Raw genomic sequence first — 115,343 nt, 5'->3', positions numbered from 1 at the left:
TACAGCCGCCGCCGCCAGCACCGCTGCACTCCCTGGATAGTCTCCCTGTACCGTATACGTACGTGGCTGGTAGGATTGCCGCCCCGGGACACGGAAAGACATGTAATCATCGCTTGCATGAATGATAATACCAGCCTCTTGCAATACCTCCAGAGTCTGCCCAATGACCACCTTAGATTTCAAATCATGCAGCACTTCGATTTCACTGTCTTCCTCCAGTAAAGGCGTAAGGAATAGCAGGGCGCTCAAATATTGTGAGCTAACCGAGCCAGACACCTGAATTTTACCGCCCTTCGCCTGACCACCCTGAATACGAATGGGCAACTTACCTTCACGATGATCTACTTTCACGCCCAGTTGCCCCAGTGCATCGATTAAATCATCATGTGGTCTCTTGCCCAATGAGTCGGGATATGTATTAACAAATGTAACATCCGGACAAAGAGATGCAATACCCATCAAAAAACGGAGCACCGCTCCTGCGTTTCCCACATTCAATTCCTTCACAGCTTGAGGATGGCTACCAAAGCCTGTAATCACTATTTTTTCATCATCCTCTTCCAATACTGCACCCAAATCGGCGATACAACGACGCATAGCATCACTGTCTTCACTATGGGCTGGATAATAAATGGTACTTTGTCCCTCAGCAAGTGCCGCAGTGAGCAGATAACGAGTAGTGTAGTTTTTGGAGGACAGGGCCCCAATCTCTCCTTGCAAAGAAGGGGTAGGTCTAACGATAACATCCATAATGTACATGCTCCTTTTCAGTTCAAACCATCCTATTTTACGTTAATTATACAAGTTGTAGCATTCATTTCTCCACCCAAAAAATAAGAAATATTAATCTAGGTCACCCGAGTGAATCCCGCTGGTTAATTAATCTATACCTGCCTTTAGGATTAAGCGGATTGACAGCCCGGAGATACCTTAGCTATCATACATAGAGTGTGTGTGACATTTTGCACACGTCAAAAACATATGTAGCACCCATTATATATCAGAAAAGAGGTCCGGCCATGACGCAAATCGCCCTGATTGAACCTTCTGAGTTGCGCGCACGTCTGCAAGCAGGAGAGCAATTGCAATTAATCGACGTCCGCGAAGCGGAAGAAGTAGCGGAAGGCATGATTGAAGGTGCCAAGCACATTCCGCTCGGACAGCTTCCGGGTCGTCTTGAAGAAATTGAACGCACCGGTGAAATTATCTTTATTTGCCGGAGCGGTTACCGCAGTGAACGAGCCTGCGAATATCTACAGCAGCTAGGTTATGAAGGCTGTACTAACATGACTGGCGGCATGCTGCAATGGTCACAGGAGCAATAGAAACCTACTTAACAAAAGAGACGGGAACCTTCTCGTCTTTTTTGTTTTGACTCAAAGCTTAGACGCGGTAATGCATTAAAATATTTTGTCCCTATCATACCATAGCGCCAAAAGATTACACAATCCTCTACTGCCATCATAATCGTATCCATAATTATAAATTAAAAAACGGAAGCTTCTTCTACCCATAGGGCAAAAAAGCTTCCGTTGTATTACATAATGCTATTCATGCATATCCGTCCGTTCATTAGAACCATTGATGATGGAATACGCCTTCTTTGTCCACACGTTTGAACGTATGGGCACCGAAGTAGTCACGTTGTGCTTGCAGCAGATTTGCTGGCAAACGCTCAGTGCGGTAGCTGTCATAGTATGCAAGCGCGCTGGAGAAGCCAGGCACTGGAATACCTTGGGATACAGCCACGGAAATCACTTGACGCCATGCATCTTGATACGTTTCAACTACATTTTTGAAGTAAGAATCCAGCAACAGGTTTTTCAAGGCAGGATCGCGGTCATATGCATCCTTGATGTTTTGCAGGAATTGCGAGCGGATAATGCAACCGCCGCGGAAGATCATAGCGATTTTTCCGTATTTCAAATCCCAATCATATTCATCAGAAGCTGCACGCATTTGAGCGAAACCTTGAGCATAGGACACGATTTTACTTGCAAACAGTGCTTTACGTACACTTTCGATAAATTCTTTTTTGTCGCCGCTGAAGGACTCAGCATTAGGACCGCTCAGCACTTTACTTGCCGCAATGCGCTCGTCTTTCATAGCAGACAAGAAGCGGGAGAATACGGATTCGGTAATCATGGACAATGGCACACCCAGATCCAGCGCGCTTTGGCTCGTCCATTTACCTGTACCTTTTTGACCAGCAGCATCCAAGATAACGTCTACCATTGGCTTGCCTGTTTCAGCATCGTACTGAGAGAAAATGTCAGCTGTAATTTCGATCAGGTAGCTGTCCAGTTCCCCTTTATTCCATTCCGTGAAGATTTCATGAAGCTCTTCCGCATTCACATTCAGGACTGATTTCAACAAGTGATACGCTTCACCGATCAATTGCATGTCGCCGTACTCGATACCGTTATGCACCATTTTTACATAGTGACCAGCACCGTCAGGACCGATATATGTACAGCAAGGGTCGCCTTCCACTTTAGCAGAGATTGCCGTTAGAATCGGCTCTACCAGTTTATAGGCACTTTCTTGTCCACCCGGCATGATAGCAGGACCATTCAAGGCACCTTCTTCACCACCGGATACGCCTGTACCAATAAAGCGAAGTCCTTTTTCCTCCAGCTCCTTGCTGCGACGCTGTGTATCAGGGAAGTAGGCATTGCCTCCGTCTATAATAATGTCGCCCTTGTCCAGATGAGGCACAAGCTGTTCAATCGTGGCATCTGTTGCTTTACCAGCTTGAACCATGATCAGGATTTTACGGGGGGATTCCAATGAGTTCACAAATTCTTCAATAGAGAAAGTACCCGTCAGTTTTTTACCTTCTGCTTCTTTGATAAGATCGTGCGTTTTTTCTGGAGAGCGGTTAAAAACCGAGACGGTGAAGCCTCTGCTCTCAATGTTAAGGGCTAAATTCTTACCCATTACCGCCAGGCCGATCACACCAATTTGCTGTTTTGCCATCTGGTTCCTCATCCTTTGCAACATATTTTGTCTTCTATATCGCCGCTTTACCGCATTACACTTTATGTGAATCGGAACACGTGCACTTCTATTTTAACGTTTTTGATGTAAGAAGTGAACCCCTGTCTATTCACAGATCAAAACACCCCATTTACATGAGGTGTTCAGATGTACTACGCTTCCATCATCAGCAGTTGGTGGGATAGCGTTTGCAGGCGTTCATGGCAATTCCCGATTTTAGCCTTATCTCCGTCTGTCATCGCTATGAACAGCTTCTCCAATTCATCGTCCACTTCCATTTTTAGCAGCAGCAGTCGGGTTTCTCCTTCATTGGAAGCGTACATATCCTCCATTTCCTGTGCGGACAGCACCGGTCCCTTCTGATAAATGACACGCTGCTTAAAGCCTGTAACCTCGACCAGACGAATGACCTCACCAAACAAAATATTTTCTACCAAAATATGATGATCCTTGACTCTTTTGACAATGGCATGACCTCGGGTGCTTCCAATCAGCTTCTCCAACCACTCAGCCAGCTTGGCATCGCGGATTACATAATCTCCAGCCAACTTGTAGTGTCCTGTGCGCAGCTGTTGAAAACGGAGCTTCACCAGCTTACGCCCGGTTCTCACCGACAAAACCAGGTACGACTCATCCTCGCTCCAGTACAGCGAATACCCTTCCGATATCAAATCCTTGATCAGATTATGGATATGCCGACGGCTAAACCGGAGCTCTAGATTGCAATATTCTACCTCACAGCCCTTGTTCACGGCATTCCCTCCTTTTTCAAGTCCGATTCAAGAAGTCCGGCTACAGCAAGCCTGCGGCTTTCCCGCTTGATCTTCCCTTGCTCTATTTTATACTTCATTTTATGTAAGGGTACTTGGTTATTTGACCTATTTTTATGAGTAACAGCGAACAATCCTACTTTTGCCTTATATGCTTGTTTCAAACCTAGTCTAAAGTCGGCCAAGCCCGGCGGCATTATGCTATAATTGGACATATTACGCCACACGTTATGGCTTAACCCAGTTACAGGAGGAAAAGGAATGACATTTAGTGGATTTACTGCAAAGGACTTCGATGTTTTTGAAATACCGGGATTGGAGCCTCGTATGGAAGTGCTGATTCAGCAGGTTCGGCCCAAGCTGGAGGCAATTGGCGAGGAATTAGCCCCATTTCTGACGGACTTATGTGGAGAGCCCATGCACGTTCACGTCGCCAAGCATGCACGACGCAAAGTCAATCCCCCCAAAGATACTTGGGTAGCCTGGGCGGCAAATAAGCGCGGGTACAAGGCGCTGCCGCATTTTGAGGTAGGTATGTTCGCTTCCCACCTATTCGTTATTTTTGCAATTATTTATGAAAGTCCTAACAAAGCTACATTTGCCCAGGCACTCGAAGCCAATCTGAGCGATGTGCGCTCTAACCTGCCTGATCATTTTTACTGGTCCATGGATCATATGGCTCCAGAAGGCACAGAACAACAACACATGGATAATGAAGATTTTCAAACGATCATCCATAAGCTACAACAGGTAAAAAAAGCGGAGGTCATGTGTGGAATCCGTATTGACCGAGAAGATCCACTTGCCAACGACGGGGCTGCATTATTACAGGCAGTGCGTTCTACCTTTGAGCATTTGCTGCCGCTGTACCGAATGTCTTTCTCGAAAGAGTAGCCCTCGCCGCTTTTCAAGGCGCTGTTCAGGCCTCCACAGTCTTCCTGCGTGGATTGCGCGCCAGAGCCAGGTGGCAGCCAAACATGAGCAGCATCACGACCCCACTGATGATAAATGGAGCGGTGTGTCCGACACGGTCCCATAGCACTCCTGAAACGAGCGGGCCTATAACCATGCCTGAGCCTTGAAGTGTTAAAAAAAAGCCCCACACCGTTGCTCGCTCGCTTTCCGGAATCAATCGGGCAAGAAAGGTGTTCCATGCAGGCAAAATGAGCGCATATCCCAAACCAATAAGCGCCACGGATACAAACACCAGCGGAATAGATCGAACGATTGAGAAGAAAAACAGCGTAATTCCGGCTAGCAAAAAGCCAACATGTAGAAAATACTCCGTTCCAAGTCTGTCGACCAACTTGCCACAAGGGATCAGTGCTAGCACAGTCACCCCACCGCCTGCAATCAGAAGCACGCTGTACAGGTTTGGTGAAATCCCGAGGTCCGTCCGAGCGTACAGCGTCAGTACGGGGCTGATCAAACCGATAACAAAAGACTGCAAAAATAGCGCCGGGTAAATTAACGGATTGACGTTAAGCTTTGTTTTGAGCACAGCGATCGTCTCCTGGATTCCTTTCAGAATTTGCTGTTTCTGCTTTGTGTACCCATCAGACGACACTAGAGCGCTCTGTTCGAGGTCACCTTTATCAGGAGACCTTTTCGGTCCTGGCAGCATAAGAGCAACCAACAACAATACAATACTGCATCCTATCAAAATCATGAACACCATGCCGTAAGAATGCCCATAGTGGGATATGGCAAAGTTCATAATGAGCGGACCCAATCCCGTTCCACCCATAGACGCAATTTCCAGTGTGCCCATCACCGCGCCATTGCTGTTATTAGGCCCGGACATTTCGGTCGTTCCGGTCATAACACAAGGCCAGAGCGGAGAAGTACCCAGACCGAGCAGCAGACACGCAACGACGAGCCACACGGGCTCTGTCAATACGCTCAGCATAATAATCGCTACAAGCGTAAACAACAGTGCGGTCGACATCGTTCCGCGGTAGCCGAGCCGTTCAGCCATCCAACCCGCCGGTGCCCGAAACGCATTGTCTCCAAAATACTGAAGCGAAAAGGCCAAACCAATAATCCCGGCCGACAAACCAAGCGTTTCTCCCATATATACCGGCAGGATGGATACCAGAAGAGATCCTTTCATAAATTCGACCAGAAATACCAAAACCCACAATTTGCTAAAAAAAGGAGTCCACCACCGCTGCGAAGCTTTTTTTCTTCCTATTTGCCTCATCTAATCCACTTCCTCCACCTTCGTTTTTTGGCTGTATAGACCGGGTTCTCAGCCTACTCCACTCTTTCGCAAATAAATGCGCCCTCAATCGCTTGCATTCCTACTTCAAACTGCTATACTCAATTTTGTTCTATTATCACTTGCACAGGATTGTCGAAATCCTGCACGAAAGGTTGTGACAACACTAATGAATCAAAGCAACACCCCGCTTTTTACTGCTTTGAAAAAGCATGCTCAGAGCAACCCGGTTCAATTTCACATCCCAGGCCATAAAAAGGGAGTGGGAGCTGATTCGGAATTTCGCGAATTTATGGGGGATAATGCCTTTTCCATAGATATGATCAACATCGCTCCATTGGACGATCTGCATCAGCCATCAGGCGTCATCGAAGAAGCTCAAAAGCTTGCAGCAGAGGCCTTCGGAGCTGATTATACGTATTACAGTGTACAGGGGACAAGCGGAGCCATCATCACCATGATTATGTCGATTTGCATACCTGGTGATAAAATTATTGTACCCCGAAACATACACAAATCTATAATGTCTGCCATTATCTTTGCTGGTGCAAAGCCGGTATTTATTTCTCCAGTCAGTGATGAGAATCTCGGTATTCACCACGGGGTTACAACCAAGTCCGTACGCCGGGCATTGGAACGCCACCCTGACGCCAAGGGCGTCCTTGTTATCAACCCGACATATTACGGTGTGTGCGCCGATTTGAAGGAAATTGTAGATCTCGCTCACAGCTATAATGTGCCGGTCCTGGTCGATGAGGCTCATGGAGTACTGATTCATTTTCACTCTGATCTACCGATGTCCGCCATGGAGGCGGGAGCAGACATGTCAGCTACAAGCGTTCACAAGCTGGGTGGTTCCTTGACTCAAAGCTCAATTCTGAATGTAAATACGAAAAACGGATACGTTAACCCACAGCGTGTACAAACGATTTTCAGTATGCTGACAACAACGTCGACTTCGTATATTCTGCTGGCTTCGTTGGACACATCCCGACGTAATCTGGCCCTTAACGGTCATGAAATAGCACAACGCGCTCTGGAATTGGCTGAATATTGTCGTTCAGAGGTCAACAAGATTGAAGGGCTATATTGCTTTGGCAGCGAAATTCTTGGCACGGAAGCTACCTATGATTATGATCCAACCAAAATTACGGTTCATATCCGCCATTTGGGCCTTACCGGATACGATGTGGAGAATTGGCTGAGAGATCACTACAATATCGAGGTTGAGCTTAGCGATATGTACAATATTCTCTGTTTGGTGACCCCTGGTGATACCAAAGAGGAAATTGAAATTTTGTTGAAAGCTCTGCGTGAGCTGGCTTCTCTGCACTATTCCACAGGTCAGGAGCATGAGCTAGTTGTAAAGATACCGGATATCCCTCAGCTCTCCCTCATTCCAAGAGACGCTTTTTATGGAGATACGGAAATCGTGCCTTTCAAGGAATCTGCAGGTCGCATTATTGCAGAATTCATCTATGTGTATCCACCTGGTATTCCAATCTTACTGCCAGGAGAAGTTATTTCGCAGGACAATATTGATTATATTGTTGATCATGTAGAAGTAGGCCTGCCTGTTAAAGGACCTGAGGACCGAACAGTACATCAGGTGAAGGTTATCGTCGAAACTGACGCTATTTCATAATATTGAACTGTCAACACATGCTTAAAAAACATGTTGATAGTCAAGAAAAAAAGCCCCTATTCGGGGGCTTTTTTTCTTAAAGAGCTATACAGCTGCTGCATCCAATTCTATTCGTATTGGGCAACAAGCTCGCTATATGCGGCTTCTACACGTTTCCACTCATCTTCGTCCTCAATATTGTAAAGCACCATTTCTTCGTTTTCTTCTTCCATACGAAGAATAATGCCATCCGCTTCAGGATTGCCTCGCTCAAGCAGAAGAGCATAAATGTGATCTTCTACGTCAAAGGTCTCTACCAGCACCATTTCTACATCTTTACCATTTTCATCAGTTAGCGTAAGAACCATTTCTTCATGTTCGTGGTCATGATCGTGGTTGCAGGCTTCACCGTGTTCATGTTTGTGATCACTCATGGAAATACCTACCTTCAAATTGTTTTATTTTCCCCCGTATCGTAACATGATCAAGGGTGCAGGTCAATTTGTGGTATGCCTAATTTATCGCTGTAATGACTTTTTCGGACACCAAGGTATAGCTGCCGTCTTTGCTCTCTTTAATATAGAAACCAACCCGGTAATTCCCTGCTGTTTTGAAATCATACGTAAAGTCGTTCGTACGGAACCAGAAGTTATCCTTTTGCGCTCCTTTGATATCTTGAGACTGAATATCCTTCACGTTGCCCGAAGGGTCGGTGATCGCTACCTTCACTCCGGAGATATCTGTTTTCAAGGTATCAATTTGACTAAATACATTAAATTTCACTTTATTGCCTTTATTCACGTTACCAAACACAGTATCTCCTTTGAACAGGAACATATGCACATTAGGCTGGTCGAAAACAACTTTTCCACCGGATGGATCAAAATTGACAAGTCCGTTAAAATCACGGATGGGCACATAGGTTTTCCCATCAATGACAACTGCACCATCTTTTGACACTTCTCCATTAATAATCAACTGCACTTGGTCCTTGGCGGATTCCGCCGAAATGGCGGTCCCTCCCATTATTGAAAAGGCCATCATCAGGGCCATCACTCTTCTCCATTTCATAACTACTAATCCCTCCATCGTCATCTGTTTAAAACCTTCTGTCGTACATTTATACCTAGCTCAGCCGCACAAGTTGCGCTGTGTTTCACAAATTGTCCAAAGTTTTTACATAAGGAGCCAAATCTTTAGTTCCGGTAGCATAGGTGATAAAATACGACTGTAGAAGTCCTAGTACACAAAGTCTGGAGGATAAATCCATAATGAGCCTAACGATACAAATGCTTGGCACAGGCAGTGCCTTTGCCAAGCATTATTACAACAACAACGCGCTGCTGGACAGCGGAGAAGGCAAACTGCTGATCGATTGCGGTACAACCGCTTCTTTAGCATTACACCAAATGGACGTCCCTTTGCCTGATATTGACGCAATTTTAATCACACATATTCACGCAGATCATGTCGGAGGTTTGGAGGAATTCGGTTTTCAAATGAACATTCTTCATCGTCGCAAGCCTCTACTTTATATCGCCGAACCACTAATCTACCCTTTATGGGAGCATACACTCAAGGGCGGAATGTCACAGCAGGGTATGATTGACAAGCTTGAAGATGTATTCGAGGTAAACGTAATAACGCCTGGTGTACCCACTACATTAGTATCCGGTATTCAGGTGGAGCTAATCCCTACAAGGCATATTCCTGGTAAAAACAGTTATTCCATATTCATTAATGACCGCCTTTTTTATAGTGCAGATATGGTTTTTGACCCTGATTTGCTTCATCATCTGGTGCATGAACGAGGATGTCGGAGTATTCTCCATGAGGTTCAATTACAAGGCGCTGGAGAAGTCCATACGACATTGGACGAGCTGCTAAGCTTGGCGCCATCTCTTCAAGAACGGATTCATCTAATGCACTATAGTGATGATATGGAACAGTTCAGGGAGAAGGCAGGGGTCATGTCCTTTCTGGAGCAGCAACGAGTATATCAACTTACAGAGTTGGAACGTGCAGAGTAGCATGCTAAATACAGCTTGAACAATTAACAAAAGCCGCCTGGCTTTCCTACAAAGGATAGCCAGGCGGCTTGCTGTTCTTGAATATAATGATGAACTTGCATTCTAATGTTGCGAGTTAAGGTCAGAACAATGGCAGTTGATCCAGGTTATTAGAAGGATCTCCATCGGCATCTCCCCGAATTCGTTTGCTTCCATCCTTGGCCTTGAACACGTTAACGCCTGCAATTGAGCCTGCCTCAATCTCATTCAATGCTTGGCTATAATCTAAAATCCGACCGGTAGATGTCTGAAAAGACGTAAGGTCGCCATCTCCGTTTTTACGTACTGCTGTAATTTGCTCCCGTTCTGTATTAGCCATGCTGTATCGCTCCTTATCCATAGTATAGTGGAGGAACTTTTACTAGCATGCACATTGTACAGATTTGTATGCACCTTACGCTGTCGACTACAACTTTTTACGCATACGTACATGCGGTATTCCCGCATCGTCAAAAGGTTCATCGGAGATCGTCTCATAACCGAGCTTTTCGTAAAACTTCTCGGCTTGACATTGGGCATCTAGCAGCGAGTATCTTAGCCCCAATTCACGTGCACGTTCCTCCAGTGCTAGTAGTAATACACGTCCATAGCCTGCGGCACGATGCTCCTTGAGGACGGCAATACGTTGCATTTTAGCTGTATCTTCCTCATAGTATGTCAACCGACCAGTGGCCACCATTTCACCATGTTCACAAATTAGCAAATGATGGGCCGTATCTCCCAGCTTGTCATAATGATCAACTTCTAAATCGAGAGGAACTTTTTGCTCTTCGACAAACACTTTGGTACGGATCGATATTGCCTCCTGTAGCTGCTCCTCTGTTGTTACACTTATAATTTCTGCGGCCATCATCTGTTCCCCCTATCATTAATTCCAGATTGCAAACTCACTAAATTCGAATTATATATATAAATGCTCATGAAGTACAGGCTGACTTCTATTTTTCCACTTTACATATATGGTTAATACATGATATTATCTAGTAACCGCAGGACGGTAGCTCAGCGGGAGAGCATTATCTTGACAGGGTAAGGGTCATGGGTTCGATCCCCATCCGTCCTATTCGTCAAAAGCCTTGATACTCAAGGCTTTTTTGTTTGTCTCGAGATAAATCCAGTTATCCTGTGAAAAGAAAATAGGTTATTGACTAAGATTTAGTCAATAACCTATTTTTCAATCAAAATGATGCCCACTTCTTCAACAAAGCCTTTCACCTTGATCCTTCTATTATATAGAAGAAAAAAAGCAGAACCTCCAGCGCAATACGCATAGAACTCTTAGATTACGATATAAACCTCCCCGCTCTCACTGTCAATCTCCGTGGGGTAAGCAGTCACACATCCAGTATCCGGCTCTTGCACCCGGCCAGTGGAAAGGTCAACTTTCCAGTCATGGAGTGGACAATGGATCGTTGAGCCACATATCATTCCTTCGGATAACCGTCCCCCTTTGTGCGGACAAAGATTCTCAAGCGCATGCACGCTGCCATCGCTCAGACGGAATACAGCTATCTCTGTATTATGAATGCGAACTGTCCTTGCTCCACGTCGGTCTATTTCGTTCAGATCAGCTATTCTGATTCTGTTGGTTGTCGTATTAGTCTCCATTTTGTCAGCCCCCTATTCCATTACTGGCTTAAGTTCCGGCAGTTGCACAAAATTTTTGCGCAGCTCTTCGTTGTGAATAATTTCGTGCCACGGATCAGTCGTCGTGCTTAACGTCTCCTCAATTCTGGTCACCAGTTGCTTCCTCGTCTCTGCATTCGCGAGTGCCTGTTTGATGGATTCAACTCCGACCCGTTCCACCCAATGGGCTGTGCGTTCGTTCCAATTGGCCTGCTCGCGATAATACTGCAGATAGGCACCGGTCCATTCCATCACTTCATCCTCAGTTTTAACGGTACAAAGCAGTTCAGCTGCCCGAACCTTAATACCGCCGTTACCTCCAACGTAGATCCCCCAGCCACCGTCAATAGCAACGACGCCCAAATCCTTGATCGTCGCTTCAGCGCAGTTACGCGGACAACCAGATACAGCCAGTTTGACTTTGGATGGCGCATTCAGACGTTCAAATGCCTTTTCCAACCGGATGCCCATACCCATAGCATCCTGAGTGCCAAAGCGACAAAAGGTGTTACCTACGCACGTCTTAACCGTTCGCAGCGTCTTTCCATAGGCATATCCAGACGGCATATCCAACTCGGCCCAGATCCCCGGCAAATCCTCCTTCTTCACACCAAGCAGGTCAAGACGTTGGCCACCCGTAAATTTCACCAGAGGCACATTGTATTTCTCTGCGACAGCAGCAATTTTCTTCAAGTCGGCAGGTGAAGTAACTCCTCCGTAAATACGAGGTACGACGGAATAGGTGCCGTCTTTCTGAATATTGGCATGGTAACGTTCATTCGTAAATCTGGATTCCTTCTCATCCTCATAATCCAGCGGCCATAGCATACCTAGATAATAATTGAGGGCCGGCCGACATTTAGTGCAACCTTCCGGTTCGTTCCACCCCAGCACATTCATCACTTCTTTGACGCTCTTCAATCCCATCTCCCGAATGCCATCAATGATCGCTTCCCGGTCAAGCGTCGTACAACTACAAATTCCCTCTTTCATCGTTTCTCCGGCTTCTGCGCCTGCGTATAGCTGTAAGAGTCCCTCCACTAATGGCCTGCAGCCGCCACATGATGCCGATGCCTTCGTGCATGCCTTAATCTCCCCGACACTCCGGCAGCCAGCCGCAACCGCCTCTCCAATGTCACCCTTGGATACACCATTACATCCGCATACAATTTCGTCATCAGGCATCTGCTCTAGCATCATGGCGCCACTAGCTTCAGGTTGACCGGGATTGAAGCCAAGTAATAACTCTTTCTCTCGGCCAACCACCGACTCGCCACTTTTGATCAAAGAAAACAGCATGGCTCCGTCAGACGTATCCCCAAACAGAACAGCTCCGATCAGTTTTTCTTCCTTGATCACGATTTTTTTGTAGACGCCGCCAATATCATCCTGATACCGCAGGGAACGTGTTCCCGGTTCATCCTTGTAATCCCCTGCTGAAAACACGTCGACACCCGATACCTTCAACCTTGTCGAGGTAACAGAACCACTGTAGCCGGGAGTCTCCATTCCCGCGAGCCGCTGAGCCAGTACACCACCTTGCTCATATAATGGAGCAACCAGCCCGTAAGTGATTCCCCGGTGTTCTGCGCATTCTCCAACGGCGTAGATTCCGGGGATATTCGTTTCCATGTAATCATTTACGATGATGCCGCGGTTTACAGGGATTCCCGCCGACACCGCCAGTTCAATGTCTGGTTTGATGCCTACCGCCATAACGATCAGATCTGCTTCCAGCTCGCTGCCATCGGCAAATTTCAACCCTTCCACGCGGCGACGCCCCGTAATAGCCGCCGTCCGCTTATTGACCAGAAAAGTCATTCCCTGCCCCTCCAGCTCGCGCCGTAGCATAAGGGAAGCAGCCTCATCCAGCTGTCGATCCATAATATATCCGTTAATATGAATAACGGTGACGTCCATCCCCAAGTTAAGCAGCCCCCTAGCTGCCTCTAGCCCAAGCAATCCGCCGCCGATGACGGCTGCTTTTTTGTGCGTCTTTGCCGTCTCCATCATCGTTTCACAGTCACGAATATCCCGGAAACCGATAACACCTTCCTTGTCGGCTCCTGGAAGCGGCAGAATAAAGGCTTTAGAACCCGTTGCCAACAACAACAAATCATAAGAGATGCATACGCCGGAGCGCGACGTCACCTGCTGCTTTTCCGTATCGATAGCGGTGACAGGATCATCGGTATACAATCGAATATTGTTGTCTTCATACCAACTCCAGTCGTTGATGACAATATCCTGCAAACCAGCCCCTCCCGCCAGAACGGAGGACAGCATGATCCGGTTATAGTTTGGATGGGGCTCGGCCCCGAATACCGTAATTTCATAGCTACCTGGTGCAAGCTTCAGCAAATGTTCGAGAGTGCGTATTCCCGCCATTCCGTTGCCGATCAACACTAACTTTTGGATATCGTTCATCAGGTCACTCCCCTTCCATTTGTATCCTTAAAACATAAAAAGCCTGCTTCACATATGGGGATTCAAAATATCCCTCACATGAGAAAACAGGCTCCATTGCCGTTTCATCGAATACGCCGTTGTATCCATCAGAGTATGGAATTAAAAAGTACTGTAGCTAATATATAATGGTTCAAATGATATGTCAACATTCCTTACGCAATATCTTATAAAAAATTATATTTTATCACCATGTAACATATCTATGACGTATAAAATATCACTCTCCTACAAAATTAGGATTGATTTTCAGACCAAAACACGCCAAAATGGTTTAAAAGTCCGTTTTAATTTGATGATGATGAAAAAAATAAGCAGACAGATAAAATTCCATGTCATATTTGTTATCAATGAATACCATCCCCATCCCTAACTACCCTTCATGTTACAGAGAGGAGGAGCCCGCTTGCGTTCCTTGTTGGTAATTCACTTACATTCTGACCATGTATCTGAGCAGACACACGCCGTTTCCTCATGGCAGGCAGGACCTGAGTACCTTTTAGAGTCCAACGGATACCTAACTCTGCCCTGCCGCAATGAATCCGAAATCAAACAGCTAATCCTTAATGCAGATGCGGCGGTACTAAACATACCTGTCGGCACTATCAGCATATGGAGTGACAGGCTGGAGCAAGCCAAAGCGGTTCCATTGCTCTGGTGGTGCAGCGCAGAATCAGCGCTATCATCGACAGAGGCTTGTGAAGCTGATGTCACTGTCGATGGCATTCTAACCCCTTCAATGGCAGCCCATGAACTGAATTGGGCTCTTCATTTTAGTGCCAAACGCTTTTTTGAACGCCAGCATTGGCAAAGTGAACGCAAGCAACTGACCGCTCGGCTGGAAGAACGCAAATGGATTGATATGGCCAAAGGAATACTGGGGGAAGTAAACGGCATCCCGGAAGCGGAAGCATACGATGTGCTACGCAAAAAAGCAATGAACGAACGCAAACGTATCGTTGATGTGGCCATCTCCATCGTCAAAGCACAGCAAATGCTAAAAGCATAAATCTGAAAGGGGCCTGAACATGAATATCATTGAAATATTAAAAGAAGTGGGTCGCGGCAAAAGAGGCGCCCGAGATCTGAATTATGCCGAAGCCGAAGCTGCTGCCGAGCTTATTATGACCCAGTCGGCAACCCCTGCTCAAATCGGAGCTTTCTTTGCCGCGGAGCGCATTAAAATGGAGAGCGTTGCCGAGCTGGAAGCATTCGTAAACGTCTGCCGTAAATATACCCATCGCTTCCCGATGCAGGAAGGTATTGATTTTGCCGGTCCATACGATGGCAGGAAGTCATCGTTTATCGCCACCTTCGCAACAGCCTTCGTACTCGCCTCATACGGAATACCTGTAACGATGCATGGCAGCGCACCTCTCCCTCCCAAATGGGGGGTTACGCTACCGCTTTTACTGCAGGAAATGGGGGTTACGTCCGGGAACATGACACGCGAAACCGCCATTCATGCCGCGAAGCTGACTGGTGTACTATTCATAGCCTCCGAACAGTGGTGCGCGCCCCTGCGAGATCTGCGGTCCATTCGCGAAGAGCTGGGGCTTCGCACGGTGCTGAATACTGCCGAGAAACTGGTTGATTACGGTTCTTCCCCCTATATTGTATTCGGCGTTTTCCACAATACTGTGTTCGAGAAGACGGCGAAACTCATGCAAAATCTCAATTACCGCAGGGCTCTGATCGTCCAGGGGAGCGAAGGATCGGAGGACCTGTTCATCGATCGGCCGACCCGGACTTACCTGCTTGCTAACGGCGAGGTGTCACTACAGGTTATTGATCCAGAAATGTACGGGCTGGATTCGGTGGTACCAGAGCATAACTGGACCCCCGCTGAACAACTGCGCATTACGGAGGAAGTGCTACAAGGTACAGCTTCTATAGCCTTTTCGAATCAAGTGTTACTCAACAGTGCGGTCCGACTGTTCGTTGCAGGACGAGTCGACTCCATAGAGGAAGGTTTGTATACCTGCAAACCACTGCTAGAAAACGGGGACGCCTGGAATTTGTATAAACAATGGCGGGAAGCTATGCTCAGAACAGAAATAAAAACGGGAGCAAACATATCCGAAACCCGATTGCAATTATAATATCGGCCTCACGCAGTCTGTGATTGCAGGCCATTAACTGTCCAATCCAAAAAGACCAGCCCTCATTCATACAATGAGGGCTGGTCTTTCAGAGTGTCGAGAAAGTCCAGAGGACTTTTCGACACTTCTATTTTTATATGGGGAGACGCATATTTTAAAACAAAAATCGATTTAAAACGATCTGAGGACCCTAGTTTTTAGACCACTAAGACAGTTTTAAACCCCCTGCAAAAAAACAGGGGGTTTCTCGACAGCCTGAAGACCAGCCCTCATTCATACAATGAGGGCTGGTCTTTTATGCAATGAAAAAGTCACTTACTCCGTCCTGCTCTAGAACTCAGACCATTCCCCATTATCTGCACTTGTTGCAACTGCAGCCAGATGAAGGGGACGAATACGTACAGCTGCCGTTTTGAAGCCAGGCATCCGGCAGAACGGATCAAGATCGGGTCGGGTCGCCCGATTTACATTTTGTATCCCGCCCCAATGCATGGGTACGAAGAGCGTGTCTTCGCGGATATGTGGTTTGATTCGGCTGCGGACAGTGAAATTGCCGCGCTGTGATGCTATTTCTACCCACTCCCCGTCCCTGATATGCCAGCGTCGCGCTGTCCGCGGATGAATTTCCACATAATTTTCAATCTCTCGCGCGGCCAGCGACGGACTTCTGCGCGTTTGTGCACCGGTCAAATAATGAGCCAGTACACGGCCGTTCGTCAAAATAAGCGGGTACTCCTCTGATATCTCCTCTCCTGCTCCACAGCTTTCAACCACCGTAAAAACAGCCTTTTGATCGGAATGGGCAAAGGTTTCCCGAAACATCATATCCATACCGGCTCTGTCCGTAGACGGGCATGGCCAATATACTCCTTCTTCACGACGCAGCCTGTCATATGTGATCCCATAATAATCGGCAGGACCGCCCCGGCTGGCAAGCCGCAGTTCTTCAAAGATATGCTCAGCATCCCTGTAAGAGAAATAGCTGCCCTTGTTTAGCTTTGCAGCCAACTGACACAAAATGTTCCAGTCATCTCTAGCCTCGCCCGGTGCGGGCCTCGCCGCTTCCCGTAACAGAACGCGGCCCTCCAGATTGGTCATCGTCCCCGTATTCTCCAAATAAGACGTCACAGGTAAAACAACGTCGGCCATCCGTGCGGTTTCAGTGAGAAACATATCCGCCACAACCAGCAGATTCAGCTTTTTGAGGGCTTCCTCCACCAGCCGGACATTCGGGTTAGATACAACAGGATTAGAGCCCATCACGAACAGAGCTTGGATTTCTCGCTGATGAACAAGCTCCATCATTTCATATGCGGACACCCCTTTTCCCGGCAAACTGCTTGGTTCAACTCCCCACACGGACGCCACATAGAATCGATCTTCTTCATTCTCAATCGATCTGTAGCCAGGAAGCTGGTCAGCCTTTTGGCCGTGCTCTCTCCCCCCTTGCCCGTTTCCTTGTCCTGTGATAGCCCCATAACCGCATCCTTCCCTTCCTATCTTGCCAGTGGCCAGCACCAGATTAAGAAATGCACGCACCGCCATATGTCCATCTGTCTGCTGTTCGACACCTCTGGCCGTAAAAACGATGCCAGTCTCCACACTGCCAAAGGCACGTGCTGCCTGCCGGATCATTTCTACCTCAATTCCGCACAACGCAGCCGATTCGCTCAGATCCACACCCTTCAAATGAGTCAACAGCTGGTCATAGGCGTTGGTCCGCTTGCGGATAAACTCTTCATTCGCAAATCCTTCATCCACGATGATCTTTAGCATGGCATTGGCCAGCACAGCATCCGTACCCGGCTTGATTTGCAGGTGCAAATCGGCGGCCGCCGCCGTTGGTGTCGCGCGCGGGTCAATCACGATGACAAACGCGCCGTTTTCCTTCGCCTCGTGAAAATAAGGCATTAACGTCGGCTGGCATTCAGCGATATTTGTACCTGCGAGTACAATACAACGAGCTAATGGAATATCAGCCAGTCTGCAGGTCAGTCCGCGATCAACGCCAAACACTTTACTACCAGCGGATGCCGCTGCCGACATGCAGAAGCGCCCGTTATAATCGATATATCGCGTACCTACAGCCACTCTTGCAAATTTACCGAGTAAATAGGCCGTTTCATTGGAGAGTGAACCTCCACCGTAAATTCCGATTGCATCGGCACCCTGTGTGGACAGTAGCGTAGAGAAACTGCTAGCTATAGTATCCAATGCCTCCTCCCACTTGACGGGAACAAGTTTGCCCTCTTTGCGTATGAGAGGCTGTACCAGCCTTTCCGCATGAGTCGCATGCTGATGCGCATTCATTCCCTTGATGCACAGCCTACCTTGCGAGGCTGCATTAGGCTTCCCTTCCGCCTTATACACTGTACGGATGATACCCGCGAGTGTCTCTGTACCCGTGCTAACGGTCATCTTACATTGCACGCTGCAAAACGGGCACTGCGTATCCATTACTGACGATACATGTAGCCCAGCTTCCGGTTTGCTTTCTCCTGACTGACACATCAAAGTCACCTCCCCTTCGCCATTTTTCGTAATTTTATTGTCTGCACACGCTAGATATATCGCCACAACTCCAACTCAACCCGTCATCCTGTCAGGATTGTGGTCCGTAGGCTGCCCGCCAGTTCACTTCGAAGAGCAGCATCAAGCACACTTTCCCGTAGCGCCATAACGCCAGTCCTTTCAATCCACTCCCACATTTTCTCCCCGTACCGGGCACTATGTCGGTATATTCGCAAGCAAACTGCAGCCAGCAGGACTGCTTCTGTCGGGTCCTCCTCCAATCCAAGCAGCTGCCCCTGGCGAACCGGATGCTCAGCATGACCACCGGCATAAACCTCCCAGCCTGCTGGAGATCGGGATATTCCAATATCGTGGACAAGTACACCTCCGGGATACTCCGATCCAGGACAAACAGAAACTGTAACCAACGAGGGCAATGCAAGACTTCCCCATAAAGTTGCCAACCGTTCTCTTAGCCAGGCTACTTCTACAAATACCTGATCCATCAGGTCCGACTTAACAAAAGCCTGATTCTCGGCATTTAGGTTCGTAAAGCGCAGACCCGCAGAGGGCGCTTCTCCTCCGCACTGCGCGGCGACCTGAACCGCAACACCAGAACTTAATCGATTTGTCGCAGATCTGTCTCGCAACCCGAGAGATTCCAAATAAAAAAGTACAGCCGGACGACATAATTCACACCCCTGCTGTCTGGTCCAACCGAGACGGGACACTACTTCCTTTGGTGTCTGACAGGCTGCGTCCACCATAGCTGTCTTAAGCGAATCATGATCGTAGTGCGTACATCCACACACAGGGACAACTTCTTGGCCGGTCGGAGTAACTACAGGCCCGGAAACTGTCGATCGGGACAAACTATTTTTGACCAGTGCAGCCACCAGCGGCCGACAGCCCCCACAGGAACCGGATGCTTTGGTCCGGCTTTTCACTTCTTCCACCGTCTTCAGCTTATCCGTAGCAATCGCTCGCAAAATAGCCCCCTTACTTACGCCGTTGCATGCACATACCGTCTCCTCTTCCGGCAGTGCGGCTACCGCATCCTCTGCTCTGCTCTCGCTGTTATCCTGGGATGCAAGCTCTGTAGCCGACGCGCCGCGCCGTACCATACCGAGCAGGGAGTTACTTTCCGCCGTATCTCCGAATAAAATGGCACCAGTGACAGCACCGGCATGCATCATCACTTTTTTGTAAACCTCCTGCATCCCGTTATACTCCATGACCGCTATCTCGCTTCCCTCTTCGCGAATGTCTCCTACGGAAAACAGATGAATCCCCGCTACCTTGAGCTGCGCATACGGAACCGTCCCTTCATAGGGAGCCGTTTCGCGACCACAAATAACTTTTGCCAGCACTTTGCCCTGCTCATATAGCGGCGCCACTAGCCCGTATGAAATCCCGCGATGCTCAGCACATTCGCCGACGGCATAAATACCGGGAATACTCGTGCGCATATAATCATCCACGACAATGGCACGGTTTACGGTCAGACCGCTGTCCTGAGCTAATTCGATATTCGGTCGGATACCAACCGCCAGCACAACCAAATCCGTTTCCAACCTGTTCCCGTCCGCAAACATCAATCCTTGCGCCCTGTTTCGGCCTATGATGTTGACCGTTTCCTTCGCCAAATGAAACCTCATGCCCTGTTGTTCCAGCTTTTGCTGCAGAAGCACAGCCGCCGTCCGATCAAGCTGACGGTTCATAAGATACTGCGCATTATGAACAACCTCAGTTTCCATCCCTAGATTCAGCAGGCCTTGAGCGGCTTCAAGTCCTAACAGCCCCCCTCCGATAACTGTGGCCTTACGGTATGTTTTGGCATATCTTGCCATGGTTTCACAATCATTCACATCACGAAAAGCGATTACCCCCTGTTTTCGAGCTCCGGGAATGGGCGGCATGAAAGGCAATGAGCCCGTTGCCAATATGAGCATGTCATAAGGTTCTTTCATGCCGGATTCCGTTTCCACCATCCCGGCTGCAACATCAATACGACAGACGCGTTCACCCGCGTACAGCTTTACCCCGTTCTCTTCATACCAGTCCCAGTCATGGGTAACGATGTGCTTAAATGAGCTCTCCTCCTGAAGCATTTTGGACAGGAGCACTCGGTTGTACCCGGGACGGGGCTCTGCACCAAATATCGTGATTTGGAACCGCTCTGGCTCCAGATCAAGTATTTCCTCCACACATTTGATGCCTGCCATACCGTTGCCGACGACGACCAGTTTTTTCATCATATTAAACCAGCCCCATTCTCCGAATAAAATAAGACAGAAAAAGCCCTTCTCCATTCCATGGAAAAGGGCACCGTTGCCGTAAATGTCGGCACATCGTTGTGCCGATATGTATCTAAGATTACTGAATTGTGAATGTCATGTCAATATTCAATACATGAAAGCTGCATTTTTTCACCTCATATTTAATTTTTTGCGATTTTGTGTTATGTATATTGACATAAAACAGATCCCTTTTTATAATTTGATTAAAATCACTCCAACGTGATCATACCAAGTCGACTCACAATGAGGTGTGTCAACCACGGCAATGAAGCCGCAAACCCATTTCCTAGATACCATCTAGGGGCGATTTGCGGCTTTTTCATGTTCAAATTACATTTTGCAGACAAAGAACAACAATTAGAACAGGAGAGATGGAGAATGAACAAAAAAAGTTTCTGGAAAAGCGGACACAAGCCCACCCTATTTGGCTCCTTTCTGTATTTTGATATCAGTTTTATGATATGGGGAATGATCGGACCATTGGCCGTTGTAATTGCTAATGATTATCCAATGGACCCTGTACAAAAAGCCAATCTTGTCGCCCTACCTATACTCGGTGGTTCCCTGCTGCGGCTCGTGCTCGGATTCATGTCGGATTATATCGGTCCGAAGCTCACGGGACAGATTGGTATGCTTGTCACGATAATCCCTCTCTTGCTCGGCTGGCTGTGGGTTGATTCGCTAGAGCACATGTACGTTGTTGCCCTGCTCCTAGGCGTAGCTGGAGCATCATTTGCAGCTGCGCTGCCGTTGGCCAGTCAATGGTACCCCAAAGAGCATCAAGGCTTGGCTATGGGAATTGCCGGTGCCGGGAATAGCGGTACCGTCCTTGCGACATTGTTCGCCAACCGCATTGCTCAACATTTTGGCAGTTGGGAAGCCGTTTTCGGATTGGCCATCCTCCCCATCTTAACCGTCTTCGTTCTGTTCAGTATTTTTGCCCGCAACAGCCCTCACCGCCCAGCACCAAAAAGTCTGTCGCAATATGCTTCGGTGCTCAAACAGAGGGATGCCTGGGTATTCTGTGCCTTTTACTGCGTGACGTTTGGCGGATTCGTTGGCCTTTCTAATTATTTGACTATTTTCTTTAATACCCAATATGGCCTCTCCGCGGTACATGCCGCCGATTTTGCGACCATTTGTGTGATTGCCGGAAGCTTCTTTCGTCCTGTAGGTGGCTTTTTGTCCGACCGGATTGGTGGTTCACGCATGTTAATGTACTTGTATGCAGGAGCCGGGATTATGCTCGCCGGCATTGCGTTTTTACCGCCACTTGCCGTGGTAGTCGTTCTGCTGTTCGTAGGCATGATGTGCCTTGGCGCTGGCAACGGCTCCGTATTCCAGCTCGTTCCGCAGCGGTTCGGCAACGAAATCGGGCTCATGACCGGTATCGTCGGCGCTGCTGGTGGCATAGGCGGGTACTTTCTTCCCCTTATACTGGGTCATCTATACAAATCAACAGGTTCCTATATGCCAGGCTTCATCTGTCTGAGCCTGATCACATTCTGTGCCTTTACCCTCGTCATCATCATGCAATTGAAATGGCGTAACAGCTGGATGCGACGCTCTGCTACAGTTACTGATGAAGCCGTCAAGCGCATCGGAGAATTAAATGCCTGATGTTCATTAAACATAGAGCTGCGAAGCATTGAATTGTCCCTCAACCATCCCTATAGCCAAAAAAATAGCTTAACTTCGTTTATATAAAATGAAGTTAAGCTATTTTTCATGCACACTCAGTCGAATCACACCTATAAAAACTATGATAATTATCACATTGAATCAATATTTTCCGAAAATATTATGAAAATTAAATGAAATTTTCATTCGAAAAACATTGAAAATCGCTTTCATTTTCATAATTTTTCTTATGTAAACACTTATATAACCATTTTTCACACAACATACTTCTTCACTTGGTTTAAAATAAGGCGTATACTTGTTCACGAATTGTTCAAGGATTAACAAAATGTAATTTTTTAGAAAGAAGGAATTGAAATGCGTGCTTTTCATTTTACGGAAGACGGATCTATCGAAACCAAATTAACCGGAAAAGATCTACTTGCCAACCCCCTGCTGAATAAAGGAGTGGCTTTTACTCTGGAAGAACGGAAACAGCTTGGACTTGATGGTCTCCTTCCTCCTACGATATTAACTATTGAGGAGCAGGTTCAGCGGGTTTACGAGCAATTTCAGAGCCAACCGGATAATTTGCGTAAAAATGTTGCGTTAAATGATCTTTTTAATCGGAATACCGTCCTTTATTATCGTTTGCTCTCTGAGCACCTCAGCGAAATGCTCCCGATTGTTTATACACCAACAGTAGGCCAGGCTATACAGGAATACAGTCATGAATATCACAAGCCTGGTGGTATGTATTTATCTATCGATAATCTTGCGGGTATTGGAGAGGCTTTTAAGAATTTGAACCTAGACCCTGATGATATCGACCTGATCGTAGCCACAGATTCCGAGAGTATTTTGGGAATCGGGGACTGGGGAGTCGGAGGTATTAATATCTCTATTGGTAAGCTTGCTGTGTATACAGCTGCGGCTGGTATAGATCCTAGCCGGGTGCTAGCAGTTGTTCTTGATGCAGGTACAAACAACGAGAAACTATTGGAAGATCCTTTATACATGGGGAATCGTCATAAACGTGTACGTGGAGAACAATATGACCAATTTATTGACACTTATGTTCAAGCTGCACTGTCCTTTTTCCCGAATGCCCTGCTGCACTGGGAAGATCTGGGCAATGTCAACGCACGGAACATTATCAATAAATACGGAAATAGTATTTTGACTTTTAATGACGATATTCAAGGTACTGGAGCGGTTACGCTCGCAGGTGTGATGTCTGGTGTTCAATTGTCCGGAATCCCACTGAGCAAGCATCGGGTTCTAGTCTTTGGTCCAGGAGCTGCTGGAATCGGCAATGCAGACCAAATTAGCGCCGCCATGATGCTGGAAGGACTGTCAGAAGCAGAAGCAAGACGTAACTTCTGGGCTTATGATTACCGTGGACTGCTTACCAACGAAACAGAAGGACTTTTTCCATTCCAGGTCCCTTATGTGCGTGATGTTGCAGAATGCCGTGACTGGGAACATGCTGAGGATGGCAAAATCCCTTTGCTTGAAGTCATTCGCCGCGTGAAACCGACGATTATGATCGGTACTTCCGGTGTTACTGGGGCATTTAGTGAGGAAATCGTTAAAGAAATGGCCAAACATACAGAACGTCCTATTATTATGCCTATGTCCAACCCGACTCCACTGGCAGAAGCAACTCCGCAAGATTTGATCCACTGGACCGAAGGAAAAGCCCTCATTGCAACAGGAAGTCCTTTCGAGCCGGTGATCTATAACAATATTAAGTTTGAAATTGGGCAATCCAACAATGCTTTCGTATTCCCGGGTCTGGGTCTCGGCGCAATCGTGGTAAAATCCAAAATTATAACAGATAGCATGTTTGCAGCAGCTGCCCATGCAGTAGCTCAAATGGTTGATTTGTCGCAGCCTGGTGCTTCCCTGCTGCCAAAAATCAATGAGCTACGAGAAGTATCTGAAGCGGTAGCCGTGGCTGTAGCTAAGGCAGCAGTTCAGGATGGAGTAGCGCGTCATCAACCGGACGATATCGCACAAGCGGTTCGAGATGCGATGTGGGACTGCAAATATAAACCCATCAAACAATATGGTCAGGAAGCCGTCCTGGTTTAAAAAATAGCGAACAACATCAAATTTGTACTTGCATACGCAAAGTGATTATTTAATTGATGTCCGCCATTTTTGGCGGACATCTTCATTGGAGGCGACATCATGGCTACAGGTCATATTTTTATTATCTTAATTCCTATTTTCTTTGTCATTTTAATTGGTTATTTCGCAGGATTGTTCAAGGCCTTTAACCCTGCTTCTTCTAAGGGATTAAATACACTTGTGACGAAGTTTGCTCTACCTGCACACTTGTTTATTGGTATTACGACGACACCCAGAGAGACGTTGATTCAAAAGTGGCCCTTTCTTGTGGCTTTGCTACTTGGTGTAATCGGCTTTTATATTGTATTGCTCATTGTTTATCGCTTAATTGCCAAAAAAGGCCTGACTGAATCCTCCATGTTCGCATTGAATTCAACACAGCCTTCTTTTGCATTCATGGGAATTCCGGTTCTGGGCAGCTTGTTCGGAAGTGCGGCAGTCGCCATCCCGATTGCGATTACTGGGATCGTCGTTAATGCCATTCTTGATCCGCTTGCAAGTATTTTGGGAACGGTCGGTCAGCGCAAAACAACAGAATCCGACGGCACTAAAGGCAACTTATTTAAAGTCACTATGAAATCAGTCCTTCATGGACTCAGCGAGCCGCTTGCCTGCGTACCCTTGTTTGGTGTCGTATTGACTCTATGTGGATTCCACGCTCCGAAACTTTTGCAATCCATGTTTGATCAAATCGGCAATATTACTGCTGGTACAGCCCTATTTGCCATCGGGGTAACCATTGGTATCAAAAAGATTACGTTCAGTCCAAAAGCACTTAGCATCGCTGTGCTGAAAGCCATCGTGATGCCTATTGTTATGCTCGGTATTGCTGTTCTGATAGGACTATCCCATGAAGATGTAACCAAAGCCGTACTGCTTGTCGCTTTTCCCGGCTCGGCTGTGGCCGCTATGATTGCTACCCGTTATGAAACACTGGAAACGGAAGCTGCATCTGCATTTGTTATTAGCTCAGTCTTATCGCTCATTTCACTACCCTTACTCATTTCACTTCTTTTATAGGGGCAGAAACTTAAGAACCCTCAATGCAATCCAGGTATTTATAGGTATAAAGTATACCCGTTTGCTCTCATTTATCTTATTTTTTAAATATTGTTTGAACAATAAAGTGATTTAGTAAGAATTGAGTTGGAAAAACAACACAAAATCCAGTTTTGCCGACAAGCGGCGGTCCCATCGTTTCATTCACTAGGGGCCGCCGTTCTTTTTGAATAACCTTCTACTCTCCCTTTTAATAAATACCTAACATTTAGAAAGCAAATTGTCGAAATATATATGGGGTAGGTTGTATATGAAACTAAATTGCTAATTCAAAGGAGAAGAAAACGTGAAAAACTTGAAGTGGAGAACTATGTCCTTTTTTGGTAAAAATCTATTAATCTCTTTTCTTAACATCGTATTAATAGGTGCTATTCTCATCACATCCAGCTATATACTTCAAAAGAACATTCTCACCACGCAGCTGCAAGACCAAGTTAAAGTATTGACTAAAAAATGGGCAGAAGATGTTGACAAAACAAAAGTACAACAAGCATTGAATGAAAAAGATTATAACGGCTCTGTTCAACAAGATTTACGCAAATTTCTCGATTCTATTCACACACTTTATCCTAACGTTGCCCAAGCTTACATATTCGGCACAGAGCTAAAAGAAGGAAATCAAACCTCCATTATTGGCGTTCCCACAAATTTAGTCCAAGCTTTCCAAGACTCGAAGATGAATATTGGGGATATGTACACTCTTCCAGACGAAAATGTACAAGGTGTAAATAAAATGCTTCAATCTAAAGACTCAGCGTTTAGCAGCTTTTATACTGACGATTTTGGCACATGGACGACCATTGTTTACCCAATTACAGATGAAAGCGGTAAAATCACAAGTGCGATATACTTTGACGTAGACGCGAGCTCTGTACCTAACGGACTTCATAAATTGCTTGTATATGGTGTTTCATTGCTCATTCTGTTCCTTGCGATCTTCTTAACGGTCCAATATTTACTGGTAAAACGGACCCTCTCCCCGATTCGTAGCTTGATGAAGGGCATTGAGGAAGTCAGCGAGGGGAATCTGAATGTAAAAATCAAGACAGGCGAGGACGACCTTGGCATTATCAATCAAAAATTTAATTCTATGATCAAACGCCTTAACGATACCATGGTGAAAGTACAGGATACGACGCAAGAAGTTACGGGATCTGCCCAGGAATTGTTAAGCATTAGCGAGAAAAACAGTACGAATACGAACGTCATTAACAGCAATATTCAGGAAATAACCCAGGGGCTTGAAGCTCAGGATCACGCAGCACTTGAAAGCTCCAGAGCTATGAATGAAATGTCGACAGTTATCCAAACGATTGCCGAAAGCTCCTCTTCCGTAGCCGATCAAGCTTATTCTATGGAAAAACGCTCCGTTGAAGGCAATCAGGTAGCCCAAAAGCTTTCCGCTCAAATGGACTCCATCTCCACTACAATGGAAAGTACAGCTGATTCCGTTAATGCGCTGCAGAACCGTTCTAACGAAATCAGCAATATCGTCAGCATCATTACAGGCATTGCCAGTCAAACGAATCTGCTTGCACTGAACGCTTCTATTGAAGCTGCCAGAGTCGGTGAAGAGGGCAAAGGTTTTGCAGTAGTAGCGGGAGAGGTGCGTAATTTGGCTGAACAGTCTCAAGAGTCTGCCAAACAAATTGCAGAGCTTATTGAAGAAATCCAAAAAGAAATTGAGCAGACTGTAAAAGGCATCAGCCTTGGTACAAAAGAAGTTCACATTGGGCTAGAAGTTACGAAGCAAACAGGCGAAATGTTCTCTGAAATTTTAGATGCGTCTAATAAAGTGTCGTCACAAATTCAAGAGGTATCCAGCGCAACGGAGCAGATTTCAGCCAGCACGCAGGAAATGTCAGCTACCTCTGACGAGCTGTCTTCGACAGTTAGTAAAACAGTCGACAGCAGTAAACAAATCGAGCATACCATTGGAGAACAGGCTGAGTCTATGGCTTCTATTGTCCAAGCTTCTGACAAGCTTACATTGATGTCCGGGGAGCTGGAAGAGCTCATTTCGTTCTTCAAGGTGAACCGGGAAGCCTAATTTTATAACTTCCAAGTAACTCAAGATAACAATAAAGAACCTCTAGTTTGCATAGAAGCGTACTAGAGGTTCTTTGATATACTCTTACATACTTCTTAATTTATAAACCCTTCCAAAGCTGAGGTTGGTTTACCGTCAGCCTGCCAAGCACCTTTGTTATAACCTTGATTGTAACCTGGAGTTGCAGCCGGCTCCCAATAAAATACCCCTGTACCCTTGCCGCCTCCAATGTTCCGAACCTTTGTTTTGATTGCAGAAATAAATGCCTTGGAAGCTGCAGGTTCGTTATATTCCATTCCGATTTCACTGATGACAATGCCTTTGCCGTATTTGGCAATGAGGTTATTGGCATTGGTAATCGTCTGGTCCACCTTACCCTGCCAGTCAGAAGGAGACGGATACAGAGACATCCCGATGAGATCAAACTGAGCTCCATTATCAATCAACCCACCGATATTCCAGTTCAACACGGAACCGTTATCCCCGTTGGCTAAATGTACGATCGTTTTAGTAGTGCTGCTAACCGATTTTACAGCATTATTACCTGTATTGACGAGCCAGGCATAGTTTTTCATGTTCACCGAAGCTTTGCCGTCTTCCCAGAGCATTCCATTGTTCGTCTCATTACCGATCTGCACCCAGTCCGGTGTTACCCCCTTGCTTTTCATCGTGTTCATAACATAGACCGTATGAGACCAGACTGCATCCATTAGTTGTGTAAATGTGAAATTGCGCCACGCATAAGGTTTGTTCTGTTGCCCTGGATCTGCCCAGGAATCACTATAATGTAGAGTCAGCATCACGCTCATGCCCAATTTTTTAGCTCGCTGTGCCAGTTCTGCTGCCTTTTCGGCATTCATGTATCCGCTTGCATAATCTTTCATGTCAGGGTTTACCCACACACGGATACGTACCGAGTTGATCTGATAGTCATCCCGCAAAATTTGCAGTATATCCCGACGAACACCCTTTTTATCCTTCCAAGTCATACCTTGCGCTTCCATTCCTGCTACCCAGCTTATATCTGCTCCTTTGGCGAAAGCAGGGGCGGCCGAAGCCGCACCCAACCCTACATAGCCGAACGGATACAATAAGCTGGATAGCAAGATCAACATCGCAAATACCATCGTGCGGTTACCTGTTTTCATAAGTCATCTCCCATCCGAATTGTATACTCCTCATTGCCTCTGACCAATCTACCAGCTCCCTCACACGGGAAAGCGACAGAGATCACACTTTAATATCATGTTCTATTTATTGCGCTCTGTCTTTAAAACCTTAACAGCGTAGGCATCCAATTGAACGCTACCGTCTTCTATCGCATGATTTTCAAGCATATCCGCATAAGTTCGTCCGTCCAACGTAATCTTTTGCGGCTCATGCGTGAAATTCAGTATAAAAATATAATCATGAACCCCATCGGTACGAATCGCCGTATTCACTCCATGAGGCAACTTCACATTGAGCGCTTTACTGATTCCTGCATCATCAATTAAACTTCTGTAAAAATGACTGTGGAATAGTCCGATGTTGCGTGATGCGATGTAATAAGCCTTTCCCTGTCCCAAACGGTTCACCGTCAAAGCCGGGCGTCCTGCATAAAAGTCTGAGCCGTACACAGCCAGTACCTCTGCACCCTCCGTATGAATGAGATCACACAATTCTACAGCTTCATACTCCCCTTGCAGATCCAGCTCATTGCCTTCAACCGGCAAAATGTGATTACGATCATGATCATGCAATCCGTCAATCTCTTCCGACCAGATCCCCAGCGTCTTACGAAGCGGGCCCGGAAAGCCTCCAAGGAAGCACAAATCATGTTCATCTACGATACCAGACCAATAGGTTGCTACGAAAACGCCGCCATTTTCAACAAATTTCTGTATACGCTCCCCCACACCGCTGCGGACCATATACAACATCGGAGCTACCAAAAGTTTGTATTTGGAGAAATCTGCATCCATATGAATAACATCTACGGGCACTCCCTGCTCCCAAAGTGCCAAATAATGCGCTTCAGCTGTCTCCTCATATTTCACCCCCTTGTTGCGTGGTCCCTGTGAATCGTTGATTCCCCAACGGTTCTCCCAGTCAAAAATGACTGCGGCCTCCGCCGGTACAGAAGTACCGATAACCTCCTCCAATTTTTCCAGCGCATTGCCGACCTCTGTCACATCTCCGAATACACGAGTGTGCTCATGTCCGACATGATCGACGACTGCACCATGCAGCTTTTCACTCGAACCGCGGCTTTTCCGCCACTGAAAATATTGAACGGTGTCTGACCCGTGTGCCACAGCCTGTAAAGACGATAGCAGATGCATTCCCGGCCGCTTCAGCTTGCTAACGTCTTGCCAGTTCGTCAAACTTGGCGTGCTCTCCATAAGCATCCAAGGCTTTCCTCCCTTAATTGAGCGAATAATATCGTGCATCATGGCCACTTTCGCAGCCTGACGGCTATCATCCCCCTCACGGTCATGCCATGTTGGGTAACTATCCCAGGATATAACATCGAGCAGATCAGCAAACTTCCAGTAGTTCAATCCTTCAAAAAACTCCATCAAATTGGTTGTGACCGGAATGGCTGGATTGGCAGCCTTGAGCGGCACAATCTCATGCTTGATAAAATCTGTGGTCTGATCGGTCACAAACCGTCTCCAGTCCAAATTCATAGCATGGACCTGTGTCTCACCATGAGGTGCCGGAGACTCAATTTGGCTCCAATCTGTAACTGTATGACTCCAAAAGGTCGTCCACCATGCGTGATTGAGTTTGTCCAGCGTACCGTATTTATCCTGGACCCAAGCGCGAAATGCCTCCTGACAATAATCACAGTGACAATCTCCACCAAATTCATTTGAAATATGCCAGCCAATAACAGCAGGATGGTTAGCATAACGCTCGGCTAGCTTCGTATTCATGATACGTACTTTTTCCCGATAAACAGGCGACGTAGCACAGTGATTATGGCGAAACCCATGCAGATTACGGACACGGTTAGCCTCCACACGCAGCACCTCAGGATATTTTTGTGACATCCAGGCTGGTCTTGCTCCACTCGGAGTGGCCAAAAATGCATAAATTCCGTTCTCAGCAAACGAATCCAGAATACGATCCAGCCATTCGAACGTAAATACGCCTTCCTCAGGCTCCAATGAAACCCATGAGAAAATACCGACAGACATCACGTTACATTTGGCTAGTTTCATTAGACGGATATCCTCCGCTAACACCTCAGGGTAATGCTGCCATTGCTCCGGGTTATAGTCCGCTCCATGCAGCATACGTGGAACTCGCTCACTAATGGGAGGGTACTTGATTATGTTTTGATTCGTCACTACAAATCATCTCCTTCTATGAATTCTATTACTCTTTGACGGAACCTAGCGTCATACCTTTAACAAAATACTTTTGTAAAAATGGATATACAATGAGAATAGGCGCTGCACCAATGAAAATTTGCGCAGCATTAACCGTCGTTTGAGAAAGTAATTCCATCTCTTTGGGACTCATGCTCATGGAACTCATGTCCTTCTGAATAATTACAGTTTGCAGGAACGTCGCCAGCGGATAATCCTTTGCATTGCTCAAATAGAGCAGACCGTCAAACCAGGAGTTCCAATGAAATACCATACTAAACAGCGCAATCGTCGCAATGGAAGGCATGGATATCGGTAAAAAGATACTAAACAATGTCCGAAAATGTCCTGCTCCGTCGATCAATGCGGCCTCTTCCATCTCTTTGGGAATTCCTCTAAAAAAGTTCAACATAAGGATGATCAGAAATGTGTTGACCGCTCCTGGCAAAACAAGTACCCAGAAGCTGTCCATGAGGTGGATCTTTTGAATAACCATATAGAATGGAACCAGACCACCGTTAAAAATCATGCTGAATACGAACAACCATGAATATACGTTTCGGCTACGGAACACAGATGTTTCCTTTGAAAGTGGATAAGCAGCTAAAAAGGTAATAAGCAGTGTTAAGCCGGTTCCCAATACAGTCCGACAGACAGAAATCCAGATGGAGTGCAGAAAAATCGGGTTATTCATCGTCTTCTTATAGGCTTCTAATGAAAATTGTACCGGCCACAGTCCAACCAGATTGGCATCTGCAGCTGATTTAGCACTAAATGATACCGCTAACACATGAATCAGCGGAACGATACACATGATGGACAAAATCACAAGCAAGCAAATATTAAACACATTAAAGATGCGGTATGGCGTTGTTTTATGATACATGACTCTCCCTCTTTCAGCCTCGTGGAATCAAAATATGCGGTAACCTGCCCATTTGTAAGCAAGTCGATAAGATATCAGAATGAGAATCATACTGATAACGGATTTGAACAACCCGATAGCAGTGGCAAAGCCCATTTCCCCATTGATTAACGCTGTCCGGTAGACGAATGTATCAATAATATCGCCTTTTTGGTAAACCAGCGGATTATAAAGGTTGAAAATCTGGTCAAAACCGGCGTTCAGTACATTGCCAAGTGCAAGCGTTCCAACCACGACTACCATCGGAATTAACGAAGGTACAGTGATGTGTAGCGTCTGTCTCCAGCGGCTCGCTCCATCCATTTCGGAAGCCTCATACAACGAAGGATTAATACCCGCCAGTGCAGCGAGAAATACAATGGTGTTGTAGCCGAACTCCTTCCATATATCCGATACAATGACAGTAAAACGAAACCAGTTATTATCTCCTAGAAAAAAGATAGGCTGAATCCCGAAACTACCGAGAATACGGTTCATAAATCCATCTGTAGCCAACAGGTCAATCAGAATTCCGCCCAAGATGACCCATGACAGAAAGTGTGGCAGATAAACCAGTGTTTGAATGGATCGCTGAAGTCCAACCTTGCGAATTTCATTCAGCAGTATAGCAAAAACAAACGGAACCACCAGATTGAAAAACATCTTTAACACAGCAATAATTAGCGTATTCCAGACGACTTGAAGACTGTCCTCCCGTTGAAACAAAAAGCGGAAGTTATCCAGTCCAACCCACTCGGAACCCGTTATGCCTAGCCAAGGTTTGTAATTTTGAAAGGCCATCACGATGCCGCCCATCGGAATGTAGCTGAATACAATTAAGAAAATGATGGCTGGCAGCAGCATGATATGAAATGGCCACGTACGTTGTAGACTTCTCATTGCAGTTCCTCCTGTAACTCTCATGGTATACTTCAATTATAAAAGCGTTTTCGCTGTCCCAACAGTTCAAAAAACCAACATACATGGCACAAAAGCAATCATTTTTTAAGCTCGCCAAACGAATAAAACTTTTTTTTAAATACACCATGATAGCGCATTCATTTCCACTCAATACGGATGAAGCTGTAGTAAAAAGGCTGCCCACCTCGGGACAGCCCTCCTACTCTGTTACAACATCATTGGTTTTTACTTTTCGACGCTTTTAAACCATTCGTTTACTTCATTTGTAATTTGTTCGCCACCAGCTGTTTTCCACGTCTGCACAAAGGTATCAAAAGCAGAGATCGGCTGCTTGCCATAAATAATTTCATTGAAGGTCTGACTTTCAATCTTATCCAGATAGTCCTTTTTAGCCTTCATAGTTGGCGTAGTAGGGCCCGTGAACTGATCTTTCATGGAGATATCTTTCTGTTCCATAAGCACTTTGGCAGCTGCGGGAGTATCTTTCCCGTAGTTCACCATTACATCTTTCTCCAGACGGGTCTTCGGTTCTGCGCCGTTAGCCAAACTTAGCAAAGCCTTCATTTGGGCATCAGGTATACGCGCACCATCACGAACCAGCAAATAACGAATAGAGTTTACATAACCGCCTGGTATTTTATCGATAGACATTAGCTTTCCGCTCGCATCCAAATCATAATCGTAGCCTTTAAACAGCCCATTCGACAAATCGCCGTCCGGTTTTGCATTAGCATAATGGTCAAACAAATAATTTTGATAAGTGAAAAAGGCTTCAGGATGCTGCATTTGTTTGTTGATGAGTACAACACCATTGGTGTATTGCGTTCCGTGACGCATAGCTTTGTTGTCAGGACCCGCTGGAATCTTGATCGGCTTCCACACGGCACCCGGCGCATTTTTGACTGTATCCTGAAGCGGCCAGCCGCTCATCCAATATGGTCCAGGAATCATACCGGCTGTTCCTGCGACTGTAGGTTCTGCCGTTTTATTTTCATCCCACAATGCTGCTTCCTGAGGAATATATCCCTTTTTGAGCCACTCGCTCAGCTTTTGCAAACCCGACTTCATGCCAGGCTGCACGGAGCCATATTCCAAACTGCCATTTGTACCTTTGTTCCACTGCTGAGGTAGAGTGCCATATGCCCCGAAAATCCAGGATGGGTCACCCATCCAAGTGTTCATGGATGTTTTGAAACCGATGCTGAGCGGAATCACTTTGTTCGGAGCCAGTCCGTCCGGATTTTCATTTTTAAAGGCATCCATCACTTTCTCCAGATCATCCATCGTCTCTGGAGCCTTCATACCCAGCTTATCCAACCAATCTTGTCGTACCCACAATACATAATCATGGTTATAGGCAAAATCAAGCACAGGAATACCCATTTTCTTACCATCTCGGCTATACTGATTCCATACGTTTGTATCCTGATTCATCGCTTGCTTCCAGGAATCCGAAGCGTACTTGTCAAACAACGGACCCACCTCTGCAAACATGCCAGAATCGATCATGTCTTGTGCCAGTTGCTCATTCTCCGTCCCCAGTACAACGACGTCCGGCATCTCCTGACCGGAGGACATAGCCAAACGCAGCTTTGTAGCAAATGCGCCATTCGTATCCGTGACGGACCAGAGTGATTTGATATTAATACCGAATTTCTCTTTAGCCCATTTGGTTGCAATGTTATTTTCGATAGATTCACCATTTTTAAATTTTAAGGCGGGATCTACACCCCATACCGTGGAAATTGTGACTTCTGGATTGTATTTTTCTTTGTATACGTTTTCAGTTTTAGCTGTGCTGTCCGCATTTCCATCATTCCCCGTACCTGAGCAGCCCACAAGGCCCACTCCTAATACCATAGTTGCGGCGAGCAACGACAACAGCTTTTTCTTCGAATGAACTCGCATATTGTTCCCCCTCTAAAAATCATTATCTACTCTTTTATTATAAGAGGGCTTTTCTTCACAGCCTATGTCACAAAATAAATATTTCTGCACCTTTCCCAACTGATCTTTGCTGGTTTCGTCCTTACTGGTCCCATCTTTACTGGTCCCGAAATTCATGCGGAGTCATTCCGTAATGCTTTTTGAACATCTTACTGAAATATTGGGGATTCTGGTAGCCTAGTTCTGTCGTAATTTCGTATATTTTTTTGTTGGAATATTTGAGCAAATAAAGAGCCCGCTCCATTCTCATTCGGATAATATAGTCACCCAGACCTTCTCCGGTTTCAGCTTTATAAATTTTAGACAGATAGACTGGATGAAGATAAACCTGATCAGCAATCGTCTTAACAGACAGCTCCTGGCCTTTATCCTGGGAGATGAGCTCCTGAACCTGCTTGACCACATAGCTTTTAGCGCTTTGCTCGCTTGCGGACCATTCAGATTTAAGTTTGTTCATCATGGAAAATATCCACTCTTTGAGGTGGGGGAACGAATGAACCATTTTCTGCGCATGTAACGGATCGAAGCCTACTTGATCCATCTGCGTAATGAAACGTCCTTGTTTGTGCGCTGTATACATAAAGGCGCTCGTCACCGAAATAAACAGCTCATATAAATGCTCGCGTGTATATCCCACCTCTTCCATTTTTCCAAATACACGGCTCACTTTCGCTTCGGCCTCGTCCCATTGTCTGGATTCAAGCAGATGAGTAAGCGTAGGGGGCATATATAGCCCCTCCAGTGACTTAACTGAGCTGTGTGGCTGTTCTGTCTGTTCTTCTATGAATAGCAGTGTATCCGTCTCCTCCTGATGGTTCCAGTATAAGGATCTAATCGCTGTCTGATATAGCTTAGGCAGTTCCTCTGGAAACTTAAACCATCCGGTTAATGCAACGTAAATTTCCCCTTTCAAGTAATTGCTCACATTTTTTCGAAAGGTCTCAATCGCCGCACTCAAAAAACGATTCTGCTCATCCACACTCCGTTCAGGAAATGAATTCCAATTCCCTTCTATTAATACAATTAAGCAGTCATGCGGCGCTTTGCAATGCCAAACGTGAAAATCAGGTGCGAACACTTCTTCGGCAATATTTCCAATCGCATACTCAATTAAGGAGACTGAATGATAGTCCATATCAGAAAAATGCTTTCCTAGCTGAATAAGCAGCATACTGGCAGGATGTCCCGTGCGTAGCTTGATTTCGTACTCAGACATTTTGCTCTCTATTTTGGGTACTGGTAAATCACGCCCGAGTAGCAAATCATGCATCAAATGGGTCCGCAGTACACCAAAATCGTTTCTGCGGCTATATTGTAATTGATGAACCTTGTCAAATGCTTCCCATTCTTCCTTTAGCGAATCCATAGCGGCTGACACACATTTGATAAACTCATCATCATCTACCGGCTTTAAAATGTAATCAAAAGCCTTAAGCTGAAGCGCTTTTTTAGCATATTCAAAATCGGCATAGCCTGTCAGTAACAAACTTCGGATATGCGGCCATCGCTCGTTTACTTCAACAATCAACTCCAGTCCCGTCATACCAGGCATACGAATATCCGTAACCAGAATATCAATATCGTACGCTTCCAGCACATCCACTGCTGTTAATGCGGAAGCCGCTTGATGAACCCTCTCGATGCCTAGCGTCTCCCACGGAATGGTAGCTGCCAGACTTTCTGTTACATAACTCTCATCATCTACTAGTAATATCTGAACCATCTGGTCCCTCCGTTTTAACTATATTCGAATTTGGCGAAGGCTCAATTAAACCATTCGCATGCTCTTCTTCTGTTGAGATCGACCATTTTAAAACTGCACGCAATCCTCCCAATGGAGACAAAGAGAATTCCAGTCCTGCATCTTCCCCAAAATGTAATCGCATGCGTTGATGCACATTCCATAGACCATATCCATGTTCCTCTTCCACTGGCTTGTCAAGCGTTGATGTCAGGGCAGTTATAGCCTCTCTACTCAAACCGAGTCCGTTATCATCCACAATCAGGTACATATACGAGCCAACACGCTCGGTTAAAATATGAATTACACCATCCTCCGCTTGAGGCTCTATCCCGTGCAGCACCGCATTTTCCACCAGTGGCTGCACTACAAGCGGCGGAATCAGCAGACTGCTAGCCTGTGAAGAAACATGAATTAAGAACGTTAGCCTTGGCATACGCATCTGCTGTATGTTCAAATAATATTGAACAAATTCGACTTCCTCTGACAATGGAACCAAATCCCGCTCCTGTCTGGTTGTATATCGATAATACCTGGATAAATTATGAGCCATGGCCACGACCGCCTCATGATTGCGCAGCTTCGCCATACTTGTAATAAACGAAAAACAATTATAAAAAAAATGCGGATTGATTTGTGACTGTAGCTGCTTTAGTCGCGCTTCCTTGACATGTAGCTGCTCAACATACACCTTCTCAAACAGCTCCTGAATCTGTTCGACCATCAGATTAAATTGACTAGACAGGAAAGCAAACTCGTGACTCCCCCTTAGACTTAATCGAACAGCATAGTCTCCATCCTTTAGTCTCCGAAATGCCCGCACAAGCTGAAGAATCGGCACTTGTACCTGTGAATGAAGCAAGTAAGCGCCAATCAAGCCTACCAGCAGCGAGCCAACAACAGTTATATAAAACAGTCGATTCGATGAGTAAATCGGAGACATCATATCGGACAAAGGCATATAATCAATCAAATACCACCCCGTCGTTTGCGAAAGAACGGCATGAACCAGGTAGCTTTCTTCTCCAATTTTCACAGTCAGATTATCAACTTCATGGAGCCCCATTTTTTCTAATTTTGAAATCAGCTGTCCAGACAGCTCTTCATTGGCAGTACGATTATAGATCGCTCCTACGCCTTTTTTATAATAAAAAGGCTCCTTTCGACCATCACCTTTGAAGCGGTCAAGCATATCCTGAATATTACTGCTGTCAAATTCAACTTTAATAATCGTGTTAGCGGTTTCTGGATTACCAAGCGAAGAAAACGGGGATAATGTATACAATGAAAATATAAATTGTTCTTTCCCGTATGATCTTTTTTTGGATACCTGCCAGCCGTCTTTTATCAGCTGATTTAGTTTTTTCTGGTCATATAAACCTGCTCCATTCTCCGATACAACCCGTCCAAGCGAAGGAGAATAGATACTCAGCCCGGTTCTCCAATTAGAAGAGCTTTCCTGAAGCCCAAGCTTGGTTTGAATCCGTTTGACCAGGTTAATTCCATCCAGATTGAGAACCTTGTCCTTCAAAAAAATCGCTTGAAAACTGGCTACATCGGGATCATGAATCAGCAGATGCGGCCAGGAGGAAATCATTTCAATATTCGTATTCACCTGGTTTTGAAAAAAAGTCAGCTGATTATAATTAGATTGATTCAGCTCCTCACGTAATACACCTGTCGTTGTCTGATTAGAATAGACATACAGGATCAGCACAGGTATGAGCAATACGATAACGATGGAGACGATTTTAGTATAAAAATTAAATTTAAACATGCGTTCTACACATCCTCTGCACAAAAAACAGGCATACTTAAATGGTATGCCAGAGCCCTGACCTTCGTTGCCGTCAGTACATACTATACATTATCAATGGTTGGCGGTGATAATATGTTTGATGCTAAGCAAATGGAATGGTTTGACCAACTATCCGCTGAAGACTTGGCCATTTTAGGTGCCGGCTTCAATACACTAGGTGATTTTTTTGATTTTCTGGCGTTGATTAAGGCCAGACAGGAAACAGCCCAAGGTAATAAAAAGTAACAGCACTATTTCACAACAAATTTCACACGAGTTCCATCCTTATACTCATCCAATTGGTGGCTGACCCATGATCCTGCCCCACGATTATCCTTAGGGGCTATGTATTTGATATTTGCATCTTTGCCACCTTCTGAGCACATAGCCATCGGCCATTCGTCACGATCGTATCCTTTACGAGTGGGAACACCTGCAAGCGAATGCTTGCGATTTTGCTCGGCTCCTTCACGATCAATTGTGCATACCGGTGATTTTCCCGCCTGAATGGCTTCCTTAATATGCTGCGCTGTTTCAGGGTAACGACCTGACGGGAATTGCAGCGTAACCTGAGCCGATGAAGGCGGGTTCTCTCCTGTCATTTTCGTAAGAAGATTGCCTCCTTCAAACCAGTACGCGCCCGCAGCTAACAGCACTAAAGCTATAAAACTTAGCAATTTTTTCTTCAATTTCCCTCTTCCCTTCAAGCTATTCCAGTAGATACCTTCAACTAAGGTAATCCCCGGATTTTATTTTTTGTAACCCCTTACTGACTATAAAAAAAGGTTGAATATTCGACGACAAATAGTATAGAGAGGAGGTTGTACGAATGAACGATGAGATCAAACTGGCCGTGAGCCAAATGCAAGCCGTTGTAGTCCGGTTACTGAATGGAAGTACCTTAATTGGCTGGCCTAAGCTCCTATCTGACCAAGAAACTCAGCAATTCAAGCTCTACGATGACGAACACGTATATACGATTTCCGTTAATGACGTGGATACGGTCGCAAGAGTTATTGTATAAGATACAGGGAGCGACTTAATGAGACATCCAGTGGACAAGCCCGAACAAAGCACACCACAGGAGAAGACTGATCAGAATCCCCCAAAATAAACCTTTAAAAAGCTTCATACCTTACTGACAACCTTTCCGACTGGGCTTTTTCCCCATTATAACATGTCAGAAAGACAGCTGTCGCAGCTTGCTCTTATATCATCTTCGTATCATATATATTAAATTTTAAAATCACGGCACAAAGGAAAGAACGAAAAAATTCCGAAAATTATGCCTGATCACCAGTGAAAATGCAATCATGACATAATAAAAGTCACATTTTAATCAAAATTTAATGAAAGTTTTCCGAAAATAATGTATAATTATTGACATAACAAAACCCACGAGGTGATCATCATGGCATTATTAAACAGAGTTCATGAATTAAAATTGCAACTGCCTAACGAGCATCATAGCATTTCCCAATACGTGGAGCATGCATTGCATTCGATTGACAGTTTTGTGGAGCAACATCGTCAATTTATAGCCGCTCAGGCTCTATATGGTGAAAAAATTAATGGTACGGAAGAAAGACTGTTCCGAGACACAATTTCTGAGATTAAAGCCCAACTGGTAGCTACTTTGGAAAAGACAGTTGAAGACTTCGCACACAAAGGCGATAAGCACTGGAAAAATCATTATCAGGACGGCGTAGAATAAGCTGAAAATAACCCCCGGTCTTTGGACCGGGGGTTATTTTGTATAAGTGGATGTGGCAATATGCGTAGACTATTTTAACACTCTAGCCGATGTCGCTACAGTCTTACCACCATAAACTACTTTGATACTGGAACTTCCGGTATCAATCGCCTTCACCTGACCGCCAGTAACCTGTACGATCGACGGTTTGGAAGATGTCCATACCGCTGAGCTTGTCACATCGGTAGTTGCACCTGAATCATAAACTGCATTCACACTAAGCACTTGAGAGGAACCTTTAGGTAGCTTCAGGTTTTTATTGCTCAATACCAGTTTGAGCAGCTTAGGTGTGACCTTGATCTCAACGTTAAACGACTTATCCTGATATGTGCCCGTAATCGTTGCGTTTCCAATTCCAACGGCTTTAATGGAAGAGCCTTTTACGATCGCTACGGAAGCATTCGATGTTGTCCATTTCACTTTACTGCTCAGCGTAGCTTTTTTACCTTCCGTATATATGCCGATGACTTTGATGGACTTGCTTCCTTTCAAATTCATATCAGCACTCGAAAAGCTTGGTGTCAATGTAGAAATGGCTCCTTCCACAATGACAGGTACTTTCACATATTTGTTCATATACATAGCCTTGATTCCAGAGTTACCGCCATTCACCGCTTTTACTTTACCATTTGCTACTGTAACTGCGGCTGTTGTACCTACCCAGCTTACCTGATTGGTAACATCAAGTATTCCGCCACCAGCCATGTGTGCTTTTACTGTCGGAATACTTGCTTCTTGGCCTGCAACCAATACATATTTTTTCTCAGAAGCGGTCAGCTTGAGCACTTTGTATTGCACAGTCACTGGAATATCCAGTTTGAGTGCACCTACCGTTGCTGTCAATGTTGCACTGCCTGGGTTCACTGCAACTAGCTTACCATTTGCTATTTTAACTGCACTTTCACTGCTTAAGCTCCATTTTACATCGGATTGAACTGCTTTTTTTGCCCCATTGACCAAATAAGCAGATATACTCGGAAGAGAAGTTTTGCCTCCTGTTTCGAGAGTCAGACTGGCTTTGCTCGAAACCAGTTTTTCAACCGTTGGAAGTACATTAATCTTCAGAGTCTTGCTCAAACCGTGATAGGACGCTGTAATCGTCGAATTGCCTGCATCCATTGGTGTGATTTTACCTTGCTCGACTGTGGCAACCAGCGGATTGGAGGAAGTCCATTCTGCCGTGTTGGTTACATCTGTTTTGCCGCCAGTCAGGTTGACATCGGTTGCACTAACCTGAATTGGGGAGCTACCCAGAAAGACCGATTTGGCCCCAGTTGCACTCAATACTAACGCCTGAGAAGAAGAACGCACATACACAATCGTTTGTGCTTTAAGTTCATCTTTGCTTGCTTTAATGTAAGTCACGCCTTTGGCAAGTGGACGAACAAGACCATCTTCAACGGTAGCAACAGCCGCATTCGAAGAAGTCCATTCGACACCGGATACATTTTCCGTCCCACCTCCAGCAAGTACACCTTGAGCAGTCAATTGCTTTGATTCTCCGCCAATCGTCAAATTAATGGGACTAGACGGATTTAATTGCAGCTTGCTGTAAGGCGATTTTACTGTAATCGTTGTACTTACCGTTTGCTTCTCATATGTGGCAACAATCTTAATCTGCCCTTTTGACACAGGAGTAATGAGCCCCTTATCAACCTTTAAAATGCTTGAATCCCCAGAGATCCATTCTGCCTTTTGGGTAACATCTTCTTTGCCCTTTTCAGTCAATGACCACACTTTTAATTGAGCGGGGCTTCCACCCAGATTCAATGTAGTCGGATTTTGACTGTCCCACTGTACCGTGGAGGTCGTGCTCTCCTCAGCCCGGATCAAACCCGCTGGCCATGCTGCAAATACAAACATCAGCAAAGCAAGTAAGAAGGTACTCCGTTTGCTCATACGTTTCATACGCTCCATTCGTTTCTCTCCCTTAGTTTCATCTCTATAAAATAGGATATAATTAACAATCCCATTACTTTTATCGGTTAGCAGCTGACTAAATTGAACCCTTCATCAAAAAAAGGTGAATAATTACAGTTAAAGTTCTCCACGCAGTGACCTTACCACAAACAAATGCTCTTCTTTAGATAAGGTTTGTCCATCTTCAAGGATTACATTGTGTGCCGAGTGACTAACCAGCTTTACATTATAAGCAATCAGCTGATCTTCTCTCCAAATCGTCACCGCCGACTGAAAATGAATGGCATTATCAAACTGTAACGGAACACTCATTACATAACCGATAGCGTTGAGCTTCGCCGGATGGCGGCTTCTACGCTCACGCCCCGGAGGAAGCATGGTAATATACGTAATATTTTCAAAAGGAATAGCCAGCATTTTCGGGCCTAAAATAACGCACTTTCGTATATCATCCCATTTTTCAAGCGTGCCGCGCACCTTCTGGGTATGATCGTTGTTGCCGTGATATAAAATGACCTGACGTCCCTTCCATTGACGCATGTCCTCACCTCCAGTGCTAGCGGTTAGGAATCTCCCACCGAATCGGCTCCATTCCATGCTCCTGCAAAAATGCATTGGTACGCGAAAAAGGCTTGCTGCCAAAAAAGCCTCTGTGAGCCGCCAATGGACTCGGATGAACGGATTTCAGCACCAAATGCTTGCTGGTATTCACGAAGCTTGCTTTTTTCTGAGCATGGCTCCCCCACAAAATAAACACTGCTGGCTGCTCGCGCTCATTAATCGCTTCAATGACAGCATCCGTGAAACGTTCCCAACCTATTCCCTGGTGAGATTGCGGTTGTCCTTCACGTACGGTTAACACGTTGTTTAGCAGCAGCACACCTTGCTCAGCCCAAGGAACGAGGTATCCCTGATTCGGAATGGGAGTACCGATATCATCGCGAAGCTCCTTATATATATTTAGTAGAGATGGCGGTGTTCGCACACCAGGTCTAACAGAAAAGCTCAAACCGTGAGCTTGTCCCTCTCCATGATATGGATCCTGTCCCAATATAACCGCTTTGGTCAGATGAAATGGCGTTAATTTAAGTGCGGAAAACAAGTCTTCTTTTGGAGGATATACCTTATGTAACTTGTACTCTCGGGCTAACGTATGCCTTAATTCATTAAAGTATGGCTTTTCGACCTCTTCTCGTAGTACATCATCCCAGTCATTCCCAAACATACCCCTGTCTCCTCTCAATATGTAGATCTGTGAAAACGGTAAGCTTTTTGATCCAAAAAAATAAGCTGAACTCCTCATCCGGAGCCAGCTTATTTATTCGTTACCTGTGTTATATGCCGAAGGACCAGGAAAATATCCTTACGGTAATCAGCTACCGCAGGTCTAAATTCGATTTCCTTATTATAACATTAACGATAATGATGTCAAGTAACTGAAAGCTTAATTCCCTCAGAAGAAAAGCTCTTTATTGCTGTATTTATTACGATTTTGTATGAGCATTCAGGTATTCCAATGCATTATATAACATAACAGCAGCTTCGGCACGTGTAATCTCTTTTTTTGGATGAAACTTTTCATTTGCATCCAAGGTATTGACCTTGTAGACTAGCGAGCGTTGAATGCTACCTTGGTAAGAAGGCTCCAGTTCGCTGTCATCCGCAATATTCGCAGGTGCAATTTTAATCATCGGAAGAACGCCTGCTTTTTCCATGCCCTGAATCAGCATGTGGGTGAACTCTTCCTTAGTCAGAGCTTTGGCAGGATCAATATCCTTTGGAATCTCTACGCCATTATAATGCGCGTTGATAAAGGCTTCGGCATACCATGCAGTATCCTTAACATGGGTAAACAGTCCGCTGGCCTGTGGCGCCTTATTAAAATCAATCGCGGCCAAACTGAGCTGGAGTCCGCCGGAGATCAACTGAATGCCTTGGGCAGCGGTCACTTTAGATGACGGGAGAAACTGCGTGTCAGAGACACCTTTGAGTAGACCCTGATCTTTAAGGGATATAATTTTTTCTTTACCACTTACGTTATCCAAATCCTTAAATTGACGGTCTGCCGCAGACATTTGACCTCCAATGGAGAAGGACAAAATGGCTACAGTTGTAATGGCTGCAAATGCACTTTTTCTCATACTCATGTTAAGTTCCACCTTGTAGTTGAATTAGGCCGCTTGGCCATTAACAACTTCATTGACGTAGTATAAGCTGGAAAGGTTGCAGGCAGACGCTGTTGCTTCTTATGCCACATGCCTTCCCTTTTTAATATAATACCTTCTCCAGACTGCGTGCCAACTCATCATCGGAAAGGGGCTTGCGATGCGTATTCTCTAGGTAGATATGTTTCTCTGTTTCTGGCATTAAATATTGTTTGGACCACAGGAACATATCCGGACTGTCTCCCTGAAGACGAAGAAATCTCCGCACAGTGTCCGCATGAGAAATAGTGTTATCTAGATTGGTTAACCAATCTGCCCGGTAGAAATGCTCCCATCTTCCAGTTCCTGCGAGCGATAAAGCTTCTTTACCCATTCGGTAGCTCCAAACGGCATGAGAAGCTTGTATAAATGCTCGTGGATAATCTTTTTCAAGGAACAGCCCATAAGCGCTACATAAGCTTGCCAGTCCACGTGAGCCACTTAGATGCAGTTCAATCTGCACAAGCAGTTGATTATACAGCCTTCGACATTCATCTTCTGACAACTGCTTCATGATTCGTAGACACCGCTCTCGCAGTTCAACCCAGTCCGGGATTGCCGACTCGGCTTTTTCCTTGAACCAGCGTACCTGTTCAGGAAAAGTCCTTTCTCCAGTAGCCCAGTACAGCCGTTCATCACGGCTTTCCTTGCCTTGTAGCCAATACCCCATAATTTGCCGAGCTGGATGGTGATAGAATTCCTCCCCTGCCCGATCATCCTTGTGCGGGCCATAAACTATAGTGCAGCGGGAATAATCCCGGTATAATTGGGAAATCTCTTGAAGCTGACTACTGTACAGCCGCCCGATAAAATCAGTAAGCTGATCTTCAGCATCCACTTCACCCTTTGTCCATAAATTTGCTACTAAATCCAGCGTATATACATGTGGCAAAATATTACCTGAATTGACCAGCAGGTACTCGTCCGCCCCTGAAGTAAACGCTGCTGTTAATTCCTCTACAATCAAGCTGGCTGAGGAGGGAAATTGGGTAAGATGGTTTGACGCTTGCAAGTCGTGGAAGGTCACATGGTAATATACTCCATTCTTGCCCCCATCCTGCGCCTCAGGCAATGCTGGTACACGATAATTAAGATTCCCATGACGCCGAGATACCATTTTACCGTAACCATTGTCAGCCCATATTTTGATCACCCCTTCGGGTACTTCAATATGCCCCTGCTTGTATAACTCGGCAATCTCACCATACATCGCCATGCAGCACACGGGATGCTCCACAAATTCACAGATCATATTGTACTGCTTGCGAACCACATATGAGATTAATTGTCCACGTTTGTCCGGCGTATTAAAGGAAGGATCATCTTCCCAAAAAGGCTTGTCACCCTGCCCGCGAAAAGATAATACCCATACAATCTTCTCTTCCTTTTGCCGTTCAATCGCTTCCTGCCACAGCTGTTCGAACAACTCGGGATGCTCTCTGTAGCTAGCTTGTTTACCCGGAAAGGCGCGCAAAAACATCTCCGCCCCCAACGGTTCAGCATGATGATGTGTGATCCATAAGCCCATGTCTGCTGCAAGCTTATGATGGATACCTGTGCGTGGTAAATCGGTTCCGGGAATCACCATATTTCCACCACAGCGCAGTAACGCTTCAAAAACGGGCTGCCACACCTGCTCCGTCGGTGGATAATCATCCTTCCAGCCAATCAAGCATACCTCATCATTGACAAACCATCCCCGATATCGGACCTTGGACAGTATACTGTCAACATTCTGACTCGGCAAAACTATGGTATCCCGCTTAGGCGGTAGAATCTCCGCCCAGAACCAGAACGGCTCCACACCCAGAGCGAAACGGCTGTAATGAAGCAGTCCATAAATAATTCCTAATTCATCACGGCCAATAATATGGAGTACCGTTCCCTTGCTACCAGCAACAAAACGCAAACAATAGCCCTCTGGCCAATGCGGACAGCTATCTCCTTCCTGCGCATAACGGATAATGATCGAGGGCTCTACTTCTGTTAGCAATGGCTCGCAGCCAAACACTTGCTTATGATCTCGCGCAATCATGTTCCAAGCGTGGGCAATGGGCACACTTTCATCAGTTTGAAGATTGTATCCGCTTTCAGATGAAATAGTCAGAGGTTCACAGGCTTTCATTTATAGTCATCTCCTATTTTTTTCAACTATGAGGATTCTTCATGTCTTTATTTTATAGGTTGTCAACATACATATAAAGCTGTACCAACGTAAATATAGCTTTTTTTCGGTAAATCATTTGAGAGTTGAAGCTTCATTTGAGAAAGAAAAAAGTAAGGAACAGGAGAGAAATAAGAAAGACTTGACTGCTACACTAAAAATGTTCCAAAAAACAGACTGCTCTTAAAGATCCAAGCGCAGCAAAAAGGAGACTTGATATGAAATTGAAAAAACGATTTGCCTCTTTGTTCCTGTTGGCATTGATGGCATTTATCCCGGTTCAGGCATATGCTTCTGGGTCCGTTCCAACCACTCCCTCTGGAATTCCGATTTCCGAAATCGAAAACAGAACAGATCAAATTATGAAAAAATATATAGGAACAGCGATTCCTGGTGCTGCGGTTTCCATAGTAAAGGACGGAAAAATTGTTTTTTTAAAAGGTTACGGATACGCAAACATCGAGAAACAAACACCCATGAGTACGGAAACAACCTATATGGAGGCCGGTTCCGTATCGAAATTGTTCACCTGGACGGCAGTAATGCAACTGGTTGAGCAAGGAAAGCTGGATTTGAATACGGACATCCGCACATACTTGCCTGACGGCTTTCTCAAGCCTTCTTTTGATAAGCCTATTACCCTGAAATCACTGATGAGCCACACGGCAGGTTTTGAGGAGCGCCTGGAAAGACTTCTGGTTCATGATGCTGCTGATCTTAGGCCTCTCAAGGAGCATATCGCACCCGGAAATCAGCCTCAACAGATTTATGAGCCTGGAACAGTGATTGCTTATTCCAACTTTGGGACCAACCTGGCCGGTTATATTATAGAACGTGTATCCGGAATGCCTTTTGAAACCTATATTCAGAAACATATATTTGAGCCTCTGGACATGAAACATTCTTACTTTACACAACGGTATGATCTTATCCCAGAGGTTATCGAACATAAAGCAACAGGCTACTCCAAGAAGGATGGAAACTGGGTGGCAAAGCCGAATGTTTTCTTTAATGATGTGCCGGCTGGTGCGTTAAACATTACTTCGGAGGACATGGCTCATTTTATGCTTGCTCATCTGAACATGGACCATTCCTTAAAATATTCGCTGTTCAACAAGAATGAAACCTTGCGAGAAATGCATGAGGCTTCGTATACCCACTATCCCGAGCTTCCGGGGAATGCCCATGGCTTTTGGGAACGGTTCGCGGGAGATTATCGTGTTATCGAGCACGGTGGAAATACAGATTCATTCTCCTCTCTGGTCTCTATCGTGCCGGATCAAAACTTTGGGATCAGTATTCTGACTAATGTGGAAAATGAAATGTCCGGGGCGAGAAGCGAACTCATTGACCTGTTTGTCGGGGGTTCCGACGCTACTCCGCAAGCGGACAGCACGTTGAAGCATAGCGGGGATGTGGCGGGAAAATACCGTTCTGCTCGCGCAGTATCATCTGGTATATTGAAGCTTATACCCGTATTATCCAATGCGGAAGAAGTGGTCACAGCCAACGGCAATGGCGGAATCACTCTGAGTATTCCATCCATGAATATTAATGTTGATTATGTAGAAACCAAACCCTATTTTTTTGAACGTGTGACTCCCGGGAGCACTCCTTATGATCATGCGGGCCTAAATATCAGCCGTCTTTTTTTCTTAACCAATGCCGATGGTAAAGTGACGCAGTTGTCATATGGAGTGATCGATGACCAATTGCCGATATCCTTCCTGCAAACATCCATTTTCAGTTATATTCTGGTCGGGGGATGTGGTATTTGGTTTGCGCTTGGGTCTATTTTCGGTATTATTGGATGGCTGCGGAAGCTCAAGGACGCAAGAAAGCAGAAGAGTACTTCGCGGCTTCCCTTGCCTGACAGTGTAACCGTAATACCCTTGCTGGGTCTGCTTGTGATCGTCAATCTCATTGCTTCAAGCATCCAATTGATAGACGACCCCTATCAGCCTATGTCCAATTTCAATTTGAATATTATCTTTTTCTGGGTACTGGGGCTTGCCTTTGTACCGGCCACCTATCTTGCTGTAAGAAGATGCAGTGTTACCCAAACTACATTGTTAAGAAAGGTATACACCGCGACGCTGATTCTTTCGTTTCTAGCTATTTCGATTTTCCTGTATTCCTATAATTTCTACTTTTTGGTATAGCTCCACTCGATAAGCCTGCATACCTTCCAGTGTACCGATAAAGATTGTCATCGTGAACAACCCTAATCTGAGCTAAATAAAAAAGCTCTCCTCTGCATCTAGCAGGGAGAGTTTTTAACACACTCAATGAGATTTAAATACGTGCCGGATTGAGCCTTTGCTTTCAGTATGTTGTTGAATCTGTTTATTCTGTATCTGGCTGAGTATTTACCAATTTTATATGAACATCTCTCAATTGTTTCTCAGTAACCCCCGAAGGTGCTCCCATTAATAGATCCTGCGCTTTGCTATTCATTGGAAAAGCAATAACCTCGCGGATATTCGATTCATTTGCAATGATCATAACAATCCTATCAATTCCAGGTGCTATACCTGCATGAGGCGGCGGCCCAAATTGAAAAGCATTAAAGAGTGCAGGAAATTTACTCTTGATGTCTCCATATGTATAACCTGCAATCTCAAAGGCTTTTACCATAATCTCCGTATCATGATTCCGGACAGCACCCGAGGACAGTTCAATCCCATTACACACAATATCATATTGGTACGCAAGGATATCAAGAGGATTCATATTCAGTAGCGCATCCATACCACCTTGTGGCATCGAAAAAGGATTATGGCTAAATCCAATTTTATGAGTATCAGGATCCAATTCAAACATAGGAAAATCAACTATCCAGCAAAATTTATATATATCCTTTTCCAGCAAATCCAGTCTTTTTCCTAATTGATTTCTGACAGCACCGGCTATTTTTTCTACATTTTTAAGTTGGTCAGCAGCAAAAAACAGTGCATATCCTGAACTAGCTTGCGTAACATGTATTAATTGGTTTTTCACCTCTTCAGAGATGAATTTTGCAATAGAGCCACTAAGAGACATATCATCATTGAACTTAATCCATGATAGGCCTTTCGCTCCAGCCTCAACAGCAAAGTTTACTATATCGTCATAAAAGCTTCTTGGCTGTGCACCACAACCAGGAACAGCAATAACTCTTATCGTTTTATTTTCAAATACTTTAAAATCAGTCTCTGTAAACAGCTCTGTAACATCATGGATAATTAATGGATTTCTTAAATCAGGTTTATCGCTCCCGTATTTGAGCATGGCTTCTTGATATGGAATCCTGCTAAAAGGCTTTGAGATTTTAAAATTTGTAAATTCGGAGAAAACTTCATATAGCATATTTTCAACTACATTAAAGACATCTTCCTGTGTTGCGAAAGCCATTTCCAAATCCAGCTGATAAAACTCGCCTGGTGATCTGTCTGCCCTTGCATCCTCATCTCTAAAGCAAGGAGCAATTTGAAAATATTTATCAAAGCCCGAAACCATTAATAATTGTTTAAATTGTTGAGGTGCTTGAGGCAAGGCATAAAATTGACCTGGATGCACTCTACTAGGAACTAAATAGTCTCTGGCGCCTTCTGGAGATGAACTTGTCAGGATAGGTGTCTGAATCTCTAAAAAATTCAAATCGATCATCTTTCTTCTGATACTTTGAATTACTTTAGAACGAAGTATAATATTATTGTGTAGTTTTTCATTCCGCAGATCCAAGAAACGATACTTTAATCTTAAATCCTCCCGAGCTTCATTTGCTAAAGTTACTTCAAAAGGTAATGGATTCACTACCTTCCCTAAAACTTTTATCTCATTGGCAGCTAACTCAATATGCCCGGTTTTCATAGTGGGACTAATCGTATTTTCATATCTGTTACATACAGTACCTGTAACAGAAATGGTTGACTCCCTACTGATCTTTGATACAAAATCTTTCAATTCGTTATTATCAGAAACAACAACCTGCGTTACTCCATAATGGTCCCTAAGGTCAATAAAAATAACCCCGCCATGGTCACGCATATTTTTTATCCATCCTGCAATTCTCACTACTTCGCCGACATGTTTTTGATCCAGTTCTCCACAGTTATGAGTCCTATAACTATGCATGAAAAACCTCACTTTCTTTTATCCCCTATTATCTTAATAATTTCTATTTTTCTCCACACTTATACTCACATTATCGTTAAAGCTTTATACCTTTCATTCAGGTATTCCGCAGTTTCAACCATTATTTTTTGTCCTATTTCATCAACATGCCTGTTCTTCCAATTCTCAAAGACTGTTCCCTTGACCCATTGGTTAAAAGCGCCAAGGGCTGGTCCGCAGTGTACTTGATAATCAACCTTACTGTGTTTGTCTCCATTCATTGCAAGTCGTGTAGAATAAGTAAAGTACCATCTAAATATCAACGCCATCTTACGTTTAGGAATTCTTTCAGCTTTTTCAATGATCTCAGCCGGGTAATAAGCTTTAATATCTTCATATACTTGTTCAATACTCTTCTTAAAATACTTTTCTTCAATATATTTTTTGGTTCCGCTATCAATTTCATCTATGGAGTTATAATTACGGTAAAGATCATATAATTTATTCGCCCTGGCCGGGAAAAAAACTCCTTTTTTCATAACCTGAATTTTCGCTCCTATTTCAAACATATCCCCTGCGGGAGCGTAGTCTGTATCCTGTATATTTAACTGCTGGAGCAAATCTTTTACATCATCACTTGTCCCTGCTTCAACCGTACATTGGTTGATTGATCCTGTCATGATAAAATCCGCACCCAGTATAAACGCTGCCGCAGCTGCTTGTGGAGTCCCTATCCCCCCGGCTGCCCCTACCCTTATACTTTTATTGTATTTATACTTAAGTAACGCTTCATCCCTCATTTTAAGCATTAACGGAACCAGTACATATGCAACCGCATGATCCGTATGCCCGCCCGAATCAGCCTCGACGCACAGATCGTCTACCATAGGAATTTCCATCGCCATCCGGGCCTCATCCCGGCTTATCCTATTTTCCTCTAGCAGTTTATTTACGATATTCTGAGGCGCAGGACTCAAGAATGCCTCCACAACCTCGGGTCTTGATACTTTCGCTATAATCCTGTTCTGCGGTGTTACGATCCCCTTTTCATCTCGTTTTAAACCTTTCAATCTGTACCTTACCAAAGAAGGCGTTATACTCATAAACGCAGAGGCTTCAATAGTTCTAACACCGTATTTTATGTATAAATCAACGATGTTATTTTCTATTTCCAGGTGATCAGGAACATGAATAAGATTCATTCCATAGGCTTCGCCTTGGTTCAATTCTTTCTGAATATACTTTATAGCTTCTTCAAGGGCCCTAATTTTGACTCCCCCTGCCCCAAAGAATCCCATCATTCCTGCCTTACCTGCCTTAACGACCATCTCTTTTGAAGATATTCCCTTATACATCGAACCCATAAGATACGCGTATTTAAGTCCATAATATTGTTTGAATTCGCTATGACCAAGAGACTCCGCCGTAAATCGTTGGCCGGATATACTATTCCTCGACTTTACTTCCTGTACCTGCTCGCTATGTTCTTCATCCTCCCTCACAATCAGCGGTTCTGCTTCTCGTTGTATTGCGTTAACCAACCCTGTTATGACTTTTCCAGGTCCAACCTGGATGAATTGGGTTACATTTTTACCCATTAGATATCTTATACTTTCCGACCATTTGACCGGACTTACGATCTGGTTGATCAGCGTACTTCTTACATCTTGCTGCCTGTAGGGTCTGGCATAGATATTTGAAATGACTGGTATTTTTAATTTTGAGAATTCGAACTGTGACGCATAGGCCTCAAATCTCTGTCTGGCATCTTCCAAATACCTAGAGTGAAATGCTCCGCTTACATTTAAAATCACATAGTTTGTGGCTCCTGCATCCTCAAAAATTGGCTGCGCCCGTTCAATCATTTCCTTCGGTCCTGAGATGACAATCTGGCTTGGCGAATTAAAATTGGCAACATCAATCTCCCTTAAATTATTTTTCTCGATAACTTCTCTAAATACTTCCTCCTTCAAGCCTATGACCGCAGCCATACCACCACCGGTAGCCTTGACCATCAGCTCTCCTCTTTTTTTAACCAGCTTCAAGCCCGTTTCAAAGTCAAATGCCTCTGCGGCAAATAAGGCATTGTATTCACCCAGGCTATGTCCTGCAACATAATCAGGTCTTCTTCCAGTCTCTTTTAATGTATTAAGATAACTCAAAGCGTTTACGACAAATAGCGCCGGTTGGGTAAAATCCGTTTGTCCTAGTTGATTGGCAGGATCTTCAAGACACAGTTTTTTAATAGAATAACCAAGAATAGCATCCGCTTTTGCAACCAATTCCTGAAATTCGTCAAATAGTTCTACTCCCATGCCTTTGGCTTGAGCCCCTTGTCCAGGGAACAGATATGCGATCATTTGTGTCCTCCTTTTTGCTAGTGAATGCATATTAGTCGAATATTTCAAATAGACGATCCAAATTTTTCATATCGTTTTGAAAAGGTGAAAGAATAGAACAAATACTTGCCATTTTCTTGCTACCAAAATTGTACTTCACAAAATTAGCAAGAGTGCCTGAAGGGCCAAGGTCAATATAGATAACCCCGTCCCCGTCTCCCAGACATTTTAAAGCGTTCCGAAAACGGATAGGTTTTCTAGCAACATCCCAAAGAAAATGGTTGTCAAGGGATGTCGCCTTGCCTCCGTACATAGATGAGACCATATTTATGGTCGGATTCCTTAGAGTTTTAAGCTTTAAAAACGCTGTATATTCCAAGGCTATAGGGTCCATTAAGGAAGAGTGAAAAGCAAACTGGACCGGCAGTCTTTGACATATAATCTCATTAGCTATCAAGTAGCGTTCAATTTTTTCCAGTTCCTCACAGCTGCCAGAAATGACAAAATGCGAGTCGTAGTTGATTGATGCTAACTCTGAGTTGGCATTCAATACGGATATTTGGTCATACAGACTGAGGTCGCCAATTACGGCCAGCATGCCACCCTTTGGACAGTAGTTTTCTACCATTTGTGCTTGCTTGACAAGGCTTTGAAGAGTATCTTCATAACTCATACAGCCAGCCACAGCAACAGATGCAAACTCACCGAGGCTGGAACCCAAAACATAATCAGGATAAATCCCCTTTTCCAGTAATACCTGTGTGAGGGCATACTCCACCATGAAAATTGCAGGGTGAGTATATAACAGGCTATCAAACACGTCCCCCCTCCCACGGTTGTCGTCGTACAGCATTTTTAATACGGACCTGCCTGTAATATCCGTATGAATCTCATCCAACTTGGTCATCCATTTCCGAAAAACTGAATTTAACCTATATAATTCTTTTCCCATGCCGTAGTATTGTGAGCCTTGGCCTGAAAACATAAAAATTACAGATCTGTCCATTCTAACCTCCCACAACATACTCATTGTTAAAATCCTAATAAAACCATTTGAAATAAATATTTCACAGTAAATTGCGAACTAATTGCATTTGGGAAGGTGTAGGATTGCTTTCGTTAAGAACATTCTCCATATGTTGTCTTATTGCAGGTTTGAATTTCGGCTCTGTTATGATATATAGCTGCCCCTTTTTGATTCCCTCAAACATCTGATTTGCTACATCTTCTGGAAGTATTCCATTCTGGACAGCCTTGCGGGCCAATTGATTAATGACTTGTCTTTCCGGGGGAAGATTTCCTAGTCCGGTCTGCTTACTCAGCTCCGTCGGTCGGTTCCGTTCCGCATCCATAATTTGGGTACGTACGAACCCAGGGCAGACAACCGAAACTCCTACATTGGAACCTATCAATCTGAGTTCTTGGTGTAGCGTTTCAGACAAGCTTAAAACGGCATGTTTTGACGCGCTATATATTCCATTACCGGGGCCGGACAATAGTCCGGCGATGGATGCTGTATTCACAATATGACATGCGGTTTTCTGTTTCAGCATAATAGGAACAAAAACTTCAGTTGCAAAGAGAATCCCCCATATGTTTACGTTTATTACCCACTGCCAATCTGCCACCGTATTTTCCCACAATAAGCAGCCCGTGCCGGCGTCCACCCCTGCATTGTTGAACAAAAGATGCACAGCTCCAAATGTCTGAACCGTTTTTTGCGCTAATGCACGTATATCAGCTTCTTTGGAAATATCCGTCACTACGGATAACGTTTCTGCGCCCATGTCTTTCAATTGTTTTTCGGCCCTTAGAAGGGCCTCCTCCTCAATGTCCGCAAGAACGACCTTCATGCCCTCATTTACACATCGGTCCGCAATAGCGCGGCCAATCCCACTGGCAGCTCCTGTAACTACGGCTATCTTATCTTTAAATTCCCTCATGATTTACCTCCAGAATAATTTGTAATTTCTATCTGATAGTGATCGGTTCCCTGTTTATGTTTAAAACTGGGTTATCGGTAGAGGAATCCTGCGGACATCTTTATCCTCATGGAGTGCCTCCCATGAAATCCTGCCCCCCTGGGTCCAATACATCGCTATATTTTCCATGTTTTTCTCCTCTAGCAGCAATTGAGAAACGGTCTCTCCTATTTTCCCTGAGAGAAGCGCACTCGTGTTTGAGTCTTCTGCGCTTTCTCCTATAAATAAAGGAATAGATGCCCCTTCTGGCCCGTTGCCGCTATCAGCTATTTCGAGAAGTTCCCTAAGACCCGTGAGTAGATCCTGCCGCGTACTCGCTACGATTGCCGCCCGCCATGTCATCGCTTCGCGACCTGTCTGAAGTGTAAAGGCAATATCTTGTAAGGCATCATCGCTCTGCTGCTCCAGATATCCCAGTAATTGATTGGCAAGCGCCATCAGTCTCTCCCGGTTTATATCCGAGAGAATCACCACTTCGGGCTGATCTGCCACTCGTAAATGAATGTTGTCTTTTTCTGAAGGGATATATTCTTCCAGAATGAAATGCACATTAGAGCCTCCCGCACCAAAGGAGCTTACGGTTGCCCGCAACGGGAATTCCCGTTTTTCTCCCTGCATCTCAATTACAGGCCGCTCCCATTCCTGAACTTCCCGCTGCAAATAAAATGGAGTATTACTGAAATTAATATTAGGGTTAAGCTTCTCGGCCTTAATGGTAGGAACCAGTTTTCGATGCCACAATTGCAATATGACCTTGGTTAGCTGTGATATCCCCGAAGCCGCTTCTGCATGCCCAATATTGGATTTGACTGAGCCAATGGCACAAAATTGCTGCTCGGTCGTGAATTTCTGGAATGCTTTATTCAAAGCAGCAAGTTCAATAGGGTCTCCCAATGTAGACCCATTTGCGGCTGCCTCTACATAACTGATCGTCCGGGGGTCTATACCGGCTTTCAAAAAGTTTTCTTCGACTAGTTGCGCCTGCGCATTGGGGTTAGGGATTGTATATCCATTGCTATGTCCCCCATGATTGGTTGCCGTGGATTTAATAACCGCTAAAATGCAATCTCCATCCTGTACAGCCTTATGAAGCGGTTTTAAGAGTACCGCTCCAACTCCTTCCGCTGGAAGGTACCCATCCCCATCTGCAAAGCTTCTGCTATCTTCATGACTTCCAATCAACTGATTTTGACTGGATTCAATATATTTTTTGGGACTGGTCAATAGATTCCCCCCGCCAGCTACCGCTAATTGACACTCTCCCCTGATCAGGCTTTCACATGCCATATGGACAGCTACAGCTGAGGAAGAGCTCATCGTATCAATGGATATGCTCGGTCCCTGGAAATTGAAATAATGCGACATGGGGTTTGCGACTGCAACAGACCCAAATGATGTTACCCGTTGAGCAGAGTCCGGTTCGGTATCACAGGAGCAGTATTTGTGATACGTAGCGCCCACATAGACGCCAACCTTGTTCTGGTGTTTCTTCTGTAATGCCTCTCGCGTATATCCTGCACTTTCAAGCAAATTCCATATTATCCCCAGAAAGAGTTGCTCCATCGGGTCCATTAAACTGATCTCATAGGGGGTGAGATGAAAGAATGCTGGCTCTGACAGGCTTATTCGTTCCATGAAACCACCCCACTTGCAGTAGGTTTTTCCCGGCTTGTTTCTCTCCTTGTCAAAATAAAGATCATGCTCCCAACGATCTTTTGGAACTTCGGTAATGCAGTCCTTGCTTTCTTGGAGATTGCTCCAGAACTCCTGAAGATTTTCCGCACCTGGATATTTCCCGGACACCCCGATGACAGCAATGTCCATCGCTCCTGTTTCTTGTTTCTTCTCCTCTGGAGGCTCTACCTCGGTTGCCGAAAATTGGGGATGAAGGAATATCGGAGAAGGGGCTTTTACCTGCTCCATACCAAACCATTCAATCAATTCGCCTCGATGCGATTCCAGGAAATATTCTATTAAACTCTGGATATTCGGATATTCAAAAAGTAAGGTCCTCGATAGCGGTCCGAAGTTTTTTTCCAACTCATCGGTTAATTCCATTGACTTTATGGATTCAACACCATAGTTTTCCAGATTTTTGTCCTCTTCAATGCGATGTTCATCCAGTCCAGTGGACGAAGAGAGCAGGCTCTTTAGGTAACTTTTCATTTTTTCACGCAGTAGCTCTTCTTCCTGGCTGGACACTGCCTTATTTGTTATAGAAGTTGTGTCGGCTTTTGCACCCGCAGCTGCTGCCTGATCTATGCCAAACAAAGCGATCAATTGGTCTCGATAGGCTTCCATAAAATATTCCGTCAAACTCCGAATATCTGGATATTCAAAAAATAGAGTCCTCGACACCTGATCGAATGTTTTCTCCAGTTGGTCGGTCAACTCCATAGACTTTATAGAGTCAACCCCATAATTCTCAAAAGGTGTATTCTCTTCGATTCGATATACGGGCAGTTCGATGGACGTTGAAAGCAGGGTCTTCAAGTAATGGACTGTCTTTTCACGCAGCAGGTCCTCTGCTCTGCCGGACACTTCCTCGTTTGCTGCAAAAGTTGTGTCGGTTTTCGCGCCTGCCACCGCTACCTGATCTATGCCAAACAAAGCAATCAATTGGTCTCGATAGGCTTCTACAAAATATTCCGTTAAACTCCGGATATCTGGATATTCAAAAAATAGAGTCCTCGACACCTGATCGAATGTTTTCTCCAGCTGGTCAGTCAACTCCATAGACTTTATAGAATCAACCCCATAATTTTCAAAAGGTGTATCCTCTTCGATTCGATATACGGGCAGGCCGATGGACGTTGAAAGCAGAGTCTTCAAGTAATGGACCGTCTTTTCACGCAACAGGTCTTCTTCTTGGCCGGACTCTGTTTTGTTTGCTGTGGAGGGAACGATGTTAGCTTCTGATCCGAGCGCCTGATCCCGGGATGCTTTGCCGCTTTCTTCAAGCTGTCCCTCCATGATCATCATGTTGCTGATTAGCTCTACGTCTCCTTCGATCACCATGACCTGATCCGAAATACAGGCTATGCTTTGGTACAGGGCGCTCATTCCTGTCTCTGTCCTCATCGCATACATACCCACCTTCTGCATGGCATTCTCCGTCTCCTGGTCAGGCCGCATTCCGCCATCTTTCCATAACGGCCAATTGATGGACAGCGTTTTGCCTGTACGCTCCATGGAGGATACCAAGGTATTGCGGTACCAGGCATATGCGTCCATAAAAGCATTCGCGGCAGCATAGTCAGACTGACCTGCATTACCACCCACTCCCGAACCTGACGAAAACAGGATAAAGAAGTCAAGAGCAATGTCCTTACTGGCTTGGTCCAGATTTACCAGTCCCGCAACCTTGGGCGCCAGTACTGTCCTGAATTCCAGGCTAGTCTTTTTAATAATGTAGTTATCCTGGATTATTCCAGCACTGTGTAGGATGCCGTTGATTCCGCCGTATGTCTGTTTGATATCTTCAATTAAGCCAACCACAGCTTCCTTCCGCGTGACATCCACCTGTCTGTATTCCACCCGGGCGCCCAATACCTTCAATTCCTCCAATGAGGTCTGCTTGTCCTGGTCCAGTAGGGAACGTCCACTAAGAATCAAAATCGCTTCCTTGGCCTGACGCGCAATCTCTTTAGCAAAAATAAGACCTAAACCCTTTGCTCCTCCAGTAATCAAATAAACCCCGCGGTCTTTCCATGGAATATCCGGTGTCTCTGACGGCATTTCTGCTTTACTCCAGACAGGAACCCAACGTTTGCCTTCTGCAAACCGGATGCGGCTATCCGCAGGGTGTCGGCTGCTCGTCTTTAGTATTTCGATGAGCCCTTTCATTTTTTCTGTACCCTCTACTTCAATTAACTGACCATGGATCTTTGGATTTTCCTTTTGCGCAGTTTTGAGTATGCCACACAGCCCAGCGAAGATCAGCTTTTCATGCTGAGGCATCGTTACAATCTGCACCAGCACCTTGCCTTTGGGTTTGTCATTCAGGATACTTTTTATTTTTTCAAAAACCTGGACAGCATACATTTCGAAGCGGCGATCGATCTCTTCCATACCGGATTGCAGAGTGATACATTCCATTCCTGCCAAGGAGAACTCGATATCTCCTGCAGCAATGGTATCTGTTTCGCAAAGCATTACCACATGTCGTTCGTAAATGGGAACCATCGTGTCCTCCGCAACAACCGCCTGTTCTTTCCAGAAGGGTTGGAGCATCATTGCACCAGGTGTTTTCTCACATGCGCCCACTACCTTGTAGGAGCATCCTTTTATGCGCACGCAGACCTGGCCTGCCTCATCACACAAATCAATGTCATACTTCTGCGTATTATGACCAGCCCCGCTTCCTCTGCTATACCGGATCAACGCCCACATTTCACAGGGACATTCCCGAAATATTTCGAGCTCCTCAATGGCAGTCGGCCGTATTTTCTGTAGAGGATCAATGCCTGAAGGCCACATGATATTTTCATCATTCGAAAACAAGTATGCCGGCGGCATTTGCAAAGCAGCGTTTATTATAAAGGGATGCAAAACAAATAAGCCCTCAGTATTCCTAATACCGGAAGGCAACGATAGCTTGGCCAGCACTAACCCCTGTCCTATATGCACTTGTTCATTGGCCTGATGTCCCAGACTGTCGTCGGCTCCCATGTCCCACACTGCTTCGCCGTCTATCCCAGGCGAAACATGCTGAAAGCATTCCATCTGCAAAGCCTGTATATCCCACGTTTCCGCTGCATTCAACATCTCCAATTCGGCATTACCCTGGCTGTGTAAGACAGGGTCCAAGGCTTCTGTTAATCTGCTGTAGATTTTGAAGCCAATCGCTCCTTGACCTCCCGGAAAGAGCCCTATATGTATTTCTAACGGCTGATCTCCTATAGCGGGAGCATGTGTCCATACAATATCTTTAATAATGATGTTTGCCTGTCCCTTCTCCTGTACTGTTAACGACTGCTCAACCGCTGCCCGCACCATTTCAAGGCATGCCGCTTCTGACAGGACAAGCTTTCCGTCAATTACGGAGTTTTTCAGATAAAACTCCTGGCCGCTAAAGGTTGAACTAAATCTTTGCTCAGAAAGTACGGAGGTGTTTTGATGCAGTAATGGATGTAGATGTGCAACCGCATTGACGACAGGCTTTTCTTCATCTAAATGTATCCAATAGCGTTCTCTGGCAAAAGGATATGTGGGTAAAGGGATACGGCGGGGCTGGACATTACCGTAAAGTCTGCTCCAGTCAATACGGACACCCTTGACCCACAAGTCTGAGATTCTGCCATACTTTTCTGCCAGAATCTGTAAATCAATCGTTTTATCGAGCGTTTTCTCCTCTGAGGCCATGTTCAAGCTCTCCTTGTCTCGCTTGGCCTGTCCCCGGTAAAGCTGTGCAATACTCTGTCTTCCTCCAATAAAGCCCCGCAACTTGCTTCTAAGTTCCTCCACTGAATCAACGACCACAGCGAGGCGTTCTTCCATCGCCTCACGTCCTGTCTGCAAGGTATAAGCCACATTCACCAGATCGTGATCGGAAAACTCATTCCGATCCATTGCAGCAACCAATTGGCTTACCTGCTCCTTCAATGCTCCATCACTTTTTGCCGACAGAACTACGACGACTGGTCTTGGAGGAGTAAAGGCATTTTGAAAGTCATCCTGTTCCGCAGGGAGGTATTCCTCAAGGACGATATGGGCATTAGCCCCACCGGCTCCAAAGGAAGATATCCCGGCGATTCTCGGGTATTCCCGTTGCTCGCCGTCCTCCTCCACTATCGGACGCTCCCATTCAGAAAGCCCCTGTTGGACTACAAATGGCGTTTTGGAAAAGTTTATATTAGGGTTCACTTTTTGGGAATGCAGGCTAGGGGCAATTTTCCGGTTTTTCATTTGCAAGATGATTTTAGCGATGCCTGCAATCCCTGCGGCCGCCTCTAAATGACCTATGTTTGATTTTACCGAGCCAATAGCGCAAAACCCCGTGTCCTGCGTATCTTTCTTAAATGCCTGGGTAAGCCCGGTGATTTCAATAGGATCGCCGAGCTCCGTTCCAGTACCGTGGGCCTCAATATAACTGACTGCCCGGGCATTTACGCCTGCTTTATCAAAAGCCTCTCTAATCAGTTCACCCTGTGCTACCGGGTTAGGCACGGTATACCCGTTTGTTTTTCCTCCATGGTTGATACGGGTTCCCCGAATAACCGCATAGATATGGTCTTTGTCTGCAATGGCTCGTGATAAAGGTTTGAGCAGCACGACCCCTGCACCTTCGCCAGGGACAAATCCATTCCCGCCTTCCCCAAAGCTTTTACACCGTCCCTCAGGCGATAGCATTCTCATCGTACTGAGAAAGATATAGCTTGAAGGATGAAGATATAAGTTGACTCCTCCAGCAACAGCCATTTCGCATTCACCGTTAAAGATATGCTCACAGGCCTCGTGGATTGCAGTTAATGAGGAAGAGCACATGGTATCAACCGGGATACTGGGCCCCTTTAAGTTCAAGAAATAGGATATTCTGTTGGCTACCGAGCTGAAGGAGGTTCGCGGAAAGACGAGTTGTCCTTGTTCCCACAGCTTTGGTCCATATAGATTGAACCCCGTTCCGGTAATTCCTGCAAAGACGCCAATCCGGCCATTATACTGTTCGGCGAGCTGTTCTCTGCTATATCCTGCATCCTCGAAAACCTTCCAGCATTCTTCCAGGAATATTCGCTCCTGAGGATCCATACTCATTGCTTCCCGGGGAGATATATTAAAGAAGAGAGGATCAAAATCTGCAAAATCCTCCACGAATCCTCCATATTTACTATAGCTTTTGCCCTTTTCAACCGCTTCTTTGATGTCGGAACAGTAGAAACCTTCCCTCTTCCAGCGTTCCGCAGGAATTTCTGTTATACAGTCTTTGCCCTGTTCCAGATTGCTCCAGTACTCTTCCATATTTTTGGCCTGCGGATATCGTCCGCTTATACCAATAATGGCTATTTGCTCGTGTTTCACACGGTCTCTGCTAGTAGCCGTGTTGCAGATACGATTGTTTTCTTCCTTTGGCAGGGGTGACAAAGAAAACTCGCTGGCAGCATGCAAGGTTGCGGAAATGGAGACGGATTTCTCTTCCGTCTTTATCGGGCTTCCGATTCCTGTCCACCGTACGCATTCCTTGTGATAATCAGCAATAAAATATTCGGCCACTGCTTCCAACGTCTGATATTCATAAAACAAGGTCATTGATATTTCTCCAAAAATCCCCTGCAGCTTTTGATTAAGCCTTGTAATCATGATGGAGTCTATGCCATAGCTCTCCAAAGGCTCGCTGACATCAATCTTGTCAATGCTCAGCTTGGTAACTTCTCCAAACAACAGTTTTAGCTGATGTAAGGTTTTTTCCAGAAGCAGTTCAAGATTCACCTCTGAAGAAGCTGACTCTTCAACATATTCTTTCTCCTGCGGTTGGGACTCCAAGAAATACTTTTGCAATCTGGATTGCTCACCTTCTATGACCAATAACTGATTTAGACCAGCGGCCAGACCGTTATATAGAGCCTGGATACCGTTTGAAGCTTGCATAGCTACCATGCCAATACTTTGCCAAGCCCTCTCCGTGTCATTGTCCACATGCATCCCTCCGTCCTTCCAGAGAGGCCAATTGACAGATAGCGTCTGCCCTTTGCGCTCCTTTGAGGATACAAGGCTGTTTCGATACGCGGCATAGGCATCCATAAAGGCATTTGCGGCAGAATAGTCGGCTTGACCGGGGTTGCCCATAATCCCAGCTATTGAGGAGAAGAGAATAAAGAAATCAAGATGTAGCTCCTTGGTCGCCTGATCTAAGTTCACCAGTCCGGCAACCTTTGGTGCCATTACTTCCGCGAACTCTTCCTGTGTCTTATTCATAATAAAACGATCCTGTATTACTCCAGCACTATGAAGAATACCATCAAGGCCTCCATACTCTTCCCCGATCTCAAGGATCAATTTGGAGACCTCTTCCTTCCGTGCAACATCTACCTGTCTGTACTCAACGCGGGCCCCCAGCGCCTTCAACCTCTCCAATATGGCCTGTCTACCTTCGTCCAGATTTGACCGGCCTACAAGAACTAGCGTGGCTTCCCTGACTCGCTGCGCGATATCCTCCGCAAAAATAAGTCCTAAACCTCCTGCACCGCCTGTAATCAAATAAGTCCCCCGATCCTTCCAGGGCACTCTGCCCATTGTCTCGGTGGGTTTCATCTCGTTCCAGCCGAGGACCAGACGTTTGCCATCCTCATACCGTATCCTTTTATCCTTTGGATATTGACTGTTCTCTTTTAATTTCTCAATCATCTCTTCCAAACCTACAGATTCCAATTCTACGAATTGCCCTACGATTTTCGGGTTTTCTTTCTCAGCTGTCTGCAGTAATCCCAACAGTCCTGCGAAAGGTTGCTGCGCGCTTTGTGCGGAAACTGCAATCTGTATCAGTACGCTACCCTTGGATTCCTCTGTGAGAACCATTTGTACTTCCGTGAGCAGCTGGAGGGCATACGTCTGAAAGCGTTCATCCATGCTGCTTTGGCTGGCATGCAGCTTGATACAACGGGTTCCTTTCATGAGCGATTCAATGCTGCGCTCTGCGAAATGATCCAGTTCGCAAAGTACCACCAGATGCTGGCTAAATTCAGGGCGTGCCACTTTCTGGAGAGCAACTTGCTCTTTCCAGAAAGGCTCAAGCATAAGGACTCCCGTATCCGCCAAGGACCCCGCAGTCCTTGTTCCGCTTTGCGGGGCCTCATGCGAAGCCATTTGAGCTTGAAATTGGCGTATTTTTACAATGGCATCCTCTTTCTGTATCCGTCCGCTTTTTACCTCGCCTAGAATATATTGAAAAAAGTCCTTCATCTTCTATTGCCTCCCAGCACGTAGAAACTTCTCATTTACGTATACATATATTGAGGATTTCACTGGCAGCCTCATCAACAGACAGGGTATCGTTCATCATTTCATCCAAGAGTCTGCCGCACAATATATCATCAAAGTCTACATCGCTCTCACCTTGCGAAAATAATGCATAGGCTTTTACTTGATCCTTGCTTTCAGAAGTCCAGTAATGCTCTTTAGCAAAAGGGTAGGTAGGCAGGCTGATACGGTGAGGCATCTTCCCTGTGTAAAGTTTTTTCCAATCCAAATTTATCCCTTTAGCCCACAGCTCCAAAAGCTTGGTATATTTCTTTTTGGAAATCCAAAGATCGATCATTTGTTGCAAGTCTTCGTCCCCCGAAAAAATAGACAACGATTCTCTGTTGCGTTTAGCCTGTCCCCTATATAGGTTGAGCATGTTATGACGTCCATCCACAAAACTCTTTAATTTTTCCTCAAGCTCTGCGGTAGATTCCACAAGTACGGCTAAACGCTCCTCCATCGCCTCGCGCCCCACCTGAAGCGTGTAAGCAATATCCGATAGGCTTGCGGAGGATAGCTGACCCTGAAGAGCATTCAGCAGTTGCCGTCCCTTTTCCTTAAGCTGCTCCTCGCTCTTGGCTGACAATACGATCATAGCAGGTCCCTGAGAGTCAGATTCTGTTCCAGACTGTTCCTGATACTCGGGAGTATACTCTTCAATCACGATATGGGCGTTTGCCCCGCCTGCACCAAAAGACGATATTCCAGCCCGTCTTGGATATTCTTTTGTGATTCCATCGCTTGTAATTACCGGTCTCTTCCATTCCTCCAGGCTTTGCTGAACGATAAATGGAGTATTGTTGAAATTAATTTCAGGGTTCAACTTCCCGGAATGTAAGGATGGTACTAGCTGGCTGTGCTTAAGCTGCAACAATATTTTAGTCACCCCTGCAATGCCTGCTGCACTCTCACAATGGCCTATATTCGATTTGACCGCCCCTATGGCACAGAACTGCTTATCCTTTGTGAATTTTTCGAAAGCCCTTGTCAATCCTGCAATTTCAATAGGATCTCCCAGAGCTGTACCGGTTCCATGGGCTTCAATGTAACTAACTGTCCTTGCATCGACATCCGCACGCTGGAGCGCTTCTTCAATCAACCAGGATTGAGCTTGAGGGCTAGGTACTGTATAACCGCTGGTTTTACCTGAAGCATTAAGCATGCTCCCTTTGATAACTCCATAAATATGGTCGCCATCTGCAATGGCCTTCTCCAACGGCTTCAACACGATCGCGCCGACACCCTCTCCGTCGACAAATCCATCTGCCTGGTCTCCGAATGACTTACATTCACCCGTTTTAGAAAGCATCGTCATAGCCGACAGCTTGATATAGTGGATAGGATCTACAATTAAGTTGACTCCCCCGGCAATGGCACACTCGCTTGTACCGCTATACAGACTTTCCAAAGCCAAATGGATCGCCGTCAATGAGGAAGAGCAAGCGGTATCTAAGGACATACTCGGACCTTGGAAATCCAAATGATAGGAAACCCGGTTCGAGATGGAATTATATTGAGGTCCCAGACCGTAATTTCCGTTCATAACACCTGCAAATACACCGACTCTTCTACTCACACAAAGATTGGCAGGGGTATACCCAGCATCCTCTATGCTTGCATATGCTGCTTCCAGGAACAGTCTTTCCTGCGGGTCCATTGTTTCGGCTTCTGCGGGAGAAATTTTGAAAAATAGCGGATCGAATAAATCAATGCCTTCGATAAAACCACCCGATTTCGTATAGATTGTGCCCCTTTTCCCTTTTTCTTGGTCAAAGTAGGTCTTCCAATCCCAACGGTCTTTCGGAATTTCAGTTATGCAATTTTTACCTTCTCTTAGATTGTTCCAATATTCCTCTATATTACGAGCTCCCGGATAGCGTCCTGACATCCCAACAATCGCAACATCCCTGATATTGAAGGATCGTGTCGTTGGCTTTTCCATTGTGCTGTCAGAAGGCTTAAGGAAACGCCCTCCCCGGTCAAACCTCATTGGGACAGTAGCGAGTAATTGCGAAGCAGGGCCCTCTTCAACTCTGGAAGTCTCTTCGGTCAACTCCTGTTCCTTCATTCCTACCAGCTTCTTCAACGAGTCCTTTTGCGTTTGAAGAAGGTATGCTACTAGATCATCTATGGTGTTGTACTCAAAAAACAGCGTGCTGGCAAAATCCTCGATGACTTCACGCAAAACATTTGTGATTTGCACTACCAATATCGAGTCAATTCCATACTCTTCCAGGGCAACCGTTGAGTCGATACTTCCCGGTTCCATTTTTAGCGTCTCACCAAGCAAATGTTTAAAGTACGCCGTACTTTTTTCACGCAGCACATGTTCTACCTCTGCTTGTGCTACCTCTATTTTGGGTTGAGTTCGTTGTTTCACTGATACCGTTTCTACGGTTCTTTTCTCTATCAATATTGATCTTCGTTTGTGCTGTCGCTTTTGCCGAACCAAGCCATCGCTTTGGGCTGCAACAATCTGCTGGCCCCAATCATGCGCCTCTTGCGCCGGGAAGAACGCTGCATGGAAACCTTCTTTGTCCAATACGGTTTCCCATATTTGAGGGTGGAGCCCTGGGCATCCAGGAATACGCAATTCCGGATCCTCATACGCCCACCAGCCATCTAGCAATCCGAAGGTAAGGTGGGTAAACACGCTACTACCTGTGATTTCATTGAGCAGGAGCAAGCCGTTGCTTTTCAAAACCGCTTTTGCATTACGTAATGCCTGACGGATGTCTTTTGCGGTATGAAGCACATTAGCGGCAATGACAATATCATATTTCCCCGTCTCAATACCTTGCCCGGCAATAGGTTCTTCAATGTTAAAAATCTGATAGCTGAGATACGGATTATGCAGCCCATACTCTTTTTCCGCGTGCATCAAAAAGGCCTTGGAAATATCGGTATAGCAATATTCCTGAACGTGTTTGCGATATGGGCGTAATTTCAGGAATAGCGTAGCACTGGTCCCTCCGGTGCCCGCGCCGATTTCCAGAATTCTGATTTCCGCAGCGGCGTCGGCCATAATCCTCTCCTGGATATAAGCGGCAGTAGTATCGGCAAGTACCTCATTAAAGTAGTCCACAACCAGATTGTTCTTATAAATTCCTTCCACTAGTTCCATTGAGGAATTGGGGAAGATGATTTCGGTCGCAGGCGATTTTCCGGTAAGCACTTCCGGTAAAGCTCGTAGCGTTGTCTCAACCAAATTGACCCTTGCTCTCATCTGCGGATATTGCAGCCAAGTACGCTTGCGATCTTCCCATTCCTGCCAGACATCATCTCGATCCGTCAAGCTGGAATCTCTACCTGATAGGTCGTTATCCATCTGTGCCAAAATCTGCATGCTCTCTTTCAGCCATTTGCCATATAGCTCAGGAAGTCCGAGTTTATTTTTGAACTCGTCGACAGACTGACGATCTGTCCCTGATAACCCCATGGACAAGAGCTGCTCCCGCAACAACCTGTGTAGGAGATGTTCCATCTCCCTTTCCTGGAGATCGCCCATATCGTCTGCGGCATAATTTTCGATAAAATGGCTTCTTGATTGTATTGCTGTAGCAATATTTTCCTGTATATCCCTGAGGTTCGGATCCGAATTAGGCGGGTAGAGATCAATCTCTTCTGTCGGATTAGTCCCTTCCATCTCCAGATGTCTTGTTGTTTTCATAAGCCCCATTTGGTCGATCGGTGAGGCAAGAAGCGTCTCAAGCGCCTCCATCCCCTCCTGCGGGTCAATGAGCCCAACACCTATTTGCGCAAGTCTGGAGTAGTTTTCTACCTCCTGCCGTCCATTTTCGGAGGCATTGTTTTCGCCGCTCCCCCAATATCCCCAGTTCATGACCTTCACCGGACAACGCCATTCCTGCGAAAGACGATGCGCAAACGCGTCTTTAAAGGTACTTCCGGCAGCATAGCTACTTTGTCCCGGATTCTTTACATAGGTAATCATGGAAGAGAAGAACAATACGAAATCCAACGGCTCATTTTGGAAGACCTGAGCCATGCGTACACTGACATCAACCTTTGCTGAAAGCCCTGACCGGAGCTCTTCCTCCGTCAAATCTTCCAAGCCCTTCTCCAAAAATGAAATGGCTGAGTGGACTACTCCGTTTATGTTGGAGTACCGCTGTTTTATTTCCTCATATGCCCGCTGCAGCTCCCTTTCGTCTGCTACATCCGCCGTGATATAGCATGGAACAGGTCCCAGGCCTTCAAATCCGTCCAGTTTGGCCTGGATAGAGGCATCCTTTTGCCTTCTGCCTAGCCACACCATCTGGGCCTGGTAGGTACAGGCCATATACTTGCTCCAAGCCTCTCCGATAGTGCCGGCGCCCCCGATGACTACATAGACGCCTCTGGCTTTGTATAGCGTCTGTCCTTTTAAACCTGAAGTCTGTTTGAATGGAATCAATTGCTGCCGATACCACTGTCCATTTCTGAAAACCCACATCCGTCCTTGCCGGTCCGAAGGCAGCGTAAATATATCGGATAGCGGCCAGTCATCATCGGATTGCAGGTCAAGGATACGGATTTTCCAGTTCGGATATTCTTTGGCCATGGTGCCTACCAGCCCATGAAGACTTGCGTGAGTCGGGTTGACTGTATCGTTCTGATCCATCGGCTGAGCTTGATTGGTTATCGTTGTCCAGCCTAGCTTTTTCGTCCCGTATCCCAATAAAAGCATCGCTTTGACCATTCTAAAGAAGAGTAGGACTCCCTGCTCCTGTTCCTTGATCAAGGATTCGGCAATCACCGATTCGACGGGAGCACAGGGTGCAATCCACAGAATATGGTCAACGGCTCCATATTCTTCTATCTTTGAGGCAACTGTTTCAATGGAATCGTGCGCTTGAAGCTCCAAGAAATGCGCCCTAGGATAATACTCCCGGATGGCCTGTCTGTCTTTGACAGTACCACCTGCAATGACCAATCGGTCTGTCGATGACGGGGAAACGACATCTTTTTTTATAGCAGCTGGGTCCCATTTCGGGATGAGCATTACAGATCCCACAAGCGGATCGGCGGCACTTTCTCCTGCCGCTGCGCCTTGTGCATTTTCAATGACGACTTCTCCGTCCAGCGCCCGGGTGGATAATCCTGTTATTCTGACGAAAATAGTTCCTTCCTCATCACACAAGTCAATATTAAGCTTCTGTACCTTGTCTTCTTTCTTGCTGCCCTCGCTGTATTGAATCAACGACCACATGGTCGGGGTGCATGCCCCATAAATCTCAATCTCTTGGAGGGCAAACGGCATATGAGGCGTAGCTGGTACAGCGCTACCCGGTAGCCCTCCGTTCTCTTGGCCCATGATTAACCCGATGGATGCATGCAAGGCCGAATCCAGCAAGCTGGGGTGAAGGACCAAGCTGTCCGCCATATTAGAAATGAAGGAAGGCAATGCCAGCTCGGCTAGCACCCTGCCCGGATGTGTATATACCTTCTCCACACATCTGTATGCCGGGCCATAATCCATTCCCATTTCCTCGAAGATTTCGTAACATTGCGATCCGTTAAACCTGTGTTGACCAAAATCTGTCTGTAACGCCTTAAGGTTTAGTCTCGGTTTTTGCTCTACGCAAACCTGCACCGCATCACCTTGGCTATGCACGGTATGCCCTCTTTCGCTTCCTACTTGCCCGCTATACACTTCAAAGCTTATTTTTCCGGTGTCTTCCAGGGATAGCCTGGTGTGTACAGGAACTGGCTGGTTGTCCACCACAATGGGCCGAATCCAGTTTACATTTTTCAAACGGATTCCTGTTGTGCTGTTGTCCATATCGCCTGTGGAACGTTCTACAGCCGCCCGTACCATCTCAAGATAGGCTACGCCAGGCAGAACCTTTTGGCCTTTCACAACATGATCCTTGAGGAAAAATTCCTCGCCTGTAAACGTTGAACTGAACCGCTGCTCCAGAAAGTCTGAAGTGTTCTGATGCAGTAAAGGTGTCAAAAAGGAAGATTGGGACGAAGCGGCTTCTGTTATTGCGGCGCTCTTTCCCTCATGTACGGGTATCCAATAACTTTCTCTGGCAAAAGGATAGGTTGGCAGACTCATCCTGCGAGGCTTCACATCCTCATAAAGCTTGTTCCAATCTAAAATCAGTCCCGTAACCCAAAGTTCAGCGAGCTTTCCATACTTCCCTTTGTCCACCCATGCATCAATCATTTTAGCCATATCTTCATCGACTTCCTGAGTGACAAGCCCTCCTCTATTACGCTTTACCTGTCCTCTATACAGTTCTTCTACGCCTTCCTTTTTTTGCAGGAAGCCTTCCAATTTCCAATCAAGCTCTTGGATGGATTTTGCAATGATCGCCAAACGTTCGTCCATCGCTTCCCGCCCGATTTGCAGCGTGTAGGCGATATCTGAGAGACTTGCCTGCGGGTCATTCAGCTCTCTGATTGCAGACAGCAATCTTTGCACCTGCTCGTCCAGCCTTTCCTTATTTTTGGCCGACAACACGATCATGACAGGATTCAGGGATGCAGGCGCAGCTTGCTGCTGACTAGCTTCTTCTGGAATATATTCTTCGATGACCACATGAGCGTTAGAGCCCCCAGCACCAAAGGCCGATACTCCTGCTGCCCTTGGGTATTCTCTGGTTTCACCATTGATAGCAACTACTGGTCTTTTCCACTCTTCTAACCCCTGCTGAACTTTAAAGGGACTATCGCTGAAGTCGATATTGGGATTTAAGGTGCTTGCATGCAGCGAAGGCACGATTTGTTTATATTTCAACTGCAAAAGCACCTTTGTCACCGCGGCGATGCCAGCAGCACTCTCACAATGCCCGATATTAGACTTCGCCGACCCGATTGAACAGAACTGCTTATCGCCGGTATATTTCCGGAAGGCCTTTTGTAAGCCTGCAATTTCAATCGGATCTCCCAGTGGAGTTCCTGTTCCATGGGCTTCTATATAGCTGATGGTTCTGGGGTTGATTCCTGCCTCCTTAATTGCCTGACCAATTACACTGGCCTGTGCGTTGGGGTTAGGTACGGTATAGCCGTTGGTTTTCCCCCCGTGGTTCACTGCAGTTCCTTTGATAACTCCATATATCCGGTCTCCGTCTGCTATGGCTTTGGCTAATGGCTTGAGCAGCAAAGCTCCGACTCCTTCTCCCGGTACATATCCGTCTCCCTGTCCGAAGCTTTCACATCTCCCATTGCTTGATGCAAAACTTCCCTGTCCCAACAATAGGTATTTGTTAGGATGGATGGAGACGTTGACCCCTCCTGCTACTGCCAGTTCGCATTCTCCATGCTGCAGTCCATGACAGGCCATATGAATTGATGTCAGTGACGAGGAGCACATAGTATCTACAGCGATACTTGGCCCTTGAAAATTACAAAAATACGATACCCGGTTGGCAACCGCCGAGGCATTACCGAAAAGCCCAATCATCCTTCCCTTGGCTTGTTCCTGGGCTCCATAAAGTTGATACTCATGGTACATCACTCCAACGTAAACCCCGACATTGCCTTCTATGCCGCCAAGCTCCCGCTCTGCACAAAGGCTTTCTCTCGTATAACCTGCATCCTCTATCGTTTCATAAACGCATTCCAGGAATAAGCGCTCCTGCGGGTCCATCGTTTCCGCTTCCCTTGGCGAAATATTGAAAAACAACGGGTCAAACCAGTCCACTCCATCGATGAACCCTCCCCACTTGCTGTAGGTTTTCCCAGGCTTGCCTCTGGTTTCATTAAAGTACAGACTGTGATCCCAGCGCCCCTTGGGAATCTCTGTAATGCAATCCTTTCCATCCCTTAGGTTTTCCCAGAACTCTCGGATACCTAGTGCTCCCGGATATCTTCCCGACACGCCGATAATTGCAATGTCTAGCGCCTTCTTCTCCTGATGTGGCTGTATACCTGTCGGGAGAAGCCATGGGCGCCTACGATTAGTCGATATCGAGGTCAAAGGCTCTATGGTTGCTTTTATAGGTACTTTCGGGCCTGCATCAGGAGCCGTATTCTTATCTGTCGCTTCTACAGCATCAATCAGCCGACCGCGATACGATTCAAGGAAATAACCCGTCAATGACCGGAGATTTTGGTATTCAAAAAATAATGTTTTCGGTAGTGAGCCGAAAGTCTTTTCCAATTCATTGGTAAGCTGCATAACCAGTATGGAGTCAATCCCATACCTGTCCATTGGTGCATTTACATCTATACTTTCAGCGGGCAGCTTGATCACGGTTGAAAGTACCGTTTTCAAATACCCCTCCGCTTTTTCCCTTAGCCATTCTTCTCCGATAAGCGGTGCTCCCTCGCTTTCCATTACAGATCGGCCTGAGACATCAGTTTCCGAGAGCTGGCCTAAAATTGCCGCTTTAATCCTTTGGGGATATCCTTCGATCACCATAACCTGACTTCTGCCGGAAGACAGACTTTGATACAAAGCTTTGATTCCACTCTCCGTTTGCATGGCAAGCATGCCTAGGCCCTGCATTGCCCTTTCCGTTTCCAGGTCGACATGCATGCCTCCATCCTTCCACAGAGGCCAGTTTATCGACAGCGTTTGCCCTTGGCGCTGCTTTGCTGTCACCAAAGCATTTCGATAGGAGGCATAGGCATCCATAAAGCCATTAGCAGCGGAGTAGTCAACCTGTCCTACATTGCCAAGGCTTCCTGCGCCCGAAGAAAATAAGATAAAGAAATCCAGGGGCAGGTCTCTGCTGGCCTGGTCCAGATTCATCACCCCTGAGACCTTCGGAGTCAGCACTTCTCTAACCTCTTCTTTAGTCTTCTTGATGATGAAGTTGTCTCGAATCACTCCGGCTGTGTGCAAAATACCGTTAAGGCCGCCAAATTGCTCGACGATGCCATGAATTAGCCCGGTAACCGATTCGTTGTGGCCCACATCCGCCTGTTGGTACTCTATATGACCACCCAGCGCTCTCAGTTCGTTTAACAGAGCCTTTTGGTCCGCAGAAAGTGATGACCGACCCACCAATACGACGGTGGAGTTTTTCACATTGCGCACAATGTCTCTGGCAAAAATAAGCCCGAGGCCGCCTAAGCCACCAGTAATGAGATAAATCCCACCATCTCTCCACGGCAGGTCTGCATCTTCACGTAAGGCTTCAATTTCTTGCCATATTAAAGCCTGTCGTTTGTCCCCTTGGTACCGTATCCGTTCGTTATACCGGCCACTCCGGTTCCCTTGTAGTTTCTCAATGATTCCTTCGACATCATCCTCCACATCAAGCTCAAGCAACTGACCCATGACATTCGGATTTTCTTTTTGAGCGGTTTTCAGCATTGCAAAAAGCCCGGAATAAACCTGTTGGTCCTTCCGAGCGTGGGTTGCAAGCTGTATCAAAACTTTCTGTTTGGGTATGTCTAGCAGGATACTTTGCAATTCTTCAAATATCTGAATGGTATAATCTTCAAACCGACCGTCCATATCCGCGCTGGAGGACTGTAAAACAAGGCAGCGAGTACCATCCATGCGGGCTTCAATATCCTCCCCGGCGATACCATCCACTTCACACAGGATCACAACATACCGGATATCTTCGTTTGCGTTCACCCCTGCGGTGACAGGCATCTCCTGCCAGACAGGCTCAAGCATCAGTGTACCCATATCCTCAGTGATGCTGGCTTGCCCCATATCTCCTTCAAACGCTCTGGATAAAAGTCCTTTGAGCTGCACGCAAATCTTTCCGGTCTCATCGCACAGATCAATATCCACCTTACTTAATCCATTCGACGTCTCTTCACTGCCATCGTGAGAGATCCGGGCCCACATCTCTGGAGTGCATTTTTCGGATATCTTCAGTTCCTCCAAAGCAAAGGGTAACGCAGGCTTGCCTACAGGCAAATTTTCTTCCGAACTCATTACCAAGCCGATTGTGGCCTGCAAAGTTGAATCCATCAAAGCTGGATGCAGTACAAATTCACTTTGAGTATGGAGTACAGCGGATGGTAGGGACAGCTTGGCCAGCACGTAATCCTTTCCTCGAAAGATTGCCTCAATGCCACGGTGTGCGGGTCCATAGTCTATCCCCATGGCTCTGAAAGCTTCATAGCATTGGCTTGAAGAAAGTGGTGTGCGGGTACAGTCTGCCCGCAAGACATTCAGGTCCAGATACTGTAGCTCGCCAGCCCTCTCCAACACAGCCATTCCCTGACTGTGTATAATCCCTTCGGCGTCGGCTCCTTCCATGCCGCTACATATTTCAAACGCAATCTCTCCATTGTCTTGGGGATATAGACTGATGAGTACCCTCACCAGTTCGTCTGCTACAACCACAGGCCGAGCCCATACGATATTTTTCAGCCGAATATGAGTCTCACCTTCTACTACGGCCCCCACTGCCTCTTCTACAGCTGCTCGCACCATTTCGAGGTAAGCCACCCCGGGTAATGTTTGTTGACCCTTGATTCTGTGGTCTGACAGGAAAAATTCCCGGCCTGTAAAAGTAGAGCTATAACGTTGTCCGGAGAGGTCGGAAATATTCTGATGCAATAAAGGATGAATTTGGGCAGTCATAGCCAGATTTACACTGCCTTGTCCAGTGTCTGTTTCGGATAACCAATAGCGTGCCCTTTCAAAAGGATAGGTCGGCAGACTGATTCGTCTGGGCTTGGTATCTCCATAAAGTGCGTCCCATTCAATGCTTGCGCCATTGGCCCACAATTTGGCTACCTTATCAAGTCTTTTCTTCTCAGTCCAGGCCCGAACCAGGGTTCCGGTGTCTTCGTCCGAATCCAAGAGTTCGATTCCGCTACCTGCATAGTTCACACGGCCGATCAGCACTTTTTCCGACGAGCTTCCGTTAATAAAAAGTTCAAGTTCATCTATCAGATTTTCTCTTGAATCCGTCAAAAACGCGAGACGCCAGTCCATAGCCTCTCTTCCCACTTGCAAGGTATAGGTCAGGTCCGTCAGATTAACGCTTTCTTGCAACTTAACAAAATTCATCATATCTGCTGCATAGGTTTTCAAGGATTGTTCACTTTTAGCGGACAGCACAAATAGTCCCGGGTTGTCTTTACCCACTGGGGGTAGATTGACCGCAGAGACTACAGGAACATATTCTTCAATAACCATATGAGCGTTAGTGCCGCTAAATCCGAAGGAACTTACGCCCGCACGCCGGGGTACTCCCGGTTCGGGCTCCCAACTTTGTAGACCGGTGTTAATGTAGAACGGGCTATTCTCCAGAGAAATATGCTCATTTAAGGATTCGAAATGGATGGTAGGCGGCAATTGGCGGTGCTTCATGGCCAGCAGCACTTTCATCACACTGGCCACCCCGGCCGCAGTCATCATATGACCCATATTGCTTTTCAGTGACCCCAATGCGCAATAGCCCTTCTTGCTTGTATAGGATCGGAATGATTCCGTAAGTCCCTCCACCTCGATAGGATCACCCAGCTTTGTTCCTGTCCCGTGAGCCTCGATCATGGAGATGGTTTCGGGATGAATGTTAAACCGTCGATATACGTCTTTTTCCAGCGAGATTTGTGAATTTACACTTGGGGCAGTTATTCCGTTGGTTTTTCCATCCTGGTTCATTCCCCATCCCCGAATAACTCCATATATGGAGTCCTTGTCTCTGACTGCATCAGAGAGCCGTTTTAATAAAATGACCCCAACTCCTTCTCCGGGGACAAACCCGTTTGCACGGGCATCAAAGGTAAAGCACCGTCCATCCTTGGACAGCATTCCTGCCTTGCTAGTCATAACATGCATTCCCGGACCAGCCATAATCATGACTCCGCCTGCCAAAGCAAGGTCACTTGTTTCTAAAAGGAGACTGTTGCAGGCTTCAGCAATGGCCACCAGAGAGGAAGAGCACGCGGTATCAATAGCCAAAGAAGGACCTTTCAAATTTAGCAGATACGAAATCCGAGCGGATAGAATTGAAGGAGCCCCTCCCATGAGAACCTGCGCATTTAACCCCTGCCCACTCATGGACCTCCCATAATCACTGGCTGCACAACCTACAAAAACACCGCATCGGCTCTCCGACAGTGAGGCTGGATTCAATCCGGCATCTTCAATGCATTTCCAGCTGCTTTCAAGAAACAGGCGCTGTTGAGGGTCCATCATCTCTGCTTCAGCAGGGGATATATTAAAGAACAACGGGTCAAATTTATCTACATCCTCTAAAACACCCATCCATTTGCTATAGGTTTTTCCCTGAGCCTTGGGATCGGTATCGTAATATTCATCGATTGACCATCGCGTTGAAGGGATTTCCGATATACAATCCCTTCCCTGAGCCAGATTGTCCCAAAATTCAGCCAAAGTCTTGGATTCGGGGAATTGCCCTGCCATACCAATAATCGCGATAGACTCCTTATGTTCCTGACCGCGCGGCATATCTGGCATAGCTTTTTTAGAATCAATATGCTTGACCGTTTTGTGGGAATCATTGCTATTCGGCAGCTGTCCATAGGCGAATTGAATCCGTTCTTTAACTTCTTGCTGATTCACAAACGTTTTATCCTGCATTTTTATTTCTTTTTCAATAGTAGCCGCCAGCTTTTCTCTTATCGATTGAGCCATATGGTTTTTCAGCTCAATTAATGACTCCCTGGGAGACTCGGACAGTTTTCTTGCCAACTGCATGGCGTATGGCACTACTTCATTCCTCGGTACAACCGGAAAAGGAACCCCTTTGGTTTCCAGTTCCGAACCGCTATATCTAGTACCTGTAAATAAAATTTCCTGTGCCATACTAACCCCGAATTTCTCAGGGAAAATCAGGGTTGAACCCGCTCCGGGGGTAAAGCCGTACTTCATAAAGTTAGTAGTATAGATGCTTTCCCGACTCATCACGATAAAATCGCAAAACATCCCCATGCACCAGCCAGCACCAATCCCATGTCCCTGCATAGCAGCGATGACGGGCAGCTTGCAATCCAAAGCAATCTTGTAAACATTGGTATCGCTATATTTTGCCTTTCCCTCATGGATAGCCAGCAATCCCTCTTGGGTGCCTCCTGTGGCAAAGTAGGTGTCATATCCCGTCAGAATCACAACTTTATAATTCTCGTTAGCCTGCACTGTCTCAAACGCCTGATTCAGGCCAATAATCAGTTCATCGGAAAATGTATTTTTGTGCGCCGTGTCCTTCATTTTCAATAAGACAATCCCGTGCTCAAATTCCTGCAATTCAACCACAGACTGTACCTTTATTTTGGGGGGGCTTATCTCCTCCCCATCCTCCGGCGTGTGGAAGCTGTCCAATGGTTGCAACGTGAAAGCCATTCTTTCTGATAATTCCTGTGGACTGGCTTCCAATGATTCATCCGGGAGCTCGCCAATAAATTGAAGCAATTGTTTTTCAGCATCTTCATAATTTATTTCCCCTGCTTGCACCGCACGAAAAATATCTTTTGAATCCATAAACATGTCCTCCTAGCTGTATGAAATAGGACAAATATTGTGTTGGCTGTCTACGAGTGTAATTGGTTGAATAACTGGTCGGCCTGTTCAAAATCCAACTCACCCTGCAGTACTTTCTGTATCAAGGCTTGCATGGGCTGCTTAGGCTTCGGCTCTGTAGAAGCCTGATTTGTATCTCCCGCCGACTTGTTCAATTCCTTTGCCAAAAATTTGGAGAATTCTTTAATGTTAGGATAATCGTACACTCTGGTTGCTGGAATAGCTGTTCCAAAGCGTTTATTCACAGCCTGCACCCACTCTACACCTATAATAGAGTCCAGCCCCATATCAATAAATTGATCGTCCCGGCCAATATCCTTTTCATTCATACTCAGGGATTTCGCAAGACTTTCTACCAGTTCCTTCTCCAATGTTTCTATCCGTACAGCCGTTGGCGCATATGTCGACCGCTTTGCCTCATCCCTGGCAGCGGGCGGCGACGAAGAAGGCTTGGCCTCAGGTTGCGGCGGGGCAGGCTTGGATTCTGCCAGCGCGGCTGACTTCTCCGGCTTATCTGCTACCATCTGGATGTTGGAAACGGAGCTCAGCAAAATGCCCTGCGGTTTTTCAGGTACTTTCGCCAAAGTCTGTCTCTGCACATTATCGTTGCTATGGTTAACTGCAGGAGGGCTGGAAACGAGCTCTTGTACCGACACCTCGGCTACAGGAGATTCCGCCTCGACGTCCCGGGATTCGCCCCCACGCGCGAAGATCCAATAGCTCTCCTTGGCAAATGGATAAGTTGGCAGACTAATCCGACGAGGGCTGGTATTCTCATAAAGTCTAGTCCAATCGAAGAGCAGCCCCTTAACCCAAAGCTCCGCCAGCTTTGTATACTTACCCTTGCTTATCCAACTATCCACCATTTTTGCCATGTCTTCGTCCGCCTCAAGAACAGCTAGGATGTCTTTATTCTTCTTTGCCTGACCCCAATATAGCCCGTCAATATTCTCATCCCCCGCTAAAAAGCTCTCGAGCTTTCCTGTAAGTTCACGGGTAGACTTAACTATAACTGCTAACCGTTCTTCCATGGCTTCCCGTCCCACCTGCAGAGTAAATGCTATATCCTCCAGGCTGGTTTGCGAGTATTCCGGCTCTTTGAGTTCAGCCAGCAGCCTTTGTACCTGTTCATCCAGTCGCTCTTTATTCCTCGCCGACAGCACGATCATTAAAGGATTTTGCAGTGAAGTGGCAGCTTGTCTAGTCTCCTGTTCCTCAGGGATATATTCCTCAATAAGCACATGTGCGTTGGAGCCTCCGGCGCCAAAGGAGGAAATACCTGCGATTCTTGGGTATTCAACCGTCTTCCCATTCATTGTGACGACGGGTCTTTTCCACTCCCCCAGCTCCTGCTGAACTATAAAAGGACTATCGCTAAAATCGATATTCGGGTTTAGTGTTTTTGAATGCAGCGAAGGCACGATTTGTCCGTATTTGAGCTGAAGGAGCACCTTTGTAACTCCGGCAATCCCTGCCGCGCTCTCACAATGCCCAATATTTGATTTTGCCGATCCGATTGCGCAAAATTGCTTATCCTCCGTATATTCCTGGAACACTTTTTGCAATCCGGCGATTTCAATGGGATCACCTAAGGATGTCCCAGTGCCATGCGCTTCGATGTAACTGATGGTTCTGGGGTTAATTCCTGCTTTCTTAAATGCCCTTCCAATGACACTGGCCTGCGCATGGGGATTCGGAACTGAGAATCCGTTTGTCTTCCCTCCATGATTCACCGAGGTCCCCTTTACGACCCCATATATATGGTCGCCATCTGCAATAGCTTTGGCCAGTGGTTTGAGCAGTACAGCTCCTACGCCTTCTCCCGGCACATATCCATCTCCGCCTTGTCCAAAGCTTTCGCACCGTCCTTTACTCGATACAAACCTCCCTTGCCCAAGCATCAGGTATTTGTTCGGATGAATGGATACATTGACGCCGCCAGCAACGGCAAGCTCACACTCGCCTTGTTGCAAGCTTTGGCAGGCCAGATGAATGGTCGTCAATGAAGAAGAGCACATGGTGTCCACAGCCATGCTCGGACCGTGGAAGTTACAGAAATAAGATACCCGGTTTGCGATGGAAGCCGGATTGCCAGGAACGGCAATCATTCTGCCCCTAGCTTGTTCCTGTGCTCCATAAAGCTGGTATTCTTCATACATGACCCCGACAAAAACACCCACATTCCTATCCTGCCCAAGGCCCCGCTCCAGTCCAAGCGCTTCCCGGGTATAGCCTGCATCCTCTATCGTTTCATAGACGCATTTCAGGAATAGACGCTCCTGAGGATCGATGATCTGTGCTTCTCTAGGTGAGATATTGAAAAACATGGGATCAAACTGATCCACACCTTTGATAAAGCCTCCCCACTTGCTGTAAGTTTTTCCGGACTGGTCCCTGTCCTCGTCAAAGTGCACACTGTGATCCCAGCGATCTTTGGGGATTTCCGTAATGCAATCCTTCCCATCGCGCAGATTGTTCCAGAATTCCCGTATATTTTCTGCATCGGGATACATGCCCGACAAACCGATAATGGCAATTTCCTCCGATCCGCCTGCTCTTGCCGGTTGCGGTTGGAAACTTGCCTGAACTGGCATGAAACGCGATTGCTTCCGACTATCAGAAAGTGACCTTACCGGGTCGTTTTCCTTCGTAGAAGGTTTGAACTCTTTCGCAGCGTTGACCTCTGTCTCGATTCCAAGCAATTTAATCAGCTGCTTCTGGTGGACTTTGAGGAAATATTGGGTCAATTCCCGGATATTCTGGTATTCAAAAAATAAAGTTTTGGGCAGTGTTCCAAACGTTTTCTCCAACTCACGGGTTAGCTGTTTAATCATAATGGAATCAATGCCATACTTCTCCATAGGGGCATCGGTTTCAATCTGCCTTGCCGGCAGCCTGATGGATGTAGCGAGCAATTGCTTTAAATAATTTGCCGCTTTTTCGGCAAGCAGGTCTTGTCCGATGACCGAACCCATCTCGCTTTCCCTTATCATAGAGGAGGCATCTCCAGTCTGATTCAGGGACGGTTGCTGCAGGAGCGTTTCTCTTAGCTGACTGGCATGCCCTTCCAACACCATGACTTGATTCTTTTCGGAAGCCAGGCTCTGATACAAAGCCCGAATTCCTGCACCCGTCTCCATTGCAAACATCCCCATCCCTTCCATGATCTTTTCTGTTTCCCCATCAATACGCATTCCGCCTTCTTTCCAGAGAGGCCAATTAACTGAAATCGTCCGCCCCTGGCGTTGTGCTCGCTCTACCAGTGTACTGCGGTACTTGGCATAGGCGTCCATAAAGGCATTGGCAGCAGCATAGTCAGCCTGTCCTATATTCCCGAGGCTCCCTGCAACGGATGAAAAAAGGATGAAAAAGTCCAGCGGAATTTCCTTGCAAGCCTGATCCAGATTCACCAAGCCCGTAACCTTTGGTGCCAAAACGTTTTGCAATTCCTCCCGTGTTTTTTTAATAATGAAATTATCGCTAACCATTCCTGCGCTGTGCACAATTCCGTCCAGTTTCCCAAACTCTTCTTGAATATCCCGAATCAAATCTTCAACCGCCCTTTTATTGGCGACATCGGCTTGCCGGAATACTACTCTTGCACCTAAAGCCTCTATCTCCTCAATCCTTGCTTTGGTGTCACCACGAAGCGGGGAGCGTCCGACAAGAATTAAAGCAATATCCCTGGCCTGTCGTGTAATTTCTTCGGCAAGAATCAAACCGAGACTTCCAGTTCCGCCGGTAATCAAAAATACTCCCCTGTCCTTCCACGGAATGCTGATCACTTCGCCGGAGGCTTTAATTTCCGTCCATACGGCAACATGCCGTCTACCCGATTGATAGCGGATATGTGGTTCTATAGAGCTGCGACTGTTTTCTTGCAGGATATTTATCATACCTGCTGAATCCTGCTCCACATCCATTTCTATCAGCTGGCCAACCAGTACTGGATTCTCCAGCCATGCTGTTTTTAAGAGTCCGGAAAGTCCCGAGAATACCTGTTGGTGATCCTGCACCGGAACGACAAGCTGAACCAATGTTTTGCCTTTGGATTCCGTTTTAAGAATATGTTGAATTGCCTCAAACACCTGTGTCGCATAAGTCCTAAACCGTGCATCAATGCTCTTCTCTTCGGATTGGAGAATGAGGCACTGCACCCCGTTCATTTGCGATTCAATAATTTCCCCGGAAATATATCCCGGTTCGCATAAAATTACCAGATGCTGTTGATAGTCAGGTGCTGTTCCTTCCAGAGCAATCGCTTGTTCTTCCCACACAGGCTCAAGCATCAAAGTCTCAGGTGCAGTCCATTCATCTGGGCCCCCTGTTCCTCCTTCAGCAACTCGTGATGAGAATCCCTTCATTCTCACACAAACATTCCCCTGCTCGTCACACAAATCGATATCTAATTTTTGCAGCGGACCATCTTGCCTGCTGCCCTCACTCATACGAATCCAGGCCCACATCTCTGATGTGCATCCGTTAAACACCTCAAGCTCTTCCAATGCAAATGGTAAAGCTGGCTTAATGGAAGCTTTGCGATCACCTGTACTCATAATCAAGCCTATCGTCGCCTGAAGAGCAGAATCCATCAAGCTAGGGTGCATCACAAACTGTTCCATCGTAGAGTAGATGGAAGAAGGCAAGGACAACTTGGCAAGCGCTTGACCCACCCCGATATATATTTTCTCAATTCCCTGGTGTCCCGGCCCATAGGATACCTGCATCGTCGCAAACGCCTCATAGCACTGACGGGATGAGAAGAAGCCCAGATTGCACTGCTCCAGCAAGGTTTCAATATCTATAGCGGGGATCTCTGCCACCGGAACAATTACTGCCCTGCCTTCACTATGCACCACCAGCTCCGTGTCCGTTGCTCCAGACTTGCTGTAAATTTCATAGGCGATCTCCCCGCCATCTTGAGGATAGAGCCCAATACTGACATCCACCGACTCCTCCGCAACCACAACAGGCCGGATCCAATCCACATCTTTTAACCGGATGGACGTCCACTTGTCTTCTGGAGATCCTGCAACCTGCTCTACTGCCGCCCGCGCCATTTCAAGGTAGGCCACTCCAGGCAAGAGCTTCTGCCCCCTTATCACATGGTCAGACAGGAAAAATTCCTTCCCCGTAAAAATGGAGCTGAACTGCAGTCCATAAATATTGGACGTATTGCGCTGAAGTAGGGGATGAATGCCGACTGCTGTCTCCCTTTCCAGCACTACACCGCTTGCTCCCGTCCGTTTATTGATATCGGTTATGCAATATCGTTCTTTGGCAAAGGGATAGGTTGGCAGACTGATACGGTTTGGTTTAGCCTCTCCGTACAACAGGGCCCAGTCAATAACGACTCCTTTTACCCAAAGGTCAGCGATTTTTCCATAGCTGCCTTCGCTAACTAACACATCAATCGCCGTGCCCGCACCCTCTCCGTCTTCACGAGCTCTATTTTCTTCTCTATGGCGTTTGTCGTGTCCCACGTATAAGCCGTGGATACCATCCCGGCCTTCCACAAATCCTTTTAATTTCTCTTCTAGCTCCCGGAGAGAGCCTGCAACGAAAGCCAAACGTTCTTCCATCGCTTCGCGCCCCACCTGAAGGGTATACGCTATATCTACCAGACTGCTGTCTGTGAACGGATGCTCCCCGATTGCAGCTAGTAATAGCTGCGCCTGCTCTTGTAGTTGTCCTTCACTCTTGGCTGACAGCACCACAATAGCCGATTTTGGGGTGGTAAGGGTAATAGAATTCTGCTCCTGCTTTCCAGGAATATATTCTTCGATTACCAAATGGGCATTGGCACCCCCGAATCCAAAGGAGCTAACACCTGCTCTCCGAAGAATATTTTCCCCTCGAGTATCCCGCTGTGGCTTCCACTCCTGCGCCTCCTGAACGATATAGAACGGACTGCCTTCAAGTTTTATATAAGGATTAATTGCATCGCAATGAAGGCTTTTGACCAGCTTTTTATGCTTTAACTGGAGCAGCACTTTTATGACGCCCGCGATTCCAGAAGCCAGTTCCAGATGTCCGATATTGGTCTTCACCGAGCCCAATCCGCAATGGGATTCTGTAATCCCGGGCCCTTCTGTATTCTCATAAAGCTCTTTGAAAGCTGCTTTCAGTCCGTTAATTTCAATCGGATCGCCCAGCTCGGTGCCTGTCCCGTGGGCCTCAATGTAAGAGACAGTCCTTGGGTCGATTCCGGCCTTTGTATATGCATTTACCAACACATCCGCCTGAGCCCTCGGATTAGGAGCTGTCAGGGAATTGGCCCGGCCTCCGTGATTGACGGCAGTACCCCGAATCACGCCATAAATATGGTCTCCATCCTTCTCTGCATCCTTCAGCTTTTTCAGGAAAAGCATGCCGGCCCCTTCACCACGCACGTAGCCATTGGCCTTATTGGAGAAGGTTTTGCATCGACCGTCCTCACACAGCATTCCTGCTTTGTTAAAGCTGATATGGAGTTCAGGTGTGATAATCACATTAACACCACCCGCAATCGCCATCTCGCAGCTTCCATCCTCTATGGCCCTAACGGCCCGGTGAATGGCCACCAGCGAACTGGAGCAAGCCGTTTCGACAGGCTCGCTCGGACCATGAATATTAAGGAAATAGCTCATTCGATTGGGCCCAACAGACGGTGCCATACCGCTGGAGGAATACGCCTCGACACCCACATTTCCCTGATAGATCATACCGCTGTAGCCACTGTTCGCGGTACCTACAAAGATTCCTGTGCGGGTTCCCGACAGACTCCCAGCCTGAATGCCTGCATCTTCAATCGCCTTCCAGATATAGGTCATCAACAACCGCTGCTGCGGGTCCATGAGTGCGGCTTCCCGCGGTGAAATTCCAAAGAATAGCGGGTCAAACTCATAGATCCCGTCAATAAACCCGCCCCACTTGATGTTTGTTTTATTGGCCTCCTGCTCAGGGTCACCGTAATACGTCTTCCAATCCCAGCGATCTTCAGGGATTTCAGTGATACAGTCCCTGCCTTCCTCAAGATTTTTCCAAAACTCATCCACATCCCGGGCCATGGGAAATACACCGCTCATTCCCACGATGGCAATGGGTTCAGGAGCAGCCTGAGTCAGTTGCGGATTGGACAACACATTCCCGCCTGCAAACCGGAAACGCTGCCGTCTACCGCGGGTACTGTCTTCCCTACCATCCTCCACGGCCTGCACAGCAGGCTCAGTCCGGGCATGCACGGCAAACTGCTCGCCAAGCACGGCATCATATTCGTCCACCAAATATCTGGTGAAGTCATGAATCGTTGTGTATTCAAAAAATATGTCCGGCGTCAGCTCAAGCCGGTATGAGTGATTGATGTTGTTGGTAAATTGTGTGAGCAGGATGGAATCGAAGCCATACTCACTCATTTCTACATGTGCATCAATATCTTCAAGTTTGACTTTCAGCAATTTTGACACAGCCTGTATCATCGCGGCCTGCACTTTGTCCAGCAGATCTGGTACGACATTGCTTTCAGAGGAAGCTTCTGAAATTCCTGTCACCTTTTCAGGCTGCCTAGTCTCTGGAGTCGTGATTAACCCCATGGTTTTCTTCATTTTTGCAAGATTGCCTTCCATCACCATAACCTGATCAACGCCTGCGATCATGCCACGGTACAAGGCCTGAATGCCGGAAGAGGTTGACATGCCGCTCATGCCTGTACGCTGCCTTACCAGCTTCTCCGTCTCCTCATCAATACGCATCCCACCCTCTTTCCATAGCGGCCAATTGATGGATAGCGTTTGACCCTGTCGCTGCTTAGATGCTATCAGAGTGTTCCGGTATCCGGCATAAGCATCCATAAACGCATTAGCTGCAGAATAGTCTGCCTGTCCCTGATTACCTAATCCTCCGGCTACAGACGAAAATAGAATAAAGAAGTCAAGCGGCAAGTTCTTGCTCGCCTGATCCAGATTCACTGTCCCTAATACTTTGGGAGCTAGAACCTCCAGCATCTCCTCGCTATTTTTTTGGAGTATGCGGTTGTCGCGAATGACACCTGCACTGTGAATGATGCCATTGATGTTTCCGAATTCCTCCTGAATTTCCTGGATTAAATCGGTCACCGCCTGCTCCTGAGTCACATCGACCTGCCTGTATATGATTCGTGCCCCTAATGCCTCCATTTTCTTTATCTCAGCCCGTTTGCCCTCATCCAGCGTGGAACGCCCCGTTAAAATCAAGACGGCTTTATGGACTTTATCCGTAATCTCTCTGGCAAAAATGAGTCCCAATCCACCGGCACCGCCGGTAATCAGGTACACTCCGCCATCCTTCCACGGGTTACCCGCCGCTTCCTGAGAGATGTGAACTTCGTTCCAGCAGGAAACCCACCGTGTGCCTTTCTCGTACCGAATCTGGACATCCTCGAGGCTACGGCTGTTTTCTTTTAAGATGTCTATGATTGCTCCCCAGTCCTCATCCTGTCCCAGTTCTATTAACTGACCTACCAGTTTTGAATGCTCAAGCCGGGCCGTTTTTAAAAGACCGGAAAGTCCCGAGAAAAGCTGCTGCGCCTCCTGTCCGCTTATGGCAATCTGGATCAGCACCTTACCATTGGGTTTTTCCCTGAAAATGCTTTGAATCTCTTCAACCACCTGGACGGCGTAACGCTGGAACTGTTCCGCGATTCCGTTTCGGTCGGGTTGCAGTACAATGCATTGCACGCCGTCCATCCGAGCTTCAACTTGTTCACGGGAAATCCCGGACGGCTGGCAGAGTAACACGACATGGCGATCATATGCAGGCATTTCGGCCTCTAGAGCAATCCCTTGCTCTTTCCATACGGGTTCAAGCATCAAGTTACTAGAATTAGACTGAACATCCGAGGAAATCGAGTCCCTATTCAGGATTCTTGATGAATATCCTTTTATCCTGACACAGATGGCTCCGGTTTCGTCACTCAGGTCAATATCCAGCTTCTGTGCCTTTTCCTCAGCTATACCGTCTGCATTATAACGAATCAACGCCCACATGATGGAGCTGCAATTTTTTATAATTTCAACTTCTTGAATGGCGTAAGGCAGAGAAGGTTTGATCTCGCCAGACCCCAGCGTCAAGCCTATGGTTGCCTGCAAGGCCGAATCTATCATAGTTGGATGCAGGACAAATTGGCTTTGGTTGTCAGAAACGGAAGACGGCAAGCATAACTTAGCCAGCACTTGACCCTCTCCCGCATACACCATCTCAATCCCTTGATGTCCAGGGCCATAATCCATTCCCATATCCCTGAAAACTCTATACAATTGTGTGGGATCGAAGTTCCGACTGCATACATTCTGCAAGTCTTTAATATTCAGTGCTGGGACCTCCGCAGCTGATCTTCGTGCAGCACTGCCGTAGCTATATATCACAATCCCTGCATCAGCTTCTTCGCTCTCCCCATATATTTCATAGGAAATCTCTTGATGATCATCCAGGAAAAGTCCGATGTGTAACTGTAGTGGCCCATGCTCTACGATAATAGGCCGTGCCCAAACCACGTTTTTAAGGCAAATTCCGGTTGGCCCGCCCTCATCAGATCCTGTTGCCTGATCCACGGCTGCCCGGACCATTTCAAGGCAAGCAGCCCCGGATAAAACTTTACGTCCATTCACCACATGATCCTTCAAGAAAAACTCCTGGCCTGTAAAAGTCGAACTGAACCGCTGTTCCGAGAAATCGGAGGTGTTTAGATGCAGTAAAGGATGGAGCCAAGCAGCAGTGACAGAAGTCATGCCTTTGCCTGCCTTGCTGTCAAGCTCAGGCGCCCAACAGCGTTCTCTTGCAAAAGGATAGGTCGGTAGACTGATCCGGTAAGGTTTGATGTCCCCATACAGCTTGTTCCAGTCAATAGTTAGTCCCTTTACCCACAACTCCGCTATTTTTTTTAGTTTTCTCTTCTTGATCCAGTTTTCAAGCAACGATTTGGCATCTTCATCCGCCTCAAACATCACAATCCCGTCTTTGCTCTTTTTCACCTGAGCCGTTAGGACGCCAGCAAGCGGATCATGATTCACAAATCCTTCGAGCGTTTTTAGCATTGCCTCTTTTGAATCTGCCACAAAAGCCAGCCGGTAATCCATCGGCTCGCGGCTCACTTGCAGCGTATACCCCATATCCGAGAGGTTAAGATTTTCCTGGGATGCAATAAAGCTCCTCATTCTTTCGGCATACGTTTTTAGTTGCTTTTCACCTTTGGCAGACAAAACGAAGAGAACGGGATTATGGATATCGGCGGCTGTTGGTGATGTCGTAGATGTTCCCGTCCCGGGACGATATTCTTCAATAATAAGATGGGCGTTCGTACCGCTAAATCCGAAAGAGCTCACAGCGGCGCGCCTTTTATCCCCGTGGGAAGGTTCCCAGGCGTTCAATTCTGTATTGACATAAAAAGGAGAATTATCAAAATCAAAATGCTCATTCGGGTTCTTGAAATTCAGTGTCGGTACTAGTTTTCTATGCTTCATGCATAGCAACACCTTTTGCACGCTTGCTATGCCCGCTGCTGCAGAAGTATGCCCGATATTGCTTTTTACCGAACCTATGGCACAGTAGTTCTTCTGATCGGTTTTTTCTTTAAAAGCGGTTGATAAAGCTTCCAATTCAATAGGGTCGCCCAGCTTGGTTCCTGTCCCATGCATTTCAACATAGCTAATGCTTTCAGGCTCAATCTGATATTTGTTGTATATTTCCCGCTCCAGCTCAATTTGGCTGTTTGTGCTTGGCGCGGTAATCCCGTTGGTTTTCCCATCTTGATTGATTCCGGACCCGATAATAACTCCGTATATATGATCCCGATCAGCTTCAGCATCCTTCAGCCGCTTCAGAACCAGCGCCCCTACTCCTTCCCCTGGAACAAAGCCGTTGGCGCTATTGTCAAACGCTTTACACCGACCATCTGGCGACAACATTCCGGATGCAGACATGCCTACATACGATTCAGGAGTCAGATATAACGACACCCCGCCAACCAACGCCATTTCTATCTCTCCGTTAGATAACGCCTGGCATGCCAGATGGGTTGCCACCAGCGATGAGGAGCATGCCGTATCTACGGATATGGCTGGACCTTTCAGATTGAGGAAATAAGAGATGCGAGCCGCTGCAATAGCGTTACTGTTTCCGGTAGTATTGGTGAACTGCGCTTGATGCTTGTACCGCAGCATACTATATTCATTATTTAAAATTCCAAGGTAAACCCCACATTTTTTATTTCCCAACTGTGAGCCACTATAGCCTGCATCCTCAATTGCCTTATATGCTTCCTGCATAAAGATGCGCTGCTGAGGATCCATTCCTTCCGCCTCGGTAGGAGAAATATTGAAAAATAACGGATCAAAATATTCCATATCCTCTAAAACACCCAGCCACTTGCAATTGATTTTCCCCTCTTGCGCTGGACGAGGATCATAATATTGGCTTACATCCCAACGCTCCTTCGGGATTTCAATAATGGAATTTTTGCCTAGAGCGAGATTATCCCAGTATTGCTGCACATCTTCCGCACCAGGATATCTTCCCGAAATCCCGACAATTGCAATTACGTCTTTATTTTCCGAAGGCAAAGGCGATGAATCCTCTGCTACCTTTACCAGGTGGAATGGCTCGGGCTCCCCCTTAGGCGATAGCCTTGGAGAGCATTGCATCGTGTCAGGTCCCTTCGAATGGACTTTCGCAATAGGCTTGTCCGTGTCCGGGACTGTGCTCAAGAACTGTTGATTGAAGCTTCCTCCATGCTTATTGATTTCTTGTGCCAAAAATGTAGCGAATTGGCGAATAGTCGGATAGTCGTAGACCTTGGTCGCTGCTATGGATGTGCCATATCGTTTATTTATGTTTCGAACCCACTCTACACCTATAATGGAATCTAGTCCGGTATCTATAAAGTTTTTATCCGCCTCGATCTCGCTCCGTTCCATGTACAAAGCCTCTGCCAGGCTTACCGTCAGTTCTTCCTGCAACAGCTCTGCAGAGGCGCTGCACTCAGCCATGCTGGCCTGCGCCTGCCTTTCAAACGAAATCGGCATCAAATTCACCTGAATGGAAGCCTCTGCCGATTTCTCCGGCTCTAATGCAACGGATGACGGTGAATACTCTGCTGGAGAATGATCCGAAATAGACTGGGCAGAGAATGACGCAATTGATTTGCTCAACAATTCCTTCTCTACAAATTTGCTAAAATCCCGGATGGTTGGATAATCGTAGACTTTTGTCGCTGTTATGGATGTATTGTAATGCTTATTAATGCTACGAACCCACTCTACGCCTATAATGGAATCCAATCCAAGATCAACAAAGTTTCTATCCGAATCGATATCGCTCCGATCTATATATAAAGCCTGCGCCAGGCTTGTTGTCAGCTCCTCCTGCAATATTTCCGCTGATATTGCAGAAGGAATAGACGACAGCGCTTCCGTCTTCTTCTCATCCTCTAATGTGTGCGATGTCTCCTCCAGTGAAGTTAACATGATCGTTGTCCCCTCCTGGTTGGCAGACTTGCTTAGATGCGGCTGACGGTCCAACAAATTCGGTAAGGATATAGCGCTTGGTTTTTCAGAACTATTCAAAAAAACGGATTGCATTAGGGCTGTTGGCTGCATCGCATGAGTCTGGACGGGAATAGCCTTTTCCTGAGCTTCCGTAACGGCTCTTTCTACAGAAGAGACTCTTTCTACAGAGGGACTCATAATATCCGTGATCCAGTACCGCTCCCTCGCAAAAGGATAGGCCGGCAGGCTAATTCGCCGCGGCTTGGCATCCCCATAAAGCAGGTTCCAATCCATTGCCAGTCCCTTGACCCAGAGATCAACAACCTTCGAATATTTCCTTTTCCCTATCCAGGCAGCAATCATTCTCTCCATGTCTTCATCTTCTACCAGCGCCGTCAGCGCCTCCTTATTCCGTTTGACCTGGCCCCGGTACAACTCAGGGATTCCGTCTCGTCCTTCCAGGAATCCTTCCAGCTTATCCACCAGCTCCTGCATAGACCCTGCAATCACTGCCAAGCGCTCTTCCATGGCTTCGCGTCCCACCTGCAACGTGTAGGCCACATCGGCCAGACTGCTTTCGCTGAGCTGTCCTTCCCGCATAACGGCTAGCATTCTCTCGGCCTGTTTTTTCAGTCGTTCTTCATTTTTGGCTGACAATACGATGATTGCAGGCTTTTGAGCCGTAACGCTCATGGGCACCTTCTCTTCCGCAATGTACTCTTCGATGATGACATGTGCATTGGAGCCTCCCGCTCCAAACGATGAAATCCCGGCAATCCTCGGATATTCCCGCGTCTCTCCATCGATCTCAACCACCGGCCGTCTCCATTCCCCCAGCTCCTGCTGGACGACGAACGGCGTCTGACCGAAATGGATGTTCGGATTCAATTCTTGGGCATGCAGGCTGGGAACCAGCGTCCGGTTTTTCATCTGCAAGATGATTTTCCCCACCCCAGCGATGCCCGCTGCCGCCTCCAGATGTCCGATGTTGGACTTCACAGAGCCTATGGCGCAGAATCCCGTATCCGGCGTATCCTTCCTGAATGCCTGGGTCAGACCCGTCACTTCAATCGGGTCTCCCAGCTCCGTGCCTGTCCCGTGGGCTTCAATATAGCTGACCGTCCGCGCATGGACCCCCGCTCGCTCCAGGGCCGCCCGGATCAGTTCCCCTTGGGCTGTCGGGTTCGGCACCGTATAGCCGTTGGTCTTACCTCCATGGTTAATGCTTGTCCCCCGGATCACCGCATGGATGAGGTCCCCATCAGCGATCGCCTTGGACAGCGGCTTTAATAGGACGACCCCCGCGCCTTCTCCAGGGACAAACCCATTGCCTCCTTTGCCGAAGCTCTTGCACTGCCCGTCTGCTGACAGCATGTGGTTGGCGCAAAGTCCCACATAACTGAGCGGATGGAGATAGAGATTTACTCCGCCTGCAATAGCCATTTCGCATTCTCCGCGGTACAGATGCTCACAGGCTTCATGAATCGCGGTCAACGAGGACGAACACATCGTATCGATTGGCATGCTTGGCCCTTGCAAATTAAAGAGATACGAAATCCTGTTGGCCACTGAACTAAAGGATGTGTGAGGGTATATTTGCGTTCCTTTTCTCCATAAATCCAGTCCGTATAGATCGAAACCCGTTTTGGTAATTCCGGCAAATACGCCTACCCGACGGTTATGCCGCATCGCAAGCTGTTCTCGGGTGTAACCCGCGTCCTCCAGTGCTTCCCAGCAGGCTTCAATGAACAGCCTTTCCTGCGGGTCCATACCGAGTGCTTCTCGTGGCGCAATATTGAAAAAGCGCGGATCGAAATCCGCAAATCCTTCAATAAAACCACCCCACTTGCTGTAGCTTTTTCCATTCGCCACCGCTTCCTGTGAATCAGGATGGAAGAACCCTTCCAGCGTCCAACGCTCACTGGGGATTTCGGTGACACAGTCCTTCCCTGCTTTTAGATTTTCCCAATATTCGTTCATGTCCCTGGACCAAGGATACTTTCCAGCCATCCCAATGATCGCTATCGGCTCACGCATTTCCGCAGGGGCAGACCCAGCCAAGCTTCGGACAGGCTTCGCTGCCGCCTTTGCCGCAGCCGGCACGGCTTCTTCCTCGGCGCACAACGGTACCGCAAGTATTTCCTCTACAGGCTGCATGTCATGGCTTATTCCGGTCCACTGCATGCACTCCTGCGGGTATTCCGCCACAAAATATTCCGTCAAGGCGTGCAAGGTCTGGTACTCATAAAACAACGTCTGGGACAGCTCTCCAAAGAAGCCCGCCAGCTTGGCATTAAGCTGGGTAATCATGATCGAGTCGATTCCATACCTCTCCAGCGGCTCATGGGCTTCGATGCTGCTGACGCTCAGCCGAGTCACCTCTCCCAAAAGCACCTTGAGTCGATATAAGGTTTTATCGTAGAGCTGGCCTGCATCCAGCTTAGGGGTTGCCTGATTAGAAATAGCTACTTGGATGGCACGGACGCCGGCTTGTGAGACGCCTTTCGCCAAGTAGGCCTCGATTTTCTCAGGCTCCCCTTCCATGACCATCACCTGCTCCTTGCCGGAGGCCAAGCTTTGATACAACGCCCTCATTCCCGATCGGGTCTGCATGGTTGTAATACCCATGTTTTGCGTCATGATCTGTTCCGTGTCCGCATCAATCCGCATTCCGCCCTCTTTCCAAAGCGGCCAGCGGATGGATAACGTCTGCCCCCGTCGTTGCTTCGCCCCTACTAGGGCATTCCTGTATTCGGCGTATGCGTCCATAAAGGCATTGGCCGTCGAATAGTCAGCCTGTCCCGGATTGCCCAGGCTGCCCGATATGGAAGAAAAGAGCACAAAGAAGTCTAGGTTCTGGCCACTGCTTGCCTCATCCAGATGGACCAGTCCGCTCACCTTCGGTCCCAGCACCTCCAAAAATTCTTCACTAGTTTTTTTAATGATGAAATTATCTTGAATCACCCCTGCGCAGTGGATGATCCCATGGACACGTCCAAATTCCTGCTGCATGCTGTCCAATAAACCGATAACGGTGTTTCTATGGGTGATATCCGCTTGCCTGTACACCACGCTGGCGCCTGAAGACTCCAGCTCCTGCAGCTTCATCTGCTTGTCTCGGTCCAGCGGCGACCGCCCCGTCAAAATGAAGGTCGCTGCTTGCGTCTGCCGGGCAATCTCTTCTGCAACCAGCAGTCCCAGACTGCCGGAGCCGCCGGTAATCAGATAAACCCCACCGTCTCTCCATGGAAGCCCCTCTTCTTGCCCAGATGTTTCAAGCCTGCTCCAGCAAGCGATTGTCCGTTGTCCGTTCTCATAGCGAATCCAGCCATCCATCGGGCTACGGCTGTTATCCTCCAGCTTCGCCAGGATGCCTTCCGCCTGTTCTCCCTGATCCACTTCGATCAGCTGCCCGATGAATTTCGGGTTTTCCAGCCGGGCTGTCTTCAACAGTCCCGAAAGTCCCGAAAAGAGCCGTCCTTCCCCGGCGTTCCGCACCACAATTTGGACCAGCACCCTCCCCTCAGGCTTGTCTTTGAGTATGCTTTGAATGCTCTCAAAGGCCTGAATAGCATAGCCCTGGAACCGCTGATCAATCCGGTTCTTCCCGGATCGAAAGGCAAGCACCTGCACAGCTCCGTTCAAACTCGCTTCAAGTCGCTCGTGCAAAGCTTCGTCTGGTTCACAAAGCAAGACCATTCGCCGATCATAGGCAGTGACTTCGGCTTCCAGCGGTACATCCTGCTTTTTCCATGTAGGCTCAAATAGCAGTGTATGGCTACTCGTAACGGCAGGCGCTTCCGCAGCTCTGGCGACCGTAAATTTTGGTTCACCCTCTGCCGCTCTGCCGCCTGTAATTTCGTCCTCACTCCTAGGCGCCCAATACTGCTCTTTTGCAAAAGGATAAGTTGGCAATGGAATCCTAGAGTACTGTTCATTTGAAAACAAGCACTCAAAGTCTAACGAATATCCCTGAACATACAGATCTGCAATCGTAGTCAAAAGCTCCAAATACTCGCGGGTATCGCTTGCGTTTTGACAATTGTAAATACATTCATCCCCGTATCTTTTCAAAGATGTTTGTATGCGTTGATCTTTTTCGTGCAGTTCAGAATGATAAACTTGAGAAGCACTGCCCTTTTCCAGCCACTTTTTAAGGGACATGACAAGCTCGCCTTGATTACGGGCAACACATGCAAGCCGATGATTACAGTGCTTTCTCCCAAGCAATAATGTATAGCTCATATTACCGCAATCCGCCTTAGGTTCCTGTTCACAATAAGCGAGCAGTTGCTCTACCTGCTGGCGTAATTGTTTTGAAGTCCGTGCCGACAACGGAATGAAATAACCTGGCTTTTCGGAATGTCTCCGTTCCGTCTGTGGAGCCTCTTCTATGACCATATGAGCATTCGTACCGCTGGCACCAAAGGAGCTGACCGCTGCACAGCGTCTGACTCCAGGCTCAACTTCCCAGTCCTGCAGATACGTATTGACATAAAAAGGACTATCCGCAAACTGAATGTTTGAATTGCCCGACCGGAAATGAAGTGTAGGAGGAATTTGCTTATTCTTTAATGATAATAACAGTTTGATCATTCCCGTAATTCCTGCCGCAATTTGCGTATGGCCAATATTCGTCTTAATGGACCCTATGGCGCAATATTCCTTCTTGTCGGTATACTTTCTAAAGGTTCGAGTCAGTGCCTGATATTCAATGGGATCTCCCAATTTGGTGCCAGTTCCATGTGCTTCCACCATCTGGATTTGCTCTGGGTGGATATGAAATGTATCGTATACATTTTGCTCGAGTCGCTCCTGAGATTTCTGGCTTGGCGCAGTAAGTCCATTCGTGGTGCCGTCCTGGTTGATTGCTGAGCCTAAAATCACTCCATAGATGTGGTCTCCATCAGCAACAGCTTCATGAAGTCGCTTGAGCACAATCGCGCCAAGCGCTTCTCCCGGAACCATTCCATCTGCCCTATCATCAAAGGTATAGCAGCGTCCCGAGCGAGACAGCATTCCTGCCCGGTCACCATATAAATAGCAGCGAGGAGTCGTATGAATATAGACACCACCAGCTAAAGCCATATCCGTTTCTCCGGTCCATAAGCTTTGGCAGGCCAGATGAACTGCAACTAACGAACTGGAACAAGCTGTATCTACAGCTATTGCTGGTCCGTGAAGATTCAAGTAGTAGGAGATTCTAGCGGGTATCACGGAACCCATATGACCCCAAAGCGCTTGTGGAGGCAGGTCTTCACCCAGCAATTGTTGGTAATCTCCCTCGGCACAGCCCACATACACTCCACAACGACGACCCTCCATCCCTGTCCCCGCATAGCCAGCATCCTCCAGAGCATGCCACGCTTCCTCTAGAAACAATCGCTGCTGCGGATCCATATAGGTCGCTTCCAGTCCTGAGATATTAAAAAAAAGCGGATCAAACTTATCAATATCCCCCAAAAAACTGCCGTGATTGCAGTAGCTTGCATGTTTTTCCTGGTATTTCGAAAGATCCCACCGGGTTACCTCTTCCACTAAATCGTCACCGTTCTTAAGGTGATTCCAAAGCTCATGTACATTATCTGATCCAGCAAACCGCCCGCTCATTCCAATAATCGCAATGGGCTCCCTTGGTGTTAAAGCTTTCTCTTTATCCTTCTTATTGGGTCTGTCCTGCTCAAAGGATATACTTGCCGTTTCAACGGGATGAAGAATATGATCCGTGTCTTTAGGTTTTTGGATGTCGCGACTTGCATCTTCCATGTTGTCTATTGGATTAGCGCTCTGGTCCAAGACTTGTGAAACTTTATCTCCATATTGGCTTAAAATGTATAACGTCAGTTGTTTTACCGAACTGTAATCGAAGATGTCGGTAGTTTGCAAATGAATCCCCAGCCCCTGATTGACAGCCTGCACAAAGTTGACGCCAAGAATGGAGTCCAGCCCATAATCTGCGAATGACTCATGAATATCAATCATAGTAAAGTCCACATTCAAAGCCTCTACCAGTTTCCCTACGATAAGCTCCTTGACATACTCTTCAGCCATCTCGCTTGTTACATCAATATCTGATCGAATTCCTTCGTCACGCTGTTTCATTTGAGATTTGTCGTGTTCAGGCTCCTGTTTGTTCCGAATCATACCATCGCTTTCCGCCACAATAATTTGTTGACCTATATCATGCGCTTCCTGAGCAGGGAAGAAAACGGACCGGAAACCCTCCATTTCCAATACCTTTTGCCAACTTTCGGGATATAACCCGGGAGAGCCTGGAATGCGCAGCTCCGGGTCATTATAAAGCCACCATCCCTCTAAAAGGCCAAAGGATAGATGGTTTAACAGAGAGTTACCGCTGATTTCATTTATAAGAATCAGACCGTTTTCTCGCAGCGCCGCTTTGACATTGCGTAACGTTTGGCGAATGTTCCGTGTGGCGTGCAATACATTGGTGGCAATCGCAATATCATATCCACCTGTATCAATATCTTGTCCCTGAGCCGACTCTTCCACATTAAAAATCTGATAAGTCAGGTAAGGACTTTTCGGACCGTACTCTTTTTGTGCATGTAATAAAAATGCTCTGGATTTGTCGGTATAGCAATATTCTTGAATATGCTCCCGATAAGGTTCGAGCTTCTGGAAGACCAAAGCGCTAGTACCTCCAGTGCCTGCACCAATTTCAATGATTCGAATCGGTACCGACGGGTTATGCTTGATCCGCTCATTTAGATAGGAAACTACGATATCTCCCAGCACTTCATTAAAGTAATCCGCTGCAGGACTGTTCTTATATATACCTTCTACCAGTTTCATGGAGGAATTAGGAAAAATGATATCGGTGGCTGGTATCTTCCCGGTTAAAATTTCTGGCAGCTTGCGCAAGGTCGATTCTACCAAAAATACCCAGGCTGAGAGATCCGGATTTTTCAGCCATGCCCCTTTCTTCCATTCCCACTCCTTCCATACAGCCTGCAAATCGACCGAAGCAGTACCCGCTACGCCATATGACTCTCCATTGCAGTACAAATACTGATTCCGTACCAAAATCTCTATGCTTTCTTCAAGCCAACGATCGTATAAATTCAGTAAGCCGTTTTTTGTTTTAAAATCCGCGATCATAGCTTTCTTTTCCATTTGCGCATATGGACATAATCCCATCAAGCGCAAATGGCTCCATAACAGCCTGCATAAGATATCATTCATTTCCTTCATCTGTAAGCCTCCATTCCCGTTCAGTCCCTCGTGTCGCTCCATCCTGTTCCGAGTAAGCTTTGCTGTCGACTGTAGTCGAGGACATTGTCTCGTATGCATCCGCTAGATAAGAAAGATCCGGCATCTTCTTTATTTTTACATTGGAAGAAATATGACTCTGGATGTTTTGGATATACGAAGGAATAGCTTCGGGATTTGAAGCATCGATGTCTTCCTTATTCATTTCCGAAACATTTGCCGTTTTGGCAAGTGCCTTTTGGGCAATGAACGAATCTGTTGGCTTTACAGCATCTGCAGATTCAATGGAAGGCGATTTAGTTTTAATATCCGTGATCCAGTACCGCTCCCTCGCAAAAGGATAGGCCGGCAGGCTAATTCGCCGCGGCTTGGCATCCCCATAAAGCAGGTTCCAATCCATTGCCAGTCCCTTGACCCAGAGATCAACAACCTTCGAATATTTCCTTTTCCCTATCCAGGCAGCAATCATTCTCTCCATGTCTTCATCTTCTACCAGCGCCGTCAGCGCCTCCTTATTCCGTTTGACCTGGCCCCGGTACAACTCAGGGATTCCGTCTCGTCCTTCCAGGAATCCTTCCAGCTTATCCACCAGCTCCTGCATGGACCCTGCAATCACTGCCAGCCGTTCTTCCATGGCTTCGCGTCCCACCTGCAGCGTGTAGGCCACATCGGCCAGACTGCTTTCGCTGAGCTGTCCTTCCCGCATAACGGCTAGCATTCTCTCAGCCTGCTTTTTCAGTCGTTCTTCATTTTTGGCTGACAATACGATGATCACAGACTTCTGAGCCGTAACGCTCATGGGCACCTTCTCTTCCGCAATGTACTCTTCGATGATGACATGTGCATTGGAGCCTCCCGCTCCAAACGATGAAATCCCGGCAATCCTCGGATATTCCCGCGTCTCTCCATCGATCTCAACCACCGGCCGTCTCCATTCCCCCAGCTCCTGCTGGACGACGAACGGCGTCTGACCGAAATGGATGTTCGGATTCAATTCTTGGGCATGCAGGCTGGGAACCAGCGTCCGGTTTTTCATCTGCAAGATGATTTTCCCCACCCCGGCGATGCCCGCTGCCGCCTCCAGATGTCCGATGTTGGACTTCACAGAGCCTATGGCGCAGAATCCCGTATCCGGCGTATCCTTCCTGAATGCCTGGGTCAGACCCGTCACTTCAATCGGGTCTCCCAGCTCCGTGCCTGTCCCGTGGGCTTCAATATAGCTGACTGTCCGCGCGTGTACCCCCGCTCGCTCCAGTGCCGCCCGGATCAGTTCCCCTTGGGCTGTCGGGTTCGGCACTGTATAGCCGTTGGTCTTACCTCCATGGTTAATGCTTGTCCCCCGGATCACCGCATGGATAAGGTCCCTATCAGCGATCGCCTTGGACAGCGGCTTTAATAGGACGACCCCCGCGCCTTCTCCAGGGACAAACCCATTGCCTCCTTTGCCGAAGCTCTTGCACTGTCCGTCTGCTGACAGCATGTGGTTGGCGCAAAGTCCCACATAACTGAGCGGATGGAGATAGAGATTTACTCCGCCTGCAATAGCCATTTCGCATTCTCCGCGGTACAGATGCTCACAGGCTTCATGAATTGCGGTCAACGAGGACGAACACATCGTATCGATCGGCATGCTTGGCCCTTGCAAATTAAAGAGGTACGAAATCCTATTCGCTACCGAACTAAAGGATATTTGGGGAAATATTTGCGCTCCCTTTTTCCATAATTCCGGCCCATAGAGTTCGTAGCCCGTCTTAGTAATTCCGGCAAATACGCCTACCCGGCGGTTATGCCGCACCGCAAGCTGTTCCCGGGTGTAGCCCGCGTCCTCCAGTGCTTCCCAGCAGGCTTCAATGAACAGCCTTTCCTGCGGGTCCATACCGAGTGCTTCCCGTGGCGAAATATTGAAAAACAGCGGATCGAATTCTGCAAATCCTTCGATAAAGCTCCCCCATTTGCTGTAGCTTTTTGCATTCACCACCGCTTCCTGTGGATCAGGATGGAAGAACCCTTCCAGCGTCCAACGCTCACGCGGGATTTCGGTGACACAGTCCTTCCCTGCTTTTAGATTTTCCCAATATTCGTTCATGTCCCTGGACCAGGGATACTTTCCAGCCATTCCAATGATCGCTATCGGTTCACGCATTTCCGCAGGAGCAGACCCCGCCAAGCTTCGGACGGGCTTCGCTGCCGCCTTTGCCGCAGATGGCACGGCTTCTTCTTCGACATACAGCGGTGCCGCAACTGTTTCCTCCGCAGGCTGTATGTCATGGCTCATCCCGGCCCACTGCATACACTCCTGCGGGTATTCTGCCACAAAATATTCCGTCAAGGCGCGCAAGGTCTGGTACTCATAAAACAGCGTCTGGGACAGTTCTCCCAAAAAGCCCGCCAGCTTGGCATTCAGCTGGGTAATCATGATTGAGTCGATTCCATAGGTTTCCAGCGGTTCATTGGTTTCAATGCTGCCGACGCTCAGCCGGGTCACCTCTCCAAACAGTACCTTGAGACAATGCAAGGTTTTGTCGTAGAGCAAGCCTGCATCCAGCATAGGTACGCTTGCTTGGTTAGGTACTGCCTGAATGGCACGGACACCGGCTTGTGAAACAGCTTTCGCCAGGTAGGCCTCAATATTCTCAGGTTCCCCCTCCAAGACCATTACCTGCTCCTTACCGGAGGCCAAGCTTTGGTACAACGCCCTCATTCCCGACCGAGTCTGCATGGCTGTAATGCCCATGTTTTGCGTCATGATCTGTTCCGAATCCGCATCGATCCGCATTCCGCCCTCTTTCCATAGCGGCCAGCAGATGGATAACGTCTGCCCCCGCCGTTGCTTGGCCCCTACCAGGGCATTCCGATATTCGGCGTATGCGTCCATAAAGGCATTGGCGGTCGCATAATCAGCCTGTCCCGGATTGCCCAGGCTGCCCGATATGGAAGAAAAGAGCACGAAGAAGTCCAGGTCCTGACCGCTGCTCGCCTCATCCAGATGGGCTAGTCCGCTTACCTTCGGTCCCAGCACCTCTATAAATTCTTCCCTTGTTTTCTTGATGATGAAGTTATCTTGAATCATCCCTGCACAGTGGATAATCCCATGGACACGTCCATATTCCTGCTCGATGCTGTCCAGTAAATCGATAACCGTCTTCCTGTCGGTGATATCGCCTTGCCTGTACACCACGCTGGCCCCTGAAGCTTCCAGCTCCTGCAGCTTCGTCTGCTTGTCTCGGTCCAGCGGCGACCGCCCCGTCAAAATGAAGGTCGCTGCTTGCGTCTGCCGCGTAATCTCTTCTGCAACCAGCAGCCCCAGACTGCCGGAGCCGCCGGTGATCAGATAGACCCCACTATCTCTCCATGGAAGCTCCTCTTTTTGCCCAGATGTTTCAAGCCTGCTCCAGCAAGCGGTCTTCCGTTGACCTTCCTCATAGCGAATCCAGCCATCCATCGGGCTTCGACTGTTGTCCTCCAGCTTCGCCAGGATGCCTTCCGCCTGTTCTCCCTGTTCCACTTCGATCAGCTGCCCGATGAATTTCGGGTTTTCCAGCCGGGCTGTCTTCAACAGTCCCGAAAGTCCCGAAAAGAGCCGTCCTTCCCCGGCGTTCCGCACCACAATTTGGACCAGCACCCTCCCCTCAGGCTTGTCTTTGAGTATACTTTGAATGCCCTCAAAGGCCTGAATAGCATAGGCCTGGAACCGTTCATCAATCCGGCTCTTCCCGGATCGACAGGCAAGCACCTGCACAGCTCCGTTCAAACTCGCTTCGAGTCGCTCGTGCAAAGCTTCGTCTGGCTCACAAAGCAAGACCATTCGCCGATCATAGGCAGGGACTTCGGCTTCCAGCGGTACATCCTGATTTTTCCATGTAGGCTCAAATAGCAGTGTACAGCTACTTGTAACCGCTGGCGCTTTCGCTGTTTCGGTTCTTACTGCTCTGGCCTCAACCTCTGGAGCCCAACAACGCTCCTGTGCAAAAGGATACGTAGGTAGACTTATTCTTTTCGGTATGACATTGGAATATAGCAATCGCCAATCTATATAGAAGCCTTTGGCCCACAACTCTGCCAGCTTGTTCATTTCACGATTTGCAATCCATTTGCTCATTAATTCCTTGAAAACTTCTTCCTGTTCAAATAATTGCACTGAATCTTTTGACTGATTGTTTTCTCCCCTCCAGCAGTTCTCGATATGTGCTTGTTCATTCGTGAACGATTGGAGCTTTTGTACCAGCTCGCTCGTATTCTTTACGATAAAAGCTACCCGGTTTTTCATTGCCATTCGTCCTGTCTGAAGCGTAAAGGATACATCCGACAAATTAATGTCTTCAGAAGCTATCAAAAAATCTGAAAGCTCTTGTGCATACACTTTAAGCCGATGATGATGCCTTGCAGATAATGGAATCAGATAGACAGCATCTTCGTTCACAGAATGATCTTTAAATCGTTCTGATTCAGCATTGGCTACAAATTGTTCAAATATGGCATGAGCGTTAGTTCCGCCTATTCCAAAGGAGCTTAACGCCGCCCGGTGAGGAGCCGACGCCTTCTCCCATTTTTGGAGACGATCAACAACATAAAAGGGTGAATCGGGCAAATGGATATCAGAGTTTGGTTTTTCGTAATTAAGCGAAGGAGGAATCTCATTATGGTATAGGCTTAAAGCAACTTTAATGCACCCCGCCAAACCTGCTGCAGTATCCAGATGCCCGATATTGGTTTTGACCGAACCAATACCGCAAAATTGTTTTTTGGTCGTATACTGCCTGTACGTTTCATTTAAGGCAGCAAATTCAACAGGATCGCCCAATTTTGTTCCGGTTCCATGCGTCTCGATATAACTGATAGATTCGGGATGAATTCGGGTTGATTCTATCGTCTTCTGAATAACTTCAGCCTGACCTTTGACACTTGGGGCATAAAACCCTAATTTGTCGGTTCCATCGTTGTTCACACCTACTCCCCGTAAAAGCGCATAAATATGGTCACCGTCTCTAACGGCATCTGTCGCTTTCTTCAGTAGAACAACCCCGACCCCTTCTCCGCCAATCATCCCATCTGCCGACTCGTCAAAGGCTTTAATATGTCCATCACTGGAGAAATTCAAGCCGGGTTGATGCACATAGCCTAAACTGGTGAAAGGAAAGATCGTGGATGCTCCGACTAAAGCGTACTTGGCTTCACCGGATAGCAGGCTTTGCGAAGCCAGACGCAATCCGACTATTGAGGAAGAGCAGTTCGAGTGCACAAACAGACTCGGACCTTTAAATCCTAATTTATGAGAGATCATAGTAGGAATTGTCCCACCCTGTGCTAAGATCCAGGTTACATATTCATCCGCGTTCTTCAGGACATTAGGCGATTGCGATGCCAAATTGGGAATAAATGCTTGATAGAAGCTGTTGCTTGCCGACATAAACACACTGGTATCAGGAATTTCTTTGCTAATATAGCCAGCATCCTCAACGGCTTTCCATGAATGCTGCAACAGCAATTTCATTTGAGGATCCATAAACTCTGCATTTTTCTGTGATAAACTGAAAAACTCAGGGTCGAAATACTCTTTTCCTTCAATCGTGCATCGTCCGGGAACATAGCCTCGATTACCGACGATTTCTTTTTCCAGCCCTAATCCAACCAATTCTTCCTCGGAAAAGAAGCGAACACTCTCTACCCCTGCCCTCAAATTGCTCCAAAACTCGGCATGGTTTTTGGCCCCCGGAAAATGACATGAAATCCCTATAATTGCGAGACTATCCTCGAAATAATCTGGGTAGGGTGGCTTGAGGTCGTCTTCGCCTGAATCCATTTTCGGTAAGGCTGTATTCTCAGCAGTATCTGTTTGTTCCGGTGTATGTGATTGTTCCGTTTGAGAATCAACATTCTCGCTTCTTGTTTCTGTAATATAGGCACTGAGTTCCTTAACTGTCGGATACTTGAACAATGCTGTCACCGAAATATCGCATTCCAACAATTCCTTGACCCTTCCGATCATCTCTGCTGCTGAAAAAGAATTCCCACCTACGTCAAAGAAAGCATCATCTGTACTTAGATCATCAACATTCAGAAGTTTTTTCCATACCGTTAGAACTTGATGTTCAACATCCGATTGTGGTAAGTGGATCTTTCTTGTTGTTGCTAACTCGATCCTGCGATTCATTAATTCTTTTCGATCTATTTTCCCATTAGGGGTCAAAGGCAGCTTATCTAGCTCTATAAAAAATGCGGGTATCATATAATAGGGCAAGAAAGTTTTTAAATAGTTTCGCACTTCCTTCGGATCGAGAGGAGGCTTACCGGACTCGGAATTGTTCAGCGAACAGTAGGCAACAAGCTGCTTATTCCCCCCCTGTTCCTTGGCAATCACGATACAATCATCGATTCCTGGATATGTTCTGACCTGACCTTCAATTTCACTTAGCTCGATCCGAAACCCGCGAATTTTCACTTGATAATCCATCCGTCCCACATACTCAATAGAGCCGTCCGAAAGCCACCTGCATAAATCTCCAGTTCTGTAGAGCTTAGTTTCCGGATTGAATGGGTTGTCTATGAACTTTTCAGCCGTAAGCTCTGGCTGGTTCCAATAGCCTCTGGCCAATCCGCTGCCCGAAATAAAAAGCTCTCCCGGAAGACCGACAGGCACAGGTCTAAGATGTTTGTCCAAAATGTAAATCTGGGTGTTTGCGATAGGCTTACCGATCGAAATAGGCTTATCTGCGTCGATCTTTTGAACTGTAGACCAAATTGTGGTTTCAGTCGGACCGAACATATTCCATGCGTCACAGCTGTTATGAACAAAATAAGATTTCAACGTTTCCGAAAGGGCTTCCCCTCCGCAGAGAACTTTCATGTTCTCTTCGTTCTTCCAGCCGGCTTGAAAGAGCAGGGTCCAAGTCACAGGAGTGGCTTGCATGATTGTCGGTTTTATTCTTTGAATTTCCCGCTTAAGTCTTTCGGTATCCTTTATGTTTTTGGAGCTGCAAATATAGCATTGAGCCCCCTTAATCAAAGGCAGATATAATTCCAGTCCCGCTATATCAAAGCAATAGGTTGTCACTGCAAGTAGTTTGTCCTGCTCTGTTAAACCGGGCTGCTCTCCCATGGAAATAAGGAAGTTGGTCAACGCTTTATGTGGAATCATGACCCCCTTGGGTTTCCCTGTACTTCCAGAGGTATATATCACATATGCCAAATGGTTAGGTTGTACTTCCCGTTTGATTGTCTTTCTACCCTTCACATCACTTTTCAGATGATCCCAATCTTTATCAAGGACAATACAGCTAACGTTGTTCCCTTCCAAACGTGACACTTTCTCCAACAACCCCGATTGCGTAATGACCAGTGAAACTTTGGAATCCTGTAGCATATACTCCAATCGGTCCTCCGGATATTCCGGATCGAGCGGCACGTAGGCTCCACCGGCCATCAGGATTCCCAACAGCCCAATCACCATATCTAAAGAACGTTCCATGCAAATCCCCACAAGAGTATCAGGAGTTACCCCATGTTTCTGCAAATATAAGGCCAGCAAAGTGCTCTTTTCTTTTAGTTCCCCATAGGTAAGCGATTCCTTTTCATATACAACTGCAATAGCTTCAGGTGTTTTTCTTGCCTGTTTTGTGAATAATTCAGGAAAGCATTTATCAGGATAACTTGTTCCGGTAGCATTCCAGTCATTAAGGATGATGTCCTTTTCCTCTGGTAAAAGTAATGAATGCTCCTCCAAGGGCCAAGTGGGATTCTCCATAAGTGCTTCCGCTAATTCTATATAACGCTCTGCCATCTGTATGATGGTTGAATGATCGAACAAATTGGAGCGATATTTGATATTTAATATCATTTCCTCTTCCTGCTCTTGCATTTCCAATACCAACTCGTATTCGCCTTCCTGGTGAATTTCTTCAACCAATTCGACGAAAAAGATATCTTTATATGGCTTGCAAAGTTGCCGAAAGCTTGAAGTTGGAAGGAAGTTTTGATAAGAAAAGGCTGCTTGGAAAACAGGTGAGCTCGTCTGTATCCGCGGCACATTCAATTCTCGGACCAGAGCCGGAAAAGGATACGAGGCATGATCCATTCCATCGACTACTGTCAGCTGCAATTTTTTCATGAAATCCAGGAATGTCTCTGTTTCCGATACCCGACTCCGTATTGGAAGCATATTGACAAAATAGCCGATTAAATTATCAAAACGCTGCTCCGGGCGCACCATAACTGGCATTCCAACAATGATATCTTCCTGTCCCGAATACTGGTTAAGCAATACCGTATACATACCTAACAAGACTGTAGACAAGCTCGTATATTGCGCTTGGGCAAAAGACTTTACTCGTTTGACCCATTTAAGCGGAAGCGGCTTGGAATATGTTTGTGCTTCCATGCTTTGAGCCGGAAAACCAGAGCGGTCATATGGCAGCTCCAGGGTTGGTAAAGCACCTGACAGCTGTTGTGTCCAGTAGGAACGATACTTCTCCCCTTCTGCACTCGCTAACATCGTTTGCTCCCATTTAACAAAATCGCCGTAGCTCGCTGCGGGTGGCAACACTGTCGATGTCTTTCCCTGTACCACGTTCTTATAGGCATCTAAAAAGCTTTGTATAAACATGCCGAAAGAACTTCCATCAAAAATAATATGGTGGATGACAACCAGTATGAAATGTTCCTGTTCAGATCTGGACATAACATAAATACGCATCAAAGGATCCTGTTCCAGCATGAATGGTTGCTTTGCTTTATTGCTAATAAATGGAATAATCTTATCTACTTCCAAGGCTGAAATATCCTCCACTTGCACATGAAGCGGCTGCGTGGGCTGCAGCTTTTGATAAGGTATCCCATTTTCCTCTTCAATCACACTTTTTAAAATAGGATACTGTTCTAAAACGATGTGAAAAGCCCGTTTAATGCTCTCAATCTCAATCTTCGTATTAAACCGGAGGCATATTGGTATATTGTAAGCATTCATCTCAGGGGACATTTTATGTAATAGCCACAACCCTTTCTGAACTTCAGAAAGCGGATTCCTTCGGAAACTGAGCGAATTTTTCTCAGTATTGACCTGTACAGTGGATTTATCTTCTTCAACCTTTTGGGCTAAATATGCCGATAATAGTTGAATCGTCGGGTTCTCTAAAATTTCTCTTGCTTTAACCTTGATCGGATAGGACTTCTCAAGGCCGCGTATAAGCTTCATGACAAGAATAGAATCGATACCATAACCATGAAGATTTGTATTCAAATTCATTTCCTCGTGCTTGAGATTCAGTTCCCAACACAAAAATTGCACTATATACTCCTGAATCTTCGACTGAACCAACGAAATGGCATTTATGGTAGCGTCATGGTTTTCTGCAGCGGATTCTTCCATATTCGAATGTGATGGTGAGAACGCACTCCGATATTGATAAAGTGCTTGAAGCTCTTGTTTGATATAAGCATTGCGGCAGATCTTTCTTTGGATTTTCCCACTTCCCGTTTTGGGTATACTTCCCTTAAGCAGCAAATAGATATCGTAAATTTCAAGTTGATGCGTATTGGATACGGCATTCAGTATGTTTTCGACCAACCGTTTATATCCCTGCTCATGAAGGGGCGCTTCAATTTCCTGTACGACGATTACTTTTTCCTGACCATTGATTTCAGAGGAAAATACAGCGATGGGCAAGGTCAACTCTGGCATATTCTTTTGAATGGTCCATTCAATATCGACGGGATGATGATTTTTGCCACGAATAATGATGACTTCCTTCTCTCTGCCGATGACATAGATATGATTATCCGCAATGAAGCCAAGGTCCCCGGAACGAAAAAAGCCGCCTTCTTTTGTATCGGAAAGGGCTACTTCAAAAGTGCTATTCGTTTCTTCCTTCCTGTTTAAATATCCCTCTGCCATCCGTGCGGATTTAATCCAAATCTCGCCGACTTCCTCCGGTAAGCATTGTGTATGTCTTTCAGGATGAACAATTCGTATTTGCGTCGGATCTTCAATCTCCCCACAGCTCACTACGGACTTCGATTTGTTCTTCTCATCCGTGTATTGGACTCTTCGTTGCTCCAAGCTAGGGATATCTAAATTAAGGAATCTCATCGACTGACCTGGTTTTATACTGGCGACGGGGCACAGCTCCGATAAGCCAAGGAGGGGACAAAATATATCCTCTCGTAGCCCTAATGCCCGGAATTTATGGATGAAGTTCTCGTAAGTTTCCTTCCGAATGGGCTCACCTGCACATATAATCGCTTGGAGATGGCGAAGTGAATATTGCTTAATTGAAGCGATGTCCAGTGTGGAGCAGCAATAATCGAACGCAAAATTTGGCGCTGCCGTATGGGTAGCCTGATACTTGTCCATCATATGAATCCAATTTTCCGGATTTTTAGCGAAGCTTTCTGGCGGGAGAATAATGCTCGATGCCCCGTTTAAAAGTGGGACTAAAATATTGTTATGCAGTCCAAAAGCATGAAATTGCGGCGTCCAGGAAACAACACGACTATTCCGGTCAATTCTCCATTGCTCAGCCTTGGCCTGATTCATCAAGCAGCTGTGACTAAGGATTACACCTTTTGGCAAGGATGTTGAGCCCGATGTATACATCAAAAGAGCAGTATCCTGCGGTACTGGCATTCTCATTTCTATGTCAACGTTAACGGCGTCTTCTTGAAAGATTTCATCAATATTCAGGATACGGATTGAATTAAACTCCTCCCGTGTTTGGAGAAATGCTTTGAAGTCCGTATTAGTTATGATACATACGGCTTGGGAATCCTTATAAATAGGCATCATCTTCTCAAAGATTTTTTCATCTGGCTCCGAATCTGTAATAGGTGTAGGTATGGCCACGATATTTGCATAAAAACATGCCAGCATGCTGCTGATATATTCCAGGCCCTGAGGAAATACAAGAAGTGCCCGTTCCTGCTCAGCCAGTTCTTTCAAAAGGATACTGCCCAAAGACTGTATTTGATGTAGAAGCGTATTTCCGGAAAGAATTTGAGGACTCTGGCCTTCTTTCTCAAACGTAAATAACTCCTTTTCAGGAAATTTACGGCAAGTTTCAATAAAAGAAGCGATCGGAATATCAAGGTTCCCTGTTTGGTCATGTTTTCGCATCATTCTCCACCAACTCCTCAAAACACAAAGTTTATATAACATGAGCTAAAGGCTTATCACCCTGTCCATTTTGAGCTATTATTCACGTTTGAAGCATTGCCGGGAGTTGCCTGCTAAAATATATCAAAGAAAAAACGAGTGATGAGGAAGGCTATATGCTTCTTTCACACTCGTTGCTGGTTCGCATGAACAACCGCAAAGGCGTTCAAGGAATCTCTATTTGGTTATTTTCCAAACAAGTTGATAATTCGTTCTTTAACCTCCGCTTGATGAAAGGTCTTCTCATGCATGATAAGCTCTTGTTCTACGATTTTGGGAAGCTGTTCCCGGAGTGGAGCAACCAAATGATCCTTTAGCGTGATTAAAGAAAATCTGGGTTTCTCGGCTAGCTGCCGGGCAAGATCCATTACATAGCCCATCACTTCTTTGCGGGGCAGGGTCGGAAACGGAACTCCCCGTTTTTCCAGTTCAACACCTCGATAATTGCCCCCATTTAACAATAACTCTTCTCCCAAGCTGAACCCTAGTTTTTTAGGAATAATATACGTGGCACCCATTCCCGGTGTGAATCCGTATCTCATAAAATTAGTCGTGTACACACTTTCCCTGCTTAGGACTACAAAATCAGAGAATAGCCCCATTACAAAGCCTCCGCCCACCGCATGTCCCTGCATGGCAGCTATCACTGGAACTTTGCAGCCCAATGCAAGTGAGTATATATTTTCATCGGTAAACTTCGAGATTCCTTCATGTAAAGCCAACAGTCCCTCTTGCGTCCCACCCGTGGCAAAGTAATTATCGTATCCTGTTAGAATTACGACTTTGCAGGTTGAATCTTCTTGGATCGTCTTGAACGCTTGTCTTAGTCCATGGGTCATTTCAAGCGTAAATGTATTTTTATGAACTCTATCTTGCATTTTCACTTGAATAATGCCTCGCTCGATTTCAAGTAATTCAACCACGGATTGTGACATTATGATCTTCTTCCCCCCTGCATCCCCATCTTGTGGCGCACGCCATCAGTCCATCCACGGAAATTGCCCCGTTTCAACATACCGGAAAATCCCCTTAAGATTTTGAGAATCTGAAAACACCTCTTGATTGGACGCCAACGCTAGTGGTTTACATTGACGCAAATCGTTGAGTTCATCCATAAAGCGCTTGTAGCGTAAGATCCCCTTCTTGGTCAATCGTCTGAGGCGTAATAAATGTTTGCGTAGCACCATCTCGCTCTGAACATCGTACGCATCAACCAATCCCCATACATGGGCCTGTTGAACCGAAACGGGCTGCGTCATTAGTGTTAAATAATGCGCTTTTTGGAATCCAATCCTGCGGACTAAAAATGGTAGAACGCAAGCAGGGAAAAGTCCGAATAGCAATTCTGATAAGCTGAACTGTGCCGTCTCGTCAGCTATCACAATATCGCTGGCAGCAATAAATCCGACGCCACCAGCGTTTGCTTTTCCTCGCACATGAGAAATCGTGATATAAGGCCCAGTTGCTAGTTTTAACCACAGATCATACATAGGCTCTGGACTCATTGCATGTTCTTGTCCACTTTCCACTTTTTCACGCATTCCCTCAAAATCCGCCCCAAAACAGAACACCTCTGGCAGACCCTCCAAAACTACGATCGTAACCGACTCTTCACACAGTGCCAGCACATGCAAGCACTCCTCGATGAGGGTATTATTAATCGTATTGTTTGCCTCAGGTCGGTAAAACCGAATATAACAGATCGATTCTTGAAAGCGAACCTGAATCGTTTGATAACTCATGATTCCCACCTGTATTTACGGTGGAATTCATAGATTTCTTCCAAATACAACCGCTGTCTCCCTTTCCCGGAAGCTATGACCCCCGGAATCAATTGAAAATCCAGCTTGGCGTTGCGGGTTCCAAATCGTACGGCGCCACTGCCTTTTAGCAGGGATTCATATTCATCCATAGATAACTGATAGCGATCATTCAAATTACGCTCGATTTCAAAACGCCGTAGATGTTCCTGGCTTTGCGGCATAACAACCCCGCTATAAAATTCAGAGCAGCAGCCTGACCCGTAGGAAAAACAGCCGATTCGCTTTGGAGCATCGAATGTACCCTGATCAATCGTACCTGCCAAGGAGAGGTACAAAGTCGCCCCCATAATATTTCCGACACGTTGGCAATACGCTAATCCAGGCTTAACACGTTGTAAATAATCTGCCTCAATCTCATTTGGTTTGGATTGAGTCAACCTTCGCATCATCGTGCGATGCGCCCCTTTTACCATTCCGCCAAAAGGAGTATGAAAGGCAAGATACTGAAAGGTATCTTTATAATCCACTCCTTTCACCCGTTTTTGATATTCCAAAAACGCTTGCTCGCAACAATCCAGATAGGACATTAAAGACAAATCTGCATCCCCAGCCTCGCTATCTGGAATCGGCCGACAAGTATCCATCACCTCATAGCCGTAATATCCATTAGCGCCTGCATCGATTTGAAAAACATGAGGATTTTCACTAATGAGCATTGCCACGGCCCCTGCGCCTCCACTGGGCTCAGCATAAGACCAATCCTCACTCAAGACATCCCCGCCTTCAGCAGCAATAAATCGTGAAATATCACTGGCAATTACAAGCGCTTTTGCTCCTGGCGAGACCTGAGAAAGAATAAAATTCACCGCCATTTGGAGTCCTGCAGTACCGGAATAGCAGGCTTGCTTGAGCTCGAATAATCTGCAATTCCGATTCAACCCCAAATAGTGGTGAATATATGTACTGATTGATTTCCCAAAATCAATACCTGATTCTGTACAGGTGATAAGCATTTCGATTCGGTTTTTTTCCGCTTCTGAAAGAGCGTCCACCAGCGGTTTTGCCGCATTTACTCCAAAGGTAACTGGATCTTCATAAGGCAGGGCAACCGCCTTTTCTTTCATTAATAAATTTTCGAACCTTGCAGGATCCAATTGCCTGTGTTGGGCTAATTGCATAACATCCAGATAGGCGGAGCCACCAAAAACGTTCATTGCCTCAATTCCCACGACAACCATAATCGTCCCCCTCTCTCAAATACGCGACTCACATTTTTGCATACAAATGGCCGTATTGATTCCACCAAATCCCATGCTCAGATTCATGGTATTGTGAATAATTGCTGGTACAGACTCATTCTTCACCCAATTGCAGTCCAAATGGATAGGCTCCTCCAAATTACGGGTAGGGTGAAGTCTCGACTCCGACATTTGTAAAAGAGTAGCCACAATTTCAACCGTTCCTGCCGCGCTCAAGCCATGACCGATAATGGATTTGGTTGCATTGATATAGGCATGTGACAATTTACAATCCTGTAGTGCCTTTATTTCTATCTCGTCTCCAACAACCGAGCCTGTCCCATGGGGATTAATATAATCAATCTCTTCCGGTAGTAGCTTTGCTTTCTCCAAAGCTCTTCTAATCACTCGGGCTTCGCCTTCGTAAGAGGGATTGGGATTCCGGTTTCGATCCATTCCCATATCCCATCCTGCAAGTTTGGCATAAGGTTTCTCCCGACGCCTCACGGCAGAATCGGCCCGTTCTATGACTACAACCCCGCAAGATTCCCCATAGATGAACCCGTCCCGCGACTGATCAAATGGTCGACACGCCATTGCAGGTTCATCGGCATATCGGTCGCTTCCCATCGCTCCCAAGGACCGCAATGCCTGGCATTCCATATGCGAAATATCCATCAATGCCCCCATTGCAATACAAACATCAACACGATCTGCTTGAATGGCCTCAATTGCTTGAATGATTGCGACTTGTCCACTCGCGGATGCACCACCGACGGTATAAGCTAACCCCTGAATGCCGAACTGTTCGGTACATAGTCCGCACAAATCAGTATCCATAAAGGAAACCCCATAGGTCGGCGGTACAAAGCACATTTTTTCCCGATAGGCCTCATAGGTCTGAAATAGCTCCCGTTGCTGAAAATTGGAGCCTCCAACCACCAGTCCAATACGGCTAGGATCAACGTTATCCAATTGGGCATCATCCCAGGCTTCTTGAAGGGTTACCATGGCTACCTGCCCCGAAAATGATGCTGTACGTAACATTCGTTTGGATAATGCCTTCGGATAAGACAAGGTTGGCAGCTCCGCACCTATAAATGAAGCTTCGCCTCTTCTGCCAGGGCGCTGCATGAAGCCAAATGCATGCTGCCCTTTGAACAACGCCGAGGCAAAAGCAGCCTTCCCCTGCCCAATCGCCGAAGTCACGCCAATCCCCGTAACGAATAACTCAGACTTTTCATAATTTTTCATAATTTCGCATAAAGTGCATCTGTCAATTCCCCTATATTTTTCACGCCAGACAATTCGACACGCGGAATATTAAGAGATAATGTTTCCATTGTCTTGTTTACAATTTCGGCCCGGTCTACTGAATCTGCACCCAAATCCACCAACCGATCGCTATACTCGAACGTGTGATCTTGTAATTCAGGAAGCACTTCACGAATACAACGTTTAACAATATCGAATACTTCTTCCTTATGCATGGGTATCCTCCTAAAAGATAAATGATTTAAAACTCAACAACCCGGTATTCAATAAGCATGACCTATAAACGGATTTCGATGAAAACTTGCATTGAATTTCTCATAAATCCGAGAAGTATTCATACTCCATTCCGTCTTCCTTGGTGCTACAATCGTGCAGATATAGTCACCTAACCGGTAAGACTGGGCAGCATATTGTGGAAAATGTGAAAATGTACTTTGGAAGTATCCATCCACCAATCTGGTCTCATTCATTTCAAGTACATGCAGCGATGTTGTAAAACCTGTGCGCAATATTTTCGACAGGGCCTCCTTCACTGTCCAAAAAACCGTCAATAAAGCTGAATACTCCCCTACTCCCCGCACGACAGAGATTCTTTCCATTTCTTCCGTCGTCAGTTGGCTTTCAATTGTCTTATTTCGCTTAGAATCAATCCTCTCAATATCAATGCCCATGGGATGAGCTTCGGGAAAAACAACAGCCGCTCCGATATAGTCGCAATGGGCAATGCTCACCTGGTAACTGTGGACACCATTGATTCGAAGCATGGGCTGGCCAAAGACACCTGTCTCCACACTTACGTTGCGCAGGTTTGGCTCGCTTAACAGCACCGAAACCGCTTGTTTCGCACTTAGCCTGCTAAGCACAAAGTTGGATTTCCGCCGATGGAATACCAAACTCTCGAAGTAACTACACTCATCCGAATGGAAAACTTCCCGATCAAGGGGAGCGTCTGCGTTATAATCTGCATGGACAAAACTGACGGCCGCCTTCATCACGGCATCTTCCCGCTTCAATATTAGTTGTTCTGCATACGAGGCTACGCATATCCCCCCTAGTAAACTACTACCTTAGCAGTCCAAATCAAAAAAGGCCTTCAAATCCCTTATGGGTTCTGAAAGCTTCCTCATGGAGTATGAACTCGTCATAAGTTCTCCATTTTAAATCTTACTTATAATTTCCAACGCTACTCTTACTAACCTAATATCACCCATAAATTCCAACTGAATGACCGCTTGTCGTTTATGTCTATCTATTTTCTTGACTATACTCCCCCTTCCTTTGAGTGGGCCATCTAGGATACGTATATTGTCTCCTTCAATAATTCCAGTTGATGATTCTATACAATAGCTATCATTGCATAGACTCTCTAACATTTGTTTCTCCGAATCTCTCATTGAAGCTTCAAACTTCGAGTATCTCAATAAACGAATGATATCACTAGAAGTGCAAATCATTGAATTTGTACTGGTTACGAACTGCAAGTCAGGTAAATTCGACTCAATAAATACATAGCTTGGGAACAAAGGAGCCCATTCTTTCTTTACTATTCCTGCTACTTTAAAAAGTCTCTCTTGGAGAGGTATAAAGGGTTTGTAGACTTCAGAATCCAACCACTCATTAATAAGCTGCTTGACCTGTTCTTCCCTACCCGTTCGCACAAAAAACACGTACCAGCTCACTTAACTCATCTCCTATAAAAACGTACTGCCAAATCATCTTCTATAATGTCTACTACCCATATACATAGCTTCGCCCTTTCACTTATCCTACTTGATAAGCTACAATCTCTCACGATATATCCCTCATTAATGGTTAACGTGACCCGCCAGCGATTAACCACATACAAGTTCCTTTATTTTTCATATAATCATATAATTGGAATAATGTTTTTCCATTATAATCCTCTACTCAAACCCTGTCAATTCACAGTTGATTGGGAACGGCCAAGTTCATCTTTGGATTCACAGACCTTTCTGAAAATGCTCAATTTGAAGTCATTATTATCTTTCGAGTACAGCTTTTATGTTTCTGGCGGCTCATAAAAGAACTGATCCGTGTGTTTTATACTAGTGAACTTGAGCACCTGGGGCATATACAAGCGATAAATCATTATGTACTATTTTATATATTCAATATTTTCTTTCACCATTAGCACTGGGCCACATTACAGACTCATTTGAAATCGAACAGGCCCTTTTGGTTCGGACGCATTCTAAATTTAATAAAAGATTCCTTACTCGTAAATTGAAAATAAATATTTTCATCCATGAGGTGATTGAGTGTAAAACCAGGCGCTTTACCAAATGAATGAGCAGGATAAATTTGAATAGAGTCATCAATTTCTCGCTTTATTTTTTGAACGCTATTATATAATTCTACCGGATCTCCTCCATTTGGGTCACAAAAACCACAACCTTCAATGAATATTGTATCCCCAGTAAATAAGCGATCTGACAACAGATAGCATACACTTCCCACGGTATGTCCGGGGGTCAAAAGACTTTTGATTTCCGTTTCACCAACCTTGATTGAATCCTTGTCTTTAATTGAATATAAATTTCTACATCTAAAATTATAAAAATCGATTTCGTTTGTTGACATGAATACTTGCGGGTTATATTTTTCTAGGAGTGGATTTACCAAATTAATATGATCCCAATGTGAGTGAGTTAATAGTATCGCTTTGAGATCGCCATTCAATTGTTGAAGATAGGATTCTACTTTCAATAAATCCCATGATGGGTCAACAATAGCTATGTCTCTTGTTTTCTCATCCATTACAAAATATACATAGTTAATGAAATTCATAAAACAAACTCTTAACTGTTCCATATGATAAGTCAGATTCATATCAGCTTCACTGAACCACCTTCCCAATGATTAATTAAAAACAACAAAATTCTGTTTGAAGGATTTATACCTCTTCATTTTTGGAGATAATTTACACTCAATTATAAAGCCCCCATTTCGTGGTACCTATGATTATAACCATTGATGCAATAGAAAGGCTCCGACTCTCTGTTACAAGATCGCTTAATCTTGCCAAAATAAAAAACGCCTCTCCGTATGTTATGAAGTGCACCCCTTAGAATAGACATTGGAATAAACCCCTGGTTTATCCGATGAATTTCTAGGGGGTGCATTTTT

At 46.3% G+C, this 115,343-nt stretch carries 55 protein-coding genes and 1 tRNA gene (1 of these 56 running past the window's edge); 15 read left to right on the top strand and 41 right to left on the bottom strand.

Annotated elements, in window-relative coordinates:
* A protein-coding gene (aroA, locus tag ACL9RM_RS03510) for a 3-phosphoshikimate 1-carboxyvinyltransferase (protein ID WP_061828990.1) crosses the window boundary here: on the bottom strand, positions 1–750 show its 5' portion. 543 nt of this gene lie to the left of the window's left edge; only the first 750 of its 1,293 coding nucleotides appear in the window; its start codon is at positions 748–750; its stop codon lies beyond the left edge, outside the window.
* Between the two features lie 269 nt (positions 751–1,019).
* Between aroA and ACL9RM_RS03505 the strand changes: the two genes are divergently transcribed.
* Positions 1,020–1,325, top strand: a complete 306-nt coding sequence (locus ACL9RM_RS03505) for a rhodanese-like domain-containing protein (protein ID WP_010345522.1) — start codon at positions 1,020–1,022, stop codon at positions 1,323–1,325.
* 247 nt (positions 1,326–1,572) lie between these two features.
* On the opposite strand, the gene gndA is transcribed toward ACL9RM_RS03505, so the two are convergent.
* Both gndA and ACL9RM_RS03495 read right to left on the bottom strand, forming a co-directional pair.
* A complete protein-coding gene (gene gndA, locus ACL9RM_RS03500) occupies positions 1,573–2,979 on the bottom strand; it encodes an NADP-dependent phosphogluconate dehydrogenase (protein WP_013310934.1) in 1,407 nt (468 codons plus the stop codon).
* 173 nt (positions 2,980–3,152) lie between these two features.
* Entirely contained in the window at positions 3,153–3,752 is a 600-nt protein-coding gene (locus tag ACL9RM_RS03495; RefSeq protein WP_165177417.1) for a hypothetical protein, read from the bottom strand.
* 279 nt (positions 3,753–4,031) lie between these two features.
* Between ACL9RM_RS03495 and ACL9RM_RS03490 the strand changes: the two genes are divergently transcribed.
* Positions 4,032–4,664 (top strand): YktB family protein, encoded by a 633-nt coding sequence (locus tag ACL9RM_RS03490; protein WP_250268780.1) that lies wholly within the window; start codon positions 4,032–4,034, stop codon positions 4,662–4,664.
* A gap of 25 nt (positions 4,665–4,689) precedes the next feature.
* Here ACL9RM_RS03490 and ACL9RM_RS03485 read toward each other — a convergent pair whose 3' ends face one another.
* On the bottom strand, positions 4,690–5,973 hold the full coding sequence (locus ACL9RM_RS03485; protein WP_250268781.1) for an MFS transporter: 1,284 nt from the start codon (positions 5,971–5,973) through the stop codon (positions 4,690–4,692).
* A 187-nt stretch (positions 5,974–6,160) separates the two neighbouring features.
* Here ACL9RM_RS03485 and ACL9RM_RS03480 point away from each other — a divergent pair, with 187 nt between their 5' ends.
* Positions 6,161–7,636, top strand: a complete 1,476-nt coding sequence (locus ACL9RM_RS03480) for an aminotransferase class I/II-fold pyridoxal phosphate-dependent enzyme (RefSeq protein WP_061828985.1) — start codon at positions 6,161–6,163, stop codon at positions 7,634–7,636.
* Between the two features lie 107 nt (positions 7,637–7,743).
* Here ACL9RM_RS03480 and ACL9RM_RS03475 read toward each other — a convergent pair whose 3' ends face one another.
* Together ACL9RM_RS03475 and ACL9RM_RS03470 are read right to left on the bottom strand one after the other, a co-directional pair.
* On the bottom strand, positions 7,744–8,049 hold the full coding sequence (locus ACL9RM_RS03475) for a DUF1292 domain-containing protein (RefSeq protein WP_061828984.1): 306 nt from the start codon (positions 8,047–8,049) through the stop codon (positions 7,744–7,746).
* A gap of 79 nt (positions 8,050–8,128) precedes the next feature.
* Positions 8,129–8,686: a hypothetical protein gene (locus tag ACL9RM_RS03470; RefSeq protein ID WP_013310940.1), complete on the bottom strand. Its 558-nt coding sequence runs from the start codon at positions 8,684–8,686 to the stop codon at positions 8,129–8,131.
* A 200-nt stretch (positions 8,687–8,886) separates the two neighbouring features.
* Between ACL9RM_RS03470 and ACL9RM_RS03465 the strand changes: the two genes are divergently transcribed.
* Positions 8,887–9,645 carry an MBL fold metallo-hydrolase gene (locus ACL9RM_RS03465; protein ID WP_250268782.1) on the top strand — a complete coding sequence of 253 codons (759 nt, stop codon included), beginning with the start codon at positions 8,887–8,889 and terminating at the stop codon, positions 9,643–9,645.
* Between the two features lie 121 nt (positions 9,646–9,766).
* Here the strand turns inward: ACL9RM_RS03465 and ACL9RM_RS03460 are convergent, their stop codons facing one another.
* On the bottom strand, positions 9,767–10,003 hold the full coding sequence (locus tag ACL9RM_RS03460; protein ID WP_013371899.1) for a DUF3892 domain-containing protein: 237 nt from the start codon (positions 10,001–10,003) through the stop codon (positions 9,767–9,769).
* Between the two features lie 87 nt (positions 10,004–10,090).
* Entirely contained in the window at positions 10,091–10,534 is a 444-nt protein-coding gene (locus tag ACL9RM_RS03455) for a GNAT family N-acetyltransferase (RefSeq protein WP_069289898.1), read from the bottom strand.
* Positions 10,535–10,675: 141 nt separating this feature from the next.
* Here ACL9RM_RS03455 and ACL9RM_RS03450 point away from each other — a divergent pair.
* A tRNA-Val gene (locus ACL9RM_RS03450) sits at positions 10,676–10,747 on the top strand.
* A gap of 215 nt (positions 10,748–10,962) precedes the next feature.
* Here ACL9RM_RS03450 and nirD read toward each other — a convergent pair.
* Positions 10,963–11,292: a nitrite reductase small subunit NirD gene (nirD, locus tag ACL9RM_RS03445; RefSeq protein WP_250268783.1), complete on the bottom strand. Its 330-nt coding sequence runs from the start codon at positions 11,290–11,292 to the stop codon at positions 10,963–10,965.
* 12 nt (positions 11,293–11,304) lie between these two features.
* Entirely contained in the window at positions 11,305–13,737 is a 2,433-nt protein-coding gene (gene nirB / locus ACL9RM_RS03440) for a nitrite reductase large subunit NirB (protein ID WP_250268784.1), read from the bottom strand.
* 445 nt (positions 13,738–14,182) lie between these two features.
* On the opposite strand from nirB (ACL9RM_RS03440), the gene ACL9RM_RS03435 reads away from it, so the two are divergent.
* Both ACL9RM_RS03435 and ACL9RM_RS03430 read left to right on the top strand, forming a co-directional pair.
* Positions 14,183–14,785, top strand: coding sequence for an ANTAR domain-containing response regulator (locus ACL9RM_RS03435; protein ID WP_061828979.1), 603 nt, complete (start codon positions 14,183–14,185; stop codon positions 14,783–14,785).
* A gap of 19 nt (positions 14,786–14,804) precedes the next feature.
* Positions 14,805–15,878 carry an anthranilate phosphoribosyltransferase gene (locus ACL9RM_RS03430; RefSeq protein WP_250261016.1) on the top strand — a complete coding sequence of 358 codons (1,074 nt, stop codon included), beginning with the start codon at positions 14,805–14,807 and terminating at the stop codon, positions 15,876–15,878.
* Positions 15,879–16,208: 330 nt separating this feature from the next.
* On the opposite strand, the gene nasC is transcribed toward ACL9RM_RS03430, so the two are convergent.
* Both nasC and nirB (ACL9RM_RS03420) read right to left on the bottom strand, forming a co-directional pair.
* Entirely contained in the window at positions 16,209–18,389 is a 2,181-nt protein-coding gene (gene nasC / locus ACL9RM_RS03425; RefSeq protein ID WP_250268785.1) for an assimilatory nitrate reductase catalytic subunit NasC, read from the bottom strand.
* Between the two features lie 83 nt (positions 18,390–18,472).
* Positions 18,473–20,647: a nitrite reductase large subunit NirB gene (nirB, locus tag ACL9RM_RS03420; protein WP_250268786.1), complete on the bottom strand. Its 2,175-nt coding sequence runs from the start codon at positions 20,645–20,647 to the stop codon at positions 18,473–18,475.
* A 420-nt stretch (positions 20,648–21,067) separates the two neighbouring features.
* Between nirB (ACL9RM_RS03420) and ACL9RM_RS03415 the strand changes: the two genes are divergently transcribed.
* The 4 genes from ACL9RM_RS03415 (at position 21,068) to ACL9RM_RS03400 (ending at position 27,554) form a co-directional block, all read left to right on the top strand.
* A complete protein-coding gene (locus tag ACL9RM_RS03415) occupies positions 21,068–22,309 on the top strand; it encodes a nitrate/nitrite transporter (RefSeq protein ID WP_235309484.1) in 1,242 nt (413 codons plus the stop codon).
* Between the two features lie 378 nt (positions 22,310–22,687).
* Positions 22,688–24,406 carry an NAD-dependent malic enzyme gene (locus ACL9RM_RS03410; protein WP_023989354.1) on the top strand — a complete coding sequence of 573 codons (1,719 nt, stop codon included), beginning with the start codon at positions 22,688–22,690 and terminating at the stop codon, positions 24,404–24,406.
* Between the two features lie 99 nt (positions 24,407–24,505).
* Positions 24,506–25,465, top strand: coding sequence for an AEC family transporter (locus ACL9RM_RS03405; protein WP_025718424.1), 960 nt, complete (start codon positions 24,506–24,508; stop codon positions 25,463–25,465).
* 325 nt (positions 25,466–25,790) lie between these two features.
* Entirely contained in the window at positions 25,791–27,554 is a 1,764-nt protein-coding gene (locus tag ACL9RM_RS03400) for a methyl-accepting chemotaxis protein (RefSeq protein ID WP_250261012.1), read from the top strand.
* 95 nt (positions 27,555–27,649) lie between these two features.
* On the opposite strand, the gene ACL9RM_RS03395 is transcribed toward ACL9RM_RS03400, so the two are convergent.
* From ACL9RM_RS03395 to ACL9RM_RS03365, 7 genes are all read right to left on the bottom strand, one after another.
* Complete coding sequence (locus ACL9RM_RS03395; RefSeq protein ID WP_250268787.1) at positions 27,650–28,702, bottom strand: glycoside hydrolase family 53 protein; 1,053 nt, start codon at positions 28,700–28,702, stop codon at positions 27,650–27,652.
* 102 nt (positions 28,703–28,804) lie between these two features.
* Positions 28,805–30,892, bottom strand: a complete 2,088-nt coding sequence (locus ACL9RM_RS03390; RefSeq protein WP_323873171.1) for a beta-galactosidase — start codon at positions 30,890–30,892, stop codon at positions 28,805–28,807.
* Positions 30,893–30,920: 28 nt separating this feature from the next.
* Positions 30,921–31,799, bottom strand: coding sequence for a carbohydrate ABC transporter permease (locus tag ACL9RM_RS03385; protein ID WP_061828452.1), 879 nt, complete (start codon positions 31,797–31,799; stop codon positions 30,921–30,923).
* Positions 31,800–31,826: 27 nt separating this feature from the next.
* The gene (locus ACL9RM_RS03380) at positions 31,827–32,717 is read right to left on the bottom strand and encodes an ABC transporter permease (RefSeq protein ID WP_029517681.1); all 891 of its coding nucleotides are present in this window, start codon (positions 32,715–32,717) and stop codon (positions 31,827–31,829) included.
* Positions 32,718–32,963: 246 nt separating this feature from the next.
* Complete coding sequence (locus ACL9RM_RS03375) at positions 32,964–34,646, bottom strand: extracellular solute-binding protein (RefSeq protein WP_250268788.1); 1,683 nt, start codon at positions 34,644–34,646, stop codon at positions 32,964–32,966.
* 136 nt (positions 34,647–34,782) lie between these two features.
* The gene (locus ACL9RM_RS03370; protein ID WP_250268789.1) at positions 34,783–36,408 is read right to left on the bottom strand and encodes a response regulator transcription factor; all 1,626 of its coding nucleotides are present in this window, start codon (positions 36,406–36,408) and stop codon (positions 34,783–34,785) included.
* On the bottom strand, positions 36,383–38,203 hold the full coding sequence (locus tag ACL9RM_RS03365; protein ID WP_250268790.1) for a sensor histidine kinase: 1,821 nt from the start codon (positions 38,201–38,203) through the stop codon (positions 36,383–36,385). Before ACL9RM_RS03365 ends, ACL9RM_RS03370 begins: the two co-directional genes overlap by 26 nt.
* Positions 38,204–38,317: 114 nt before the next feature.
* Here ACL9RM_RS03365 and ACL9RM_RS03360 point away from each other — a divergent pair, with 114 nt between their 5' ends.
* On the top strand, positions 38,318–38,470 hold the full coding sequence (locus ACL9RM_RS03360) for a hypothetical protein (protein WP_172828254.1): 153 nt from the start codon (positions 38,318–38,320) through the stop codon (positions 38,468–38,470).
* Positions 38,471–38,475: 5 nt separating this feature from the next.
* Here the strand turns inward: ACL9RM_RS03360 and ACL9RM_RS03355 are convergent, their stop codons facing one another.
* Positions 38,476–38,913 carry a NucA/NucB deoxyribonuclease domain-containing protein gene (locus tag ACL9RM_RS03355; protein ID WP_250268791.1) on the bottom strand — a complete coding sequence of 146 codons (438 nt, stop codon included), beginning with the start codon at positions 38,911–38,913 and terminating at the stop codon, positions 38,476–38,478.
* A gap of 140 nt (positions 38,914–39,053) precedes the next feature.
* Between ACL9RM_RS03355 and ACL9RM_RS03350 the strand changes: the two genes are divergently transcribed.
* The gene (locus tag ACL9RM_RS03350) at positions 39,054–39,248 is read left to right on the top strand and encodes a hypothetical protein (protein WP_061828457.1); all 195 of its coding nucleotides are present in this window, start codon (positions 39,054–39,056) and stop codon (positions 39,246–39,248) included.
* A gap of 387 nt (positions 39,249–39,635) precedes the next feature.
* Positions 39,636–39,938, top strand: a complete 303-nt coding sequence (locus tag ACL9RM_RS03345) for a hypothetical protein (RefSeq protein WP_013310964.1) — start codon at positions 39,636–39,638, stop codon at positions 39,936–39,938.
* Positions 39,939–40,007: 69 nt separating this feature from the next.
* Here ACL9RM_RS03345 and ACL9RM_RS03340 read toward each other — a convergent pair whose 3' ends face one another.
* The 5 genes from ACL9RM_RS03340 to ACL9RM_RS03320 all read right to left on the bottom strand — a co-directional run bounded on the left by ACL9RM_RS03340 (position 40,008) and on the right by ACL9RM_RS03320 (position 46,226).
* A complete protein-coding gene (locus ACL9RM_RS03340; RefSeq protein WP_250268792.1) occupies positions 40,008–41,894 on the bottom strand; it encodes an Ig-like domain-containing protein in 1,887 nt (628 codons plus the stop codon).
* Between the two features lie 120 nt (positions 41,895–42,014).
* A complete protein-coding gene (locus ACL9RM_RS03335; RefSeq protein WP_061828460.1) occupies positions 42,015–42,437 on the bottom strand; it encodes a hypothetical protein in 423 nt (140 codons plus the stop codon).
* Between the two features lie 16 nt (positions 42,438–42,453).
* Positions 42,454–43,122: a uracil-DNA glycosylase gene (locus ACL9RM_RS03330; protein ID WP_250268793.1), complete on the bottom strand. Its 669-nt coding sequence runs from the start codon at positions 43,120–43,122 to the stop codon at positions 42,454–42,456.
* Between the two features lie 259 nt (positions 43,123–43,381).
* Positions 43,382–44,044: an S-layer homology domain-containing protein gene (locus ACL9RM_RS03325; protein ID WP_250268794.1), complete on the bottom strand. Its 663-nt coding sequence runs from the start codon at positions 44,042–44,044 to the stop codon at positions 43,382–43,384.
* Between the two features lie 121 nt (positions 44,045–44,165).
* Positions 44,166–46,226: a glycosyl hydrolase 115 family protein gene (locus ACL9RM_RS03320; protein ID WP_250268795.1), complete on the bottom strand. Its 2,061-nt coding sequence runs from the start codon at positions 46,224–46,226 to the stop codon at positions 44,166–44,168.
* Positions 46,227–46,483: 257 nt separating this feature from the next.
* Here ACL9RM_RS03320 and ACL9RM_RS03315 point away from each other — a divergent pair, with 257 nt between their 5' ends.
* Entirely contained in the window at positions 46,484–48,427 is a 1,944-nt protein-coding gene (locus tag ACL9RM_RS03315) for a serine hydrolase domain-containing protein (protein ID WP_250268796.1), read from the top strand.
* Positions 48,428–48,611: 184 nt separating this feature from the next.
* On the opposite strand, the gene aspS is transcribed toward ACL9RM_RS03315, so the two are convergent.
* The 16 genes from aspS to ACL9RM_RS03235 form a co-directional block, all read right to left on the bottom strand.
* A complete protein-coding gene (aspS, locus tag ACL9RM_RS03310; RefSeq protein ID WP_323873183.1) occupies positions 48,612–50,381 on the bottom strand; it encodes an aspartate--tRNA ligase in 1,770 nt (589 codons plus the stop codon).
* A 65-nt stretch (positions 50,382–50,446) separates the two neighbouring features.
* The gene (gene fabD / locus ACL9RM_RS03305; RefSeq protein WP_250268798.1) at positions 50,447–52,720 is read right to left on the bottom strand and encodes an ACP S-malonyltransferase; all 2,274 of its coding nucleotides are present in this window, start codon (positions 52,718–52,720) and stop codon (positions 50,447–50,449) included.
* Positions 52,721–52,751: 31 nt separating this feature from the next.
* Positions 52,752–53,705, bottom strand: coding sequence for an acyltransferase domain-containing protein (locus ACL9RM_RS03300; RefSeq protein WP_250268799.1), 954 nt, complete (start codon positions 53,703–53,705; stop codon positions 52,752–52,754).
* Between the two features lie 61 nt (positions 53,706–53,766).
* Positions 53,767–54,642: an SDR family NAD(P)-dependent oxidoreductase gene (locus ACL9RM_RS03295; RefSeq protein ID WP_061828465.1), complete on the bottom strand. Its 876-nt coding sequence runs from the start codon at positions 54,640–54,642 to the stop codon at positions 53,767–53,769.
* 60 nt (positions 54,643–54,702) lie between these two features.
* Positions 54,703–63,576, bottom strand: a complete 8,874-nt coding sequence (locus tag ACL9RM_RS03290) for an SDR family NAD(P)-dependent oxidoreductase (protein WP_414126200.1) — start codon at positions 63,574–63,576, stop codon at positions 54,703–54,705.
* Between the two features lie 31 nt (positions 63,577–63,607).
* Entirely contained in the window at positions 63,608–77,008 is a 13,401-nt protein-coding gene (locus ACL9RM_RS03285) for an SDR family NAD(P)-dependent oxidoreductase (protein WP_414126199.1), read from the bottom strand.
* 50 nt (positions 77,009–77,058) lie between these two features.
* Positions 77,059–96,759, bottom strand: a complete 19,701-nt coding sequence (locus ACL9RM_RS03280) for an SDR family NAD(P)-dependent oxidoreductase (protein WP_414126198.1) — start codon at positions 96,757–96,759, stop codon at positions 77,059–77,061.
* Positions 96,743–107,884: an amino acid adenylation domain-containing protein gene (locus ACL9RM_RS03275; RefSeq protein WP_414126196.1), complete on the bottom strand. Its 11,142-nt coding sequence runs from the start codon at positions 107,882–107,884 to the stop codon at positions 96,743–96,745. The genes ACL9RM_RS03280 and ACL9RM_RS03275 overlap by 17 nt, the downstream gene beginning before the upstream one ends.
* A gap of 221 nt (positions 107,885–108,105) precedes the next feature.
* A complete protein-coding gene (locus tag ACL9RM_RS03270) occupies positions 108,106–108,855 on the bottom strand; it encodes a polyketide synthase (protein WP_023989389.1) in 750 nt (249 codons plus the stop codon).
* Positions 108,856–108,900: 45 nt separating this feature from the next.
* Positions 108,901–109,662, bottom strand: coding sequence for an enoyl-CoA hydratase/isomerase (locus ACL9RM_RS03265; protein WP_069289929.1), 762 nt, complete (start codon positions 109,660–109,662; stop codon positions 108,901–108,903).
* Complete coding sequence (locus tag ACL9RM_RS03260) at positions 109,659–110,921, bottom strand: hydroxymethylglutaryl-CoA synthase family protein (protein ID WP_069289930.1); 1,263 nt, start codon at positions 110,919–110,921, stop codon at positions 109,659–109,661. Before ACL9RM_RS03260 ends, ACL9RM_RS03265 begins: the two co-directional genes overlap by 4 nt.
* A gap of 15 nt (positions 110,922–110,936) precedes the next feature.
* Positions 110,937–112,175 carry a beta-ketoacyl synthase N-terminal-like domain-containing protein gene (locus ACL9RM_RS03255; protein WP_250268804.1) on the bottom strand — a complete coding sequence of 413 codons (1,239 nt, stop codon included), beginning with the start codon at positions 112,173–112,175 and terminating at the stop codon, positions 110,937–110,939.
* Positions 112,172–112,411 (bottom strand): acyl carrier protein, encoded by a 240-nt coding sequence (locus ACL9RM_RS03250; RefSeq protein WP_165178358.1) that lies wholly within the window; start codon positions 112,409–112,411, stop codon positions 112,172–112,174. Before ACL9RM_RS03250 ends, ACL9RM_RS03255 begins: the two co-directional genes overlap by 4 nt.
* Positions 112,412–112,459: 48 nt before the next feature.
* Positions 112,460–113,209 carry a 4'-phosphopantetheinyl transferase family protein gene (locus ACL9RM_RS03245; protein WP_250268805.1) on the bottom strand — a complete coding sequence of 250 codons (750 nt, stop codon included), beginning with the start codon at positions 113,207–113,209 and terminating at the stop codon, positions 112,460–112,462.
* A gap of 144 nt (positions 113,210–113,353) precedes the next feature.
* The gene (gene loaP, locus ACL9RM_RS03240) at positions 113,354–113,875 is read right to left on the bottom strand and encodes an antiterminator LoaP (RefSeq protein ID WP_250268806.1); all 522 of its coding nucleotides are present in this window, start codon (positions 113,873–113,875) and stop codon (positions 113,354–113,356) included.
* A gap of 493 nt (positions 113,876–114,368) precedes the next feature.
* Positions 114,369–115,046 carry an MBL fold metallo-hydrolase gene (locus tag ACL9RM_RS03235; RefSeq protein WP_061828475.1) on the bottom strand — a complete coding sequence of 226 codons (678 nt, stop codon included), beginning with the start codon at positions 115,044–115,046 and terminating at the stop codon, positions 114,369–114,371.
* Positions 115,047–115,343: the final 297 nt, after the last annotated feature.

The organism is Paenibacillus sp. S29 (genome assembly GCF_049319765.1).
GTDB lineage: Bacteria > Bacillota > Bacilli > Paenibacillales > Paenibacillaceae > Paenibacillus > Paenibacillus polymyxa_B.
This window is presented reverse-complemented; position numbering and strand designations above follow the sequence as displayed.

What these genes read in the sequence shown, in the direction of transcription:
- ACL9RM_RS03470 (WP_013310940.1), bottom strand. Translation starts at nt 8,686, where the DNA reads ATGAAATGGAGAAGAGTGATGGCCCTGATGATGGCCTTTTCAATAATG.
- ACL9RM_RS03335 (WP_061828460.1), bottom strand. Translation starts at nt 42,437, where the DNA reads ATGCGTCAATGGAAGGGACGTCAGGTCATTTTATATCACGGCAACAAC.
- ACL9RM_RS03490 (WP_250268780.1), top strand. Translation starts at nt 4,032, where the DNA reads ATGACATTTAGTGGATTTACTGCAAAGGACTTCGATGTTTTTGAAATA.
- ACL9RM_RS03320 (WP_250268795.1), bottom strand. Translation starts at nt 46,226, where the DNA reads ATGAAAGCCTGTGAACCTCTGACTATTTCATCTGAAAGCGGATACAAT.
- nirB (WP_250268784.1), bottom strand. Translation starts at nt 13,737, where the DNA reads ATGAACGATATCCAAAAGTTAGTGTTGATCGGCAACGGAATGGCGGGA.
- ACL9RM_RS03300 (WP_250268799.1), bottom strand. Translation starts at nt 53,705, where the DNA reads ATGGACAGATCTGTAATTTTTATGTTTTCAGGCCAAGGCTCACAATAC.
- ACL9RM_RS03260 (WP_069289930.1), bottom strand. Translation starts at nt 110,921, where the DNA reads ATGGTTGTCGTGGGAATTGAGGCAATGAACGTTTTTGGTGGCTCCGCC.
- ACL9RM_RS03465 (WP_250268782.1), top strand. Translation starts at nt 8,887, where the DNA reads ATGAGCCTAACGATACAAATGCTTGGCACAGGCAGTGCCTTTGCCAAG.
- ACL9RM_RS03410 (WP_023989354.1), top strand. Translation starts at nt 22,688, where the DNA reads ATGCGTGCTTTTCATTTTACGGAAGACGGATCTATCGAAACCAAATTA.
- ACL9RM_RS03395 (WP_250268787.1), bottom strand. Translation starts at nt 28,702, where the DNA reads ATGAAAACAGGTAACCGCACGATGGTATTTGCGATGTTGATCTTGCTA.
- nirD (WP_250268783.1), bottom strand. Translation starts at nt 11,292, where the DNA reads ATGGAGACTAATACGACAACCAACAGAATCAGAATAGCTGATCTGAAC.
- ACL9RM_RS03365 (WP_250268790.1), bottom strand. Translation starts at nt 38,203, where the DNA reads ATGTTTAAATTTAATTTTTATACTAAAATCGTCTCCATCGTTATCGTA.
- ACL9RM_RS03455 (WP_069289898.1), bottom strand. Translation starts at nt 10,534, where the DNA reads ATGGCCGCAGAAATTATAAGTGTAACAACAGAGGAGCAGCTACAGGAG.
- ACL9RM_RS03475 (WP_061828984.1), bottom strand. Translation starts at nt 8,049, where the DNA reads ATGAGTGATCACAAACATGAACACGGTGAAGCCTGCAACCACGATCAT.
- ACL9RM_RS03295 (WP_061828465.1), bottom strand. Translation starts at nt 54,642, where the DNA reads ATGAGGGAATTTAAAGATAAGATAGCCGTAGTTACAGGAGCTGCCAGT.
- ACL9RM_RS03360 (WP_172828254.1), top strand. Translation starts at nt 38,318, where the DNA reads ATGTTTGATGCTAAGCAAATGGAATGGTTTGACCAACTATCCGCTGAA.
- ACL9RM_RS03270 (WP_023989389.1), bottom strand. Translation starts at nt 108,855, where the DNA reads ATGTCACAATCCGTGGTTGAATTACTTGAAATCGAGCGAGGCATTATT.
- ACL9RM_RS03370 (WP_250268789.1), bottom strand. Translation starts at nt 36,408, where the DNA reads ATGGTTCAGATATTACTAGTAGATGATGAGAGTTATGTAACAGAAAGT.
- aspS (WP_323873183.1), bottom strand. Translation starts at nt 50,381, where the DNA reads ATGCATAGTTATAGGACTCATAACTGTGGAGAACTGGATCAAAAACAT.
- ACL9RM_RS03280 (WP_414126198.1), bottom strand. Translation starts at nt 96,759, where the DNA reads ATGAAGGAAATGAATGATATCTTATGCAGGCTGTTATGGAGCCATTTG.
- nasC (WP_250268785.1), bottom strand. Translation starts at nt 18,389, where the DNA reads ATGTGTCAGTCAGGAGAAAGCAAACCGGAAGCTGGGCTACATGTATCG.
- ACL9RM_RS03340 (WP_250268792.1), bottom strand. Translation starts at nt 41,894, where the DNA reads ATGGAGCGTATGAAACGTATGAGCAAACGGAGTACCTTCTTACTTGCT.
- nirB (WP_250268786.1), bottom strand. Translation starts at nt 20,647, where the DNA reads ATGATGAAAAAACTGGTCGTCGTCGGCAACGGTATGGCAGGCATCAAA.
- ACL9RM_RS03405 (WP_025718424.1), top strand. Translation starts at nt 24,506, where the DNA reads ATGGCTACAGGTCATATTTTTATTATCTTAATTCCTATTTTCTTTGTC.
- ACL9RM_RS03290 (WP_414126200.1), bottom strand. Translation starts at nt 63,576, where the DNA reads ATGAAGGACTTTTTTCAATATATTCTAGGCGAGGTAAAAAGCGGACGG.
- ACL9RM_RS03430 (WP_250261016.1), top strand. Translation starts at nt 14,805, where the DNA reads ATGAATATCATTGAAATATTAAAAGAAGTGGGTCGCGGCAAAAGAGGC.
- ACL9RM_RS03255 (WP_250268804.1), bottom strand. Translation starts at nt 112,175, where the DNA reads ATGAAAAATTATGAAAAGTCTGAGTTATTCGTTACGGGGATTGGCGTG.
- ACL9RM_RS03380 (WP_029517681.1), bottom strand. Translation starts at nt 32,717, where the DNA reads ATGAGAAGTCTACAACGTACGTGGCCATTTCATATCATGCTGCTGCCA.
- ACL9RM_RS03415 (WP_235309484.1), top strand. Translation starts at nt 21,068, where the DNA reads ATGAACAAAAAAAGTTTCTGGAAAAGCGGACACAAGCCCACCCTATTT.
- fabD (WP_250268798.1), bottom strand. Translation starts at nt 52,720, where the DNA reads ATGATCGCATATCTGTTCCCTGGACAAGGGGCTCAAGCCAAAGGCATG.
- ACL9RM_RS03505 (WP_010345522.1), top strand. Translation starts at nt 1,020, where the DNA reads ATGACGCAAATCGCCCTGATTGAACCTTCTGAGTTGCGCGCACGTCTG.
- ACL9RM_RS03375 (WP_250268788.1), bottom strand. Translation starts at nt 34,646, where the DNA reads ATGCGAGTTCATTCGAAGAAAAAGCTGTTGTCGTTGCTCGCCGCAACT.
- ACL9RM_RS03345 (WP_013310964.1), top strand. Translation starts at nt 39,636, where the DNA reads ATGGCATTATTAAACAGAGTTCATGAATTAAAATTGCAACTGCCTAAC.
- ACL9RM_RS03460 (WP_013371899.1), bottom strand. Translation starts at nt 10,003, where the DNA reads ATGGCTAATACAGAACGGGAGCAAATTACAGCAGTACGTAAAAACGGA.
- ACL9RM_RS03485 (WP_250268781.1), bottom strand. Translation starts at nt 5,973, where the DNA reads ATGAGGCAAATAGGAAGAAAAAAAGCTTCGCAGCGGTGGTGGACTCCT.
- ACL9RM_RS03235 (WP_061828475.1), bottom strand. Translation starts at nt 115,046, where the DNA reads ATGAATCTGACTTATCATATGGAACAGTTAAGAGTTTGTTTTATGAAT.
- ACL9RM_RS03330 (WP_250268793.1), bottom strand. Translation starts at nt 43,122, where the DNA reads ATGTTTGGGAATGACTGGGATGATGTACTACGAGAAGAGGTCGAAAAG.
- ACL9RM_RS03315 (WP_250268796.1), top strand. Translation starts at nt 46,484, where the DNA reads ATGAAATTGAAAAAACGATTTGCCTCTTTGTTCCTGTTGGCATTGATG.
- ACL9RM_RS03325 (WP_250268794.1), bottom strand. Translation starts at nt 44,044, where the DNA reads ATGAGTATGAGAAAAAGTGCATTTGCAGCCATTACAACTGTAGCCATT.
- ACL9RM_RS03275 (WP_414126196.1), bottom strand. Translation starts at nt 107,884, where the DNA reads ATGATGCGAAAACATGACCAAACAGGGAACCTTGATATTCCGATCGCT.
- ACL9RM_RS03250 (WP_165178358.1), bottom strand. Translation starts at nt 112,411, where the DNA reads ATGCATAAGGAAGAAGTATTCGATATTGTTAAACGTTGTATTCGTGAA.
- ACL9RM_RS03385 (WP_061828452.1), bottom strand. Translation starts at nt 31,799, where the DNA reads ATGTATCATAAAACAACGCCATACCGCATCTTTAATGTGTTTAATATT.
- ACL9RM_RS03350 (WP_061828457.1), top strand. Translation starts at nt 39,054, where the DNA reads ATGAACGATGAGATCAAACTGGCCGTGAGCCAAATGCAAGCCGTTGTA.
- gndA (WP_013310934.1), bottom strand. Translation starts at nt 2,979, where the DNA reads ATGGCAAAACAGCAAATTGGTGTGATCGGCCTGGCGGTAATGGGTAAG.
- ACL9RM_RS03480 (WP_061828985.1), top strand. Translation starts at nt 6,161, where the DNA reads ATGAATCAAAGCAACACCCCGCTTTTTACTGCTTTGAAAAAGCATGCT.
- ACL9RM_RS03285 (WP_414126199.1), bottom strand. Translation starts at nt 77,008, where the DNA reads ATGGATTCAAAAGATATTTTTCGTGCGGTGCAAGCAGGGGAAATAAAT.
- ACL9RM_RS03265 (WP_069289929.1), bottom strand. Translation starts at nt 109,662, where the DNA reads ATGAGTTATCAAACGATTCAGGTTCGCTTTCAAGAATCGATCTGTTAT.